Here is a 113875-nt window from a genome sequence, read left to right as displayed (position 1 = left end):
CAAGGCGGCGGTGCCCGGCACGATGGCCGTCGGCATCCGCATTTCCGCCACCGACTGGATGGAGGGCGGCTGGGACCTGGCGCAGAGCATCGCGCTGGCGAAGGCGCTCGACGCACGCGGTTGCCACTTCATCCATGTCTCCAGCGGCGGCCTGCATCCCGCGCAGAAGATCACCCTTGAGCCGGGTTACCAGGTGCCGTTCGCGGCGGCGATCAAGCAGCAGGTGGCGATGCCGGTGATCGCGGTAGGCCTGATCACCGAGCCGAAACAGGCCGAAGAGATCCTGCTGCAGGACCGGGCAGATGCCATCGGGCTTGCACGCGGCATCCTGTACGACCCGCGCTGGCCATGGCACGCCGCCGCGGCGCTGGGCGCAAGGATCGCGGTCGCGCCGCAGTACCTGCGCAGCGCGCCGCGCGAGTACGCGGCGAGCTTCGTGCAGGCGCGTTAGCCGGTCAGGCGCCCACGCGTTCGCGCGCGATCGCGCGCCAGCCGATGTCGGAGCGGTGGAACTCGTTCGTCCAGCGCACCTTGTCCACGCCGGCATAGGCGTTGCGCTGTGCGTCGGACACCGAGTCGCCGAGCGCCGCGACGCACAGCACGCGCCCCCCTGCACTGACGACGCGGCCTTCCGCATCCAGCGCCGTCCCGGCATGGAAGACCTTGGCCGTCGCGGGGACTTCGTCCAGTCCGGCGATCACGTCGCCGGTCCGCGGCGTGTCCGGATACGGCGACGCGGCCATCACCACGCCGAGAGACGGACGCGGGTCCCACTGCGCCTCGGTCACGTCGAGCCGGCCGTCGATGGCGGCTTCGACCAGGTCCACCAGATCGGATTGCAGACGCAGCATCACCGGCTGCGTCTCGGGGTCGCCGAAGCGCACGTTGAACTCGATCACCTTCGGCGCACCGCGGTCGTCGATCATGAGGCCCGCGTAGAGAAAGCCGGTGAACGGCACGCCGTCCGCGATCATGCCCTGCACGGTGGGATTCACCACCTCGCGCATCACGCGCGCATGCACCTCGGGCGTGACCACCGGCGCGGGCGAATAGGCGCCCATGCCGCCCGTGTTGGGGCCGGTGTCGCCATCGCCGACGCGCTTGTGGTCCTGGCTGGTCGCCATGGGTAGCGCGGTGGTGCCGTCGACCATCGAGATGAAGCTGGCCTCCTCACCTTCCAGGAATTCCTCGATCACCACGCGCGCACCGGCATCACCGAACGCGTTGCCCGACAGCATGTCGCGCACCGCCGCTTCCGCTTCCTGCAATGTCATCGCCACGATGACGCCCTTGCCAGCCGCCAGGCCGTCGGCTTTCACGACGATGGGCGCGCCCTTCTCGCGGACATACGCGAGTGCCGCCTCCACCTCGGTGTGCACCGCATAGAACGCGGTCGGAATACCATGGCGTGCAAGGAAGTCTTTCGCGAATGCCTTGCTGCCTTCCAGCTGCGCGGCGGCAGCGGTGGGGCCGAAGATGCGCAGGCCGGCCAGGCGGAACCGGTCCACCACGCCCGCCACCAGCGGCACCTCGGGGCCGACGACGGTCAGGCCGATGCCTTCTGCCTGCACCAGCGCCAGCAGGCCTTCGATGTCGGTGACCTTGATGGCCGCGTTGCGGCACTTGGCCTCGGTCGCGGTGCCGGCGTTGCCGGGCGCCACGATCACCTCGTCCACGCGCGGCGACTGCGCCAGCTTCCACGCCAGCGCGTGCTCGCGACCGCCGGAACCGATGACCAGGACTTTCAAGGGGTATTCCTCATGGTTGGGCCGGCGCATCCGTCGGCGGTGCCGCGCATGCGCGCGCGGGGAGTTCGACATCGAAGAAAACGGCGTCGTGACGGTCGACGAAACGTCGCACCAGGATGGCATCGGTGTCGACCAGCGGCTTGATCGCCGGTTGCGTGCACAACTCGCGCAGTGCGACCTGCTCGCTTTCCTTCAGCGTGTCGAAACCGGGGGCTTCGCGTGTTCTGGCGGCGCTCCCCTTCGGACTGCGGACCAGCAGCACCAGGCGATCGCCCTCGATGGCGACCGATTCGGTCACCAGATCCTCGAAGTAGGGTGCGGGCAACGTGGCCGCGACCTTCGTGCGCGCCTCCTGCAGGCTCGCCTGCGTGTCTGCGCAGCCGGCAAGCGCGAGGACGACGAGCGCCGTGGCGGGCGTGGCGGCAAAGGCGCGAAGGACTTTCATGGCCGTGGTGATGCTCCGTGCTGGTCAACGAGCGGAGAAGGTTGCCGAGCCGATGATGGCCGCCAGGGCGGCATCATCGTGCGCTGTCTTCAGTGGCGGAAGTGCCGCACGCCGGTAAACACCATCGCGATGCCGTGCTCGTCGGCCGCGGTGATGACCTCGCCGTCGCGCATCGAACCGCCGGGCTGGATCACCGCCTTGATGCCGGCGGCCGCCGCGGCGTCGATGCCGTCGCGGAACGGGAAGAACGCATCGCTGGCCATCACCGAACCTTCGACCACTAGGTTCGCGTCGGCCGCCTTGATGCCGGCGATGCGCGCGGAGTACACGCGGCTCATCTGGCCGGCACCGACGCCGATGGTGCGGTGGTCCTTCGCGTAGACGATGGCGTTGGATTTCACGAACTTCGCCACCTTCCACGCGAACAGCAGGTCGGTGAACTGCGCATCGGTCGGCGCGAGTTTCGTGACCACCTTGAGCTCGTCGCGCGTCACCACGCGGTCGTCGGCGGTCTGCAGCAGCAGGCCGGAGCCGACGCGCTTGGTATCGATGAAGCCGGTCGATGCCGGCGCCAGCGGAATGCGCAGCACGCGCACATTGGCCTTCTTCGCCGCGTAGTCGAGCGCGGCGGGCTCGTAGTCCGGCGCGATCAGCACCTCGACGAACTGGCGGTCGAGGATCACTTTGGCCGTCGCGGCATCCAGTGTGCGGTTGAAGGCGATGATGCCGCCGAACGCGCTGGTCGGGTCGGTGGCGTAGGCGAGTTCGTAGGCATCGCCGCAGGCCACGCCGACTGCCACGCCGCAGGGGTTGGCGTGCTTGACGATCACGCAGGCCGGCGCGTCGAACTGGCGCACGCATTCCCATGCCGCATCGCTGTCGGCGATGTTGTTGTAGCTAAGCTCCTTGCCCTGCAGCTGCGTGAACGTCGCCAGCGAACCGGGCGCCGGATACAGGTCGCGGTAGAACGCGGCCTGCTGGTGCGGGTTCTCGCCGTAGCGCAGGTCCATGACCTTGACGAAGCTGCCGTTGGCCTGCGCCGAGAACGCCGCGCGCACCGGTACGTCGCCCGAGGTGTCGGTGACCGCGGACAGGTAGTTGCTGATGGCGGCGTCGTACTGGGCCACGCGGTTGAACGCGGCCACCGACAGCGCGAAGCGCGTCTGCGCGGAAAGGGCGCCGTCATTCGCGTCGAGCTCGCGCACGATGCCGTCGTACTGCGACGGGTCCGTGGCCACCGCCACGCGGGCGAAGTTCTTCGCCGCCGAACGCAGCATGGCGGGGCCGCCGATGTCGATGTTTTCCACCGCGTCGGCCAGCGTGCAGTCCGCCTTCGCGGTGACCGACTCGAACGGATACAGGTTCAGTACCAGCAGGTCGATCGTACCGATGCCATGCTCGGCCATCACGGCGTCGTCGGTGCCGGCACGGCCCAGCAGGCCGCCATGGACCATCGGGTGCAGCGTCTTGACGCGGCCATCCATCATTTCCGGGAATCCGGTGACCTCGGCCACATCGCGCACGGACAGGCCGGCGTCACGCAATGTCCTGGCAGTGCCGCCGGTGGACAGCAATTCGACATTGCGGGCAGCGAGGGCACGGGCCAGGTCAAGCAGGCCGGTCTTGTCGGAAACGGACAGCAACGCCCGGCGCACGGGCTGGAAATCGAGGGTCATGGGGACGGTGGTACGGATCGGGGCGCGAATTATAACGCGCCGCACCATCACGCCCGGCCCCGGCCGGACAGCCTGTCAGGCCAGTCCGTAGTCCTTGAGCTTCTTGCGCAGCGTGGCGCGATGGATGCCCAGCAAGGCGGCCGCGCGGCTCTGGTTGCCGTCGCAATGGTTCAATACTTCCACGAACAGCGGGATCTCCATTTCGCGCAGCACGATCTCATAGACGTCGTCCGCGTCGCAGCCATCCAGGTCACGCAGGTAGCGGCGGACGGACAGTGCGACATGTTCGCGCAGCGGCGGGCGCGACGTGGCGCGTGGCGTGTCCTGACGGGTGGAGGCAGCGTTCAATCGGATCCCCTGGTGCAACGGACGCAGATGCCCGCCTTTTGCTTTCGGGTATTCGGCGGGGGGACGAGTCTAGCGCCTGATCGTGGCGCGCGCATCCGCTTTTTGATGAATCCGGCGCGCTTAACGGAAGTCGAAGGAGAATGCGACGACGTTCGCGCTCGGCTCGCGTACAAGCACGGCCATCTGGGCGCTCTGCCCGGGGCCGATGGACGATGACACCTCCTCCTGCGGCAGATAGTCGCGCGGCTCCAGCGCGCGCGCGCCCAGGGTGCGGCCATCGGCATCCTTCAGCGTCAGCAGGATCACCGGCCAGCCCTGTTCCCAGCGGGCCTCGTTGCGGAACGTGGCCTGCACCTGCAGTGTTCCCGCCTGGCCGATGACCGGGCGCACGTCGCGACTCAGCATGGTGAACGCACCGGGTTCGTGCCATGTCGGCACGTCACAGCGGAACACGCCGCACAGCACCATCACGACCGGTCGCCATCCCGCCTGTGTCGCGAGGCGGGCGCGATCGGCCAGTACGACCTGCACGCACAGCAATGCTGCAAGTGCACCCACGGCAACCCATTGCCAGCGTGCGCGGGCTGCATGCACCGGCATGGTGCGCGTGCGTTGCAGGAACCGGGGACCCTTTGCCTTGCGCGTGGGCGTGGCGGTGATGACGGGTGCCGGCTCGATGGTGGAAGGCGCTGCATCCTCTGGCATTGCATCGACCGGGATGTCATCGATCGGCGTCGCGTCTTCCGGCGATGCAGCATCTGCCGCGTGCGCGGTGATGTCGGGCGTGCCATCGGCGGGTATCGCCACGTCAGGCGCGTCAGGCGCGATGTCTCGCGAAACGGCCGCTTCCCCTGCCGCCGGTGTTGTCGCGGGCGTGTCGTCCGATCGCGCGTCGGGCAACGCATCCGCGCCCGTCGGCGCAGGATTCAGAAAGGTCGCAAGGCTGGGCGATGAGCCTGTTGCGGGCTGATCCGCCGTCGCCAACGATCTGCCGCAGCGTGGACAGTCTGCAGGCGCCGCATCGGCATGCGGGTCGCGGGCGACCAGGAACTGGCAGTGCGGGCAGGCCGTGAACATGGCCCCTATTCAACCATGCACACCCGCGCGCGTGTTGTGACCGTGGACGCGACGAAGGGCGGTGTCAGCGACGGATGCCGTCGATACGCATCCAGTCGCCGTCCTGCGTGGCCACCAGGGCATCGAACCACGTCGCGTAGCGGGCCAGCAACTCGTCCTCCTGTCCCTTGAGGATGCCCGACAGTGCGATGCGGCCACCGGGTGCGACGCGCGCGGCGAGGATGTCGGCCAGTGCATCCAGTGCCGAGGCCAGGATGTTCGCCACCACCACCGGATAGGTCGTCACCGGTTCGTCCTCGGGCAGGTAGACGTTGAAGTTCGCATCCACCTGGTTGCGCTGCGCATTGTCGGCGCTGGCCAGCAGCGCCTGCGGATCGTTGTCCACGCCCACGGCCTGCGCGGCGCCGAGTTTCAATGCGGCGAGCGCGAGAATGCCGGAGCCGCAACCGAAGTCCAGCACGCGCTGGCCCTCCAGTGCACCGTCGTCGGCGAGCCCGTCGAGCCAACGCAGGCACAGTGCCGTAGTGGGGTGCGTGCCGGATCCGAACGCCAGCCCCGGATCGAGCCGCACGATGGCGGCGTCGTCGCCGGCTTCCGCGGGCACTTCGTGGTTCCAGGGCACGATGAAGGTACGGGCGCCGAAGCGCATGGGCTTGAACTGGTCCAGCCACGCGCGTTCCCAGTCCTCATCCTCGACCTTGCGGAAGCCCACCTGCGTCCAGTCCAGCCCGGGATCGAATGATTCCAGGGCGGCGAGCAGCGTCAGCGCGTCGGCATCCGCATCGAACAATGCGGTCAGCACCAGCGACTTCCACAGGGGAGTCTCGCCGACGCCCGGCTCCAGGATGGCCCGTTCATGGCCGGTGTCGGCATCCGCGTCCAGCAGCGTGACCGAGAGTGCGCCGATGTCCTCGAGGGCGGTCTCATAGCGCGGCTGCTCGGTTTCGGTGCAGCGCAGGGAGAGCTCCAGATAAGGCATGGCAGGGGGCGCGGGAAGCGGAGAGGGCGGGTATTGTCTCACGCGTTCAGGCGCAGACCCGAGCTCAGGCAGGCGACGGAAGGCATGGCGGGTACGCCGAACGTCGCGTTCCTGCGTTGAACCGCTTCGGACGCACCGGGATAATGCGGGGGTGCCCCGGAAGCTGCTACTGCCGATGATGCTGGTGGGCCTGCTGGGGGCGCTGGCGTGGATACCGCTGCGCCAGGCGGGGCTGGCGCCGTTCGCGATCCCGATGGATGACGCGGCTATGGCGCCGGAGGAGACGACGGCGCTTCTGCCGTCTGCCGCCCCCGCTGCGCTGCACCCTGCCGTCGTGCATTCGACGCCCATGCTGTCGCCGCTGCGGCGCGCGTTCGAGGACAGCACCGATCTGTTCGCCTACTCGCGCGAGTTGCTCGCGCTGTCGGCCGCCGGCGATGCCGATGCCATGTGGCTGCTGAGCCTGGTACAGGACTACTGCGCGGGATTTGCGGCCGATCCCGTCGGTTACGCGCAGGATTCACGCGTCATCGCAAGGCTGGGCCTATCCAACGGTGGCGCGATGCTCGCCGCCCGCCAGCGCGTGCAGCAACGATGCGCACGCTTCGTGCCGCAGGACGGATTGTCGTTGCCGACGATCCTTACCCAGCGCCAGCAGGCCGCACGCGCGGGCAGCCTGGCAGCCGAGGCGGCGCTGCTGGCGATGGAGCAGCCATTGCACGACGACGACGACTATCGGCGCGAACTGGTGCAGCGCGTGCTCGATTCGGAGGATCCGTTCGCCTTCTTCGCCATCGCCCCGGTCATGGGGACGAGCGCGAGCGGCCGACGCGACACGCTGGGCGAGATATCGGGCAGTGAACTCAGCGAGATCGCCTGGCGTATCGCCTCATGCGAACTGGGCATGGATTGCAGCCCGGACGGCTCGATGATGACGAACTACTGCGTGAACGGTGGTGTCTGCTCGCAGGATGAATCACAGGATTTCACTTCCTTCGCGCGCGACGCAGGCGTGCCGCGGCAGGGTGCTGACAATGTTGACGAGATGGTGGGCACGTTGTTGTCCCACGCGGGAGCTGACGGATGAAATACAAACACACGCGGCCGGGAGCCAATCTCCTTGTCTGGGGCCTGGTGGTGGTGGCCTATGCGGCCGCTGCCGCCACGATCGTCATCGAGACGCGCGATCCGGAGTACCGGGACCTCACGCGCGTGGGCCACATGACGATCCACGCGCCGGACGATGCACGCCGGCTCGGTGCCAGCCAGGTCGCCGCGCTCTATCGCGCACGCAGCGGCACACCGTTCTCCACGCTGGCGCCAGGCAGCACGATCCGGGTGGTATGGGCGGACGGCTCTTCGGAACTGGTGCGGATCACCGATCCGTCCTCGCCACTCGGCGTGCGGACGGTGCCTGGCACACAGCGGGCGCCTGCGGAGCGCTGAGCCCCAGGCCACCGATGGCCACGGACGATGAAAGGCCGGGATGTCGCCATCCCGGCCTTTCTGTTTTGTGCGGACGCAAGGCATCCGTCGCCGACGGTGTCCTGCAACCGTCTTCGGCCATATGCATCCGCCCCGCGCGGATGCGAGGGGCGATGCATCAGTGCCTCAGACCAGCGAGATCGTCTTGCTCTTGCGCTCGGCCAGGCGCTTTTCCAGGTAGTGGATGTTCTGTCCGCCGGCCTGGAATCCCTGGTCGCGCATGATGCGCTGTTGCAGGGGGATATTCGTCTTGATGCCGTCGATCACCATCTCGCTCAGCGCCACGCGCATGCGGGCGATGGCGGTTTCGCGGTCCGGGCCGTGCACGATGAGCTTGGCGATCATCGAATCGTAGTTCGGCGGCACGCGGTAGCCTTCGTAGATGTGCGTGTCGACGCGCACGCCCGGTCCGCCCGGCGGATGGAAGTGCTGGATCAGGCCCGGGTGCGGCATGAAGGTGTCCGGGTCTTCCGCATTGATGCGGCACTCGATCGCATGCCCGCGCAGCACGATGTCGCTCTGCTTGATGGTCAGTTTCTGCCCGGCCGCGATGCGCAGCTGTTCGCAGACCAGGTCGATGCCGGTGATGCGCTCGGTGACGGGATGCTCCACCTGGATGCGGGTGTTCATCTCGATGAAGTAGAAGCGGCCGTCCTCGTACAGGAACTCGAACGTACCCGCGCCGCGGTAGCCGATGCGCAGGCAGGCTTCCACGCAGACCTTGCCGATCTCCGCGCGCTGTTCGTCGGTGATGCCGGGCGCGGGCGCTTCCTCCACCACCTTCTGGTGGCGGCGCTGCATCGAGCAGTCGCGCTCGCCCAGGTGGATGGCGTTGCCCTGGCCATCGGCCAGCACCTGGATCTCCACGTGGCGCGGATTCTCCAGGAATTTCTCCATGTAGACCTCGCCGTTGCCGAACGCGGCCTTGGCTTCTGACTTGGTGGTCTCGATGGCGGCCTTCAGCGCGCCCTCGACATGCACCACGCGCATGCCACGACCGCCGCCACCGCCCGCGGCCTTGATGATCACCGGATAGCCGATCTCGCGCGCGATCTTGGTGTTGGCCACGATGTCTTCGCCCAGCGGCCCGCCACTGCCGGGTACGCACGGCACGCCTGCCGCCTTCATGGCGCGGATGGCTTCCACCTTGTCGCCCATCATGCGGATGGTGTCGGCCTTGGGGCCGATGAAGATGAAACCGGACTGCTCCACGCGCTCGGCGAAGTCGGCGTTCTCCGACAGGAAGCCGTAACCGGGATGGATGGCCTGCGCGTCGGTCACCTCGGCCGCGGCGATGATCGCCGGGATGTTGAGGTAGCTGTCCTTGGACGCGGCGGGTCCGATGCAGACGGATTCGTCCGCCATGGCCACGTGCTTGAGGTTGCGGTCGACGGTGGAGTGCACCGCGACCGTGCGGATGCCGAGGGTGTGGCAGGCGCGCAGGATGCGCAGCGCGATCTCACCCCGGTTGGCGATAACGACCTTGTCCAGCATGGGGCAGGCCTCAGCCGATCACGAACAGCGGCTGATCGAACTCGATCGGCTGGCCGCTCTCGGCCAGGATCGACAGCACCGTGCCGGAGACGTCGGCTTCGATGGGGTTGAACATCTTCATGGCTTCGATGATCGCCAGCGTCTCGCCGGCCTTCACCGACTGGCCGACGGCGACGAACGCAGGCTTGTCCGGCGACGGCGAGGCATAGAACGTGCCGACCATCGGTGCGCGCACCACGTGGCCGTCGGGCAGGGCGTTGCCGGCCTTGGCCGTGCCGCCGGTGGAGGCTTCGGTGGGCGAACTCATCGGCATCGGCGCGGCGGGGCGCGGTTCGGCATAGGCGGCGGGGGCCGGTGCCGGCACGGCGTAGCCGCCCTTGGGCGTACGCGCCAGGCGTACGGACTCTTCGCCCTCCTTGATCTCGATTTCGGCCAGGTTCGACTCTTCCAGCAGGTCGATCAGTTTCTTGATTTTGCGGAGATCCATGGGAGCCTCGTGGTTGAACGTTGTTCCGCGCGGAACAAAGGGAAAATCAGGCGGGCAGCCGCAGCAGGGCGGCATCCAGCGCATAGCGGTAGCTGTCCGCCCCGAAGCCGCAGACCACGCCGACCGCCTTGTCGCTGACATAGCTGGTGTGGCGGAACGGCTCGCGGGTGTGCGGGTTGGACAGGTGGATTTCGATGAAGGGCAGGGCCACCGCCGCCAGCGCGTCGCGGATCGCGACCGAGGTGTGGGTGAAGGCGGCGGGGTTGATCAGGATGAAGGCGGTGCCATCGGTGCGGGCCGCCTGGATGCGGTCGACCAGCGCGTGCTCGGCATTGGACTGGAACGTCGCAAGCTGATGCCCGGCGACCTGGGCCTGCGCCGTCAGCGCCAGATCGATGTCCGCCAGCGTCGCATGGCCATAGACCTCCGGCTCGCGGGTGCCGAGCAGGTTGAGGTTGGGGCCATGCAGGACCAGCAGCTTCGCCATCGACGCCTCCAGCGGAAGGGCGGCAGTCTGCTTGAAGCCGGCGATGCTGTCCAGTTCGCCGAAGTTTCTATCGTTTTAAGCGTTTGTTTGAATCGGGCGGCCCGGTGCGCGCGCTGCCGGCAGGGGCATGCGTGTACCGGCCTCACGCCGGATTCGCACGCCGGGCCGGGCTGTGCCCTAGGCTGGATGGCCCTACATGGCATGGGCACTCGGGTGTTTACCTTACACGTCGTATGCATGGGCAACCTGTGCCGCAGTCCGATCGCGGCGGCGCTGTTCCATGCCAGGGTGCCCGCGGGCCGCTGCCGGGTCCTCGCCTCTGGTCTGGCTGCCCAGCCTGGCCGCGCCATCGATGCGCGTGCCGGCGCGGTCCTTGAGGCGCACGGCCTTCGCGTGCTGGATCCGGTTGCGCGTCCGTTCGATCCCGCGTCCATCGGACCTGACGATCTCGTACTGGCCATGCAGCGACGGCATCTCCAGGCGCTGCGTGCGCTCGCGCCGGACGCGCGAGCACGCATGCACCTGCTCGGGCGCTGGGGAATCTCGAAGGAGATCGACGATCCTGTCGGCGGGACCCCGGAAGATTTCGAGCGCGCGTTCGCGGTGATCGAGCACTGCGTGTCGGAATGGTGCGCGCGGGAGCCCCGCCTGGCGGGCTGAGCGCCTGCGATTGCTCTCCATCTTCCTGACTGGACCGTTACGCGCCGCAGCCCATTTCATGCGCTCATCAAATTCCTGTCCGTAGCCTCGGGTCACTCAACAGCGCCCCGTGTTGACGCGCAGGATCCCGAACGGACCAGGGTTCCTTGGGGCATTCCAGCCACAGCAACCCTGGGTGACAGATGGAGAATGCAAGGGTCGTCGCGGCGGGCGCCATCGCGCTCGCCGCCACGTTGTTCACCATATTCTCGATGAGGCCATGGGCCCGGCGGGTCGGCCTGGTGGATCGCCCCGCGGGCCGCAAGCAGCACGTGGGCCGGGTCCCGGTGATCGGCGGCATCTGCTTCTTCGTGGGCACGCTGGTGGGCCTGGGCTACCTGGGCTACGTCGACCGCTTCGTGATGAGCCTGATGATGGGTAGCGCGTTGATCGTGGCGATCGGCGTGGCCGACGACATCAGCCACCTGAGCGTGCGTACGCGCCTGCTGGTGGAAGCCGCCATCGTCGGACTGGTGATCCTCAGTACCGGCTTCTACCTCGACCACGTCGGCGGCCTCATCCCGGTGTTCGACCTGCGGCTGGGTTTGCTCGGTATCCCGGTCACCCTCATCGCGGTGATCGGGCTGATGAATGCGTTCAACATGATGGACGGGATCGATGGCCTCGCTGCATCCACGGCGATGGTGTCCATCGCGGCCATCCTCCTGTTCGCGCACGACGGCGCGCCCGGCGTGGGCACGACGCTGATGCTGCAGATCCTGTTCGCGTCGCTGATCCCGTACGTGTTCGTCAACCTGGGCTGGCCCGACGGCCGCAAGATCTTCATGGGCGACGCCGGCAGCACGGTGATCGGATTCCTGGTGGGCTGGAGCCTGATCCACCTGAGCCATCCGCGCGTGGGCAGGCTGGTGCCCGTCGAGGTGCTGTGGTGCGTGGCCCTGCCGCTGATGGACACCGCGGCGGTGATGTACCGCCGCATGCGGCGCGGACGCTCGCCGTTCGCGGCGGACCGCCAGCACGTGCATCACCTGCTGGTCGACCGCGGTGTGTCGGTACAGGCGTCGCTGTGGATCATCGTCTCGATGGGCGCGGCCCTGGCGCTGCTCGGCCACGCGCTGCGCAACGTGGCGCAGCCGCTGAGTTTCCTCGTGTTCATCGCCACCGCCGTGGCCTATGTCGTCGGCTTTCCGCGCATGCTGGAGGTGGTGCAGCGCCGGATGTCCGGTAGCGCACCGGCGCGAGGCATGCGTCGGGGCCATCGCGATGTCCCGGACGATGGCGACCTGAATCATGCGCCGGTATCGGTGCGGCCGCTGGACCCCCGCCCGTTCGAAGCGCTGGCAGGAGGACGCACGACGATGTCCGGCATCGTGCGAGGCGACGATGCGCCCCTGCATGCGCTCTGCCTGGTGAATGCGTCGTGCGAGGGTGCCGGCGTGGCGCCGATCGCACGGCGCCTGGCTGATGATGCGCGTTTCCAGGCAACCGTCTGCCTGGCGGAAGGGCAGGGCGGTGGTGCCGGGCACCTGCTGCAGATGTTCGGATTGGAAGCGCAGGCCAGCGTGTCCGTGGAATGCGCTGGGCCGGTCGCCTATGGCGATGCGCAGGCCGAGATGCAGCAACTGATCGGCGACACGAATCCGGACGTGATCGTGGTTCCCGGCGACGCACCGATGACCTTTGCGATGAGCCTGGCAGCGCACGCACGCGATGTGCCGCTGGTCTGCGTGGACGCCGATGCGCCGGCTTCCGGCACGCAGCATTGGCCGAGCGAGGCGAGCCGGCGCATCGTGCAGTCGCTGGCCGCGCTGCACGTCGCGCCAAGCGAACTGACGGGCCGCCGCCTGAGGGGCGAAGGCGTGCCGCGCGAGAGCATCCTCGTGCAGGCGGACGTGGCGGATGACGCGCTGCGTACCGCGCTGCGCCAGATCCGTCGCGACGCCGACCTGGCGCGCTCGCTGGCCGCAGGCTTCGGCTTCCTGCGCGGCAATGCACCGCTGCTGATGGCCGTCAGCGCGCGTGGCGGCGGGCCGGGACAGGGCGCCTTCTCGGACGCGCTGGCGATGGTCGCGCGCCGCAGGCCCGACGTGGACATCGTCTGGGTCGGCGGGGTGGGGGTGGCGCCCGGCGAAGGCGGCGATCCGCTGCACACGTTCGCCAACGTGCATCCCCTGGACGTCGACGATTTCCTTGCATGGGCCTATCTGCTCGAGCGCGCGCACCTGGTACTGGTGGGGGCGGGAGCGCCACCGCCACGCCGTCTGCTGGGCAAGCCCGTGCTGCTCGCGCAGGAAGAGACCGGCGGCGGGGACGACGCCGTCGCCATCGGTACGACACCCGTGGCGATCGCCGGCCGCGTGCTGGCTTTGCTGGGCGACGATGCGGTCTACGTATCGCTGTGCGATGTGCCGGACCTGGACATCCCCCGCGACGACCGCTGTGCGCCGGTGCTCGACGCGCTGGCAGGCCTGCGCACCGCTAGCGCGCCGCGCGCTGCCCGTTCCGACTTGGGCGAACGGCTGGGCGCCCGGGCCGCGTCATGAAGGCCGTATCCCATCCATCCGCGCGCCGCGAACGACGGCGCGCCCACGACACGACATGCAAGCGAGGTGAATCATGGCGACGCAGTTGATCACGCGACGCGGCCCGGACGGGCCGGTTCCGGCGGCGGCATCCCTGCGCGGCGACGACGTCGACATCCCGGCACTGGTCTCGACGCTGGCGGCCAGGAAGAAGTTCATCCTCTTCGGCACGGCCGCCTTCGTGCTGGCGAGCGTCGCTTACCTGGCGGTGGTCACGCCCCAGTACGAAGCCAATGCGGTGGTCCAGGTGGAGAGCCGCCCGGCGATCCCGCCCGGCATCAGCCAGAACACGGCCATGCAGGCGCCGCCCGCGGTTCCCACGCCCGGTACCACCGAGGTGCAGCTGCTGACCTCGCGCCGGGTGATCGGCGAAGCCATCTCGAACATGGACCTGGATGTCGACGTGAAGGCGGTGCATCTGCCGGCGGTCGGCGACTTCCTCGCCCGGCGCCATGAGCGGGCGAGCCCCGGCGAGCTGGCGGCGCCCTGGTTCGGCCTGTCGAAGTACGGGTGGGGCGGCGAGGTCCTCGACATCACCCGGCTCGACGTGCCGGCGCACCTGATGGGCGTGCCGCTGGAGCTGACGGCAGGACGCGAAGGCGCCTACGTGCTGTCCGCGCAGGGAACCGTGCTTGCGCGCGGCCGCGTCGGCGAACCGGTGAGCGCGGGGGGCGTGGCGATGCAGGTGCGCAGGCTCAGCGCCAACCCGGGCATGCGGTTCCAGGTGACGCGCCATGATCCGTCGGCGGTGATGGCGGCGCTCAAGGAGAACATCACGGCCACCGAACTGGGTCGCAACTCCGGCGTGATCGGCCTGACCTACGCGCATGCCGACCCCGAGCGTGCGCGTCGCGTGCTGGATGAGGTCACCGGGGCCTACGTGCGCCAGAACGTCGCAAGGACATCGGCCGAAGCGGCCAGCCGGCTGGAGTTCGTCACCGAGCAGCTGCCGAAAGTGCGCGAGGATCTGGCCAAGGCGCAGGCGGCGCTGACCGCCTTCCAGACGCGCACCCAGACGCTGGACGTGGAGACGCAGAACCGCGCGCTGCTCGACCAGACCATCGCGCTGGACTCCAGCATCCAGCAGCTGCGCATCAAGATGACGGAGGTGGAGAACCGCTACACGGCGGCCCATCCGACCTACCGCGCGCTGCAGGACCAGATCAGCCGGTTCCAGGGTGAGCGCAACCGCCTCCAGGGCCGGATCCACGACCTGCCGGACACGCAGCAGGTGCTGTTCCGCCTGAACCGCGACGTCGAGGTCACCAACCAGACCTACGCCAACCTGCTGGACCAGGCCCAGCAACTGGAGATCGCCAAGGCCAGCGCCGTGGGCAACGCCCGCGTGATCGATCCGGCCGCCGTCAACCTCAACAGCCCCGCCTGGCCCAAGCCGCTGCCGGTGCTGGCGGTCGGCACGCTGCTCGGCCTGGTGGTGATGGTGGTCGTGGTGCTGCTGCAGCAGATGTTCCGTCGTGGCGTGGAAGACCCGGTCGATATCGAGTTGCTGGGCCTGCCGGTGTACGCGTCGATTCCGCTGAGCAAGAAGGGCCAGGCGCTGACCCGGCGCATGGGCCACCGTCGCCGCGATGGCAGGTCGCGGCTGCTGGCGCTGAATGCGCCGGCCGACCTGGCGATGGAGGCGTTGCGCTCGCTGCGGACCAGCCTGCATTTCGCGCGGATGCGCACCCGCAACAACCTGCTGATGATCTCGGCGCCCAGCCCGGGCGTGGGCAAGACCTTCATCTGCGCCAACCTGGCGGTGGCCATCGCCCAGACCGGGCAGCGGGTGCTGCTGATCGATGCCGACATGCGCCGCGGCACGCTGCACGACGCGGTGGGCGTGCGCTGGGAAAACGGCCTGTCCGATGTCATCGCCGGCCGCATTCCGCTGGACGATGCGGTCCGCCGTGTCGCAGGCGCCGAGAACCTGTCCTTCATCTCCCGCGGTGCGATTCCGTCCAACCCGTCGGAACTGCTGATGCACGGGAATTTCAGCGACCTGCTCAAGCGCGTCTCGGGCGAGTACGACATCGTGCTGATCGATACGCCGCCGGTGCTGGCGGTCACGGACGCGGCGGTCATCGGCCATCACGCGGGGACCTGCCTGATGGTCGTGCGCTTCGGCCTGAACCAGCAGCGCGAGATCGCACTGGCCAAGCAGCGCCTGGAACAGAACGGGGTGGAAGTGAAGGGCGCCATCTTCAACGGCGTGGAGAAGCGTGGTGCGGGCGAGTACGCCTATACCTACTACGAGTACCTCCCGGCGCCGCGCGCCGGTGCGGGCCGGTAGGGAGGCGGCTTCGATGCAGATCACGATGTCGCCGTACTACGGCACGCCGGACTTCTCGGTGCTGGACCGTCACCCGGAGTACCACAGGATCGATCCGGTGTCGGTGGCCGACCTGCTGCGCAATGCGTTCGTGTATCCACCGCATTCCATCTACGAGGGCGTCAAGCTGGTGACGTTCGGGTTCTCGGCGGACCAGGACATGCGCGCCGCGCCGGACTTCCGTTTCAAGTTCCGCAATGCGGGCGAAGTGCCGGAAGTCGCGGACCGGCCACAGGACTGGATCGCGGTTTACCACCGCATGCTGTGCGATGCGATCACCCGCACGTGCGCCGGCATGCGCTCGCCCTGGCAGTTGCAGAGCGGCGGCAAGGATTCCACCACGCTGGCCATCGCGCTGGCCGAAGCGCGCCCGGACGCCGCCTGCATCACGTATCTCGGCGGACGCGAGGAGAACGAACTGGATTCGGCGCGCCAGGTCGCCACCCGGCTCGGGTTGCGCCATGAGGTGCTGGTATGCGACGCCGCGCGCGCATACGACCGCTATCTGGCGCTCGCCGCACGCATGCCGCTGCTGACGGCGGATTTCGCCCTGCTGTCCTATGCCGATCTGGCGACCGAAGTGGCGTCCTGCGGTGGCGATGGCGTCATCGACGGCCTGGGCGCCGACAGCTACTTCGGCACGCCGGTCGATCTGCAGCAGCAACTGACGGTGCGCCTTGCGCGCGGTCTGCGACTGCCGTTCGACGCCACCGGGTTGCCCGGCGTGTCGGGCAGCTTCCCGTTGTGTTTCGCGCTCGGCACGCTGCAGATGACACCCATCGAGCGCGTGTTCCCCGGTTCGCGCTTCAGCGATGCCGAGGTGGATGCGCTGTTCGGTCGCGACATCGCGCGGCATTCGCGGGGGCGGCTGTCGTTGTTCAGGAAGGAAATCGCCTCCGCCACCAGCGCATGGGAATGGCGCGACATGTCGATGTCCATCGCCGGATCGGCCGGCGCCTTCGCCAAAGGCCTGTACACGGCGCATGGCGCCGGTCTCGGCGCCGCGTATCCGTTCTGCGATCGCGCGCTGCGCGAGTGGATCCATCACGAAGTGCCGCGCAGGCAGAAGGTGGACCCGGAGACCGGACTCAACAAGGTCCTCATCCGTCGGCATATCGCGGCGCGCTTCGGGAACCTGCCCTACGTGCAGCGCAAGGGCAGCTTCCGCTTCGATGTCTGCGCGCTGGCGGCGCGGCGGTTCGAGCAGGTGCATGCCTTCGCCGGCCAGGCCCGCGACCTGCTGCCCGGCGCGCCGTCATGGCTGGAGCGCAATCGCCGGCACCTGGACAACAAGTACCACGCATCGAAGTTCTATCTGCTGGCCGTGGTGCTGCCGTGGCTGATGGCGCATGCGTCGCAGGCCGCGGGCAGCGCCACGGCGCCGCGTCGCGAATCGATGGCGGCCTGATGCGGCTGTCCCGCCGCCGCATGATGGGCGCCGGGACGGGCCTGCTGCTCGCCTCGGTCCTGCCCGCAGTCCGCGCAAGGACCCTGGATGCGCGCGACTTCGGCGTGCGCGGCGACGGGATTAGCGACGACACGCGCGCCCTGCAGGCCGCTATCGATGCGTTGCCCGCCGGCGGCACGCTGGCGCTGGGGCCGGGCAACTACGTGATCGATCCCGAACGCAGCCTGCGCCTGCGTTCGCGTACCCGCCTGTCCATGGCGCCGGACACGCGCTTGATCGCGCGCGCGAACGCGGCCCCCCGGGCGTATGTGCTCCTGCTCGAAGGCGTGCATGACGTGCAGGTCAGCGGTGGCAGGATCGTCGGCGACCGCGACCATCACCGTTCCAATGCCGGCGAGTGGGGCCACGGCATCATGGTGCGGGGTGCGGAACAGGTGCTGCTGCGCGACCTCCACATCACCCGATGCTGGGGCGATGGCATCTCCATCGGCGGCATCAGCGGCGCGCGCGTGGTACCCAGCCGGGACATCCGCATCGAGGATGTCGTCTGTGCGGGGAACCGCCGGCAGGGCCTGACGATCGGACGCTCACGCCGCGTCCGCGTCCTGCGGTCCCACTTCCTCGCCACGCACGGCACGCTGCCGGGCTGCGGCATCGATATCGAGCCCGACCCCGGCGACGGCGCGGAGGACATCGGCATCGAGGCCTGCACGCTGCGCGGCAACCACGGGGCGGGCCTGCAGGTCTACGAACGTGGGCGTCGCATCGCCGTCCGCCGTTGCGTCATCCGCGGCAACCGGGGCGACGGCGTGCTGATCCGCGGCGGCGAGCAGTGCGTGATCGAAGACAACGACATCGCCGACAACGGCCTGCGCGGCATCGTGGTACGGGGTGGCGGGCACGACATCGCCGTGGCGGGCAACCGCTTTTCCGGCAACGCCGCGGGCCTGCGCAAGCAGCGGCCGCAGGCGATGAAGGGATGGATGCACGTCGACGTGGCGAAGTCCGCGACGCGCGTTCGCGTGGAACGGAACAACCGGTTCGAATGACCTGTTCCGGGCGCAGGGGCGCTAGCGCATGTACGAAGCGGACGCATCCGTCGCCGCAAGCGGACGCATCCGCTTCGCACAAGCGGACTCATCCGCGCTGGAGAAGCGGACTCAACCACGATCGCGCGCGTGAAGATGCGTGACGGCGTTCGCGTGAAAAGCCTGTGCATGCGGGAAGTGTTTGAAGGGGTTCACAGATACGCCGACACGTTAACCGGTGGTTGCGTATCCGTCGCTATAGTCGCCCTCGTCGCGGGTCGCACGCGACGCTCACATGGCAATTTTTCCGACGGGCACCTGCCCGCGAGGGGTAACGTTTGTGAAGAAGAATGTTCTCGTGCACGACGTGCGCGAGGCTGGGATGCCTCGGCGCGATTTCCTGCGCAAGTCGATGCTCGTCGCGTTGCCCGCCATCGGCGTGGCCTGCGGCATCCCGCGCGCGCTCGGCGCCGTCATGGCGGGCAACATGCCAGCGCTCTCGATGTCGGCGACAGCGGTCTACGACCCGCCGGCGCGTGCACGCGGTACGGCGACGCTGAGTGTGCGGGACTGGGGCGCGGCCGGCGACGGCGCGCGCGACGACACCACCTCGTTCCAGGCCGCCATCGATGCGCTGCCCTCGACCGGTGGCACGATCCACGTGCCGGCCGGCGACTACGTGATCGATCCGACCCGCAACGTGCGCCTGCGCAGCAACATGCACCTGCAGCTGGCGGACGGCGCCGTGCTGCGGGCGAAGCGCAACGACCAGGAACGCGCCTACGTGCTGATGGCCTACAAGGTCAGCAACGTCGAGATCTCCGGCGGTCGCATCATCGGCGACCGCGACAACCACCTGGGCACCACCGGCGAGTGGGGCCACGGCATCATGATCCGTGGATCGTCCCGCGTGACCTTGCGCGACATGCACATCTCGCGGTGCTGGGGCGACGGCGTCTCCATCGGCGGAGCCATGGTGACCAACGCGCCGACCATTCCGTGCAATGACGTGGTGATCGCCAACATCGTGAGCACCGGCAATCGCCGCCAGGGCCTGACGATCGGTTGCGCCAACAACGTGAAGGTGTACGACAGCGAGTTCAGCGATACGCGGGGCATCGCGCCCGAGTGCGGCATCGATGTGGAGCCGGACTCCAACGACGCCCGCACCACCTCGACGGTGCACATCGAGAACTGCCTGATCCGCGGCAACGCCGGCAATGGCCTGCTGCTCTACAAGCGCGTCAAGGGCGTGACCGTCAAGCGCTGCACTATCGAGTACAACGGTGGGCACGGCATCCTGACCATCGGGCCGGAGAGCGGGTACGTGGCGCTCAACACGATCCGGCACAACCATCTTGTCGGCATGATGCTGGGTTCGGGCACCTACAACTACCAGGTGAGCGGCAACGTGTTCCGGAACAACCACACGCGCCTGCATGGCGTGAACACGGTGGAGAACCCATTGGTCGCGTTGACGGGACTGGTGGGTGGCAACAAGGGCAATGGGGCGCATATCGCGAAAGTGTCCACGGCCACCGACATCCGCGTGACGACGAACCAGTACGCAAAGTGATCGGCGGGTGAAGAGCGGATAAAGAGGCGGCGGCAAGCCGCCTCTTCCGTTTTCGTGTTCACGTGTGCGGGTGTGTTGTGGTGAGTGCGTCAATGGGTTTCGGGGAGGCGTTTCCTAGAATCCGGAGATCGACCCGCGCGGAGCCCGTCTTGAAATTCGTCCTGTTCGCCAACACCGACTGGTACCTCTACAACTTCCGTCTGTCCACGGCGCGCGCATTGCAGGCCCGCGGGGTGGACGTGGTGATGGTTTCCCCGCCGGGCGAATTCGGTCCACGCTTCGCGCAGCACGGCGTGCGCTGGGTGCCGCTGCGCATGCAGCGCGCCAGCCTGAATCCGCTGCGCGAGGCGGGAACGCTGGCGGGCCTTGTCGCGCTGCTGCGAGAGGAGCGCCCCGATCTGCTGCACAGCTTCACGCTCAAGTGCGCCGTGTATGGCGCACTCGCCGCGCGCGCAGCGAACGTGCCCGCGTATGTCAATGCGGTGACGGGGCTCGGCTACGTCTTCGCCAGCGACGGAATGAAGGCGCGCGTGCTTCGGCCGGTGGTGTCGGCGTTGATGCGCGTGGCCCTGGGCAGCGAACGGTCGCGCGTGATCCTGCAGAACCCCGACGATGCGCAGGCCTTCCATTCCCTGCGCCTGGCGCCGCCGCAGCACATCCGCCTGATCCGGAGTTCCGGCGTCGACATCGCACGCTTCAACACGGAAGGTCGCCAGGCCGGCGACGGTGCGCTGCGGGTGTTGCTGGCGGCCCGTCTCCTGAAGGAAAAGGGCGTGTGCGAGTACGCCGAGGCCTCCGCGCGCCTGCGTGCGGAAGGTCGCGACGTACGGTTCCTGCTGGCCGGCATGCCGGACGAGGGCAATCCGGGCTCGGTCACGCGCGCCGAAGTCGAAGAGTGGCAGGCGCAGGGGCTGGTGACCTGGCTTGGCCATGTGGACGACATGCCCGCGCTGCTCCGCGGCGTGCACGTGATGGCCCTGCCCAGCTACTACCGCGAGGGCGTGCCGAAGAGCCTGATCGAAGCCGCCGCCTGCAGCGTTGCGCTGGTCACCACCAACCTGCCCGGCTGCCGTGAAGTGGTGACGCGCGATGGCCATGACGGGCTGCACGTGCTGCCGCGCAGCGCGGAGTCTCTGGCGCAGGTGCTGGCGCGGTTGGACGACGATCGCACGCTGCTGCACCAGCTGGGCGCGCGTGCGCGGGAGAAGGCACTGGCCGATTTCGACGAACGCGCGGTGATCCGCCGGACGTGCGAGGTCTACGACGAGCTGCTGCCGCAGCCGCTTGCGGCGGCCGCATGAGCCTGGCCTTGCCCGTGCCGTGGCGTCCGGCGCTCGCTGCGCTGTCCGTGCTGTCGTTGGCGACGGCGGGAGGCGCGGCGATGGTGTTCTTCGCCCAGGTGCTGCTTGCGCGTCACTTCGGCCCGGCGCAGTACGGCCTGTTCGCGTCATCGCTGGCGACGGTCAGTCTGATCGCGCCCCTGGCGGGCTTCGGCCTCTCCCAGTTCCGGTTGAAGGCGCACGGCGCCGAGGGCTGGTCCGCCGAACGTTGGCAGCCCGCATCGACGCGCTTCATTGCCGTCACAAGCGCATTGGCGGTGGGCGGCATCGTGGCGTGGGCCCTCGCCGGGCCGCCGGTGGACGCGCAGACGCGCCACATGCTGCTGGTCCTTGCGCCCTTCATCCTCGGCCTGCTGGCGGTCGAGCAGATCGGCAGCAAGCTGCGCCTGGAGGAGCGGCATGCCGCACTCGCCGGCTGGCAACTGCTGATGCCGGCGGGCCGGTTGGCGATCGCGTTGCTTGCCGTGGCGGGACTGTCGATGTCGATCCATGCCGTCGCCTGGGGCCACGCCATGCTGGCGATCGTCGCGTGGGCACTGGCGCTGCCGCAATGGCAGGCGATGCATCGCTGCGAATGGTCGTTGAAGGGCCACGGTCCGCGCGATGCCACGCTGGCGCGCGATATCGCACCGCCCGACGCGCGGGCGCTCTTCCGTCTGGCGTGGCCGTATGGCGTGGCCGCGGTGCTGTATCCGGTGTTCTTCCAGATCGGTACGGTATTGCTGAAGTACCTGCGCGGCGACGCGGAGGCCGGCGTTTTCGGCATCGCGCTGGCGGTGATGACGGCGATCTACCTGTTCCCCGCCACGGTGTACCAGAAGTTCCTGCTTGCGCGCCTGCACCGATGGGCGGTGCACGATCGCGCGCGCTTCCGGCAGGTATACCGCGCAGGCTGCGTCGGCATGCTCGCGAGCGGCCTGCTGGTCGGGGCAGTGCTGGCGGCGGTGTCGGGTGAGGCGGTCCGCGTGTTCGGCGAACGCTATGCGGGGCTGCAGCCGCTGCTGATGTTGCTGGCGGTATGCGTGCCGGTGCGCTTCGTGTCCACCGCCGTCGGTGCCGTCCTGCTGACAGAAGGCCAGATGGCCTACCGCGTGGGCGCGATGCTGGCGGCCGCCATTGCAGCGGCGCTGCTCAATCTGCTGCTGATCCCCGCGCACGGCGCCATGGGCGCGGCGTTCGCCACGCTGGGGGCGGAAGTCCTGCTGCTGCTGGCGATGTACCACGGTGCGCGGCGCGCCGCCGTGCTGCGGGGTGTGCCATGACGTCGCTGCGCACGGCCTTCACGGGCTACTACGGCATGCGCAACTTCGGCGACGACCTGTTCGGCGTGCTCTGCGCGCGCGCGGCGCGGGCGTACTGGCATGCGGTACCGAGGGTGGTGGGGCCGCCACTGGCGGCGGCGCCCGCGCGCAGCACCGTGCCGCGGCGCTATCCGGCGAACTGGTACGGCGGCACGGGCCTGGTCGGCAAGGCCAGCCGGTGGCTCAGCTTCGCGCGGGGACTCCACGACTGCGATGTGCTGGTGATGGGCGGGGGCTCGGTGATCACAGCGCGCGAATCGTTCCGTAAACCGATGATGCTGTCGGCGGTGGAGCGAGGCGTGCAGCTTGCGGCGGTGGGTGTGTCGATCGGACCGTTCGAGAGCGCGCGCGACGAGGATTCGGTCGCCGGATTCCTGCAGCGCTTCCGCTACCTGTCGGTGCGCGACGAGCGCTCGCATCGTCTCGCGAAGAAGATGGGGCTGGATGCGATCACCCATGCGGGATGCGATCTGGCCGCACTGCTGCCGCCCGTCGGATCTTCGATGGACGACGACGAGCCCGAGAAGGCGGCGGGTGCGCCGGTGCGCATCGGCGTGGCGCCCTGTCGGTACCCGGAGCATGGCGAGTACGCGGCGCCCTTGCGGCGGCGCTGGGAAGAACACCTGATCGCCACCCTGGCAGGGCTGCGACGCTTCCGCGATGTCATCGTCGACGTGTTCAGCCTGAACGAACATCCCCGACATGGCGATCGCGCGCTCGCGCAGCGCCTGGTGGAGCGGCTGCGCAGCGAGGGCGTACCGGCGGAATGGCATGCGTATGCGAGCCAGGATCCGCTGCGCACCGTCGGGGCCCTGGCAGCATGTGATGTGGTGGTGAGCGCGCGCCTGCACGGGGCGATCGTGGCCTACCTGCAGGACGTCCCGTTCATGATCATCGACTATCACCCCAAATGCCGCGACTTCGCCGACGACATAGGCCTGCATGCATCGTTGCGGGTCACGGCAGCGGATACCGACAACCCGTTCAGCGACGCATTGCCCGCCTTGCTCGCAGGCGAACGGCGGCCGGGCGTTTCACGCACCGCTTACGCGCGTCGGGCAGCGGACATCTTCCAATGCGCACCATGGGCCCAGGCATGAACGACCACATCCAGTCCGACTCCAGCGCCGGTGCGACCGCGCCGGTGAGCGTGGTGGTGCCGTGCTACCGCTGCGGCGACACCATCGGCGATGCGGTGGCGTCGGTGGCAGCCCAGGCACGGCGCCCGGCAGAAGTGCTGCTGGTGGACGATGCCAGTGGCGACGACACACTCGACGCCCTGCACCGCGTGGCGGCCGACTATCCCGAAGGTTGGGTGAAAGTGATCGCGTCGTCGCCGAACGGCGGACCCTCGCGCGCGCGCAATCTCGGCTGGCGGCAGGCGGTGCAGCCGTACATCGCCTTCCTCGATGCCGACGATACCTGGGCCCCGGACAAGCTTGCCTGGCAGATGGCCGAACTCGAGCGCGATCCCCGCATCGCGCTGATCGCGCACCGCATGAAGGTCGCTCCCCGCGGTGCCGCGCCGGAGCCGCTGCGCGGCACCGTGCGGGCACGGGTGATCGGGCGCCGCCGGCTGCTGCTCAACAATCCGTTCCCCACGGCCTCGGTGGTCCTGCGTCGCGACCTGCCGTTCCGCTTCAACGAGCGCTTCCGACGGGTGGAGGATTTCCTGCTCTGGGCGCAGATCGGCTTCTCCGGCTATCGCTGCGTCAAGCTCAACCAGGTCCTCGCCTATTGGCACAAGCCCACCTTCGGCGCGGCCGGACTCAGCGGCGATCTGGATGCGATGCACCGGGCCGGCAAGGAAGTGCGCCGGGAACTACTGGCCGCCGGGCTGGTCACGCGTGGCGAGCATTGGTTCGCACGCGGTGTGGGACTGGTGCGGCGCGGACGCCGGCGCATGTTGATGCTGATGCGGCCAGCGGCGACGCGGTGAGCGCATGAAGGCTTCCGGCACTGCGCTCCCGTATCTGCGACCTGCCCGCAGCCCCCATGCGAACGCGGAGCGCTGGCTCGGCGTCGCGTGGCTGCTCGTCGTGGCTATGTTCGGCTGCTGGCTGGTGGGCAGCCGCCCCCTGGACATCGGCTCGGACACGGCAACCTATGCGGGCTTCTTCGAGAGCCTGGACCAGGGCGTCCCGGAGACGCGCCTGGAGCCCGGTTTCGCGTACCTGAGCTACGGCCTGCGCCTGCTGGGCCTCGGCGTGCCGGGATACCAGGCGGTGCTGTTCGCGCTGTTGCTGGCGGGCGTCGCCATCGCGGTGCGGATCAACCACCGCGCATTCCCGCCGACGCAGGCGTATCCCACGCTGCTGTGCGCCTCGCTGCTGTTGCTGTTCATCTCGCCGATGTTCGTCAACGCGTCGATCAACGCCATCCGCCAGGGCCTGGCGGCACCGCTCGTGTTCGCCGCATTGCTGTGCTTCCGGCAGCGCCGGTGGCGGGGGTTCGTGCTGCTCGGGGTGCTTGCCGCCAGCCTGCATGTCTCCTCGCTTCTGTATCTGGCCTGCGCACCGGCGCTGCTGTTGAAGCCCAACCTGCTGCGCGCGATGGCCGTGCTGGCGTTCCTCGCCTACGTCAGCGGACTGTCGATGAAGGCCGTGGGCACCATGTCGCCGACGTTGTACGCGACGGTCATGGAATACACCGCCAACGACAACTACCGTGCGGGGGTGCGGATCGATTTCGCGGTGTTCACGATGTTCTGGTACCTGGTGATGCTGGCGGTGTCCCCCTGGATACAGCCGGCGGCGCGCAGACCGCTACAGGAAAGCGCGTCGGTCTACCTTGTCATGGTGCTGCCGTTCTTCGCGATCGGCTGGGGCTATTTCTCCAACCGCTATCTGCTGCCGGGCTGGCTCGCCGTGTCGCTGATCCTGGCGGCTGCCGGCTGCTACAGCCGGCTCGCGCCGCTGCGACAACCGCTGCTGCTCGGCGCCGGCCTGGGTGCGGCCTGCGGGGTGCTGTTCTTCTATGTCAGCCGTGGCATCGTCATCTGAGGGCCATGCGATGAAAGCATTGGCCGACCTCGTGGTGTCGTTGAGCTACCCGCCGGTGTTTTCGCTGTGCCTGCTGGCAATCGCCGCGGTCGCATGGATGCTGCGGCGGCGCAGGGCCGCCGCCGGCATCGCGGGCATGGCGCTGGCATGGTCGGCGCTGTGGTCGCTCCCGCTTGCGTCCGACACGTTGCGCGGCACGCTGGAGCAGCGTTATGCCGTCCGCGACACGGCGGCATTGCCCCCGGCGGACGCCATCGTCGTGCTGGGCGGCGGCAGCAACTATGCCTGGCTGGATCGCGAAGACGTGGATCCGGCGCGCCTGCGCAGCAGCCGCCTCGCCGCCGGCGCACGCGCCTGGCATGCGGGGAAGGCGCCCAAGGTGATCCTCAGCGGTGGTGGAGTCGGCAAGACCACCGAAGCGCGCAGGATGGCGGACGCGATCGGGCGCCTCGGTGTTCCGGAAGATGCCCTCGTGCTGGAGGAACACAGCCACGACACGCGCGACAATGCGCGCTTCAGTACTGCGCTTGCGGGAGAACATGGCGGGCGCCATGTGCTGCTGGTGACATCGGCGCTGCACATGCCGCGTGCGGCGCTGCTCTTCACGCAGGCCGGCGCCGATGTCACGCCGGTGCCCGTGCCGGAAGGGCGCCCTGCGGTCGGCCTGCGCGAGCGTTGGCTGCCGTCGCGACGCGCGCTATGGCGCAGCGGGCGCGCATTCAAGGAATTCGCCGCGCTGGCGGCCGCATGGGCCGGCGCGCACGCGCATTAATCCACCGTTGGGCTGCTTCCGCCGTTCTCTTCACGCCACCGTTGCGACGATCCAGTGAACGTCCGCATCCCGTGCATGGCATGGGTGCCGCAACCGAAACAGTGAGGTATCCGGTGGTGAACATCCAGCGTCCTGTCCAAGTCCTGCTCGCCGCAGCCATCGTCGCCGCGCTCTCCGCGTGCTCACTCGGTCCCGGCCAGCGCATGATGCGCGGTGCCAGCGTGCCGAGCGGCGAGGGTGAAGCGCAGAGCGATGTCCGCATGGTGCCGATCACGCAAGCGCTGGTCGCCGCGCCGCGCACGGCCGTCGTGCTGCCGCCGGCGCTCGCGCAGTATCGGCCCGAGGCGTATCGCATCCAGCCCGGCGATACCCTGATCGTCACCGTATGGGACCACCCCGAGCTCACGACGCCGGCAGGCAACCAGCAGCAGGCCGCCACCAACGGGCGTCTGGTGCAGCCCGACGGAAGCTTCTTCTTTCCGTACGCCGGCAAGCTCAACGTCACCGACATGACGATCGAGCAGGTGCGCAGCACCCTTGCGAGCCGGCTGAGCCAGTATCTGAAATCCCCGCAGGTCGACGTGAACGTGGTCGGCCATGGCGCACGGGTCACGCTGCAGGGCGCGTTCGAGGACACCACGCCCCAGGAGTTCACCACGGTGCCGCTGACGCTGGCACAGGCGGTCGGCCGCGCGCGCATCGATGTCGAAGAAGCCGATCTGTCCGGCTTCGTGCTGACGCGCGACGGCACCGACTATCCGCTCGACCTGGATGCGTTGAATCGTGGCGGCAAGGTCGCCGCCGACGTGTACCTGAAGCCGGGCGACCGGCTGCACATGCCGTTCAACGATCGGAAGCAGGTCTATGTGATCGGCGAAGTGCTGCGCCCGCAGGCGCTGACCTTCAAGACCACCGACATGAGCCTGACCCAGGCCCTCGGCCGCACCGGCGGACTGAATCCGGTAACGGCCAAGGGCGGAGCGGTCTACGTGATCCGGGGCATGGAGGACGATTCGCACGAGCAGGCGACGGTGTACCACCTCGATGCCGCGTCACCGGTCGCCTTCACCATGGCGGACCGCTTCCCGCTGCGACCGGGCGACGTCGTATGGGTGGGCCCGGCAGGCGTGACGCGCTGGAACCGCTTCCTGACCCAGCTGCTGCCCTTGTCCGGCATCATCAGCAATGCGGCCGCGGCGCAATACAACTTCGACCGCGGCAACTGATCGTGGGCCGATGCGCATCACGCATCCAGTGTTTCTTCCTCGCGCGCGTAGGGCAGCGGGCCAGAGACCAACGACGGCGCGGGTGAAGGCTGCGTCTGGCGCGCGACGGGGCGTTGCGCGTTCCGGCGGGCCGCCAGCACGCGCAGGCGGTCGGCGCGCGACAGCGCCCAGCGTGCCGACCAGCGCATGCCTGCCGGCACGGAGCGTACGGCGACGTTGGCCTGCGGCTGCCGGGGGTCGTCCAGCAGGACGACCACCAGCCAGCCGCCACGGCATGCACTTACTTCCAGTATGGGATGTCCATCGAGATCCAGGCGCGCGCCGCTCCAGTCGTCGTCGGGCGTTGCTTCCACCCACTGGAAATCGTCGGGGAGTTTCATGGGGACAGCCTTGGTCATGGGAAAGACCTTCTCGCTTGCACGGGGGGAAAGGCGATCGCAGGGCGCGATCAGGTCCGTCATCGACGGACGCAACAGGGTGGTTCGCGGAGAAACGCGGACATGCGTGTTTGTCGTGTGCCCCGATCATAAAGAGTGCGAGAGCGTCACGACGATTTCGGCTGAGTCCGCTTCAGCAACAAGCCAGTGATGTGGGCATGCGTGCACTGCGTCACATCGAGTCATGTGCGTGAACGGCATTCACATGCTCATCGCATTCGACGCGATGCGTCACGCGGTCGCGTTCGCTTGTCCGTCCGGTTGCGATGGCTGACAAGAAGCGCAGATGGGGATTCGCGCTGCTTACGCCGGAGCAACGCAAGGAGATCGCACGCAAGGGCGGCCGTGCGGCGCAGAAGCGCGGCCACGCGCATCGGTTCGGCAGCGAGGATGCGCGCGAAGCCGGCAAGAAAGGAGGTGCGAAGGTCAGTCAGGACCGCGCGCACATGGCGCGCATCGGCGCAAAGGGCGGTCGCGTGCGGCCGAGCGATCGCCGGACGCCGCGCGATGAGGAAGAAGAGTGAGCGACGCGCCGCGCGTCGATATGGTCAATCCACCCAACCACCGATCTCGCCGTGGGTGAAGGGGCCGACTTTCTGTCGCGCGATGCGGCCATCGGCATCCACCAGCACGGTGTAGGGCAGTACGCCCTTGGCGTTGCCCAACCAGACGCTGGCGTCGGCCGGGCCCGGCGTATCGAGCACGATCGGATAGCGCACCGGGATCTTCGCAGTGAAATCGCGCACGCCTTCCGGCGTGTCCAGCGCAAGACCGATCACCTGCACGCCATCGGCGCCCTGTGAAGCGGCGAAGCGATCGAGTTCCGGCATCTCCTCGATGCATGGTCCGCACCAGCTCGCCCAGACGTTGATCAGCAATCGCCTGCCCGCATAGCGCGTGCGCAGGTCGACGATCGCGCCATCCAGCCCTGGCAGCGCGATGGCCGGCATCGGATCGCCGATGCCCGCGGGCGTGACGCCGGCCGGCGGGGCGGGCGCGGTGGCGTTCGTGGCCGCGTGCAGGGCGCGCTCGCCCACCTGCGTGCGCCAGAACGGATTGCCGTTGAACCAGAGGCTGGCCAGCAGGCCCAGGCCGCCGGCGGCCACCGCCACCAGCAGCACGCGCGAGGTCGTCGCCTTCATCGCGCGGCGCGCTCGAAGGCCCGGCGCATGCCGTCCTGGGTCAGCACGGTCGGCAGGACTTCGCCGGCACCGCCGCCGCGCGGATACATCACGTACAGTGGCACCCCGACCGCACCGTGTTCCTCAAGGAAAGCGGTGATGGCCGGGTCCACGTTCGTCCAGTCGCCCGTCATCATCACGGCATCGTGCTCTGCCAGCAGGCCGCGGAAGGCGTCGGTGTTCAGCACGGCCTTTTCATTGGCCTTGCAAGTGACGCACCAGTCGGCGGTCATGTCGACGAACACGATGCGACCCTCCGCACGCAACGCCGCCAGGCGTTCCGCCGAATAGCCCACGTGGCCTTCGGACGTCGGGGCCGCCGCGATCTCCGCCGGCAGCCGGTGCAGCATCGCCAGCGGCACCAGTGCGGAGACAGTGAGTGCCAGCGCCAGCGCGCGCTGCAGCGGCGGAGCGGCGAAGCGCGCGCGCTGGAACCACCACAGCCCCAGCGCCAGCACCACCAGGCCAACCAGCGCCAAGCCCACCGCATCGATGCCGCGCTGCTTGCCCAGCACCCACAGCAGCCATACCGCCGTCAGGTACATCGGGAAGGCCAGCATCTGCTTCAGCGTGTCCATCCACGCGCCGGGACGCGGCAGGCGGCTCGCCAGCGCCGGCACGAAGCCGATCAGCAGGAACGGCAGGGCGAGCCCCAGGCCGAGCACCGCGAAGACCAGCAGCGCCAGCGGCGTGGGAGCCGTGAACGCGTACGCGAGCGCCACGCCCATGAAGGGTGCCGTGCACGGACTGGCCACGACCACCGCCAGCACGCCGGTGAAGAAGTCGCCGACCGGGCCGCGACGCGACGCCAGTCCGTGACCGGTTCCAGCCAGTCGATGCCCGATCGCGAACACGCCCGACAGGCTCAAACCCACCGCGAACATCACGTACGCGAGCAGCCCCACCACCCACGGCTGCTGCAGTTGGAAGCCCCAGCCCAGCGCCTGGCCCGCTGCGCGCAGCGCGATGGCCAGCGCGCCGACGGCGACGAAGCTAACGAGCACGCCGGCCGTGTACCAGAGCGCGCGCCGGCGGGCATCGCCGCCATCGCGCCCGCTTTCGGCCAGCGACAGCGCCTTCAGCGACAGGATCGGCAACACGCACGGCATCAGGTTGAGGATCAGGCCACCGGCCAGCGCGAGTGCCAATGCGACAAGCAGCGAGGTGGCGCCGCGCTGGTTGCGTGCCAGCACGTCTTCGGGCGGGCGCGTGCGTTCCACGTCGGTCGCGATGGACGCTGTCGACGTCGTCGCATCCGGAGTGGCGCCGGCGTCGTCGACCGGTGCTGTCGCGGTCGGCAGCGGTGCGACGGTGGCCGGCGCGGGCATGTCGGGCGTGCTGGCGGGCGTGATCGTCCCGGCCGGGATCGACAGCGTCACCCGTCGCGTCATCGGGGGATAGCAGATGCCGTCCTTCTGGCAGCCCTGGAACGTCACCCGCAGCGTCGCGGTGGCGGCACGGGCGTGATCGCGCTTCAGCGGCACCGGCACTTCGGCCTGGTCGAAGTAGACGGTGACGTCGCCGAAGTGTTCGTCGCGATGTGCAGCGCCCTTCGGCCAGCGCGGCGCCTGCAAGGCGATACCGTGCGCACCCTCCAGCGCCATCGAGGTGCGGTCGCGGTAGACGTAGTAGCCGCGTGCCGGCGTGAAGCGCAGCAGCAGTTCGTCGCCGTTGAACGTGATCGCCTCGAAGGCGAACGCCTGTTCCGCCGGCAGCGGCAGCGCGTCGATGCCGGCCTGCTGCTTCTGGCCGAGCAGGTTGCCGGTGAGCGCGCCCGATCCCAGCGGCACGAAGGCGCTGTTCCCGGCGGGAGGCAGCGCGACGTTCAGCGTGCGCGTCTGCGGTGGGTAGCAGATGCCGGCGTCGGCGCAGCCCTGGTACTTGATCTTCAGCGTGATGCTGTCGGTGGTCGCCGTCGGCCGGCCGGGCAGGGTCGCAAGCAGCTCGCCGCGGTAGGTTTCGACGTCGCCGAAGAACTCGTCGCGATAGGCTTTGCCCTTCGGCAACTGCAGCGGCTGCGCGGCGAAGCCCGCGTCGGCCTCCACGCTGGTGCGATGCCGGTAAAGGTAATACCCGTCGGTGATCTTCCAGCGGATCTCGATGCGGTCGCGTGCAGGCGCGCTGGCCGTCAGCACGAAGGCCTCGTCCACCGGCAGCAGGTCGTCCTGGGTGATCGCGGCGGATGCGGCGGGCGCGATCAGCGAGGCGAGGGGCAGCAGGCAGGCGAGCAGGGTACGGATCAGCGTCATCGGGTCACTCGGGGGCACGGGCATCGGCCCGGGTTTCGACAGCGACCCAGTCCAGGTAGGCGGGCAGGCCGGCGGTTTCGACCGCCAGGATCTCCGGCAGTTCATACGGGTGCAGTTCGGCCAGCCGGGCCATCAGCGCATCGCGCCGGTCGGCGCTGGTCTTCGCCAGCAGCTGGACCTCGTTGGCCTGTTCCACCCGGCCCTGCCAGCGATAGGTCGACACCACGCCCGGTAGCACGCTGACGCAGGCGGCCAAGCGCTCGTCCACCAGCGCCCGCGCCAACCGCTGGGCGGTATCGGCATCGGGACAGGTCGACAGGATCAGGAAGACGGGCATGGGGCGGCGATTATCGCAGACCCCGCCCCGGCACCCGGTGCGACGGATATGCGCACACCCCCTTGAAACCACGCCGGGCACCCCGATATCCAACGCATCCCGGCCTGGCCGGGTTTTTGTACCCGTGGCGTTGGCAGTCTCCGTGGGGGAGTGCTAACATCGCCGCCCCTTTCCCAGTCCAATCAATCACTTAAGAGGATTGAAATGAGCAACATCAAGCCGCTGTATGACCGTCTGGTGGTCAAGCCGATCGAAGCCGAAGAAACCTCCGTCGGCGGCATCATCATTCCCGACGCCGCCAAGGAAAAGCCCACCAAGGGTGAAGTCGTCGCCGTCGGCGAAGGCAAGTTCATCGACGCCACCGGCGGCGTGCGCGCCCCGAAGGTCAAGGTCGGCGACAAGGTGATCTACGGCCAGTACTCCGGTTCGCCGTACAAGTACGAAGGCGTCGAGTACAAGATCATCAAGGAAGACGACGTCCTCGCGATCCTCGGCTGACGCCGAGGCGGGATTCGGCCTGCGAGATCCGGGATTCGCAACAGCGACACTCGCTGCAAGCGCCCGGTCCGTCCCGAAGTCCCGCTTTCCATCGAATCCCGCATCTCCAATCTCGAATCCCGGAGTTAAGCAACATGGCAGCCAAAGATATCCGTTTCGGTGAAGACGCCCGTACGCGCATGGTGCGCGGCGTGAACATCCTCGCCAATGCCGTCAAGGCCACCCTCGGCCCGAAGGGCCGCAACGTCGTGCTCGAGAAGAGCTTCGGCGCCCCGACCATCACCAAGGACGGCGTCTCCGTCGCCAAGGAAATCGAACTGGCCGACAAGTTCGAGAACATGGGCGCGCAGATGGTCAAGGAAGTCGCTTCCAAGACCTCCGACAACGCCGGTGACGGCACCACCACCGCCACCGTGCTGGCGCAGGCGTTCATCCGCGAAGGCTCCAAGGCCGTCGCCGCGGGCATGAACCCGATGGACCTCAAGCGCGGCATCGACCAGGCCGTGAAGGCCGCCGTCGAAGAGCTGAAGAAGCTCTCCAAGCCCACCGCCGACGACAAGGCCATCGCCCAGGTCGGCACCATCTCGGCCAACTCCGACAGCAACATCGGCGACATCATCGCCGAGGCCATGAAGAAGGTCGGCAAGGAAGGCGTGATCACCGTTGAAGAAGGCTCGGGCCTGGAGAACGAACTCGACGTCGTCGAGGGCATGCAGTTCGACCGCGGCTACCTGTCGCCGTACTTCATCAACAACCAGCAGTCGCAGCAGGTCGAATTCGACGACCCCTTCATCCTGATCCACGACAAGAAGGTCTCCAACGTCCGCGAACTGCTGCCGGTGCTGGAAGGCGTCGCCAAGGCCGGCAAGCCGCTGCTGATCGTGGCCGAGGAAGTGGAAGGCGAAGCCCTCGCCACGCTGGTGGTCAACACCATCCGCGGCATCGTGAAGGTCGCCGCCGTCAAGGCGCCGGGCTTCGGTGACCGCCGCAAGGCCATCCTGGAAGACATCGCCACGCTGACCAACGGCACGGTGATCTCCGAGGAAGTCGGCCTGCAGCTGGAGAAGGCCACCATCAACGACTTGGGTCGTGCGAAGAAGGTCGTGATCTCGAAGGAGAACACCACCATCATCGACGGCGCCGGCGATGCCGAGCGCATCCAGTCGCGCATCAAGCAGATCAAGGCGCAGATCGAAGAGACCTCTTCGGACTACGACCGCGAGAAGCTGCAGGAACGCGTGGCCAAGCTGGCCGGCGGCGTGGCCGTGATCAAGGTCGGTGCCTCGACCGAAATCGAAATGAAGGAAAAGAAGGCGCGCGTCGAAGACGCCCTGCACGCCACGCGTGCGGCGGTGGAAGAAGGCGTGGTCCCGGGCGGCGGCGTCGCGCTGATCCGCGCGCTGCAGACCATCGGCAACCTGAAGGGCGCCAACGAAGACCAGAACCACGGCATCCAGATCGCCCTGCGCGCGATGGAAGCCCCGCTGCGCGAGATCGTCACCAATGCCGGTGAAGAGCCGTCGGTGATCGTCAACCGCGTCAAGGACGGTTCGGGCAACTTCGGCTACAACGCCGCCAACGGCGAGTTCGGCGACATGATCGAGTTCGGCATCCTGGACCCGACCAAGGTCACGCGCTCCGCGCTGCAGAACGCGGCTTCGATCGCGGGCCTGATGATCACCACCGAAGCGATGGTGGCCGAGGCTCCGAAGAAGGACGAGCCGGCGATGCCGGCCGGCGGTGGCATGGGCGGCATGGGCGGCATGGACTTCTAAGAAGTCGGCTTCCCGCGTCACCGTTCCACGAAGACCCCGCCGCGAGGCGGGGTTTTTTGTTTGCCGGTCAGCCGGCGATCGAGCGCAAGGCGCGCAAGGCTTCATCCACTTCCTCCGGCGTGTTGACCAGGCTGGGTGCCAACCGGGCGTAGCTCACGGCGTAGGGGCTGGTGCTGGCGATGATGCGCCGCGCGAGGAGTTGCTTCACCACATCGGTCGGCGCCACGCCTTCGATCTCGAAGGCCACCAGTCCGGCGGACAGGGCCTCCGACTGGGGGGTGTGCAGCCTGACCTTGGGCAGTGTCGCCATGCCGGTCTTGAGTTGCGTGTTCAGCGCGGCAATGCGTGACGCGACACGCACGCGGCCCATCCCGCGATGCATGCGGAACGCGGTCGCCAATGCCCACTGGTGCTCGAAGGCATGGAAGCCGCCGGGTGACATGCGCGCCGCGTTGCCGGGGCTGTTCGGCGCGCGGTCCTCGGTCCAGGCGGTGTAGCTCTCCAACTCCGTGAAGTTGGGCACCAACGGCTGCAGGCGTGCCCAGTTCGCCGCGTTCGCCCATACGATGCCGGTGCCGCGCGGCCCGAACATCCACTTGTGCGTACCGGCACAGAAGTAGTCGGCGCCCATGCGAGCGATGGTCTCGTCCGCGGCGCCCAGTCCATGCACGCCATCGACGACAAGCAGCGGGGCTTGTGGCAGGTTGCGCAGCATCGCGCTGATCTCGCGGATCGGCAGGCGGATGCCGGTGCTGGAGTGCACCCACGTCACGCCCACCACTTTCGTCTGCGGGCGGATGGCGGCCTCCAGGTTGCCGACGATCTCGTCGACGCTGGCCTCGCGTGCCTGCTTGAACAGTGTCGCCTTGCGCATCGAGGCGCCCGCCCGCGCGGTCGCCAGGCGGATCGATTCATGGTGCGAATAATGGTCGTGCACGGTGGTCAGTATTTCGTCGCCACGTTGCAGCGGCAGGCCGTGGTAGACCAGCGCCAGCCCTTCGGTCGTGCTGCGTGTCAGGCAGACATCCTCGCCGCGCCCGCCCAGGTAGTCCGCCACTTCCGCGCAGACCTGCAGCGGCAGGTTGTGCGCGTCGTCCTCGAACATCGCGCGTTCCACGAACAGGAACGGATTGGCGTCGATCGCGCGGCGGTAGCCCTCCAGCGCCTCGCGCACCGGTGCGGGATGGCTGGCGATGAAGAACGAGGCGAAATGCAGGTAGCCTGGGTCCAGTGCGAACTGGGCGCGCACTGCGTTCCAGTCGGCAAGGTCGGGCAACGTCGGTGTCTGCGCGGCCACCGCCGCCAGCAGGCCTTCCGGCAACAGCGAGCCGGCGGCGAGTGCGGCCGGCGCCGCAAGCAAGTGTCGACGGGTCATTCCCATGGCGCACCTCTGAAGGCGTCGTCCTCGATGCGGACATGCCGACCAACGCCGCAATGCCGGCGCATCGGCCACCGCCGGTCGTCCCGCCGCCGCCACGTTGCAGATGAAACAGTCGCCATCATGGAAACGGCGTGTTATCTCTAGCCGCGAATGAACGCGACCCGCACCCGCTATTGGTTCTGGTACTACGGCTTTCCGATGCCGACGGCGGAAGCGAGGATGTGTTCATTCTAGGTAAGACACCAGAAGAATCCCCTTGAAGCCGCCAGCGAACCTGGCGGCTTTTTTGTTGACCCGGAGAACCCCCATGCCCCCCCATACCGACGACCTGCGCATCCGCAAACTCGATGAGCTGGTGACGCCCGCCGCCGTGATCGGCGAACTGCCCTGCGACGATGCGGTGTCGCAGACCGTGTCCGACGCGCGCGGCGCGCTGCACCACATCCTGCACGGACGCGATGATCGCCTGATCGTGGTGATCGGCCCCTGCTCGATCCATGACCCTGTATCGGCGATGGAGTACGCGAACCGGCTGAAGCCGTTGCGCGACGCGCTGGCCGGCGAGCTGGAAATCGTCATGCGCGTGTACTTCGAGAAACCGCGCACCACCGTGGGCTGGAAGGGGCTGATCAACGACCCGGCGCTGGACGGCAGCTTCGACATCAATCGTGGACTGCGGCTGGCGCGCGCCCTGCTGCGCGACATCAATGCCCTCGGCCTGCCGGCGGGTTGCGAATACCTCGACACCATCTCGCCGCAGTACATCAGCGATCTGGTGGCGTGGGGTGCGATCGGGGCGCGCACGACCGAAAGCCAGGTGCACCGCGAGATGGCCAGCGGCCTGTCGTGTCCAGTGGGGTTCAAGAACGGGACCGACGGCAACGTCAGGATCGCGGTGGACGCGGTGGGGGCGGCGTCGCATCCACATCATTTCCTGGCCGTGACGAAGGAAGGGCGTTCCGCCATCGCGGCGACGGCGGGCAACCCGGACTGCCACGTGATCCTGCGCGGCGGGAAAACGCCGAACTTCGATGCCGACAGTATCGAGGCGGCGAGCCAGGTGCTGGCCAAGGCAGGCCTGCCGGCGCGCCTGATGGTCGATGCCAGCCATGCCAACAGCGGCAAGAACCCCGACAACCAGCCGGCGGTGATCGACGACATCGCCACCCAGCTGCGTGCGGGTGAAAAGCGCATCGTCGGCGTGATGGTGGAGAGCCATCTGGTGGGCGGACGGCAGGAACTGGTCGCCGGCAAGCCGCTGGTTCATGGGCAAAGCATCACCGATGGATGCCTGGACTGGGAGGCCTCGGCCGACGTGCTGCAGCGGTTGGCGCTGGCCGTGCGGTCCCGGCGCTCGCTGGCCAAGGCGGCGTAACGCAGCGCCTCGAACAGTGTCCTTTCCGGCACCGCCGCGGCGATAGGGTCGATGGGTCCTGTCGCCGCAACGCCGGTCTTCGCCGCGTCGTCCTCAGGCCCAGCGGGAGAGGGATATGCCGACGTTGTGGGAGGACGTGCGCAGGTGCTGGGCGCTGCCCGATGCCGATGCGGAAGCGCAGGCGGTGCTGCTGGATCGACAGCTCCGCCATCTGTTCCGGGTAGTCCCGTGGTACGTGGCCTCCAATCTGCTGACCGGCGCGGGGGTGGCTTATGTCATGGCGCCGTTCCTTGCCGGACATGCATGGCAGGCATGGGTGCTGTGCCTGCTGGTCACGCACCTCGGATGGGCCGGGCATGCCGTCAGTCGCCTCCGGCGGGCGGATGGCAGGGACAGGACCGCTTTCACGAACGGCGACCTCGGGCTGTCCGCGTTCTGGTGCGTCCTGTGCGCGTGCGCATGCGGCGCCGGCCTGTATCTCGCTGCGCCGCTGGCAGCGAGTGACGGCAGCCGACTGCTGCTGGCCGCGTACACGCCGGGTCTGATTGCCACGGGCGTGCTGGTGGGCATCACGGCGCCGCTGGTGGCATTCCTGTGGCTGGTCATCCTGACCGTCGCGGCCTGCCTGATGGTGGGCCAGCTGGAATTCCTGGCGCAGGGGATGACCATCGCGCAGTTGTGCTGCTACGCCGTGATGCTGACGATTGCCTTGTTGTTCATTTCGCGCACGCTGGTGAGGCGTATCGAAGCCGAGATGGCGGCCGAACGGCAGCAGCAGATCATCGGCCTGTTGCTGCGCGAGTTCGAAAGCAATGCGAACGACTGGCTGTGGGAGAGCGACCGGGAGGGCGTGCTCGTCCGCGTGGGGCCACGATTGGCGCAGGTGCTGGGGCAGGCGGGCGGCAGACTGGAAGGACGCACGCTGCCCGCCCTGTTCGCACCGCGACGGTTGCTGGAGGTGGGCAGCGACCGGCATGTCGGCGTGGATGCGCTGCAATCCAGCCTGCAGTCTCCGCAGGCCTTTTCAGGGGTGGTGGTGGAGGCCGTCGTCGGTCGCGAACCGCGCAGTTGGAGTATCAGTGCGCGGCCGGTGCACACCCAGGCAGGCACCTGGACCGGTTGGCGTGGCGTGGGCTGCGACGTGTCCGACGCGAGGCTGCGCGAAGTGGAGGCGCTGCAGCGCGAACGGCATCTCCACCACCTCGCCCATCACGATGCGTTGACGGGCCTGCCCAATCGCCGGCAGTTCCTCGCACAGGCGCCCCGGGGCCGCGACGATACCCGTGCGGCGCTGGCCCTGATCGATCTGGACAATTTCAAGAACGTCAATGACAGCCTCGGCCACATGGTGGGCGACCAGCTGCTGTGCACCGTCGCGCGGCGCCTGCAGCAGGTGTGCCGTCCGGGCGATGCGCTGGCGCGCCTGGGAGGCGATGAATTCGCCCTGCTGCTGCGCGACCTGCCGGCGGCGTCGGCCGCGCAGGTCGCGCTGCGCTGCCTCGACCATGTGTTGCAGGTCCTGCGCCAGCCGGAGTGGGTCAACGGGTTCAGGATCGATGTCAGGGCGAGCATTGGCGTAGCGCTGTTCCCGGCTTCCGTCGAGCCGCTGGATGAACTCCTGCGGCGTGCCGACACCGCCCTGTATGTCGCCAAGGGCGAAGGCCGCGATACCGTCCGCCTGTACGAGCCGCGGATGAGCGAGCACGTGCGCGAGCGCCTGGCGCTGGTCAGCGACCTGGCGGTCGCGGCCGACAACGGCCAGCTCGAGATCGACTACATGGCGTTGCATGCTGCCGATACCCTGCAGGTACGTGGTTACGAAGCGCTGGCGCGATGGAGGCACCCGCTGCATGGGCGCATCAGTCCCGCGGATTTCATTCCCGCCGCCGAGGAGTCCGGCCTGATCGTTCCCATCGGCATGTGGGTGCTGGAGCGCGCCTGTCGCGATGCGCTGGCCTGGAGCAGCACCACGTCGCTGGCGGTCAACGTGTCGGCCGTCCAGCTGGCATGGCCACCCTTCGTGCCCTCGGTGCTCGACATCCTGCATCGCGTGGGCTTGCCGGCGGACCGGCTGGAACTGGAGATCACCGAATCTGCGCTCGCGAAGGATCCCGCCTCTGTCCGGCAGGCCCTGGCGCGGCTCAGGGGGGTTGGCATCCGTATCGCCATCGATGATTTCGGCGTGGGCTATTCGTCGATGGCGCAACTGCGCGAGTTGCCGTTCGACCATATCAAGCTCGACCAGTCGTTCGCGGCCGGACTGCAGCAGGAGACCCGCGACACCACCCGGTCGATCATCGCGGCGATCATCCAGCTCTCGGATGCCCTGGAACTGTCGGTCACGGCGGAGGGCGTGGAGAACGAACAACAGCTTGAAGCCCTGCGTGCGCTGGGCTGCATGTCGGTGCAGGGATTCCTGTTGGGCCGGCCCGTGGCGGCGCGGGAGCTCGGGATGGCGATGCAGGCATGAGTGACTTCCGGCAGGTCCGACGGATGACGGGTGGCAACTGACACGGCGTGGGCACGCCTCGCAGACTGGCGCCACATTCCCGCCGCCGGAGTCCGCCATGGACCGCTTCGCCCGACACACGCTCATCTTCGCCACCCTGATCGCCGCCAGTGCCTGCGCGCCCGGCGCCCTGGCCGCCGACCTGACCGTCGTGCTGCGCGATGTGCGCGCGCAGACCGGTTTGGTGAAAGCGGCCCTGGTCGATTCTTCGGAAGGGTGGGACGGCAAGGCGCGGCCGGTGCAGGCGACCACTGCGACGCCTGCCGGTCCGCAAGCCACGTTTGTCTTCAAGGACGTCAAACCCGGCACATACGCGGTGATGGTCACGCACGACGAGAACGGCAACGGCAAGCTCGACAGCAACATGATCGGCATGCCGACCGAAGGCTACGGCTTCAGCAACAATCCGCGCGTGATGCGCAAGCCGACCTGGGACGAGGCCCGTTTCGACATCGGTACGCAGGATGTCGCCATCGACATCGCGCTGCACTGAGGAGCGAGGCCATGGAACGCCGTCGCTTCCTTCGCAACCTCCTGTCCGGAGCCACCGCGCTCGCCATCGCGCCGGCCTTGCTGCGCGGCCAGGACGCGCTGGCCGCCGATCCCGCCCGCTTCGCCGCCGGCCTGCGGGAACACCGGTGGCTGGCCGGCTGGAAGTCGGTGCAGTCCGAAACCCTGGGCCCGGAAACCGTGCAGGTCGAAGGACGGCTGCCGACGGGATTCAGCGGCACGCTGTACCGCAATGGGCCCGCCTGGACCGAGCGCGCGGGCTTCCGCTACGAGCACTGGTTCGATGGCGACGGCATGGTCCACGGGTGGCGCTTCAACGGTGATGGCACGCTGACCCATCGCGCGCGCATGGTGGCCACGCCCAAGTTCACCCGCGAACAGGCGGCCGGGCGGTTCCTGTACCCCGTCGCCGGCACGTCCGTTCCGGACATGCAGCCGATCCGCAACAACGACGATGCGAACGCGGCCAACACTTCGGTGACGATGATCAATGGCCGCCTGTTCGCGCTGTGCGAGGCCGGCTCTGCGTTCGAACTGGATCCCGACCAGCTGACCACGCTCGGCCCGGTGACGTGGCGGGCGGACCTGGCGGCGATCCCGTTCTCGGCGCATCCGCTGGTGGACCGAGACGGCTCGGTGTGGAATTTCGGCTCCATCTCGATGATGGGCGGCAACGGCCTGGTGGTGTGGCACATCGGCCGCGACGGTACGCTGGCGTCGGCCGACGTGCTGGAGACACCCGTGCCCGGCTATCTGCACAGTTTCGCGATGACCGATCGCCATCTGGTGTTTGTCCTGATCCCGTTCCGCTACCTGGACGGTGCCGGTGCGTTCTTCGAGCGCCTGCGCTTCAGGCCGGACCAGCCGCTGCGCATCGCGGTGGTGGACAAGCACGCGCCGGCGCAGGCGCGCTGGTTCGAGGCCGACTTCGCGGCGATCTATCATTTCGGCGATGCGTACGAGCGCGATGGCCGCATCGTGCTGCGCGCTGTGCAGCATCCGGATGTGGAAGAGGCACGCTCGCCCTTGAAGGCGGCGATGAACGGCGATGGCGATGTGCATGGCGGAAAGGGGCCGTTGCGTGAACTCGTGCTCGACCTGCGCCGTGGCGATGCCCGCTGGCAGGAGACGGGCGTCGCCGGCATCGAGTTTCCCGTGTTCGATGCGCGCACGCTGTCCCGCGGCCCCGCGCGGCTGTACGCGCCCGTGCACGCGAGCGCTTCGACCGCGCCGTACTTCAACGGCGTCGGCGCTTTCGATGTGGCGCGTGACCGGCACCAGGTACATGACTATGGTCGCGACGTGCTGGTGGAAGAGCACCTGTTCGTGCCGCGTCCCGGCAGCACGCGCCCCGACGACGGCTGGCTGGTGGGCACGCTGCTGGATGCCGCGCGTGGCCGCAGCGGCATCGCGGTGCTCGATGCGGGCCGCGTGGAAGCGGGACCTGTTGCCCAGGCGTGGCTGCCGTATACCGTGCCGTTGGGCTTCCATGGCCACTTTGCCGCCGCTTGATTCCATGCCGCTGTTCTTGCCGGGGCGTGGATGCGGCATCCTGTGCGGATGGAAAGGACATCCCTTCGCGGTAAACCCCTGTGCTGGCTGCAGTGGGGGCTGCTGGCCCTCTTCGCTCCTTATGCGCTCTATCTGCTCGCAGGCAATGTGTTCCTCAACACGGCGCTGGGCGAAGCCGCCCTGAACCGCAAGCCGGAACGTTTCCGGATGCAGTGGGCATCCGGCAGTACCTGGTGGCCGGGGCGGGTGAGCCTGACCGATGTCACCCTGCAAGGTCAGGCGCGGCGCATCGCCTGGAACGCGCAAGCCACGCGCGTGGAAGGCCGCATCGCATTGTGGCCGCTGCTTTCGCGCCGGCTGCATGTGCCCGAGGTGCGCGCGGACGACGTCCGTGGCGCAGTCCGGCGTGCCGCAGGCGAACTGGCACCGCCACCACCGCGCGCGGGCGGTTGGGAGCTCCAGTTCGACCGCATCGCCAGCGATTCGGTGCGTCGTGGCGCATTCGATGCGTGGGTGCTCGAAGGCGAAGGCCGCGCCCAGGTCGGGTTCTACAAGCAGTTGCGCGGTGGACCGATGGAACTGACGCCCTCGACGTTCGACATGACCGGCGCACGGGTGACCCGCGAGGGCGCCGAGGTGTTGCGCGAGACGACCCTGCATGCCGGCTTCGCCCTCGATCGGCATCGGCGCGAGGAGGCCGCCGGGCTCGACAAGCTGCTCAAGACGCGGCTGGACCTGAGGCTCGGCGGCCGCACGTCCGGTTTGAACGTGGCCGTCAGTCCGCGTGGCGAGGTGGCGGTCAGGCTGGTGCCTGGCGAAGGCAGGGCGGACATCGCCCTGGCGTTCGAGCGTGGCCTGCTCGCGCCGGGTGGCCGCGCGCAATGGACGATGGCCGTCGCCGGCAACGACATCGCGGGCGCGGTGCGCAATGACATCCTGGGCATCGATGTGGCCGTGGACCAGGACATCGCGATCAAGGCGACGGTGCCGCCGCAGGCCGATGGCAGGCTGGCGGTGGAGGCGGACGTGCGTCTGCGCGGCCGGCGCGTGCCTGTGCGCGACTTCGCCAGTCTCCTGCCACGTACCTCGGGCCATGTGATCGGTGCCTGGCACTTCGATTCGCTTCGCTGGTTGTCCGGGCTTTTCCCGCAGGCGCCATGGCTGAAGCTCGACGGTGCCGGCGCGATCAGTGCCGACGTGCAGGTGGCGGACGGAAAGCTCGCGCCGGGCAGTCGCATCGAAGTGCCGGGCGTGGACGCGGTCGTCGACGTGATGGGCAACCGGATCCGTGGGCGCGCCCGCGCGGACATCCGGCTTGATGCCGGCGACAGCGGCGAGCTGCTGCCGCGGCTCAAGGCCGTGATGGAGACGTTCGACGTCGCCGCCGTTGAAGCACCGGGCAAGCCGTACGTGCGCGGGCGCAACCTGCGCCTGTCGGTGAATGCCGACGACGGCAGGCGGGTGCGCGAGACGCTGAAGGCGCGCGTGGTGTTCGACGATGCCACGGTGCCGGACCTGCGGGTCTACAACCCGTTCCTGCCGCGGCGCCACATGCGGTTCGACGGCGGTGCCGGCTATCTCAGCGGTGACCTGTCGCTGGATGCCGCCGGCGAGGTGGGGCGGGGTTCGCTGCGCATCGCCGGGCGGGGCACGCGCATGTTCCTTGCCGGCATCCAGCTTCGGGGCGATGTCGATCTGGCGTTGCGCCTGCACCGGGCCGACCTGAAGCGCCATCTGTTCGTGGCCGACGGCAGCACGCTGCAGGTACGCAACGTCAGTTTCCGTGAACCCGATGGCGATACCCGTACGGGGTGGTGGGCCCGCGCCACGCTGGGGCGCGCCCGGCTGGACATCGATCGTCCACTCAGTGCGGGCGGACTTGCCGACGTGACGATGAAGGACGTGGGCTTCCTGCTCGCCCTGTTCTCGCGGAAGAAGGAATACCCGGCCTGGGTCTACAGACTGGTCGATGCGGGACAGGCACATGTCGACGGGCGCGTGCAGTGGCAGGACGATGTGCTGGTGCTGGACCGCCTGCAGGCACGCAATGACCGCTATGAAATGCGGGCGCGGATGCGGCTGCAGGGGCCCCAGCGGCAGGGTGACCTCTATGCCAAGTGGCGTGCGTTGAGCGTCGGCGTGGAGATGCAGGGAGCGCAACGCAGGTTCCACCTCGTCCGGGCCCGGGCCTGGTACGACGGCCGCCGCCACTATCTGGAATAGCCCGGCTCGCGCGGTCGTTGCGCGCCCGGAAAGGATGTCGCCTGTTCAGGTAAATGCAGTGAAGAACGTAACCGGAATTCCTGCACAGTGCCCCCGAATTGGTCTGATATCGGTAACACGCAGCAGTGGCGCGGGTTTGGCGTCCATTCATATTTGTGACATGACACGGGTATGCGCTGAACTGTCCGGTTCTGTTTTGCAGTGCAGCGTGCAAGACGCGTAACGGACCCTTCACGATGGCTCCGCATCCCGACGTGGGGGAGGGAGCAAGCCCGCAGTGGCCTAGCCATTGCGGGCTTTTTTGTGCCTGTCGCCCAGACATCGAGGACCCCGGGCCCGCTACGCAATGCCGGCCCACGCGCGATGCAGTCATATCGCCTCCCGCCGTGACCCAGGGCCTCTGCCCGGGCGTCGTTCCCATGCGTCGGGAGGTGGATGACATGAGGTGCCCCGAGGGCGAGAGGCGAAAGCGGTAGAATTGGCCCATGACCGATACCCCCGCACGCGTTATTCCGCTCCAGGTCGTCAGTTCTTCGCCTGCTCCCCTGGAGACGGGCGCCAAACAGCTGGGGGGCGACAAGATCGGGCGTTCGCCGGTCCAGTTCGCGGACGCGCCGGTACTTCGCAAGCCGTCATGGATCCGGGTCCGCATCCCTTCCGACGGATCGGTGGCCAAGCTGAAGGCAAAACTGCGCGAGAACCGCCTGGTCACCGTCTGCGAAGAAGCCAGCTGCCCGAACATCCATGAGTGCTTCGGCCATGGCACGGCCACCTTCATGATCCTCGGCGAAGTCTGCACGCGGCGCTGCTCGTTCTGCGACGTCGCCCATGGCCGTCCGAAGCCGCCCGACGCGTCCGAGCCGCTGAGCCTTGCGCATACCGTCGCCGACATGGGCCTGAAGTACGTGGTGGTGACCAGCGTGGATCGCGATGACCTGCGCGACGGCGGTGCCCAGCATTTCGTCGACTGCATCGCCGCCATCCGCGAACACTCGCCCGCGACCCGCATCGAGATACTGACCCCGGATTTCCGCGGCAAGGGCCGCATGGACCGCGCGCTGGACATCCTGGCGGTGAATCCGCCGGACGTGTTCAACCACAACATCGAAACCGTGCCGGACCTGTACCCGAACGTCCGCCCCGGCGCCGACTACCAGTGGTCGCTGACGCTGCTGCAGCGGTTCAAGCAGCAGCACCCGCACCTGCCCACCAAGTCCGGCATCATGCTGGGGCTGGGCGAAACCATGGAGCAGGTGCAGGCCACGCTGCGCGACCTGCGCGCGCACGACGTGGACATGGTGACCATCGGCCAGTACCTGCAGCCCACGGCCCACCACCATCCGGTGCTGCGCTACTGGACCCCGGAAGAGTTCAAGGAACTGGAGCTGTACGGCAACGCGCTGGGCTTCAGCCATGTGGCGTCCGGCCCCCTGGTCCGTTCGTCCTACCACGCCGACCAGCAGGCCGCGCAGGCGGCCCACGCCGCGCAACAGGCGGGCTGAGCCCCGTTCCGGAACCGTGACGCCGACCCTCCTGGCGGCGTCGCCGTATCCGCATCCAGGCCACGGCACGGCCACGGTTCACCTTTTCCTACGTTCCGGCCTATAGGCTGCCCAAAGGCAGATGACAACGCACGCAACTTTGTGCACTGTCGGCGTGTCGAATCCGCAATCCGTTCCAGCCTGACGGGCCTCCCGGCCATGAGTACGCAATGACACTGAAGAAAGCCCCCCTCCTGCTGTTGGCCCTGGCCCTCTCGACCCCGCTTGCGCTGCTTGCGCGCGGCGACGGCGGCGCGGTCGCGGTGGCACCGACCACCGACCAGTCCAACACGTCCAAGCTGGTCTACGGCCTGCTGTCCGACAGCCGCTATGCGTACCGTCCGCGGCCGCTGGACGACACGCTGTCGCAGGATGTCTTCAAGCGCTATTTCGAAGCCCTGGATGGCGGCAAGCAGTTCTTCACCGCTGCGGACGTGGAGCGCTTCTCGCCCTACAGGACCAAGATGGATGATGCGATCCGCAGCGGCGATCTTGCGCCGGCCTATGAGATCTTCACCGTCTACAAGCAGCGGGTCGGCCAGCGCGTGGCGTTCGCACGCGCGCTGCTGAAGCAGGACTTCGACTTCAACGGCGACGAGCGCTGGGAGTACGATCGAGAGGATGCGCCGTGGGCCGCCGATGGCAAGGCCCTGGATGCGATCTGGAAGAAGTCGGTGATGAACGACTGGCTGCGCCTGAAGCTGGCCGGCAAGAAGCCCGATGACATCCGCAAGACGCTGGACAAGCGCTACGCCAACCTGCAGCGCAGCATCAACGAACTGAAGACCGAGGACGTCTTCCAGACCTTCCTCAACGCCTACACCAGTGCGATCGATCCGCACACGGATTACTTCACGCCGCGCACGGCGGAGAACTTCAACCAGTCGATGTCGCTCTCGCTGGAAGGCATCGGCGCCGTGCTGCAGCGGCAGGACGACCTGGTCGCCGTCCGCGAGATCGTGCCGGGCGGTCCGGCCGACCTGAGCGGCAAGCTCAAGGTGGGCGACCGCATCGTCGCCGTCGGGCAGGGCAAGTCCGGGCCGCTGACCGACGTGATCGGCTGGCGCATCGACGATGTGGTGGCCCAGATCCGCGGCAAGAAGGACACCCAGGTCCGCATCGAATACATCCCGGTCGAGGCCGGCATCGATGGCAAGCATGCGCAGGTCACCATCACGCGCCAGAAGGTCAAGCTGGAAGAGCAGGCCGCGAAGGCGGAAACCATCACCCTGCCCGCCAGCGCGGGCGAGGCCGAGCGCCGCATCGGCGTGATCAAGCTGCCGGCGTTCTACCAGGATTTCGAAGGCCGTCGCCGCAACCCGAACGACTTCAATTCCGCCACCCGCGACATCGCCAAGCTGCTGGTGCAGTTCAAGGAACAGGGCGTGGATGGCGTCGTCATGGATCTGCGCAACAACGGCGGTGGCTCGCTGGACGAGGCGGTCGAACTCACCGGCCTGTTCATCGACAAGGGTCCGGTCGTGCAGGTGCGCGAGTCCGGTGGCCGCGTGACCGTCAACAGCGACCGCAAGACCGGTGTGGCCTGGGAAGGTCCACTGGCGGTGCTGATCAACCGCGGTTCGGCCTCGGCTTCGGAGATCTTCGCCGGTGCCATCCAGGATTACGGCCGCGGCCTGGTAATCGGTGAAACCAGCTTCGGCAAGGGCACCGTGCAGAACATGGTCGACCTGGACCGCTGGCCTGCCAACGAAGCGCCGCGCTTCGGTTCCGTGAAGCTGACCATCGCCCAGTTCTTCCGCGTGGCGGGTGGCAGCACCCAGCACAAGGGCGTGGTACCGGACATCGCGTTCCCGGTCAGCGTGGACGCCAGCGAGTACGGCGAGAACACCTACGACAACGCATTGCCGTGGACCCGCATCGCCGCCGTGCCACATACGCAGTACGGCAACTTCGCGCCGTTGCTGCCCCGCCTGGAGGCCTTGCACGCGGCGCGTTCGGCCAAGGACAAGGAGTTCCAGTGGTGGTCGGAAGACGTGGCGCAGTTCCGTGCCGAAGCGGCGAAGAAGTATGTTTCGCTCAACGAAGCCGAACGCCGCGCGGAGCGTGACCGCCAGGAAACGCAGCGCAAGCAGCGGCAGGCCGAGCGCAAGGCGCTGGGCCTGGCATTGGATCCGCTGGCCGAGGACCTGGCCGATGACGGGCTGGGTGCTTCCGAGCGCGACATCGTGAAGGATGCGCAACGCGAGAAGCTGGCCGACAAGCGTCCGGACCCGCTGCTGCGCGAATCCGCCGCCATCCTCTCCGATGCCATCAGCGTCCTGGGCCAGGACCGCAAACTGTCGGCGCAGGTACTGCCCGATTCGCCGGGTCCGGGTCGCTGGGCGGAGTGAGGTAGAGCGGAGCGTGCTCCGCTGCCGTTGCCGCGGTTGCAGGGAGAGTCGAGCAAGCCCGACGCTCCCGGCGCCGGGGCGCAAGATCCGGATAGTCCCGCCGTCGCGCGCGCCGTAGTCTGGGCGCATGGACACCATGTCGCGCCGATCACTCCCCGTTCCCACCGCCATCGCTGCCGATCCGCTGGATCGGGCGCGTCGCCTGCTCGACGAGGGTGAACCCTCGCTGTCGGATCTGGCCACGCACACCGGCCTCAGTGCTTCGCATTTGCAGCGTCGTTTTCGCGCGCGCTTTGGCCTGAGTCCCGCCGAGTATCTGGCCCGCAAGAAGCTGGGCACGCTGAAGAGCGCCCTGCGCGAAGGGCGCGATGTCACCACCGCGCTGTACGACGCCGGCTATGGTTCGCCATCGCGATTGTACGAGCAGGGTGCGGCGAAACTCGGCATGACGCCGGCCATCTACCGCGCAGGCGGCCGTGGCGTTGCGATCCGCTGGACACTCGTCGACACCGTGCTCGGCCGCACGCTGGTGGCCGCCACCGAGCGCGGTATCTGCGCGGTGGAACTGGGTGGCGACGACGATGCACTGGAACGACGGCTGCGGGAGGAGTTTCCTCTGGCGCAGCTCGAACGTGTCGAGGCGGGGCGCGACGACTTCCTCGCACCGCGTCTGCGTGCGGTGGCGGAACGGTTGGCGGGTGGCGACGCCGAGGTGCCGGTGGACCTGCTGGGTACGGGCTTCCAGCAGCGCGTGTGGGACGCGCTGATGAAGATTCCGGCGGGCGAGACCGTCAGTTATGCCGGGCTGGCGGAATCGCTGGGCGCGCCGCGCTCGGCACGCGCCGTGGCCAGCGCATGCGCGCGCAACCGCATCGCGGTGGTCGTTCCCTGCCATCGCGTGATCCGGGGCGATGGTTCGCTCGGTGGCTATCGCTGGGGCTTGCCGCGCAAGCAGCAGTTGCTGGCGCGCGAGCGTGGCTGAGCCGGCATGCACTGTGGGAGCGACGCGAGTCGCGATGCGCGCCCGGGTCGGAGAGCTTGAGGGGTCGGGAAGTCCAGCCGTGGGAGCCTCCGTGTTGCGGTCGGGCATCGGGCCTGTCCCGCGCTTGCCGCGACTGACGTCGCTCCAACAACCGGGACCACCGGTTCGACAACAGGCTTGAACGCAATTCAAGCCGGGCCGGAAAGGTTTCAATCGGACGAGGACATTTTCGCCACGCCTTCGGTCCGCGCCTGGCCTAGAATTGCCTCATACCGCACTCCCCACGGTTCCCCCCATGACCTCATCCGTTTCCGCCGCCGCGCCTGCGCGTGGCGGGTTAGCCGTCGCTGCCGCCCTGGCCATCGTCTATGTGGTCTGGGGCTCGACCTACCTGGGTATCCGCTTCGCGCTGGAAGGCGGCTTTCCGCCGCTGCTGATGGTATCCGGCAGCCGTTTCGTCGTTGCCGGCCTGGTGATGTTCCTGTTCCTGCTGTGGCGCGGCGTCGCGCCTCCCACGCGTGCGCAGTGGAAGAATCTGCTGGTGATGGGCGCGTTGCTGCTGTTGATGGGCAACGGCATGGTGGTGCTGGCCGAACAGACCGTGTCGTCCGGCCTGGCCGCCGTCGCGGTGGCGTCGATGCCGTTGTGGATGGGGCTGTTCGGTGCCATGCGTGGCCAGCATCCGACGAAGGGCGAGTGGTTGGGCATCATCGTCGGCTTCGCCGGCGTGGTGTGGCTCAATGCAGGCAGTTCGCTCACGGGTTCGCCGGTCGGCCTGGTGTTGCTGCTGATCGCGCCGATCGCGTGGGCCTACGGCTCGGTGTGGTCGCGCGGCCGCGACCTGCCGTCGCCGTTCATGACGGCCGCGGCACAGATGCTGGCCGCGGGCGTGATGCTGGTGGTCGCCGGGCTGCTGCACGGCGAACGTTTCCACACGGCGGACTGGACGCTCAGCGGCGCGCTGGCGGTCGCGTACCTGGCGGTGTTCGGCTCGATCATCGCGTTCACCGCGTACGTCTGGTTGCTGCATCACGCGCGTCCGGTGCTGGTGGGCAGCTATGCCTACGTCAACCCGGTGATCGCGGTGGCGCTGGGCGCCTTCATCGCCGGCGAGACGTTCACCACGCATGACATCGGCGCCATGGTGGTGATCCTGGCGGGCGTGGTGGTCATCACCCTGGCGCGCGCGCGGCAAGCGAAATGAGTACGGCACCCATCGACCGCAAAGGACTGGCGATCACCGCCGGCACCTTCCTGATCTGGGGCGTGGTGCCGCTGTACTGGCATCTGCTCAAGGCGGTGCCATCGTTCCAGATCATCGCGCACCGCATCGTGTGGAGCGCGGTGCTGGTGATCGGCTGGTTGTTGCTGAAGAACGGACGCGGCTGGTGGAGGCAGGTGCGTGCGCAACCGCGCGCCGTGCCGTGGCTGGGTGTCAGCAGCCTGCTGATCGCCTTCAACTGGGGCCTCTACATCTGGGCGGTGAACGCGGGCCACGTGGTGGAAACCAGCCTGGGTTATTTCATCAATCCGCTGATCAACGTGGTGCTTGGGGTGCTGGTGCTGCGCGAGCGCCTGACGCCTGCGCAGTGGGTCGCGGTGGGTTTCGCCCTGGCCGGCGTGGCCTGGCTGACGCTGCAGGCGGGCTCGCCGCCGTGGATCGCGCTGGGGCTGGCGTTCTCGTTCGGCCTGTACGGACTGGTGCGCAAGCTGGTCGCGGTGGATCCGGTCGCCGGGCTGGGCGTAGAGAGCCTGTACCTGTTCCTGCCTGCGCTGGCGTATGTGGTGTGGGGCGAGTTCGGCCACGGCGGTGGCTTCGTCAGCGGCTATGGCTGGAAGAACGACCTGCTGCTGGTGTTCGGCGGCGTGGTGACGGCGGTGCCGCTGATCGGTTTCGCCTATGGCGTGCGGCGCATTCCGTTGTCGGTGGTCGGTCTGTTGCAGTACATCGCGCCGAGCATCCAGTTCCTGATCGGCGTGCTGGTGTTCCAGGAAGCATTCGGCATCGCGCGTGCGATCGGCTTCGCGTCCATCTGGACGGGGCTGCTGATCTTCGCCAGCGACGGCCTGTGGCGCGCGCGTCGCCGGGACATGGCGGCGGCATAGCGCGGAGCTTGCACCTCTGCTCGTGGGACCGAGGATGTGAGCCGGGCAAGCTCGGCTCTACGAGGGCGCCGGAGCGCCTGAGTCCTAGCCTTGCGTAGCCGGCGCGGGGCAGGGTCCACCCGCATCGGCCCAGGTCTTGAATGCGGCAACGAACTGGTCGTGCGGTACCGGCACCGGCGCGCGTTCGCCGCCTGGGTTCCAACCCCAGAGCACCAGCTTGTCTTCCGCCACGTGCTTGGTGAGCGCGGCGAAGTCCCGGCCGCCGTTGCGCTTCTTGTCCTGGATCATCGCGCACAGCTGGTCGGCGGGCAGGCCGATCCACGCCATCTTATGGTCCGGTGGCGGCAGCTGCCAGTGCGGGGCGCCGGGCGGCGCGTGCGGGCCGTAGCTGGCCGGCGCGTTCTGCTCGGCGTGGCAGGTGGAGCAGGGCAGGCCGGGGGCGCCCTTGCCGTCGGGTCCGCGCGCGACGTTCATCGCGTGCGGTGTCTGCGCATCGAACTGCAGCGGCTGGTCGCCTGGAATGTGGCAGTTGCTGCAGCGGGGGTGCTGGAACACCTTCTCGACGGTGGCGAAAGCGGTGAGCGCCTGCGCCTTCTGTTCCTCGCTGATGCGCGGGCCGCAGGCGGTAAGCAGAAGCACGGTCAAGGCCATCAGTGCGATGCGCATGGGCGGTCTCCTCAGGCGGTCGGCGTGGGGGTGGCGGATGCGACGGGAAGCTGCAGGGGCAGCTCGCGCAGGCGCTGACCGGTCAGGGCGAACACCGCGTTCGCCACGGCCGGCGCGATCGGGGGCGTCCCGGGTTCGCCCACGCCGCCCATCCGGTCGGTGCTCGGCACGATGTGGACCTCGATCTTCGGCATCTCGTGCATGCGCAGCACGCGGTAGTCGTGGTAATTCGATTCCTGCACCTGGCCCTCCTTCAGCGTCAGCGCGGAATGCAGCGTCGCGCCGAGTCCGAACACGATGCCGGACTCCATCTGCGCTTCCACCGCGGACGGATTGACCGCTACGCCGCAATCGATCGCGCACACCACGCGGTGCACGCGGATCTGGCCGTCCTCGACGGAGACCTCGGCGACCTGCGCGACGTAGCTGCCGAACGACTCGTGCACGGCGATGCCGCGCCCGCGCCCCTGGGTGGCGGGCGTCGACCAGCCCGCTTTCTCGGCGGCCAGGTTCAGCGCGGCGAGATGGCGCGGATGGTCTTTCAGCAGGGCGCGCCGGTACTCCACCGGATCCTTGCCCGCCGCATGCGCCAGTTCGTCGACGACGCTTTCCATCACGAAACCGTTGACGCTGTGCCCCACCGACCTCCACCACAACACGGGAATGCCGGTCCTGGGCGAATGCAGGTCGACGCGGTGCACGGGCGTGCCCAGCACGTAGGGCGAATTGGCGACGCCTTCGGTCGAGGTGGCATCGATGCCGTCCTTGACCATCATCGCTTCCATGAAGGTGCCGGCCATGATCGACTGGCCCACCATCACCTGGTGCCATGCCGTCGGGAAGCCGTCTTCGCCCAGGCCGACCTTGATCTTCTCGACGAACGCCGAGCGGTAGTAACCGCCTCGCGTGTCGTCCTCGCGCGTCCACACCGTCTTGACCGGCGCTTTCGCAGCCTTGGCCACGTGCACGGCTTCGGACACCACGTCCGAATCGGGCGTGGCGCGGCGACCGAAACCACCGCCGAGGAAAGGTGTGTGGATGCGGACTTTCTCGGGGGGAATGCCGAGGATCTTCGCGGAGCTGTTCTGGTCCAGGGTGGGGAACTGCGTGCCGCACCAGATATCGCATTCGCCGTCGGCGATCCTGACGGTACAGTTCAGCGGTTCCATCGCTGCGTGGGCGAGGTAGGGCACGGCGTACTCGGCGTCGACGGTCTTCGCGGCCTTGCTCAGCGTGGCGATGACGTCGCCGGCACGCGCGGCGGTCGGCCCGTCGGTGGTCGCCAGTTGGGAGAATTCCTGCCGCAGCGTCGCGCTGTCGAGCTTGGCGCCGTCGCCGGCTTCCCACACGACCTGCAAGGCGTCGCGGCCCAGCTTCGCCGCCCAGAAGTGGTTCGCCACCACGGCCACGCCGCTGGGCACCTGCACCACGTCGCGCACGCCAGGCACGGCGCGGGCGGCGGTGGCATCGAACGATTTGACCTTGCCGCCGAACACCGGTGATCGCAGCACCACGGCGGTCAGCAGGCCTTCGAACTGGATGTCCATGCCGAACACGGCCTTGCCGGTGATCTTCTCCGGCGTGTCCAGCCGCTTGGTCGCCTTGCCGATCAGCTTCCAGTCCTTCGGGTCGCGCAATGTCAGCGTCTTGGGATCGGGCGGTGCCAGTTTGCCTGCCGCATCGGCGAGTTCGCCGTAGCGCAGGCGCTGACTGCCGGACACCACGGCGCCATTCTCGGTGCGCAGTTCGGTCACCGGCACGTTGAGGCGCGCGGCGGCGGCCTGCAGCAACAGGGTGCGGGCGACGGCGCCGGCCTGGCGATAGCGGTCGAACTCGGACCACGTCGTCGTCGAGCCGCCGGTGCCCTGCATGCCGAACACCGGACTGGTGTAGGCCTTGTCGGCCGGGCCATGCTCGACACGGATCTTCGACCAGTCGGCATCCAGCTCTTCGGCGATCAGCATCGGCAGCGTGGTCCAGATGCCCTGGCCCATCTCGGCATGCGCGAGCAGCACGGTGATCGAATCGTCGGCGGCGATGCGCAGGAATGCGTTCGGTGCGAACGCAGCGGCCGACGCTGCCTGCGCCTCCTGGGCCCAGGCGAAGCGTCGGGCGCCGGGCACGGCGATGGCGACGACCAGTCCGCCGCCCACCAGGGCGGTGGAACGCAGGAAGCCGCGGCGCGAGGATTTCAGTTCAAGGTTCACGGGCACGATCTCCGTCGAACATCGGATCGGAGCCACGGCATGCCTTGCCGTGGCGGTGTGGGATCAGGCCTTGCCCAGTTCCGCCGCGCGGTGCACGGCGGCGCGGATGCGCTGGTACGTGCCGCATCGGCAGAGGTTGCCGGACAGCGCGTGGTCGATGTCGCTGTCGGTGGGCGTGGGCACCGCGGCGAGCAATGCCACCGCCGACATGATCTGGCCGGACTGGCAGTAACCGCACTGCACCACGTCCAGTTCCGCCCATGCCTTCTGCACGGGATGCGAGCCATCGGCGGACAGGCCTTCGATGGTGGTGATCTTCTTGCCGGCGACAGCGGATGCGGGCGTGATGCAGGCACGGAGCGGCGAGCCATCGACATGCACGGTGCAGGCACCGCACTGGGCGATGCCGCAACCGAACTTGGTGCCCGTCAATCCCATCAGGTCGCGCAGGACCCACAACAGCGGCATGTCATCCGGCGCATCGATGTCGCGCTCGGAACCGTTGACGTTCAACTTCATGGTGTCTCCCTGGCGGCGGCGTGGGACCGGATGACGATACTCCGCGGCCCTGTGGCGTGCCAGTGGAACCGGAGGCCACGGCTTGCACGATCCTGCGCCATGCTTGCCCGATGCCCCCGAGGGACTGCCGACCGTTGCCTTCTGCCGGGTGCTTGCGCCATCGTGGTGCGCATGTCGGTCCATCGCCATCCGCTGGAAGTGTCCGCGCGCGCCAGTGATGAAGGCGACGGCAGCGCGCTGGTCGTCGTCGTCGCCACCGAAGGTTCGACCTATGTGCGGCTGGGGGCGATGGCCGTGTTCGCTTCCGATGACACGCAGACCGGCTGGTTGAGCGGCGGTTGCCTGGAGCCGGAAATCGCGCGCCGCGCGCGGCATGCGGTGGCCGGCGGCCATCTCGATGCGATGGAGATCGACACGCGCGACGACGAGGACCTGTTCGCGGGCTCGGCGGTCGGGTGCCGCGGGCGGCTGCGTCTGGTGTTGTTGCCGCTGGACCGGCTGCCGGGTTGGTCGCAGCTGGTGCAGGCGTGGTGGCAGGGCGCGGGTGCGTTGTCGTTGCGGCTCACCGCCGACGGCGGCGTGTCCGCGCGTGCAGGCGGCACGCAACGGACATGGACGCTACCTGTCGCGGCCTCCGTCACGGCGGAGATCTTGGGCGAGGTGACGGTGCCGCCCATATCGCGCGTCGCGATCTTCGGTGCCGGCCCGGAAACACGGATGCTGGTGGCATGGCTGAGCCAACTCGGCTGGCATGTCACCGTGGTGGAACGGCGGGCGCGCTGGATACCCGCGGATGAGGTGGCGGACGAGTGGCGGATGCAGTCGCCCGACGAGGCGCTGCGAACACTGCACCCCATGCCGGATGCCGCGCTGGTGATGCACCACCACTTCGAACACGATCGCGAAGCACTGGTGGCGCTGGCGGAGACGGCGATTCCCTTCATCGGTTTGCTGGGCCCGGTGCGGCGGCGCGAGGATCTGTTGCGGGTGATTCCCGCGCACCTGCATGCGCTGCTGTCGCCGCGGCTGCGCTCGCCGATCGGCTTGAAGCTGGGCGGGCAGGGTCCGGAGGCGATCGTGCTGAGCATCGCGGCGCAACTGCAGGCATGGCATCACGGCGAGCCGGCGTGAGCGGATCGCATGCGGCGGTCGTGCTGGCGGCGGGCGGCAGCACGCGACTGGGACAGCCGAAACAACTGCTGACGCGAGATGGCGAGGCGCTGGTGCACCGTGCGGCGCGTCTCGCGCTCGCGTCCGGTGCGAGCCGCGTGCTGGTGATCGTCGGCGCGCATGCGAAGGAGGTGCGCGCCGCCCTGGGCGACCTGCCGGTGGAGTGCCTCGTCAACACGGCGTGGCAGGCGGGCATGGCCGGGAGCGTGCGGCTCGCGGCTGAAGCGTTGGCGCGGGATGAGGGCGCGACGCTGCTGATGGCCTGCGATCAGCCGGCACTTGAACTGCGTCACCTGCAGGCGTTGCAGTCGGCCGCGCAGCACTCCGTTGCGGGAACCGCGGCCACGCGCTTCGGAGACCGGATCGGCATTCCCGCGCTGGTGTCGCCCGCGATGCTGCGCCAGGCGTGGGCACTGGACGGCGATCGCGGATTGCGTGACGTGCTCAATGCGGCCGGTGCGGACGTCGCCGCCTGCGAAGCGCCCGACCTGGCGCACGACATCGATACCCCGGATGACATCGTCGCAGCCATCGCGAAGGGATGGCTGGATCCGGCGATGCGCTGACGCGGTGAGGGTGCCGGCCGTGCCGGCACCCTCGGGACCCCGGGTCAGATCGCCCGCAACGCCTGCGTGATCGGCAAGCGCGCTGCCCGCAACGCGGGGAACAGGCCGCCCACCAGGCCGATGCCCAGCGCCCACTTCAGGCCGCTCCACAACAGTTCCGGCGTGACCTTGAACTGGAATACCACCTGGCTGAAGTTCGACCCCAACGTCGCCACGCTGTAGCCATTGAAGATGGCCCAGGCGATCAGGCCGCCCAGTACGCCGCCCAGCAGGGCCAGCAGCATCGTCTCCAGCATCACCGCCATCACCACCGGCAGTCCGCGGAAGCCGATCGCCCGCATGGTGGCGATCTCGCGTGCGCGTCCGGCGACCGCCGCGTACATCGTGTTCAACGCGCCGAACACGGCACCCACCGCCATGATCGCGCCGATGACGATGCTGAGCCAGGTGATGATCGTGGTCAGTTGCCGGGTCTGCTTGGAGTAATAGTCCTGCGTGGTCTGTACGTCCAGCTTCAGCCGCGGGTCGTCGTCCAGGGCGGCTTTCAGCTTCGCGAAACCCTCCTTGCCGTCCAGTCCCACGGTGACGGACTGGAAGGCACGCCGGTCGTACGCCGACGAGAGCGTCTCGATATCCGTCCACAGCTCCGAGTCGAAGGCGTCGCCTGCGGCGAACACGCCCACCACCGTCCAGTCCTGATTGCCCAGCTTGATGGTCTTGCCTACGTCCAGCCCGCGATACTGGCCTTTCGCGCCCTGACCCACCACGATCTCGCGCACGCCCACGTTGAACTTGCGGCCCTCGATGATCCTGATGTTCGGTCGGATGGTCCATGCCGCATCGCTGACACCGCGGAACTGCGCGTTGGCATCCTCACCGGTGCTGGCGGTGGGCAGGTTGACCACCTGCGACAGCTCGCCCGACACCACCGCACGGCCCTGCGCATCCTTCGCGATGCCGGGCAGACTGCCGATCAGCGGCGACTGGTCGCGGGTGATGACGGAATTGGTCTCTGCCTGTGAACCGCCGCGCAGCAGGATGGCGGTGGTCTCGTTGCCGGTCTGCTTGAGCGTGGCTTCGAAGCCCGCGCCCATCGCCAGCATCGCCACCAGCACGCCGACCACGCCGGCAATGCCCACGATGATCACCGACGATGCGCCCCAGCGCTGCGGCAGGCTGGCGATGCCGATGCGGGTCGCCGCCAGTGCGACGCGGCCGGTGCGGGTGAAGGCCAGCCACAAGCCCAGCAGCACGACGACGCCCAGCACGCCCTGCCAAGGCAACATGATCCACGCCACCAGTCCCAGGACGATGCAGACCACCGCGATCAGGTTCCCGATCCAGAAATTCTTCTTCATCGCGTTCTCTCCTCAGCGGCCGGCCAGTGCATCGACGATCTTCAGGCGCATCGCGCGCAGCGAAGGCAACGCCCCCACCACCAGGCCGATGCCCACCATCAGGGCCAGGCCCATCACCCATGTCTCGACAGGAATGGAACCGATCGGCAGTGCTCCGCCTGTCAGCGCCGCCAGCACCGGCACCATGATGGCCGCCAGTCCCATGCCGATCAGTCCGCCCAGCACCACCAGCAGCACCGACTCGGCCAGCACCAGCGCCAGCACGCTGCCATTGGTGAAGCCCAGCGTCTTCAGGATGGCCAGTTCCGGCACGCGGTCACGCACGGCCTGCGCCATGGTGTTGCCGGTCAGCAGCAGCAGGGTGAAGAACACCGCGCCCATGATGGCGGTAACGATGAAGCCGATGTCCGCGAACTGCTTGAGGAAGGACTGGTTGAACGCCTGCTCGGTCTGCGACTTGGTCTCGCGGTCGGAATTCTCCGAGATCGCATCGATCGCCTTCGCCACCCGTGTGGCATGGTCCACGTTGTCCAGCTTGACCATGTACCAGCCGACCTGGCCGTTGACGTACTGGTTGGCTTCGTCGAAATACTTCCAGTGGAACAACAACTGGTTCTCCTCGCCCTTCTTCTTGTCGTCGGCGACGACGAACGTGCCACGCAGCGTCAGCGGCCACGCGTTGCTGCCATCCTTCTGCGGGAAGATGGTGGCCTGCAGGGGAATGGTGTCGCCGACCTTCCAGCCGAATTTCTTCGCCAGTGATTCGCCGACGATCGCGCCGGTGCGGTCGTTCTGCCATGCCTTCATCTGCGCGTCGGACACCACGTATTCCGGATACAGCGACAGGTAGTTTTCGCTGACGGAGAAGTTGGGGAAGAAATTCCGCGGGTCCTTGTAGATGCCGCCGAACCACGCGGCGTAGGCCACGTTCTTGACCCCGGGGGTGGACGCGATCTTCTGCTCCAGGTTCAGTGGCAGCATCTGCGTCAGCGACAGCCGCGACGACACCACCAGGCGATCCGCGCCGGCCACGCCGCCGCCGGACGTGAACGCCACGCGCACCGAGTCCAGCAGCCCGAACAGCAGGAACGCCGCCACCACCGACAGCAGCGTCAGCGCGGTGCGCGTCTTGCTGCGGAACAGCGCGGCCCATATCAGCGAGAAATATTTCATGACCGCCTCCGTCAGTGCGCGGCCGGTGTATCGGCCAGTTCGCCCTTGTCCAGGTGGATGGTGTGGGTGGCGTACTCGGCGGCCTTCGGGTCATGGGTGACCATGATGATGGTCTTGCCGTGTTCCTTGTTGAGCATCTGCAGCAGGTTGAGGATTTCCTCGGCCGAATGACGGTCCAGGTCGCCGGTGGGCTCGTCGCAGATCAGGAACGTGGGGTCGGAGACGATGGCGCGCGCGATGGCCACGCGCTGTTGCTGGCCGCCGGAGAGTTCATTGGGGCGATGCGACTTGCGGTCTGCCAAGCCCACCAGTTGCAGCGCGATCTCTGCGTTGCGCTTGCGCTGCGCCGTGCCCAGCTTGGTCAGCAGCAGCGGCAGTTCGACATTGCGCTGCGCGGTCAGCGTGGGCATCAGGTTGTAGAACTGGAACACGAACCCGACATGCGAGCTGCGCCAGTGCGCGAGCTGCCCATCGTTCATCCGGTCGATGCGCTGGCCTTCGATCTCGATCTCGCCGCCGGTGGGCGTATCCAGGCCGCCGATCAGGTTGAGCAGCGTGGTCTTGCCGGAACCGGACGGGCCCATCAGGGCGACGAAGTCGCCGTGCGGGATGTCCAGGTCGATGCCGTGCAGCACCTGCACCTTTTCGGGGCCGCGCTGGTAGGTCTTGGTGAGGTTGCGGAGGGAGACGAGGGAGGACATGGGTGGTTTCCTTCGGTGCGGTTCGGGATGTGGCGCGGGCAGGACGGTGATCGTTGCGGACGATGAGGGCGGCTTCTGACCTGATCGACGGACGGTGCGCGGTCTTTCGTGCGACGAAGCGGGGAGGCGGCTTTCGACACGTTGGCGGTGGTTGGCTGGACGTGGTTGATGTGGGTTGCTGCTTGGCTGATGCGGCTTATCGTTCTGGTGCGCTTGCCGCGGGGCCTTACTTTTCTTTGCTTGTGCAAAGAAAAGTAAGCAAAAGAAACACACCCCGGCGGTCCGCCCGTCGCGTAGCGACGGGTGCGCAGTCCCGGCAGGAATTTCCGGAAGACACATCCTGTGTCATCCGGAAACGGCGCACGTCCTGTGCGCCGCCCCTGCGGGGTTTGACCTGCCGTGCCTGCCGGACCTCAGGGGCCCCGGCAGAGCAAGAGCAAAGGCAACCAGCAACTACCCGGTGATTCGTCGCGGCGTGGGTTTCCTCACGCGCGCCGTTGCAGCGGGGCCTTACTCGGCTTCCTCGGCCAGCTTCACCTTGGCGCCGTCCTTCAGTTCGGCCGGGGCGTCGATGACGACGGTCTCGCCGGCGATCAGGCCGTCGGTCACCTGGACGTCGTCGCCGAGCTTGCCGCCGACCTTCAGCGTGCGCTGTTCGACCGTATCGTCGTCGCCGACCACGAAGGCGACCTGGGCGCCGTCGCGCTCGCTCACGGCGGCGGCCGGTGCGCGCACGCCCTTCGGCGCCTGCGTGGCCTGCGGTTTGGCCGATTCCAGAAAGCTCACGCGCACGCCCATGTCCGGCACGACGCGCGGATCCTTCACGTTCAGCGCCACGCGCACCTTCACCGTCGCCTTGCTGCGGTCGGCGGTGGGAATGATGGCGATCACTTCGCCCGGGATCTGCCAGTCGGGGTAGGCGTTCAACGTGGCCTGGATGGGCATCTTCGGCTGCACGCGGCCGATGAAGGATTCGTTGACCTCTACTTCCACTTCCAGCGAATCCATGTCGACGATGGTGCCTATGCCGGTGCGGGTGAAGCCGCCGCCGGCGGACAGCGGCGAGACGATCTCGCCCGGCTGCGCGGCCTTGGCGATCACCACGCCGGCGAACGGCGCGCGCACGACGGTGTTGTCCAGGCCGATGTCGGCGATCTTCAGGCGGTCGGCGGCGGAGCGTTCATTGCGTTGCGCCGTCAGCACCTGGGCACGCAGCAGGTCGCGTTGCGCCACTGCCTGGTCGTACTGCGCCTTCGACACCAGTTGCTGCGCGGCCAGTGACGAAAGCCGGCGCGCATTCGCCTCGGCTTCCACCAGTTGCGCCTGCACGCCACCGGTCTGGCTGCGCGCGGCCTGCAGCTGGCTCTGCGCCAGGGCACGGTCGGCATCGGCGTCGATCGGTTCCAGGCGCGCCAGCACCTGGCCGGCCTCCACCCGCATGCCTTCCTCGATCAGCACTTCCTGCACCTTGCCGGTGACCTTGGCCGACACGGTGGCCATGCGGCGCGCGACCACGTAGCCCGAAGCATCAAGTACCGTGGCGGCGGCGTTGCCATTGCCCAGCGCGGCGACCGGGGCGGTCTGCACCTCGATGGCTTTCTCTCTCCCAAACACCGCCCAGCCTGCGGCAGCCAGCACCAGCAGCGCGACGATCACGCCCAGCGTGATCCACAGGCCACGGCGCGACGGCGGGGCCGGCGGCGGCGCCTTGCGGTCGATGCGGAGTTCCTTCAGCAGGTCGGCAGACGTGTTCATGCGTATCCAGACGGTGAATGCGGGGAAGTGTGACCAGCAAGAGTAACGGAAGCCTAGTTGCCGGAAGTCACTTCATGCGGCGAAGGCGGATCCCGACCCGCCAGGTTGCACATCCTGCGCTGGCGTCAGCCCTCATCCCAGTGACACCTGTCACCTGATTCGCCTGAGAGGGCGCACTCATCACGGTCGGCGCACAGGGGCACGATGGCGACACCTTCCGATGGGATCCTCGCATGAACGTGGCAAGCCTCACCTCCGCCCCGCTGGCCCGCCTGCGCGGCGTGCGTCACCACTACGGCAGGACGCTGGCGCTGGATGGCCTGGATCTGGCGCTGCCTGCAGGCCAGGTGCTCGCACTGCTCGGTCCGAACGGCGCCGGCAAGACCACGGCGATCAGCCAGCTGCTCGGCCTGCAGCGTCCGGATGCCGGCACGGCCGAATTGTTCGGCCTGCCGCCGCAGGTGCTGGAGGCGCGCCGTCGCACCGGGGTCATGCTGCAGGCTGCCGCCGTGCCCGACACATTGAAGGTACGCGAGCTGATCGACCTGACGCGCAGCTATTACCCGCAGCCGCGCAGCGTGGCTGATCTCATCGCGCTGGCGGGGCTGGATGGCCTGGCGCAACGCCGATACGGCCAGCTGTCCGGAGGCCAGCAGCGCCGCGTGCAGTTCGCGCTGGCCGTCTGCGGCCGCCCGGACCTGCTGTTCCTCGACGAACCCACCACCGGGCTGGACATCGATGCGCGGCAGACGTTGTGGAAGGCGATCCGCGAACTCAGCGCGCAGGGTTGCGCGGTGCTGCTGACGACGCATTACCTGGAAGAAGCGGAAGCACTCGCCGACCGCGTGGTGGTGGTGAATCACGGGCGTGTCATCGCGGAGGGGTCGGTGGCACAGATCCGCGCCACCGTTGCGCACCGCCGCATCCGCTGCGTCAGCGCGGTGCCGGTGGCTCGCGTGCAGGCATGGCCGGGCGTGCAGGCCGCGCTGCACGATGGCGAACGGCTGGAGATCGTCGCCGAAGCCGCCGAGCCCATCGTGCGCCGCCTCCTGGCCGAGGACGCCACCCTGTCCGACCTGGAAGTACAGCGCGCCGGCCTGGCCGATGCGTTCCTTGCCCTGACCCGCGATGCACAGAAGGAAGCCGCCTGATGGACACCATCGCTCCCGTTCCGTTTTCCTCCACCCGCGCGTACGTGCTCGAAGCGCGCTACGAATTCCTCCGCCTGCTGCGCACGCCGTCGTTCTCGTTGCCGTGCCTGTTGTTCCCGCCCGTGTTCTACCTGCTGTTCGGTGTGCTGCTCGGTGGCAAGGGCGGTCCGGCCGCCGCGCAGTACATGCTGGCGGGCTATGGTGTGTTCGGGGTGATCGGCGTGGCGCTGTTCGGCTTCGGCGTGACCGTGGCGATGGATCGCGAGCAGGGCCTGCTGACGCTCAAGCGCGCGCAGCCGATGCCGCCGGGCGCCTATCTGGTGGCGAAGATGGCGATGGCCCTGCTGTTTGCCGCGATCATCCTGGCGCTGCTGGCCACCCTCGCGGCCGGCGTGGCGGGCGTGCAGCTGTCGACCGCGCAGTGGATCGCATGGGCCATTACCTGCCTGGTCGGCGTGCTGCCCTTCAGCGCGCTGGGCCTGTGGCTCGGCACGCTGGTCAGTGGGCGCGGCGCCCCTGCGCTGATCAATCTCATCTATCTGCCCATGGCGTTCCTGTCGGGCCTGTGGGTGCCGCTCACGATGCTGCCGTCGGTGCTGCAGACCATTGCGCCGGCATGGCCGGCGTATCATCTGGCGCACATCGCGCAACAGGCCGTCGGCGCGGGCGCGGGGCGTCCGCTGGGGCTGCACGTGGCCGTGCTGGCCGCCATCACCGCCGTGTTCTTCGTACTGGCCCGCCGCCGCCTGGTGCAGTGAGCCGGAGCACCGGCGCAAGGAGTCGTCCATGAAGCAACTTTCGTCGCCCCTGCTGTCCACGCTGACGCGCCTGCGCGACCGCCTGGTGCCCGAAGCGCTGGGCCTGGGCTGGATGCCCATCTTCCTGCTGGGCTACCTGGTGTTCCTGTTCATGCCTGTCCTGGTGCCCTCCGGTGGCGACTGGGGCGGCAACCTGCAGTGGCGCCTGTGGCCGACGCTGGCATCGATCGCGACATTCCTGCCGATGTACTTCCTCGCCTACCGTGGCAGTGCGATGACGCGGATGCTGTGCACGTTCGGCATCGCTGCACTGGGCTGTGGTTTGATGGCGTACAACGCCTTCTCCAACACCTACATCATCTACGCGGCCGCATTCGTCGCGCTGCTGCCCGGCGCAGTGTGGCTGCGGCTGGCCGTGCTGGCGGCATTGCTGGCCACTTACCATGGCCTGTCGGTGTGGCTGGGGTTCCCGGTGTTCGTACCGGTGCTGACCGCCATCATCTCGGTGGCCGTGTTCACCGGCAACTACTTCCAGTCCGAAACCGTGCGCAAGCGTGCCGAGCTGAAACTGTCGCACGAGGAAGTGCGCCGGCTCGCCGCGCTGGCCGAACGCGAGCGCATCGGCCGCGACCTGCACGACCTGCTGGGGCACACGCTGTCGCTGGTGGCGTTGAAGTCCGACCTGGCCGGCCGACTGATCGACCGCGACCCGCAGGCCGCCCGCAACGAGATCAACGAAGTCAGCCGCGTCGCCCGCGATGCGCTGGCGCAGGTGCGTCGCGCAGTGACCGGCATCCGTGCAGCCGGGCTGGCGGCCGAACTCGCCTCCGCCCGCCTGCTGCTCGAATCCGACGGCGTCACCCTGCGCTACGAAGCGCAGGACGTGGCACTGCCGGCCGATCTGGAGACGGTGCTTGCTTTGAGCCTGCGCGAGGCGGTGACCAACATCCAGCGCCACGCGCGCGCCACGCTCGCCGAGGTCACCCTGGCCTGCAGCGACGGGCACGTGCAACTGCGCATCCGCGACAACGGCGTCGGCAGCGCCGCCGTGCCGGGCAATGGCCTGAGCGGCATGCACGAGCGTGTGGAAGCGCGCGGCGGGCGCCTGCGCATCGACTCCACGCTGCGGCAGGGGACCTGCGTGGAGATCGTGCTGCCGTTGCCATCGGGGGAAGGGATGGAGCCCACGGCCACATCGAAGCCGATCGAAGGCACTGTAGGAGCGACGTGAGTCGCGACCGCACGGCTTGAACGGCGAGATATCGTGGTGAAATGAAGACGCATCCGCATGCATGCGGCCCCGTCATCTCGATCAGCACCGACCGGCTGAAGCCGTGCGGTCGCGACTCACGTCGCTCCTACAAGAAACCGTGCCCACTCCCTCCAGGCGCACGTTATTTGCTAGCGTGGCGACCGACCTTACCGCGATGGCGTTCAAATGATCCGCGTGCTCCTAGCTGAAGACCAGGCCATGGTGCGCGGCGCACTCACCGCGCTGCTGGGCATGGAGAGCGACATCGACGTCGTAGGCAGCGCGGCCGATGGCGAGACCGCATGGCGCGAACTGCAACGGCTCAAGCCCGACCTGCTGGTGACCGACATCGAAATGCCCGGCCTGACCGGACTGGAACTGGCCCAGCGCATCCAGCGGCAGGAACTGCCGTGCAAGGTGGTCATCGTCACCACGTTCGCACGCAGCGGCTTCCTGCGGCGCGCGCTGGATGCGGGTGTCTCGGGTTACCTGCTGAAGGATGCGCCAGCGGAGGACCTCGCCGAGGCGCTGCGCAAGGTGCATCGTGGCGGACGCGCGATCGATCCGCAGCTGGCGGTGGAAGCCTGGTCCGATGCCGACCCGCTCAACGACCGCGAGCGGCAGGTGCTGCGGCTGGCGGGCGAGGGGCAGTCGGCCGGCGACATCGCAAAGCAGCTCAACCTCTCGCAGGGCACGGTACGCAACTATCTGTCCGAAGCCATCGGCAAGCTCGGTGTCGCCAACCGCATCGAGGCCTATCGCCTGGCGCGCCAGCGCGGTTGGTTGTAATCACGCAGCCGTGCCTTTCTGTAGGAGCGACGTAAGTCGCGACCGCAGACCCAGAACCGCGACGCAGCCATCCGATAGACACGAATCGTTGCGTGCGCACTACGCGGTGATCCGCGACAACGGGAGCGCCGATGGTGTGCGGTCGCGACTTACGTCGCTCCTACAGAAGGCAGGATCAGCCGCCGTAACGCGCCTTCAGCATCGCGTACGCGCTGCGCAGCGCGAGGGCTTCGCCACCGGCGGGGCGGCCGGCGCGGTCGCTGTCGTTCCACGCGTACACGTCCAGGTGCGCCCACTTCATCCCGTCGGGCACGAAGCGCTCCAGGTACAGCGCGGCGGTGACGGCGCCGGCCATGCGCGAGCCCGCATTGGCCAGGTCGGCGATGCCGCTGGTCAGGTAGCGCAGGTACGGACGCCACAGCGGCATGCGCCAGACCGGGTCCCGCATGCGCTCGCCGGCGGCGATCCAGTCGTTGGCCACGCTGTCGTCGTTGGCGAACAGCGCCGGCAGGTCCGGGCCCAGCGCAATGCGGGCCGCGCCGGTCAGCGTGGCGAAGTCCAGCAGCAGGTCGGGCGCCTGCTCGCCGGCGTAGGTCAGCGCATCGCACAGGATCACGCGGCCTTCGGCATCGGTGTTGTCGATCTCGACGCTGACGCCCTTGCGCGTGGCGATCACTTCGCCGGGGCGGAAGGCGTTGGGTCCGATGCTGTTCTCCACCGCAGGCACCAGCAGGGTCAGGCGTACCGGCAGCTTGCGCGCCATCACCAGGCGGGCCAGCGCGATCGCGTGCGCGGCGCCGCCCATGTCCTTCTTCATGTTGCGCATGCCGTCGGCCGGCTTGATGTCCAGGCCGCCGGTGTCGAAGCACACGCCCTTGCCCACCAGCGCGACATGCGGCAGCGATGCGTCGCCCCAGCGCAGCGCGATCAGCCGCGGTGCGCGATGCGAGGCACGACCCACCGCATGGATGGCGGGGAAGTTCTGCGTCAGCAACGCATCACCGGCGACCACCTCCACCAGCGCGCCGTGCGTGGTGGCTAGCTCGCGCACCGCGGCTTCCAGATCGTCCGGGCCCATGTGCTCGGTGGGCGTGTTGACCAGGTCGCGCACCTGCAGGCTGGCGGCCAGCAGGTCGAGCGCTTCGGCATCGGCCTGCGGCAGCACCAGGCGCGCGGGTTTGCGCGGCGGCTGCTTGTAGCGGTCGAACCTGTAGCTGCCCAGGCCCCAGCCGAGCTGCAGCGCGGTGCGAGCATCGGCAGACAGCTCGCCCGCGATCTCCCAGTCGCCCGCCGGCAGGCCGAACGGGGCATGCGCGTATGCATACGGATCCAGCGCGTCGCCGATGCCGATCACTGCGCCAGCCAGGCCCTGTTCGCCCGGCAGCGCGAGCAGCGATCCAGCCGCGGCGGTGAAGTTCTGTGCGTCCAGCCATGCGTTTACCGAAGGCGACTGCGTGGCACGCCACGCGGCCAGCTGCGTGCGTTCCAGTACATGCAGCGGACGGGCATTGGCGGAAGAGTCGGTATAGGCGAGGGCAGCGCTCATGCGGCGGCGTGTTCCGTGGCGAAGTCGGGGTGGGCGTCCAGCCAGTCGGCCAGCGCGGTGAGGGTGGCGAATTCCAGGTCGGGGCGCAGGGCATCGTGCGGCCAGTGCTGCGGCCGCCCGCCGTGGTCTTCCGGGCGGTTGATCCAGCAGCTGCGCAGCCCGGCGTTCACCGCGCCCACGACATCCATCTCGATATGGTCGCCGACGTGCAGTACGTCGCCCGGCGGCACGCCGAGCAGGTCGCAGGCCGCGTGGAAGATGCTGGCCTCGGGCTTGGCGGCACCGTGCTCGCGCGAGTGGATCTTGTGGACGAACAGATGGTCGAGGCCGATCCGCTGCAGGTCGGCGTTGCCGTTGGTCACCGCCGCGACCGGCAGGCGGGCGGCGATGCGTTCCAGTGCGGCGAAGGCATCCGGGTAGTACTCCACCTGGTTGCGGGCGGCGTAGAAGATTTCGTATGCGGGATCGAGCAGGGTCATGTCGGCGCCGCTCTCGCGCAGCGCGTGTTCCAGCGTCATCCGGCGCAGGATGCTGAGGTCGTGCTTGTGCTGGGGGTGGGCGGCGAAGACCTGTTCGCGCACGGCGCGCATGCGCTCGACCGGGAACATCGCCGCGGTGGCGGGGCTGTGCTGGCGCAGCCAGTCGTCGAGGACGCGCTCGATCCGGGCGCCGATGGGGGCGAACGGCCAGAGGGTGTCGTCGAGATCGAGGGTGATGGCGCGGACGGGGAAGCTCATCGGGCCGATTTTACACGCGGCACCGCACCCACCTTCACCCGGCGCGGTACGAGCCCCTCTCCCTGCGGGAGAGGGGTTGGGGCGAGGGGCAACGAAGCCCGCTTCTCCCTCGGTCACGGCGGTCCACCAGGCCCGCGATGGCTTTCTCGATGGCCTTGCGGGATCGGCCGTCTTCTTTTGACGCATGGTGCCGCTCGCCGCGGGGGCCCTACTTTGACCAGCCATTTGGCTGTTGAAGAGCACTTCTTTGCTTGTGCAAAGAAAAGCAGGCAAAAGAAACACCTCCCGGCGGTCCGCCCGCCGCTGTGCGGCGGGTGCGCAGTCCCGGCGGGAATTTTCGTAAGGGCCATCCTGGTCCATACGAAAACGGCGCACGACCTGTGCGCCGCCCTGCGGGTTTGTCCCGCCGTGATTGCCGGACCTCAGGGGCCCCCAAGAGCAGTCCCTGAAGGTTCGACGCGTGCTCTTTTGCTGTTTGTGTTGTCTTTAGGCCCCCATGAGGCACGGCGAGTGGGCCGGGTAAAACCCGAAGGGCGCCGCCCGGGATGGGCGGCGTTTCCGTATGGCACAGGGATGTGCCTTACGGAAATTCCCGGCCCGCTCGCGGACCCGGAGCGCGCAGCGCGGAGGGCGCGCCGCCTGGGGTGTGTTTCTTTGGTCCTTTCTTTGCACAAGCAAAGAAAGGACGCCCCCGCGGCGAGCGGCACCATAAGGAAGGAAAAGAAGACCCATCCCGCCAGGCCCTTAAGCAGAAGCTCAAGCGGACGTGGCGGCCACCAAGGCAGATCGATGGCACGGGCTTCGTTGCCCCTCACCCCAACCCCTCTCCCGCCGGGAGAGGGGCTCAAAGCCTCGAAGTCGAAGGCAGCGCAATCACTCCAGCAGCCGCGCCCACCCTTCCATCCCTTCCACCCGCGCCAGCACCAGCTTCACGCACACCAGCAGCGGCACCGCCAGCAGCAGCCCGATGATCCCCCACAGCCAGCCGAACAGCATCAGCGCCAGGATCAGCACCAGGGGCGACAGCGCCATCCGCCGGCCCAGGATGATCGGCGTGACGATCTGCCCCTCGATGGTATGCAGCACCAGGTAGGCGACCGCCGGCAGCATCGACTGGAACGGTTCCTCGAAACTGATGAACCCCACCAGCAGCATCGCCACGATCCCGATCAGCGGGCCCACGTAGGGTGCGAAGTTCAACAGCGCCGCCATCGTGCCCCACAGCAGTGCCTCGGCCAGTGGCAGCCCCAGCAGGTAGAGCACGCCGGCGAACACCAGGCCCACCACGGTGTTGATGACGCTGATGGTCAGCACGTAGCGCGATACCTCGCGCTCGATGGAATGGAGGATGTCCACCGTGAACTTCTTCTGCTGCCGCCCCGGCAACAGCGCTATCGCGTTGCGTTGCAGGTTCTCGCCATAGACCATGAAGAAGAACGTCAGCAGCACCACCGCCAGCAACGAGGCGAGGAAACGCGGCGTGGCCAGCAGCTTGCGGTAGGGCTCGTCCTGCGGTGCGGTGTGCACCACCTGCGGTTGCCTGCCGGTCTGTCCGCCGGCGGCACGGGCGAAGTTCTCCGCCGCCTTGTTGGCGTCCTGCACTGGCTTGGTCAGTTCGCGCAGCTTGGGTGCGAGCTGGCGCATCTCGCGCGGGGCCTGCTGTGCCCATTCCATCGCCGAAGGCAGCATCTTGTGCGCCAGCAGTCCGGTCGCGGCCATGCCGCCGAGCAGCACGACCAGTGCGCCCAGGGAGCGAGGCACGTAGACCCGGCGCAGCACGCGGATGATCGGGTTGCCGACCAGGGCGAAGAACATGGCCAGCAGCACCGGCAGCAACACCTCCTGCGCGGCCCATAGCGTGTAGCCCACGGCCAGCGTGGCCAGCACGAGCATCGGCGTGGAGGCGCGTGGGCGCGGCGGGGGTACGGGGGGCGGCGGATGCGTCGGGTGGAGCGGATGTCGTCATGGGCAGTCTGCCGCCAGGGTGGATGCGCGATTGTGCAATGCCTCCTGTAGGAGCGACGTGAGTCGCGACCGCACGAATCAAGCCGCCCTCGCGCCTGACGTGGCCGGAATCGACCCCGGGCCGCTGGGCACGACCTGGCAGTGGGGCTCCCGGGCAGCTTCCTTCTGCGGTCGCGACTCACGTCGCTCCTACAAACGCCCGCAAACGTGCAGACACCTCAGCGCTCGGACAACTCCGTAGCCGCTTCAGCCGGACGCGGCGCGGTCACCACGATCTCATCCTCGTCGAACGCCTCGTCCACCATCGGTTCGTCGTCGGCCAGGCCCTCGGCCTGTTGCTGCGCGTCCTGCGCCGTGTCGGCGGCCTGCTCGGCGGTGTCGGCGGCGGCGGCCGCCTGCGCGGTGGCGAGGAAGCTGGAAACGGCGGTGAACATCTGCATCCAGCGCGCGCCGGTCAGCGTGCGCAGGGGTTCGGCGCGGCCCACCAGGAAGCCGCTCACCACGCCGGCGATGACGATGCGGCCCGGTGTCCAGCCGTCGCGCCACGCCTGCTTGAGTGCCGCCCATTGCGATTCCGCGCGGAGCGCGCGCGACTCGACCCGATGCTCGGCGCGCTGCACATGCTGCAGGAGTTTCTCGAACCGCATCACGCGCCTCCGTGGTCGCCCGCGCGCGGGTCGTGCGCGGTGCCGGCGGCGGGCGGCTCGTCGTCGACCACGTCGTCCTCGTCGAACAGCCCCAGCTTCGCCAACTGGCGACGGGTGGCGTGCATGCCGGTGTAGTCGAAGTAGCGGCCTACCTTCCACGCCGCGAACGCGGTCATGGCCAGGCTGATGAAGGCCGCCAGCGACAGCGCCTGCAGCCAGGAGAATCCGAAGCGCTGCATCAGCGCGATCAGCGCACCGGTGACCAGCAACCAGGCCGAGGCACCGAACACGATCGCCACGCAGGCCCATGCCAGCGCGCGGCCGAAGGCGCTGCGCGCCAGCGCGAAGTCGGCCGATACCAGTCCACGGAACGCGCGGCCGGCGTCTTTCGCGGAACCGTACGCGGCACGCCCGGCCGCGCCGACCTGCTTCAGGCTGTCGGCGAAATCCGGTGGCGGCGTGTCGCCGGATGCACCGGCTTCGGACTCGCGGGGCGCGTCGCTCACGCGGTCGGCTTACTTGTCGCCGCCGCTGCGCGCCAGCTTGGCGATGATCCAGCCGGCCGCGAAGGCCACGCCGAACGAAGCGAGCGGGCGCTCGCGGATCAGGTCGGCGGCGCTGTCGATCAGGTCGCGGCCCTTGTCCATCAGCGCGTCCACCTGCTCACGCGCGGCGCCACCGCCGGCTTCGGCAGCGGCGATGCCGGACAGCGCGGTGTCGGCCAGTTCCGATTTCACGTTGGCCTTGCCCAGGCGAAGTTCGTCGCCCGCGGCGCTGGCGGCACCCTTGATCGCTTCGCCGGCCGCTGCGGCGGCCGACGCCAAGTGCGAACCGGCTTCGCCCAGGTTGGACTTCAGCGCATCGGTATTGGTGGGCATGGTCATGGTGGGCTCCTGTGGACGGGGGATGGGGCCACTCTAATGCACGGCGGTGAACGGGCTGTTATGCCCGCACACCGCCACCGCGCATTACCGCATCAGCAGGCGGCCGGTGCCGCGCCCGCGCAGGATCTGCAACACCAGCTGCTCCGGCTTGCGTTCGAAGCTGGCGCGGAAGCTGGGCAGGTCGCCGAATTCGCCGCTGCTGCCCGCCACGATGATGTCGCCCGGGCGCAGCCCGCTGTTCCACGCGCGGCTGTTGCGCGTCACGTTGCTGACCTGCACGCCACCGTTGGCGCCCTGGCTGCGCAGTATCTGGCGTGCGGATTCGTCCAGTTCCTTCAGCGTGGCGCCGGTCAGGCGTGCGTCCAGGGTGGCGCCTTCCGCACTGCGCACGCCTTCCTTCAACGCCACGTCGAGTTGCAGTGGCTTGCCGTCGCGGCGTACCTCCAGCGCCACGCGCGCGCCCACCGGCTGCAGGCCTTCGAAGTTGTGCAGCGCGGCGCGGTTGTCGATGCGCTGGCCGTTGGCGGCCAGCACCACGTCGCCGGGCTGCAGGCCCGCGGCGGCGGCGGCCGAGCCCGCATACACGCGCGTGAGCAGCGCGCCACGCGGGGCGTCCAGGCCCAGGCCCCGGGCGACGCGTTCGTCCACGTCCTGCGATTCCACCCCGAACGTGCCCCGGCGCACCACGCCGTCGTTGGCGATCAGCTGGTCCATGATCCCGCGCGCCATGTTGATCGGGATCGCGAAGCCCAGGCCGATGTTGCCGGCCATGCTGCCGCGCGGATTGAAGCTGGCGGTGTTGATGCCCACCAGCCGGCCCTGCAGGTCGACCAATGCGCCGCCGGAGTTGCCGGGGTTGATCGAGGCGTCGGTCTGGATGAAGTTCTGGTAGCCGGCCACCGGGATGCCGCTGCGGCCCACCGCCGACACGATGCCCGAGGTGACCGTCTGGCCCAGGCCGTAGGGGTTGCCCATCGCCACCACGAAGTCGCCGACCTGCAGCTGGTCGCTGTTCGCCATCGGCACCGCCGTCAGGCCCTGGGTGGGGATGCGGATCAACGCGATGTCGGTATCCGGGTCGGAACCGATGAACTCGGCTTCCACCTGGCGGCCGTCGCTCAGCGTGACCGACACGCCGTCGGCGTTCTCCACCACATGGTGGTTGGTCAGCACGTAGCCGCGGGTGGCATCGACGATCACGCCCGAGCCCAGTGCGCGCTCCACCCGCTCGCGCGGCATGTCGGGGATGCCGAACAACCGGCGGAACACCGGGTCGTCGCCGAACGGCCCCAGCGGGCTGGCCACCCGCACGGTCTGGCGGCTGTACACGCTGACCACCGCCGGCGTGACCCGCTTGAGCATCGGCGCCAGCGAGGGCAGCGCCTGGCCGTCCACCGTGGTGGGCAGGGCGGCGGCGGCCGGGACGGCGGCTGCGGCGACAGGGGCGGCCTGGGCCGGCTTCTGCAGCAGGTCATTCAGGCCGGTGGCGGCGAAACCGCCGAACGCCGCGGCGGCGGTCAGGGCCAGCAGGGTGGGAAACGGGCGCAGCGCATTCTTCATGGTCGGTCGGCAGGTCGTTGCGTCGGGAAGGGAGTGGGGCCGGAAGGGCCCCCGTTCAACCTGAATGAGTCTGCTGACGGACCCTTAAACCTGCAATGAAGTTCAGCCCCTGCGGCCCCTCATCCGGTGCCGGGACGTGATGACGGACGGTGGGGTGGATGCCATGCAATTGTCATGTCAATCCGGTTGACAGGGGGCACCCCCGGGCGTAGTTTGACGGCTTCGTGCGGACACAAGATGTTGCGGTCCAGCACGAAGCGGACCCAAGCACTGGTGTTTTTTCGGGCTTTACGCTTGGGAAATCGGGCGCCTTTGGGGATTGGCGCATGAGGGCGAGGGAAGCAGTGGGCACCATGGCAACGGCAGGTCCCACTTCCACAATCCGGCCACCGGCGCGGCGCAGCTTCTGCAGCCGCCCGCAGCGTCGTCCCTGCCGTCCGGGTCCGTGATGAAACACCGGGGCGGGCCTTGGTCCGTCCGCCACAGCCATTGAATAGTTCCAGTCGTTTTCAGGAGAACAACACAACCATGAGTACGGTGCGCCTTGAGGCGGTCAAGACGGAACAGCCTGCCCTGATTCCCATGCAACCGGCATCCCAGGACATCTGGGACAAGAAGTACCGGCTGAAGACGAAGCAGGGCGACGCCCTGGACGCCGACATCGATGGCACCTACCAGCGCGTGGCCCGTGCCCTGGCCGACGCCGAAGCCACCCCGGAAAAGCGCGCCTACTGGTACGAGCGCTTCGTGTGGGCGCTGCGCCGCGGGGCCATTCCCGCCGGCCGCATCACCTCCAACGCCGGCGCCCAGCAGCACAAGCCGGCCACCAGCACCATCAACTGCACCGTGTCCGGCACCATCGAGGACTCGATGGACGGCATCCTGGACAAGGTCCACGAAGCCGGCCTGACCCTCAAGGCCGGCTGCGGCATCGGCTACGAGTTCAGCACGCTGCGCCCCAAGGGCGCCTTCGTCGCCGGCGCCGGTGCGTACACCTCCGGCCCGATGTCCTTCATGGATATCTACGACAAGATGTGCTTCACCGTGTCCTCCGCCGGTGGCCGCCGTGGCGCGCAGATGGGCACGTTCGAAATCTCCCACCCGGACGTCAAGGACTTCATCCGCGCCAAGCGCGAAGACGGCCGCCTGCGCCAGTTCAACCTGTCCCTGCTGATCACCGACGGCTTCATGGAAGCCGTGGACACCGACGCCGACTGGCCGCTGGTGTTCCCGGTGAACATCAAGGAGAAGGGCGACATCGACGTCGAGGACGCCGCCCAGGTCGTCTGGCGCGAGTGGCCCACCCACAAGAACTACATCGTCCGCGACGACGGTCTGGTGGCCTGCAAGATCTACGGCCACATCCGCGCGCGCCACCTGTGGGACATGATCATGGTGTCCACGTACGACTACGCCGAGCCGGGTTTCATCCTGATCGACCGCGTCAACGAGATGAACAACAACTGGTGGTGCGAAACCATCCGCGCCACCAACCCGTGCGGCGAACAGCCCCTGCCGCCCTACGGCGCCTGCCTGCTGGGCTCGGTCAACCTGACCACCTTCGTGCGCGACCCCTTTACCGACCAGGCGCGCTTCGACTGGGAGGAATACAAGGAAGTCGTGCGCGTGTTCACCCGCATGCTCGACAACGTGGTCGAAGTGAACGGCCTGCCGCTGGAACAGCAGCGCGCCGAGATCCTGCGCAAGCGCCGCCACGGCATGGGTTTCCTGGGCCTGGGCAGCACGCTGACCATGCTCAAGCACAAGTACGGCAGCCCGGCCTCCTGCGAGTTCACCGAGGCCATCGCCCGCGAGATGGCCGTGGCCGGCTGGGAAATGGGCCTGGCCCTGGCGAAGGAAAAGGGCGCCGCGCCCATCATGGACGAGCTGTTCACCGTCACCGCCGCCATGCTGCGCCAGCGCCCGGAAATGGCGAAGGACGGCTGGAAGGTCGGCCAGGAGATCCCCGGCAAGGTGCTGCACGCCAAGTACAGCCGCTACATGCAGCGCGTGGCCAGCGTCGCCCCCGACCTGGTGGACGAGCTGGCCGAAGTCGGCAGCCGCTTCACCCACCACAGCTCCATCGCGCCCACCGGCACCATCAGCCTGTCGCTGGCCAACAACGCCTCCAACGGCATCGAGCCCTCGTTCGCGCACCACTACAGCCGCAACGTGATCCGCGAAGGCAAGAAGTCCAAGGAAAAGGTCGACGTCTGGTCGTACGAGCTGCTGGCCTACCGCGAACTGGTCAATCCCAAGGCCATGCCGTTCTCGGACGACGCCGACGCCAAGCTGCCGGAGTACTTCATCGCCGCCGACGACATCAGCCCGAAGGAGCACGTCGACGTGCAGGCCGCCGCGCAGAAGTGGGTGGACAGCTCCATCTCCAAGACCGCCAATGTGCCCACGGACTACCCGTACGAGCAGTTCAAGGACATCTACCGCTACGCTCACCAGCAGGGCCTGAAGGGCTGCACCACGTTCCGCTTCAACCCGGCCGCCTTCCAGGGCGTGCTGGTGAAGGAAGCCGACCTGGAGAACACCACCTACCGCTTCGAGCTGGAAGACGGCAACGTCATCGAAGTGAAGGGCAACGAGCAGATCGAGTACGACGGCGAAATGCACACCGCCGCCAACCTGTTCGATGCGTTGAAGGAAGGGTATTACGGCAAGTTCTGATGTTTGACCCCTCTCCCCTCGCGGGAGAGGGTGCCCCGAAGGGGCGGGAGAGGGGGAGCGAGCGCAGCGAGTTGCTGTTGCTCCCAGCGAAAAGCGGCCCCTCTTCCGGCCTTCGGCCACCTTCTCCCACAAGGGGAGAAGGGAAGAAACAAAGCGGTACTCCTCTCCCTGTCCATCAGGAAAGGAGCGAAGGAAAGCAGCATCGCGTTACCCCTCTCCCCTCGCGGGAGAGGGTGCCCCGAAGGGGCGGGAGAGGGGAGCGAGCGCAGCGAGTTGCTTTGGCTCTTCGCGAAAAGCGCCCCCATCCCGACCTTCCCCCGCACGCGGGGGAAGGGGCTCACCCGGGAAGTTGAACCACCGATTCACCCGCTTCACCGTTCCACCCCGCGCAATCGGGTATAGCATCGGCAGCGTCACTAACCTCGCCCACTAAGGAGGGCAGCATGAGCAACGGTAATGGTGTCACGGCGACGCTCTCCGGCGCCGCCGAGAGCGTGAAGGAGACAGTGGCAGGCATCGGCGAAGCGGTGGCCTCCACCGCCAGCGAAACGGTCGCCAAGGCCAAGAAGGCGGCCAAGAAGGCGCGCAAGACGGTCACCGCCGATATCGCCAAGGCGAAGAAGGCCGTGGCCAAGCGCACCGACAAGGCCACCAAGGCGGTGAAGAAGACCGTTGCCAAGGCGAAGAAGAAGCTGGCCGCCGCCAGTACCGCCGCCAAGGCCGAAGCCGCCAGCCTGCAGAAGAAGGTGACCGGCAAGAAGGCCGCCAAGAAGGCGACGAAGAAGACCGCCAAGAAGGCCACCGCCAAGAAGACGGTGAAGAAGGCCGCCAAGAAGGTCGCCAAGAAAGCCACGGCCAAGAAGGCCGTCGCCAAAAAGTCGGTGAAGAAGGCAGCAAAGAAGGTCGCCCGCAAGGCGCCCGTGAAGAAAGCGGCGAAGAAAGCCGCGCCCAAGAAGGCGGCCAAGAAAGCCGTCCGCAAGGCAGCCCCGAAGAAAGCCGCAAAGAAAGCAGCAAAAAAAGCGGCCCGTAAGTAAGACCTGATGCACCCCTCCTCCCCCGGGTCCGGGGGAGGGTTGGGGCGGTCGCCGGCCCGGAAGGCCAGGCCCCGCCCATCGATGACAACTTTCAGAACACGAACAGGATTCCACCGTCATGGCCGTCAAGATCGACAAGAAAATCAAGGGCTACAGCGTGCTCACCCCGGAAGACAAGGCGCGCGAAGCCGCTGCGCTGATTCCCACGGCGTCGGTGGCGCGCGAGACGGTGGAAAAGGAAACGCCGCAGGACAACATCATCCAGATGCACGAGCGCATCGAGCGCCCGGAAGTCCTCATCGGCAGCACCTACAAGATCAAGTCGCCGCTGGTGGAGCACGCCATGTACGTGACCATCAACGACATCGTGTTGAACGCGGGCACGGAGCATGAGTTGCGCCGTCCGTTCGAGATCTTCGTCAACAGCAAGTCCATGGAGCACTTCCAGTGGATCGTGGCGCTGACGCGCATCATGAGCGCGGTGTTCCGCAAGGGCGGCGACGTGACGTTCCTGGTGGACGAGATGAAGGCCGTGTTCGATCCGCGCGGTGGCTACTTCAAGGCCGGTGGCGTGTACATGCCGTCGCTGGTGGCCGAGCTGGGCGCCATCGTGGAAGAGCACATGAAGTCGATCGGCCTGATCCACGACCCGGAAATAAGCGCGCACCAGCGCGCCATCCTGGCCGAGAAGCGCAAGCAGTACGAAGACCGCGCAAAAAAAAACGCTGACGTAAGCGCAACTCCCTCTTCCCCCGCCATCGCGGGGGAAGATGCCCGAAGGGCAGATGGGGGCAGCGCGGTCCCTGGCTCTTCGGAAGACATCGCCGTGACCGGCGATGGCGCCAGCTTCCCGCCCTCCGCCACGCTCTGCCACAAGTGCAGCACCAAGGCCCTCGTCATCATGGACGGGTGTGCGACGTGTTTGAACTGTGGTTATTCGAAGTGCGGGTGATGCATGACTCAATCCTCTTATAAGAGGTCGTCAGAATCTACGAAGGGGCTCGCGAGAGCCCCTTTTCTTTTGCAAAGCCGCCAAAGGCGAATGCCCTAGTGCAAGGAGATGCGCATGGATCGAGAGATAAAGCTTGCTGCCGTCTACGACAAGAACTTGAGCTTCTTGATTGGCTCAGGAGCCTCTTTTGGAGTCCTACCAACCCTTGCTCTATCCATCAAAGATGAGCTCGATGAGACGTGCACCATCGAAACCCTCGCGACAAGCTTCGGCGAAGATGATGCAAAGCTCTCCGCACTGTTCATGCACTACTACAAAGAATGTGTGCTACCAGCGATGACACTATCGCGTGCCGACATTCAGGGTGACGTAGATAAGGAGTTAGTGCTAGCGAACTACAAGAAGCTACTGCTCACAATATTTCACGTCCTGTCGATGAGGAGGAGTCCTGACAGGAGGTGCAATGTGTTTACAACGAACTATGATCCGTGCATATCGATCGTGGCTGACGAACTGATAGAGAGCGGCGTGATTGAATTTCTACTCAACGACGGAACGAGTGGGTTTCAGACCAGGCGCTTGCAGGCAAAGAACTTCAGTACGATCACCTCGCAGACCGGAATCTTTGAAAGAGAAATGGTTTCAATCCCTCAAATCAATCTTGTCCACATTCATGGTTCGGTACATTGGAGAAGACGAGATCAGTCGATCCTAGTTGACTATCGAAACAAGCTTCCGGGACCCGTGCTTGGCGAAGGCCTACTTGAGCGCCTACGGCCGTTCTCAACATCGCTGATGGACGACGAGCTAAGTTCGGACGACCTTGTTGCGCCGGAATTTGAGGAAGATGAAACCGAAGAATTCATGCGGGAGTATAAGAAGCTCCCGATCGTAAATCCCACGAAGTGGAAGTTTCATGAGACTGTGTTTGAAGAGCACTACTATCAAATGCTCAGGATGCTTAGCTACGAGCTAGAGAGGCCGAACTCGGTTCTTATCACCTTTGGATTCTCCTTCGCTGACGAGCACATACTGAATCTCGTCAAGAGATCATTGTCGAACCCGAAGCTACAGGTCTATGTGTGTTGCTTTGACGAGGCGGAATATAACCGTCTAGCGCCAATTCTAGGCATGCATCCGAACGTCCGATTCATTCTTCTTCCGGACGGAAAGAAACTCACCTTCACTGCGTTCAATGAATCAGTTCTCTCGCTTAAGCAGGTAGGTGCAGAGGTCGCGGCGCCAGAGCAGAGTTTGAGGGGCTGACGATGACGATCGTAGTTGGTGAGGTTGTCGCAGTAAACGGAACGAAAATATCTCTGAAGATATTTGAAGAGTCCAATCGCGAAGTTCTGTTCTACAAGGGGGAGCAGTACAAAGGCGTATCGATAAGAGAGTACATCTCGATACAGCGCGGCTTCCGAAAGATCGTGTGCTTGGTCGAGGGTGAGTACTTGGACGAAAAAAAGTCCGAGATAGACGGCGTACGAGTAGATTTCACGAGGCGCGTAGATGTAAGGCCGGTCGGATACTTTGAGTCAGGGAAATTTCTTCAGGGCATAAAGTTCATGCCCATGATCAAGGATCAGGCTCAGCTTCTTAATGAAGAGCAGATCTCGACCATCTTCACTAAGCCTGACGCCGGTGTCGCGGTGGTAATAGGAAGACTACTTAAGGAAGGAATAGAAGTGGGGCTGCCCTGGAGGCGCCTGTTCAATACGCACATCGGGATCTTCGGAAATACGGGTAGCGGGAAGTCCAACACGCTGGCAAAGCTTTACACGGCGCTGTTTGAGAAAAAGTACGCATCCATAGAAGGTGTCAGTAGGTTCGTAATAATCGACTTCAATGGCGAGTACACGGGAGCGCAGTTGGTTCCTCGTGCATCCAAGACGGTCTACGATTTGAACACTCGCGTCGACAACGGGGACAAGTTCAAGTTGCAAGAGTCGGAATTCTGGAGTGCGGAGACATTGGCTCTTCTCTTCCAGGCAACTCCCAATACGCAGCAGCCATTCCTGAATAGATTGGTCCTCGGCAGGGCGAGGTATGCGAACAACGCAGATTCGCTCACTAGATACGCACACTCTTCTTTCAGAAAGGCGATGTGTGCCGCTCGCCCCAGGCCTGAGTCGCTGGATTTGTTGAGATCTATTGCAAGGTTGCTGGGTGCAAACGAAGTTTCAGATGCCCTGAAAAGAATCAGTTGGCATTCCGGATTTTCGAAGTTCTTTCGTCCAGACGGAGGTGTCTACTTCGACTCGGATGGCGCAAATTACGACGCACATCTTGCAGCAACAGTGGAAACGATGGATCTCAGTCAACTAGATTCATTCTTGCAGCTGCAAATCAGGGCAAACCTTCAGCTGGTTAATGATCTTGTGCATGGGTATGTTCAGTTTGATTTCATCCAGCCTCTTCTTAAGAGGATCGAGTCGGTCTCTGCTGAGCTAAGTAGGGTCGTAGAGGTTGCTCGGGGAGAAGTTGGGGAGCAAACGGTTACCGTAATATCCCTTAAGAGGTGTAGCAACGCGGTCAAGAAGATCCTTCCACTGCTCGTAGCGAAGCACTACTACGGCGCTCATAGGGCCAGAGTAGCGCAGCCTCCAGATGGAACATTCACTCTCATCATTGATGAGGCTCATAACATTCTTTCTCAGCAGTCGAGTAGAGAGCAGGAGAGCTGGAAGGACTATCGGCTTGAGATGTTCGAGGAGATCGTGAAGGAAGGCAGAAAATTTGGCTTCTACATCACCCTGTCAAGTCAAAGGCCGGCTGACATATCGCCAACAATTGTGTCCCAGCTGCACAACTTCTTCATACATAGATTAGTCAATGATCGAGATCTTCTCCTGATCGACAACACGATCACCACGTTAGATTCACTATCCAAGGGGCTCATCCCGAGCCTTTCTCAGGGCGCGTGTGTGGCGACAGGGACTGCCTTCGACCTTCCCCTTGTTTTGCAGGTAGATCCCATGGGTCGGGAGCTGAGGCCGGACAGCGATGACGTCGATCTTGAGAGCTTGTGGAGGCCGAGGTTGCTCTGACTTGTTAAGTCCGCTGCCGTCGGGCCGACCGCTTCTTGCAACTAAGATGGTTATGGATCAACGGAAGATCTTGAGGACTCTCCAGCGTCCACGCACCGCTGCTCCCAATGTTAGATCTGTGATGACTCAGCCTTTCATGTAGGCAAAATTCCACTCAGTTCCCGCAGGCCTGCGACAACCGCTGCCAAGAATGCGGCCAGGCTAGCTTTGTTGTAGGGAGAGCTTTTCATGAACTTGGAGAACGAAGGCGGCTGCTCTTCACTCCTTGCCGCTTCCTCACGGCTAATCTCACGCGTTCGCGCGAGGAACATGCTTACTCCTACGAAGAGAACTCCGGATGCAAAGAGTAAAGATGGAACGATGACCCAACGCGGCGGAACTCCGTTCTCCAGCATTGCCCCCGCCAGGGCAAACATGACGGCGATGCCGCCAGCGTTGATCGCAAGTAGATAGCGCCTTATCCCATCACTCAACTCGTTTGCTCGGCGCTGGTGATCCTTCCAATCGACTTTGGACATGCTCTTCTCCGTTGAGTGACCTTTCGACTGAATACCTGAAAGCCACGCCGCGTAGTCAGAGCGTGGCGGAAGAAGTCCAGAGGCCCTTGGCCCAGCGAAATCAACCGTGTTCACATCTGGAGCGGTCGGTGCCAATTTTTTCAGGTCGTTCCGTACCAACCTCCCGTGCGCTTGCAGCGCCTCTGCAAGCTCAGCGGCGAAGAAGGCTATGTCATTTGTGTACTGGACGATCGCGTCCATGGCGTCGTGATACATGGCATCGGTGTGACCATCGGCTCTCTTAAGTCCAAAGTAGTCCTGGATAAAGGTAGGGTCTGTTGGATTCCTGATCTTGAAATTATCAATTAACTCAGATCGTACTGAGATCGCATTTCCAAGCTCATTCGCAGACTGATCAACCATCGAAATAAGGGCTAGTGCTTGCCCTGGCATGCGCTGAGAGCCGAATACAAGGTTCTTCAACGCATCCGTAGGTAACGTCAGCGGCGTTATCTTCGTTAGTTCGGCAACGAAATGAACCCCGGTTGGAGGAGCTCCGGTCGGGCGCGCTGCGAATGCGTTTTCCGCAACTTTTCGATCCGCAAAGAACTTATCCGCCAGTGGTCCGACTTGTTGACGCTTTACCGCCAATGCTTGATTGGCGATCGTGGCTGCTAACACGACAATTGCATTTGTCTGTCGCATAGCCTCCAAGAGCTCTCTCCTGCGCGCAGATCTTTCTGAGAGTTTCTGTGCGCCCCAAACACCAAATGCGGCGCCCGCGAGCGCTGACACGAATGCGCTTGCAAACGAGGAGTTCAGTGTCTGCGAGATGGCCCCCCAGGCCCCGATCTCGGTCGCTGCCTTAGCGCAGCAAGCTGAAATGGTCGACATCTTTCTTGCTCCCCCGAGTTCATAGGACTTTAAGGTGATTGTTCTCTGAGTGCAAAATGTAAATAGACACCCCGCCATCCCCGAAGCAAACTTGCCTCCAAGGAGCGTCGAATCTCCGGCAATCAGCGGCACCCGCCCCGGCAACTCAGGCGGGTTTCTTATGCCCAATGCATCGGGCACTTCCGACGCAGTCCGTTCTACGTCGGGAGGGTGGCGGAATAGAACACCCTTCGGGGAAATACGCCCGGCTGGCTGATTGCAGCTTCGACCCTCCCGACACCCTGCGGGCGCACGCCGCGCCCGCAGGCACGCCTTGCACCACGCACGCGGAAGGATTCGCCATGAAGCACGCAACGCCCGCCGACCCCGGCTACCACCTGCCCATCGAAGCCCACGCCGAACTGCAGGCCCTGCGCGACCACCTGCACCTGCTGGCCCAGCTCAGCACCCCCGAACACCAGAACCCCGACGACCTCATCCTCCCCCGCGCCGGCCTGGCCCACTGCTTCACCCACCTCGCCGACACCGCCGACCACATCGTCGCCGCCGTCACCGCCTGACGCTGCACGCCCGGCATGGCATAGTCTCCCGCGGGCGCAATGGGGTCTGCGCCCGCAAACGCACGCATCACGGAGACGCCGCACCCGGCCTCTCCCTGCACACGGCAAGGGGACACATGGTCAAGCAAGGAATGACGCGCGCATGCGCGATGACGGCGTGCCTGCTGGCCGCCACCACGGCGGCGTCCGCGCAGGCGGCTGAGCCCTCGCACGGCATGCGTGTGACGGAGGCCTTGGCGTTCGACAAGACCTTCGAAGACGGCATCATGATCTGCCACGAGAAGATGGCGAGGTACGACCTCGACTCGGCCATCAAGACCAACCCACAGCTGCTCGGCGGCATCCAGCGCGGCGAGCCGGAGTTCGCCGAGGCCGAAGCCGCTTACAACGCGATGATGGCGAGCTACTGCGACTACGACCAGGCTGAAGCGAAGGCAGCGTTCGCGCATGCACTGGAGGACAGTCTCCTCCCTGCCGATGCGGAGGCGCTGGTGGCGTTCTATGCGACCGAGCTGGGCCAGCGATTCGTCAAGGCCACCCAAGCGGCCAACATCGCCTCCAACCGCGTGACCGAACCCAGAGTGGAAAGCGAGCAGTCCACCGCCATCTTCGGCGAGAAGATCGCCGCGCTGGTCGCCCGCAGGGCGCCACCGGCGGGACAGGAGCGCGTCGTGGGAGCGGCACGGGCACTGCCTTCGGCCGACGCGGCCGTGGCGCTGTCCGACCGCATCATGCAGTTCATCGTGGCGGGCAATCCCGCCGAAGGCTTTGACCTGGCGCTACCGCACGCCCTGGTGACGAAGGCGCAGATGGACGACTTCAACAAGCAGGTGAAGACCCACCAGGACACCTGGGGCGCCCGGTTCGGAAAGAGCACCGGCTACGAGTTGCTGCGCAACGACACAATGGGCGACTCCCTGATACGCACGATCTTCCTCCACCGTTTCGACGAACACGCCATCGTCTGGTACTTCGTCTGGTACCGCGGCACCCAGGGCTGGGTGCTGAGCCGCTTCGTCTTCGTCGAGGATTCCACCAAGCTGTTCGAGTAGCGCGGAGCCAGCGTAGCCCGGGTAAGCACAGCGCACCCGGGGCGCATTACACGGAACTGTTCCGATCCCCGGGTGCGGCCTTCGGCCTTACCCGGGGTACGCGTTTCATGGCTGCCGCCGACTCTGTTGTCGCTAGCGTGACGGCCTGACGGAGGAGGCCGCGCATGGCATAGTCCTTGCGCATCGGCCTTGGGGAAGGGCATGACCATCCGCGATTACCTGCGCCAGCGAAAAGCGCGCTACCTCGGCATCGGCACCGCCTGCCTCGTGTTGGCCGCCGGGTTGACCCTGGCCCACGGCATCTGGGGGCACGCCATCTACAGCGCCGCCGCTTTGGTTTTCGTACTGGGCTACGTGGCATGCGTGGTCCTCTCGCGCAGCATCGCGTGCCCACGCTGCAAGAGCGCCGTGGGTGGCTACACCACCTGGCTCAGCCTGCGACCCTCCGGCTCCTTCCGCCGCACGAACTACTGCGCCGGCTGCGGCACCAGCTTCGACGAGCCCGTGATACCTCCGCGCACCTGACCACCCCCACAAGGAACCGTGGCATGCCAACCAATGACACGCTGAGCTTCGCCGAACTGGAGCGCCGCCTGCGCGCCGTACCGGACGGCCCCTCGGCCATCCTCAATACCCCTCCGCTCTACCGCGTCGCCAACATGGTCGGTGGTGTGGGATGCGTCCTTGCACTCATTCCGCTGATCCTCGTGCGCATCCTTCCCGCGGCGCCCTGGATGCTGACCCTGGTGCAGATCGCTTTCGCCATCATGGTGGTGGCATGGCTGCCGGTCTTCGTCCGGCACGTCTGGACGCTGGGCATGACCATGTGGAACTGGCGGAGGGAACAGGTGGAGCAACTGGACCACGATCGCCCGGAATTCGAGGCGATCATCGCGTGGCTGTGCCAGCAGCCGGTGCACGCCTTGAGTGGATGCCAGAGGATGGTCGCGCTGACCCAGCGCCAACTGATGGCGAAGATAGGCCTGCTGGCGGGCGGTCTTGACCGTCTCGGCATTCTGCCGGCGATGGCGGCGGCCTATCTCTTCCTGCGCAACGTCGGCGACATTCTCGACATGCCCCTCTGGGAGGTGCTGGTCGCAGTCCTTCTGATCTTGCTGTGGCTCATCATCACCCTGGCCACGCTGATGCGCATACGGCTGCAACTCTACGAATCCCTGCTGTCCGAAGCGCTGAAGATGAAAGCGGGATCGCAAACGGTGGCGGGATGAGCGAATCACCCAATCCGTACCAAGCGCCCACCGCGACGTTTCCACCAACCAGCAGCCCTGCGATGCCTCCCGCATTGCGGGCCACGCTGGCGTGCTATCTGACGCACTACGTGCTTGAAATGCTTTCGCTCTGGCGAGGTTCATCCGGAGATATCGGATTGTTCCTTCCGGTAGCCTCGATCAATGGCGCTTACTGCGTCGCCATGTGCTTCGCGCTATGGCGTCGGTGGCAATGGGCGAGAGTGTGGTTGGTGATGACCACGGTGCTTTCCGCCTTCGTCCTGCTGACGCTGCTACGGCGCGGCATATGGGGCGCGCAATGGATAGCTACGCTGGCCTCCTTCCTGCGTATCGCCGTCGCGGCGATGCTCTTCCTGCCTTCGGTCCGTCGCTGGTTCGCGCCCCGCCGCACGTGACGCGCACGGTGGGCCAGGGCCCACCCTACGCACGAGATGGCATTCCAAGCCCCATCGCTCTCACATTGAGCCCCATCGATGGAGCGCTGAGCCCCATCGATCGAGCTCCGAATCCCAGACGCCGGGCTCCCCCATGCCATCGATGGCTTTCCGAGAGCCATCGATCGCTCTCCTAAACCCATCGATGGCATTCCGAGCGCCGTCGCTCTCACATTGAAAGCCATCGATCGCTTTCAAAGACCCATCGATCGCTTTCCGGGAGCCATACCCTGGCTTTCCGAAAGCCATCTGCAAGGCTCCGAGCTCCAGACCTCACATTCCGGAAGCCATCGATGGCTTTCCGCGCCCCATCGTTGGCATTCCGTGCTCCATCTTGCATGTCCCGCGCCCCGCATTTGTGAGAGGCAATCCCGCGCGCTGCACGCTAGGCTGCGGTCGTCGGCGATGAACGCCGACGTGTCCTTTCAATGTGATCAATGGAGTGAACATGACCCAGAACCGCATCTCCCTGCGCCTCAACGACGACGACCTGGCCGCCGTCGAAGGCGCCATCGCCACCCTGGAGCAGCACCTCACCGGCCTGATCGGCCTGACCCCCGACGAGCGCCGCGAACTGACCAAGATGGGCGACAAGTCCGAAGCCTTCTGCCGCCAGGCCGTCATCACCCTGGGCAAACACCCCGACGTACTGCCGCGCAACTTCGACGTGGACGAATACCGCGCCGACCTGGCCGCCCTCGACGCCCTGCGCCCACTGCTCGCCCGCCTGCAACGCGTCTACGACCGCATGATCGACAGCGAAATGGCCCTCGGCAGCGACCTGATGGTCGCCTCCCTCGAAGGCTACGCCCACCTCAAGGTAGCCGGCCGCGGCGATGGCCTGGACACGTTGAAGGAGGCGCTGGGCGCCCGGTTCAATCGCAAGCGCAGGCAGGAGCCTGAGCCGGCGGTGTGAGTGCAGCGTCTTGCAGAAGAAGGGCGAGCCTCGGCTCGCCTTTTTTCTTGTCTCGCCTGCCGCTGCTCATCGGCCAAAGACAAACGCAAGGATTCTCCCGGCGGACCAAGGTAAGCACTGTGCATCCGGGGTCCGCCATGGATCGCGTAGGCGTAGGACATCAAAAATGCGGACGTCGTCGATAAGATGAGGCCGGCCATTCGTAATGCGGCCGAAAATTCCAAATCACCATGGACCAGAAGTAAGGAGAACCCAGATGGACAAGGAACGCAGGAAGTGGATCTCAGCGGGTGGTGGGGCGGCCGCAGCGGCTACGTTATTCGCGTCGGCGGCACCCAGCACCAAGGCACAGTCAATCATCAGCGCAGATGATGTCAGTTACCAGCAGAGTGACCCGAGTGCGATCGTGCGTACCGCGCAGGACAAGCTACGCGAACGCGTGACGCTGGAAGACTTCGGTGCGGTAGGCAATGCGGTGACTGACGACACAGTTGCCGTGAATGCAGCCATTCAACACCTCGTGTCAAAAGGTGGTGGGACCATCTGGCTTCTGGCGAAGGAGTATTACCTGCACGATTCCGTCACGATTCCCGAGGGGGTGGATATCGAATTCGCTGGCGAGAACGGCCGGCGGTCCATCTTCAGGACGCGGAACCATGGATTGCCTGCGTTCCGCTACATGAGAAGTGCAGCGACGACACAGTCCGCCTCGGTGCTGACCCTCCGTAACCTGACGCTGCAGGAGCTCGGTCATGCCAAGACGCCGGGAGGCGCTGCGATCCAGTTCTGGGGCTACAGCCAGATCTATCACAACAACGTGTTGAATTGCTTCGACTGCACCTTCATCGGATACGACAGCGCGGTATGGACGCGTTTCGTAGGCAAGGCGAGGTTCCAGGGGTGCTATTACTGGAACAACAATATCGGCCACAGGATGGACCGGGATTCCTCGTTCCATTACTTCTCCGAATGTCTCGCACTTAACAATGTCAGCTGGATCGACGCCGACGATGTTCGAGGCCTGGCGCAGGGACAGGTCGTTTCCGACGGCATTTCCAATACTCTGATCATCGACAGCTGCGTCAGCGTCAATGCCTCCGGCGACGACATCCGGGTGAACGGTTGGCAGTCGGTCTATATCGCGAAGGGCGGCTGCGACGGCGGGTCTGCCACAAGCGGGGCGGCGCTTCGCTTGAGTAACGTGCAGGATTTCAGCGTCGAGGCCATGTACCTGTCCTCCAGCTCCAAGCTCAACGGGCGGGCCGGTTTGTTCCTGGACGATTGCAGCAAAGGAAAGATCAGTGGCTGCTCGTTCGTGAGCTGCGACATCGGCCTGCTCCAAACGGGTCCGTCTCCCGCCTCCGTCGCCACGTTGGCAGGCGCCAGTACCAGGATCACCGTGGACGGCAATACGTTCCGCGACAACTTCCGCAGCGATCTGCGAACCAATGGCTACCTCAGGTCGAGCAAGATCATCGGAAATCATTTCGAAAGCAATGTCGCCCGAACAGGTGCCGACTACGATGTCTACGTCAACGAAGTGAATAGTGTCTGCAATATCGTGAAGATGAATACCTTTCGCTATAGCGCATACACCATCGCGTCCGGCGCGGGATCGATCATCGGCGACAACATTTTTGATGCTCCCTGAGCCAGCGTAACGGGGGGCGTGCCTTACGTGGAACGGGTCCGGTCCCCCAGGGGCTTTGGACCCGACGCCGGATCCGAAAGACATGCAGCAGAATGGCGAGCTTCGGCTCGCCATTTTCTGTTTGCGCAGACCGCATCAGGGACCGTCCTATGTGCCGCCTTCTTTCATCGCGCGGACCACCAGAGCGATAAACTACGGCCCACGAGACTCCCTACAAGGAACCCATCATGGCATTCACCACCACCGCTTCCGGCCTGCAATTCGAAGACACCGTCGTCGGCAGCGGCGTCGAGGCCAAGCCCGGCAGCAATGTCACCGTGCACTACACCGGCTGGCTGTACGAGAACGGCGCGCAGGGCGCCAAGTTCGACTCCAGCAAGGACCGCGGCGAACCCTTCATCTTTCCCCTTGGCGGCGGCATGGTCATCAAGGGCTGGGACGAAGGCGTGCAGGGCATGAAGGTCGGCGGCCAGCGCACCCTCATCATCCCCGCCAATCTCGGCTACGGCGCCCGCGGCGCCGGCGGCGTCATCCCGCCGAACGCGACGCTGAAGTTCGACGTCGAACTGCTGGGCACCTGAGGGACGCACGATGCGACGCGCCGTCGCGACACCACGGACCGGGCCGTCCGCGATACGCGTCGCGGCGGTCATGGCCCTCGGCATCGGCGGCGTTGCTTGCACCCATTTCGACGGCGCGCGTACGGCGCGCCACCTGCACAGCAGTGAATGGCTGACGCGCGTCACCGTACCGGGCAACGAAGTGACTGCGCTGGCCTCGCTGTCCTTGCCCGCAACGGTGCCCGCCCCCGGCGACGGGCACTGGGACTTCCATGGCCGCCCCTTCTCCACCAGGGACGGCGTGTCGGTGTACGAGACGTACACGCGCGTCGATGCCGCCGGAAAGCCCTATCGGTCCTACGCGAAGCTGCGCGGCGGGCCGTGCATCGATGCAACGGAACTCGCGCGCCGCATCGACGCGCGCCTTCATTTCCCGGGGCATCCCCACGCCGGTCTCCCCGAGCCTGTCTACCGCCGCGACTCCGGCAGCACGCTGCTTTTCCTGCACGCGCGCCGCGGCGATCATTGCCTGGTGGGAGTGTCGGCACGTCGGAAGCGCTAGCGCGTAGGGCGGGCTCAAGCCCGCCATCGCACGCCATCCGTACCCCTCGAACGGCGGGCCAGGGCCCGCCCTACGGCGTTCCGCGTAGCGCCGCCAGCTGCGCTTCCAGTTCCGCAATCCGCCGGTCGCGCTCGTCCAGTACACGTTGCACATCTTCCGCTTCGAACCGCACGGGAATGTACTTCGGACAGTTCCAGTCGAAGGCTTCCACGTGGATCGTCATCGTGCGTTCGGTTCGTCCCGCGCCCGGTGACTCTTCCACGCTCAACCGGCCCAGCAGCTTCAGGCGCTGGCGATGCGTGTAGTCCATCAGGATCAACGCCACGCGGTCGTCCTGTGCCACGTTGCCCACGCTGATGAACTGGCGGTTGCCGGGCAGGTCGGTGAAGGTCAGCGTCTTCGCATCGACCACGCGCAGGAAGCCCGGTGCGCCGCCGCGGTGCTGCACGTACGGCCAGCCCGTTTCCGATACGGTGGCCATGTAGAAGCTGCGCTGCGCATGGATGAAGGCGGCTTCGTCGGCCCCGAGTTCGGCATTGCGCACCTCGTCGCCGGATTCGAAGGCCCGCGCGTACTGCGCACGGCTGCCGTCGCGCGCCTGCACGTCGCGGACCGCAGGGGTGAAGGCGATGTTCGCGAACGCGTGTCTCATGTCGGTCTCCCAAGGCGGCCTGTCGGGTGGGCTCGAGCCCACCTTCGCACGGTATCCGCCTCCATCCAACGGTGGGCCAGGGCCCACCCTACGGCACCGGCAACACCTGCGCCGGCTGACGTGCCATGCGCTTCGCATCGTGGCGCCTGTGATCAACGACATCCGCGGGGGTGCGGATGACCGGCGTTTCGTCCCATGCCATGCAAGGCTTGCCATGCCGGCGATGCGCCCCAGGGACATCCCCCCGCGGGGGCGGATACCATCGCGCGTCGCGGCGGACGAGGGTGCACGGGTGATCGAAATGGAACGGAGGATGGGTGTGGACGCAGTCGAGATGAGAACAGGGATGCGTCGTGCGGCGCGTGCGCTGGTCGCGATGGCCCTGGCAGCCTTGCCGGGCATGGCATCGGCCAACATGCTGATGCTGCATGCGCAAGGCGATCCCGGGGACCGGGAGCTCTACTTCACCCACCTCATGATGGCCGACCGCACCCCGATGGAGGCGATGCTGGAGCCCACGTCGATCCGCGAGATCGAGGTGTTCGGTCTGTACGAGAACGCGGGCAAGCCGGACTGGAGCGTGCTGAAGCTGCAGTTCGAATGTCCGGTCGAGTCCATACCGGCGTCGCCGAAGTCCAGGCGCGCGACGGGGCCCGCGGTCGCGGTGCCGCTGCGTTGGCGCATGGGCGAGCGCAGTTATCAGTTCACGCGCGACGCGGACAACGTGCCGCTGCCGCCCACGCCGTGGCAATCCGCGTCGAACCCCGCCTACCGGAAGGCCGGCATGCTGGCCTGCAATGAGCTGCTGACGCGGTCCGCCCTGCATGCGGCAGGAGGATGGGACGCGATGGATCCCGCCCGGCTCAATGCGGGCCTGGCGCCGCTCGGGATCGGCGAGGTCATCTCGGTCGCCCAGGCCACGAGCATCGTCAACGTGGGGAGTTTCGTCTGGCGGGATATCTGGAAGGCGCAGAAACCGGGCGGGGCAAGGGACAGGCGATTGACCGAGGCCGAGATCGCGAAGAACCGGAGCGAACTGGCGGCGGTGGGCGCGAAGATGGAGACGCTGGATGCGCAAGCGCAGGCATTCGCGCAACCCATCATCGACGCGGACCGGGCCGAGCAGGAATTCCTCGCGATTGCGAAGAAGGTCCAGGCGGGCAGAAAGGTCACCGAACTGGAGGGATCCATGTTGATGGTGTGGCTGGGCAAGCCCGAAGCGCTGGCGCTGGCCCGGCTCGGCGCGAATCCGCAGGTGACGGAAGCCTCCGGGATGCGGTTCATCAGCTACAGCGACCAGGCGGACACCCGGTCGGCGGTCGTGAGCGCGGCATCGGGTCGTGTGCTGTCGCAATCCGGCGCCTATACCTCGTGCGACGTCAGCTTCGTGACCGTCCCCGACAAGGCCCAGGCGTGGCGTGTGGCGGACATCCGCATCCGTTCCGAAGGACCGGCGGGCGGCATGTGCCGGTCCCTCCTCAACACGCCGGAGAACTGACGGAAACGTCCGGCGGCCTCAGGCCGATGCGGACGCGGGCGGCGCGGTCGCCAGGAGCGACTGCACCTCGTCCCGATAGCGGCGCCCGGTCACGATCACCCGTCCGCAGTCCAGCGTCAGGCGGTAGCGGCCGGAGCCCAGGGTCAGGATTTCCGTGACGGCGGCGATACGGACCACCGAGGACCGGTGTGCGCGCAGGAATGCGGTGGCATCGAGTTCCTTGATGAACTCACCCAGCGGACGCCGGTAGGTGAACGTGCCCCGTTTCGTTTCGATGTCCAGGTAGTTGCCCTGCGCGCGCACGACCTGGATATCCGTCTCGTCCACGCGCAGGGTGCGCCGGCCCAGCTGCAGCGAAAGCTGGCGCCCGCTGGCCGGCGGCGTGCGCGGCGGCGTGTCGGGCAGCGCCACCAGGCGCGATACGGTTTCCCGCAGCCGCTCCGCCGAGACCGGCTTGAGCAGGTAATCGACCGCCCGGTCCTCGAACGCCTGGACGCCGTGCTGGTCGTAGGCGCTGACGAACACCACCCTGGGGGGCGGGCCGTTCCACCGCCGCAGCGCGGTGAAGCCGTTGCCGCCGGGCAGTTCGATGTCGAGGAAGAGCACGTCCACCTGCGTGCGCCGCGCCAGGCGCATGAGTTCATCCACATCGGTGCATTCGGCCACCACCTGGATGACCGTGCCGGCGACCTTGCCCAGCAGGCGTCGCAATCGCTGCCGTGCCAGCGGTTCGTCGTCGACGATGACGGCGGTCAGCACGTTGCTTCCCTCGCGGCTGGCGCGGTGGGCAGCGCACGGGGATCGGGCAGCGGCACCTGCAGCTCCACGCGGTAGACCTCCGGGTCGCTTTCGCCGCGGTGCAGCTGGCCACGCTCGCCATAGAGCAGCCGCAATCGTTCTTCCACCGCGCGCTGGCCCAGGCCGTTGCCGTCCTTGCGGGCGCCTTCGACGGCGCGCGAGTTCTCCACGGACAGGTGCAGCGTCTGTCCCGATTGCCAGGCCGCCACGGTCACCCAGCCGGGGGCGCGCGATCGCGCGATCGCATGGACGATGGCGTTCTCCACCAGCGGCTGCAGGGACAGCGTGGGCACCGGGATGTCCAGGCAGGCATCGTCCACCCGCACGCTGGCGTTCACCCGCTGGCCCAGCCGGATCTCTTCGATCATCAGATAGTTGCGGACGTGCTTCAGCTCGTCGCGCAGTGGCCGCTCCTGCAACTGGTCGGCACGCAGTCCGTCGCGCAGCATGTCGCAGATGGCGACCAGCATGCGGTCGGCCTGTTCCACGTCGGTCTGCATCAGCTCGGCCACCGAGTTGAGCGCGTTGAACAGGAAGTGCGGATTCAGCTGCGCCCGCACCGCCTCCAGCCTTGCCAGCGCCAGGCTTTTCTCCAGCGCCGTCACCCGGTGCTCGCGGTCTTCGGTGTGTTCGAAGTAGACGATGCCGTGGACCATGGCCACCACCATGATGCCGAGGATCAGATTGTTGCTGACGCTGGTGCCCAGCAGGTCGAGCAGGGGCGGCAGCGTCGGGTACCAGTCGAAGACAGGGTTCGACAGCCAGGCGTACACGGCTTTCGCCACGATGAAGCCGGCCACGAGGCCCGCGTTGATCGCGACATTCCTTCCGAGGTGCCGGCCGCCCAGTGGAAAGCGCGACACCACCAGGTAGGCGACCACGGTCATCGGCACCCAGGCCCAGGTGCTGCCGACGGCGTACGTCAGTGCGCCTGTCCAGCCGTACACCTCGCCGCTGGCGGATCGCATGTCGACCAGCTGCCGCGCCAGCATCAGGCCGTACAGCGTCCACCACCCGGTCACGACCGCGACCAGCACGGCGAAGCGCACGCGCCGGCGGCGCGGCGTCGCGTGCACGTGCGCGTGCGGGAAGGCAGTGTCAGCGTGGTCGTGCATGGCGTGCGTCAGTCCCCGGCCTTCCGACAGGCCGCTGGCATTGTGCGGGACAGGGCAGCCGCGTGCATCGGCGGCGCGGGCGGCCGATGCCGTGTGGCGGATGGCGTCCGGGGTGAACGCCAGGCCGCGACGCTGCGCTCGCACGGCGGTGTCGATGGGCGGGCGGTGCGCGCCGCGAGGGGACTCAGCGCGGGTTGCAGACCGGCGGGTTGGTCATGCCGAACGAGAACAGGTTGCCGCCATTGACGGTGCAGGCGTAGGTCTTGCCGTTGCTGGCCTTGAGCGTCACGTAGGTGTTGACGCCTTCGGTGCGGCGTTCGACCAGGGTCAGCTCCGACGGCGACAGGCCCAGCACGCCGCCGGTTTCGGACAGGATGCGTTCGTCGGACAGGGTATTGGTCTTGGTGGCCACGGCCGCGCAGCCGGTGAGCGAAGCGATGAACAGCGCGCTGATGAGGAAGTGCTGGGTATTCATCCGGGTTCCTATGAAGAGGCGGGGGCCTGCGGTCCGCCCTGCGAGGGCGGCCGAAGGCGCGAGGCCATCATCGGACCCGGCTTCGAACCGGCTCAACCCGGCGGTGACGAGCCGCACCGGCGCGGTGGTCAACGACACCGACCGCCGCTGTCACCGTCCTCATCCCGCCGTTCGCGGGTTCACTGCGCCGGCAACACCTGCGCCGGCCCGCCGGTGACCTTGCCGCGCGTCTTGGCGGTTTCGCCCAGGTAGGCCAGGGCGAATTGGGTGAACTTGACGCTGTGCTGCGCCGATTCGCCCATCGTCGCCAGCGTGTCGTAGGGCGTGTGGATGTAGGGGAAGCTGCCGCCGGGATCGCCGGCCTCGAACATCATCGCGGCGGGATAGCCTGCGTTGGTCCACGACGCATGGTCGGAGCACGCGTAACCGCACGCGACGCTGCCGCGCGTCAGGCCCATCGGCGCCAGGTAGGTGTCGAACAGGGTGATGAAGAAGGTCTTCAGATTGGTGTTGGAGTAGTCGCTGATCAGCTTCATGTCCGTGACCGCGCCGGACTTGTAGTTGGTCATGTCCACCTGCAGCACGCTGACCACGTTGACGCCGCTGGCGCGGAACGACTGCGCGATGGCGTTGGAGCCGCGCAGGCCCACTTCCTCCGCGGCATAGCCCATGAACTTCACCGTGCGCCGTGGCTGCCAGCCGTCGGCCAGTGCGATGCGCAACGTCTCGGTGAGCGTGGCGATGCCCGATGCATCATCGTCGGCGCCCGGCGCATGCTGGTTGGGATCGTAGGGGGTGCTGCCGTTGATCGAATCCAGGTGCGCGCCCAGCACCACGACGTCGTTGGGCAGGTCCCAGCCCCGGATGGTGAGGATGACCGAAGGCTGCGTGCTGCAGTTCGTGCAGGCGGTGAACAGCTCGGTGGTGACATCGCTGCGGCCCGCGGCGAGCGATTGCCAGTGGTCCCGGATCCATTCGGCCGATGTCCTGCCGTGGCTGCTGGCGAAGTAGCGGTTGCGATAGCTGGAGAGGTGGTTGATGGTGTCGTAGAGGCGCTGTTCCTGCACCTGCGGCAACCAGCGGCTCACGGTGGCCTGGTTGTCGAGGGTGTAGCCGGCGAGCAGTGATTTCGTCATCGCCTGCTTCGCGCGATCCGCACTGACGAAGGCGTCGGCCTGCGCGCGGCTGGGGAATGCGAAATAGCCGCCGCAGCGACGCTCGTTGGCATGCACGTAGTGGCTGATCTCGCCCAGGCGGTCGGCCCGGGTTTCGGAAATCACCACCGGCATGCCGGTGCTGTCGCGCCGCGCCACCGCATCACGGGCCAGCCCGCGGATTCCCTGCCAGGTGTCGCGCGAGGTCACGATATACACCGGCACGAACGGGTCGGTCTGCGGCGGCGCCGTCGCGGGCGGAGCGGTCGCGCCGTCTGTCCGCACGGGACGCGGGGGCGACGTTTCCACCAGCCCTGCAGCATGCGGTGTGTTCACCCGGGTTGCGGGGGACGCGGCATGTGCGTGCACGCCCGATGTCTGCACCGCCTGCAGGGTGTCCGACCGCAACAGGAAAAGGCTGATCAGCAGGGCGAGCAGCAGCGTCATCGGACTCGGCAGGAACAGTTTCATCGTGGCCTCCCCCCGGATGGCGGCCTGCAGCGTTACGGGTGCAACGCTACCACTTCCACGGCCGGTCCACGCTGGCGAAGCCCGTCCTCCGATACCCCGTTCCGTCGGACCTCCGGCGGCTTGGTCGCGCGTGCCGCGAGCGGCCTGTCGTTGGCCGCCGTCCTGTTCTGGTCCGGCATCCGCGGCATCCGCAGGCCGGCGTAGGGCGGCGTAGGGCGGCGTAGGGCGGGCTCAAGCCCGCCAGCAGGGAGGCGCCGACACCGGGAATGCTTCGAGCGCGGCGGCCCGACCGATGGATGACCTTGTACGCATCGTCATGGCGTTGGCATGGAGGAGCGCGAACATGGCCATTGCCCCGGGTCGCGTCCCTCCTTCGCCACGGTCCCGAGAGGACGTCCATGATCGACAATCCGTTCGACGCGTTCGTTGGCTCCAGGAAGCCCGTGCCGATGTACGACGCGGCCGAGGAAGGGAAGGCCTTCGCCTACCTGCTGTGGGGCGACGGGGTGAAATTCGAAGGCGCGCCGGGCACCGGCAGCCGGCGCAAGGTCACCGCGCGCGGCAGGACGGGATGGGTGCTGGCCTCCGCGCTCGATGGGACATCGCTGCTGGAGTTCTACTTCATCGACGTGGGGCAGGGCGATGGCGTGCTGGTGAAGACGCCCTCCTTCCAGCACATCCTCATCGACGGGGGATTTCCGCGCGACAAGCAGCCCAGCGGAAAATCGGCGGCGGATTTCATCGACTGGAAGTTCGTGAAGGACTACGGGCTGTCCAGCGTGGAACTGGACGCCCTGATTTCGTCGCACAACGACGAGGACCACTACGGCGGCCTTTCCGACCTGCTGGGCGTCGACGTGACCGAGGAACTGGATGCGGACGCCATCCACGTCGACCGCTTCTATCACGCCGGTGTTTCGTGGTGGACGCTGGACGGCAAGCGGTCGCTCGGCGAGGTGGTGGAGCACGACGGTGAGCGCTACCTGGTCGACCTGCTGGATGACCGCGCTTCCGCGCTGCAGGGCCTGGATGCCGCAAGCCCCCGGCCGTTGCAGGGCGAGTGGGCGAAGTTCATCCGGCGCGTGGCCGATACCACCACCGCGGAGGGCGGCCATTGCGCGTTCGCCAGGCTCAGCGACGAGACGCCCTGGCTGCCCGGCTTCGATCCCGATACCAGCGACCTGTCCATCCGCGTGCTGGCCCCCATCGAGGCCGAGGTGCAGGGACGCGCGGCGCTGCGCAACCTGGGCCAGGCCGACTTGAACACCAACGGCCACAGCATCCTGCTGCGCGTCGACTACGGGCGCACGCGCACCCTGTTGACGGGTGATCTGAACAAGGACGCGCAGCAGGACATCCTGCATGCGATGGCCGGCAGCCTGCTGGACCTGCAATGCGACGTGGCCAAGGCCTGCCACCACGGAAGCGCGGATGTGTCGCTGGCCTTCCTCCAGGCGATGGCGCCCTCGGCGACCATCATTTCATCAGGGGACGCCGAGGGGCACGATCACCCGCGGCCGGCCATCGTGGCCGCCAGCGGCGCGACCGGTCACCTGACGGTGGTCAAGGACGAGATCGTGACGCCGCTGGTGTACTCCACCGAACTCGCCCGCTCCTATGCGGTCGGCAAGCTGGACAGGATCGAGGTGCCCGGGGGTACGGCCGTCGAGGACGACGATCTTGCCCGCACCACGCTGCACTACCGCACCACCAAGGCGGGCGATCTGCGCCCGAAGAAGGGATCCCGCAAGGCGCGGGGAGCCTACGTGGTGTCGGGCCTGGTCTACGGTCTGGTCAACGTGCGCACGGATGGCGAGACCCTGCTGGCAGCGACGCTGGACGAGAAGAACGCAAAGTGGAGTGTCAGGACGTTTCCGGCGCGTTTCTGAGGGTGGTCACGCGGTACCGCTCAGTCCACGCCCATCAACGCCCGCGTCACCGCTGCCGCGCCCATGTCAGGGAACCGCCCGGGGCGGGTGCCGGACCACAACGGCGAGAAGTCATCCAGCCCGCGCGCTTCCGCCGCCGCGCGCAGGGGGACGAGGGCCTGCGATGCCCAGGGGAAGGCGGGTGGCAGCGTGGAGATCGCGCCGAGGTCGCGCATCAGGCGATTGACCAGGCCGCGCGCGGGGCGGCCACTGAAAAGGTTGGTGATCGCGCTACCGCGATCCTGTTGCTGGAGCGCGGCGCGATGCACGGCCGCCGTGGTGGCTTCCGGGCACAGCAGATAGGCGGTGCCGGCCTGCACCGCACTGGCACCTGCCGCCAGCAACCGCTGCACATCGGTACGGTCGCCGACACCGCCTGCGGCGATGACCGGCACCGTCAGCACCTTCGCCAGCGTGGTGACGAGGTCGAGGGTGGTCGGTTGCGCGGTGAGGTCGTCGGAAAGGAAATGCCCGCGATGGCCGCCGGCTTCGATCCCCTGCGCGATCACCAGGTCGACTCCACGCTGCTGCAGCCAGCGGCCTTCCTCCACCGTGGTGGCGGACGCCATCACCCGCGCGCCCCACGCCTTCATGCGCGCCAGCAGGGCGGTGTCGGGCAGGCCGAAGTGGAAGCTGAGGATCTTCGGCTGGAACGGTTCCAGCAGATCCACGGTGGCCGCATCGATGGGCCGGCGCGCACCGGCCGTGGAAGGCGGGGGAGGTTCAACACCGAACGCATCGAAGTACGGCGCAAGCGCGTTCCGCCACCGCTGCTCATCCGCCAGATCGGGATCTGCCATCGCATGGCAGAAAAAGTTGAGGTTGATGGGGCGTTCGAGCGTCGCGAACGTCCGCAGCGCCGCTTCCAGCTGCGTGGCGCCGAGCAGCGCGCATGGCAGCGACCCGAGGCCGCCCGCACCGGCCACGGCCACGGCGAGCGCTTCATCCTGCACGCCCGCCATGGGCGCCTGGATGAGCGGAAGGTCGATGCCCGGCAGGGACGGGACGAGCGCCATGAGGTACTCCGGCAACGTGCGGCGGGTAGCTTACGCTTGCGGTGGCGTGCGCCGTGACGTGCTGACGACACAGCGTGTCCTACGCTGTGATCCATCCCAGAGGAACATGGCCATGGCCCAGAGCACCCGCGAAGACGTCATCCTCCAGCTGGACCGCGTGGACACCGCGCTGGAAGCCCCCGAAGCCGACAAGGCGGCGATCCTGCATGACGCGCTGGAGTGGCTGGCGGACAATCCGCCGAAGGTTGCCGCCGATGCGTTGTACTACCGCGAACGGTTGCAGGTGATTCGCGAGCGCCACGGCGCGGCGTGAGTGCCGCCGTCAGGCCTGGTACTGCTTCTCTTCGATGAAGCGCGAGCCGGCCTGGCGGTTGATGGCGTTCTTCACCTCGATGCGCTTGCCGTTGTGCTGCGCCACCGCGCGTGCGAGCGTGATGAAGCCGGCGTCGAAGGCCTGCGCCGCTTCCTTGGCGCGCAAGGCATCCTGCACGTCCCACATCAATTCGTTGATGGTGCGCAGGTCCGCCTTCAGGGCGGCCAGTTCCGGCTGCGCGGCCGCCAGCCCGCTCCACAGGGCATTCAGGCCCTCCAGTTCCACCTGCACGTGCGCGCGCTTGCCTGCGTCATCGATACGCTCGGCCTTGATCTCGAGGATGGAAATCTTGTCGGCCAGTTCGCCGATGGAGACGGGGATCAGGATGGTGTTCATGCCTGCATTCTAGCGCCCGTCCGTGCCACGACGGGCTGCGTGGCATGATGCCCCGTCGTCCATGTGCCCGGAGAACGCCCGCATGCTGCAGCGCCTGTTCGTGTCGATCCTTGCCCTGGCTGCGCCCGCGTGGGTACTCGCGGCGCCGTCGCAGGTCCGCATCGTGCAGCAGGAGGGCGCATACGTGATGCTGGTGGACGGCGAGCCCTTCCACGTGAAAGGTGCGGGCATGGCCGGTGGCGGCCAGGAAGCGCTGGCCGCGCGCGGAGGCAACAGCTTCCGCACCTGGAGCACGGGAACCGATCACGTCCAGGTGCGCGCGATGCTGGACCGTGCGCAGCGCAACGGGCTGAAGGTGGCGATGGGCATCGACGTGGGCAACGAGCGCCACGGCTTCGACTACGACAACGACGCCGCCGTGGCGGAACAGCTCGAACGCATCCGCCGGGAAGTGGGCCTCTACAGCGACCATCCCGCCGTGCTGATGTGGGTGGTGGGCAACGAACTGAACCTGCATTACAGCAACCCGAAGGTGTGGGACGCGGTCGGGCGGATCGCGGACATGATCCATCGCGAAGATCCGCACCATCCGGTGATGACCACGCTGGCCGGCTTCGACCGGAAGCTGATCGACCTGTTGAAGGCGCGCGCGCCGTCGTTGGACCTGATCGGCATCCAGCTCTACGGCGACATCGGCGCATTGCCGGAGAAGCTGGTGACCAGCGGCTGGACCGGCCCGTACGTGGTGACCGAATGGGGCCCGACCGGGCACTGGGAAAGTCCGCTGACGGCATGGAAGGCACCGATCGAGGACGACGCCTCGCGCAAGGCGATGCTGCTGCAGCAACGCTACGAGCAGGTGATCGCCGCAGACACGAAGCAGGGGTTGGGCTCGTACGTCTTCCTGTGGGGCAACAAGCAGGAGCGCACGCCCACGTGGTACGGCCTGTTCCTGCCGAGCGGGGAAAGCACGCCGGCCGTGGATGCGATGCAGTACGTATGGACCGGTGCGTGGCCATCCAACCGGGCGCCATCGATCCAGCCGTTGACGCTGGACAGTCGGCCCGCCATCGACAGCATCACGCTGGAACCAGGCAGGGAATACACCGCGCGGGTCGATGCACGCGATGCCGACGGCGACACGCTGCGCTATCGCTGGACGGTGCTGTACGAAACCACGGCCACCAGCATCGGCGGTGACCGCGAGGACGTGCCGCCGGCGGTGGCACTGGCGATGGAGGACGACGGCAAGGGTGGGGTGCGTTTCGCTGCCCCTGGCAAACCGGGTGCGTACCGGCTGTTCGTGGACGTGCTCGATGGGCAGGGCCATGCCGCGTACGCCAACCTGCCGTTCCGCGTGGCGGACCGCTGAGCGTCCGGCGGGATTGCGCGGCTGACCCGACTGCGATGGAATGGCGCGTGCGCGCCGGGGGGCGCCTCCAGGGGGACTACATGCGGAACGTGTTGATGGGCCTGCTGCTGCAGGCAGGCGTAGCGGTGTCCGTGTCGGCGCAGGAGCAGGCGCCGCAGGCGGCGATGATGGAGACCGGCACCCTGGTGGTGGACGTCAAGCCGTTCACCAGCGAGAAGGAACTGCCCAAGAAGGTGGACGAGCAGCTGAAGAGCGGCGCGCTGGAATGGGGCGTGCGCGACGGCCAGGTGGTGTTCTCGCTGGTCAACAAGCAGTTCATCGATTTCCCGCTCAACCACATGACCCGCTACGGCCAGCAGGAGACCCTCTCGTTGCCGGCGGGCGACTACCGCGTCACCGGCATCGGCCTGGAAATGACCACGGCCTTCAGCGTGAAGAAGATGCTGGAACGAGGCGCGTTCGTGAACGAGGATGTGGTGACGTTCCGGATCGAACCGGGCAAGACCACCACGCTGTCGGTGAATCCGGTGATCCGTCGCGACGCGACCTTCGCGGTCAACTTCTGGATGCCGACGTTGATGACGCGCGTCACGACCGAGGCCGGCGAAAAGCCGGAAACCGCGCTCAACACGCGTGGCCCCGCCTCGATCGCCTGGCCGCAGTACACGGGACCGCTGAAGTTCGTCGCCAAGTGAGGCGCTGCCGGCACTGAGGGCGGATGGCGGACAGCGTTCCAGTCATGGGGTCGACTGTGGCTGCTGCGCCGCAGCATAATGCGTCATGGACGTTACGCCGCCGGTTTCCTTTCCCTCCGTTGCCGACCAGCTCACCGCGCGCCAGATCGGCCTGATCCTGTTCGCGCTGACGCTGGGGGGCTTTGCCATCGGCACCAGCGAGTTCGCCAGCATGGGGCTGATGCCGAACATGGTGGCCTCGCTCGGCGTGACCGAACCGCAGGTGGGGCATCTGATCAGCGCCTATGCGCTGGGCGTGGTGGTCGGTGCACCGCTGCTGGCGATCCTGGGCGCGGGCTGGAAGCGCAAGACGCTGCTGCTCGCCCTGATGGGCTTCTATGCGCTGGGCAATCTGGCCAGCGCGCTCGGGCCGACCTACGAAAGCCTGCTGGTGTTCCGCTTCATCGCCGGCCTGCCGCATGGCGCGTACTTCGGCGTGGCCGCACTGACGGCGGTGGCGATCAGTCCGCCCCACAGGCGCGGCCGTGCGATCAGCCTGGTGATGCTGGGCCTGACGCTGGCCATCCTGATCGGCAATCCGCTGGCCACGTGGCTGGGGCAGATGATCGACTGGCGCTGGGTATTCGCCTTCGTCGCGATCATCGCGCTGGCGACGGGCCTGTTGCTGGCCATCTGGCTGCCGGTCGGCATCGATGGGCCGAAGGCGAGGCCGCTGGATGAACTGCGTGCCTTCAACCGCGTGCCGGTCTGGCAGGCGCTGGGCATCGGCGCGATCGGTTTCGCGGGCATGTTCTGCGTCTTCAGCTACCTCGCGCCGACGATGCTGGAGGTGACACGCGTGTCGCCGGCCTGGATTCCGCTGGGCCTGGCCGGCTTCGGCGTGGGCGGCGTGATCGGCAACTTCGTCGGCGGTTGGCTGTTCGACCGCTTCCAGCTGCGCGGCGCATGGATGGTGCTGGCGTGGGCGGTCGTGGCGCTGCTGTTGTTCCCGCTGCTGGCGAACGCCTTGCCGACGATCCTGCTCGCTACCGTGGCGATCGGCCTGATGGGCGCGCTCGGCCCCATCCTGCAGTCGCACCTGATGGACGTGGCGGGCGATGCGCAGACGCTCGCGGCCGCGTCGCACCATGCCGCTTTCAATACCGCGAACGCACTCGGCCCTTGGTTGGGCGGCATGGCGATCACCGCCGGCTTCGGCTGGACCTCGACCGGCTACGTCGGTGCGGCGACCGCCGTGGTGGGCCTGCTGGTCTATGCATGGGCGCGGCGGAGGCTCGACGCGCGCACTGTTCCGGCCGGCGTCGCCTGCGAGCCATCGCGCTGAGCCATACGCGCTGCCGTGTGGCTCGGCGCGTGTCATCAAACTGCAACAAAGAGATGGCGGTCGTGGATTGCGCGATGCAGGGCGGCGATGCGTCAATTCGCCGCGCTGCGCGCCGCTAAGGAAGGTGCATTCCTTCCCAACGTCGTACCGCCATGTCGTCGAATACCGCTTCCCGTCCCCTCAGCCTGCAGACCAAGCTGCTGGGTGCCCTGACCCTGGGGCTTGCCGTCATCCTGTTGTGCGCACTGGCCGGCCTGGGCTCGGCGTGGTTCAGCCTTTCCACCGAAGTGCCCGTGCAGGTGGCCCAGGCCGCGGAGGGCGAGCGCCTGAGCCGCGACTTCCGCGTGCAGGTGCAGGAGTGGAAGAACATCCTCATCCGCGGGCACGACGAGGAGCAGCGTACAAAGTACGTCGGCGCCTTCGACCAGAAGGGGCGCGAAGTGGCCGCCCTGGCGAAGACCCTGTCCAGCAGCATCGCCGATCCGCAGGCGCGCAGGCTGGCGGCCGATTTCGCCACCCAGCACCGCGAGTTGGAAGGCAACTACCGCGCGGCCCTGGAACAGTTCGCGGCAGCGGGTTACGACACGCAGGAAGGCGATCGCCTGGTGAAGGGCATGGACCGCCAGTTGGGCGAGACGCTCGAAGCCCTGGTGGCGCGCACCAAGATGATCGCCGATGCGGCGGTGGTGGCGCGTTCGCAGGAAGCACGCCGCATGCTGGTGGCGTGCGCGGCCTTGTCGGTCGCCGCCGCCGTCGTGCTGGTGCTGGTGCTGGCGTGGTGGATACGCCGGTCGGTGATCCGTCCCGTGGTCGCCGCCGCGGCCGCTGCGCGCGCGGTCGCCGCCGGTCGCCTGGACAAGCGCGTGGAAGTGCGCAGTGGCGACGAGATCGGCCAGCTGGGCACCGCAATGGCCGACATGACCGCGACCCTGCAGGGCGTGATCGCCGAGCAGGGCGAAATGGCGTTGCGCCATGACGAAGGCAGGATCAGCTTCCGCATGGACGATTCGCGCTTCCCCGGCGAATACGGGCGCATGGTGCGCGACACCAACGCCCTGGTGGCATCGCACATCGCGGTGATGCAGCGGCTGGTGGAGATCATGCAGTGCTATGCGGTCGGCGACCTCTCCATCGACATGGAGGCGTTGCCCGGCGAGAAAGCCGCCCTGACCGACGCCATGCGCACCACCAAGGCGAACCTTTCGGCGATCAATGCCGAGATCAGGCAGTTGGCGCAGGCCGCGGCATCGGGCGATTTCAGTCGTCGCGGCGACACGCAACGCTACCAGCACGATTTCCGCGACATGGTGGACGGCCTGAACCGCCTGATGGAAACCACCGATGGCAACCTGGCGGATGTGTCGTCGCTGCTGCAGGCCATCGCGCGCGGCGACCTGACGGCGCGGATGGAGGGCGACTTCCACGGCGTGTTCGCCACCATGCGGGACGATGCCAATGCCACGGTGGCGCAGTTGCGCACCATCGTGCGCCAGATCCAGGGTGCGTCGTCGTCGATCAACACGGCCGCAGGCGAGATCGCGGCGGGTAACAGCGACCTGTCGCGCCGCACAGAGCAGCAGGCCGCGAACCTGGAGGAAACCGCCGCTTCGATGGAAGAACTGACCTCCACCGTGCGCCAGAACGCCGACTCCGCACGCCAGGCGAACCAGCTGGCGATCGGTGCGGCTAGCGTGGCATCGGAAGGCGGCACGACGGTCGCGCGCGTGGTCACGACGATGAGCGAGATCGAGCAGTCTTCCCGCAAGATCGCCGAGATCATCTCGGTCATCGACGGCATCGCCTTCCAGACCAATATCCTGGCCCTTAATGCGGCGGTGGAAGCGGCGCGGGCCGGCGAGCAGGGCCGTGGCTTCGCCGTGGTCGCATCGGAAGTCCGGACGCTGGCCCAACGCAGCGCCAACGCAGCCAAGGAGATCAAGGGCCTGATCGAGACCTCGGTGGACAAGGTGGCCGATGGCTCGGCGCTGGTGAACCAGGCCGGCGCGACGATGGGTGAAATCGTCACCGCCGTGCAGCGGGTGACCGACATCATGGCAGAGATCTCGGCTGCTTCGCAGGAGCAGAGTGCCGGCATCGAGCAGGTCAACCAGGCCATCGCGCAGATGGACGAAACCACCCAGCAGAATGCAGCGCTGGTGGAAGAGGCATCGGCCGCCGCCCGCTCGATGGAAGACCAGGCGCGCGAGCTCAATGGAGCCGTCAATGTGTTCGTGCTGGATGCGCGTGCGCCGCAGGATCGCGCCCATGGCCGTGCTCGCGCACTGGCCGCGGCCTAGGGCACCAGCGCTGGCGGACTATTCGGGCGAGGTGGTCGCGGGCGGCGTCCCCGACCGCCAGCGCCGCGTGGTGCGCTGGAAGAAGTGGCTGTTGGGGATCTGCAGCACGGTGTCGCCGCGCAGGGCATCTTCTTCCAGCAGGGTGGTGTAGAGCAGGTTGATGTCGATCACGCGCCCGCGCAGGCCGGGCTTGTCGCCGTTCTCCAGCACTTCGATGTGGTCGTGCACGCGGAACGGACGCGTGGTCAGGATCAGCACGCTGCAGAAGATGTTGGACAGCACGCTCCAGGCGGCGAAGAACGCGACGGCCGCCACGGCGGTGAAACCCGTCAGTGCGGTCCACAGCACGCTGCCGGACACGCCCAGCCGGCCCAGCGCGACCATGAAGGCCGAGACGTAGACCAGCACGCCGAGCAACCGGCGTGCACTGACGGCGACCTGCGCGGGCAGGTGATAGTGCTCGCAGATCCGCCGCACCACGATGCGCAGCAGGCGCAGCAGCAGCCAGGCGGCAAGCAGGATCCCGAGCGCCTGCGCGACGGGAATCGCGAAGCTCGCCCATTCCTGCAACCAGTCCGGAACTTGCGGCGATGCCATCAGCCGTCCTGCCGCGATGCATGGCGCGCGGTCGTCGCCCTTGTCGGTGAGCGTTGGATGTTCATGCGGAAAGGGTGGCCCGCGCTTCGACGATGGTCAACCGCGCGCGTCATGGATCGAAGGGATGTGCCTTGCCGCATGCGTAGACATGGTTGTAGTCGCTGGACATGCACTGGTAGAAGTCGCGCCGCGCGCCGGTGGCGGCCGCGCAGTCCTCCGTGGTCAGTGCAGCCAGCAGGCGCTTCAGTGCCGGGGTGGCCGCATCGTAGGCGGACGGGCTCATGTAGCCGGCGCGAAGGTTCTTCTCGCCGACCTCCAGCATGGTCTCCACGCCCCAGCGGGCGTTCTCCACGGCCTTGTCGCATGACAGCGGCGATGCGGTATCGCTCACCTGCGCCAGATGCCCGGCGATCGCGGCGACATCGGCCTGCACGTCTGGCGGGAGCGCACGCGCGGCGGGCGGATCGTCGCCGTATGCCATGCCCGACAGCAGCAACGATCCCGCCACCACCGGAATGCCGAGACCAGCGTGGCGGAGGGAACGACGAGGGCGTGCGGTCATGGATTTGATGCGCGTTTGAAGAGGGGGTGCGCATTCTATGGCAGGGGCATCATCGACCCGGCAAGGCATGCGTGGCCCGTGAATGACAGTGACGGCTTGTGGTGCACGGGGGCCCTTGCAAGAATGCCGTGGGGCCGGGTCTGGCGCGGGCAGGAAGCACCGCCCGTCGTATCCGGACCCCAGACACTTCCACTATGTGAGGACCACATGACCTACAAGCTACTTGCCGCCATCGCGCTCGCCCTGTCGAGCGTGGCGCCCGCGGCCATCGCGGGTGAATGCGAGGACAACTTCAGCAAGTCCGGCAGCATCTTCTCCGGCACCGATTTCAGCAGCCGCGTCACGGTGCCGGATTCGACCGTCAAGGATGCGATGGGACAACTGCGCGGCATCATGATCGCCGAGAAGATGGACGTGATCACCGAGGATGTCGAGACCGGCTCCATGCTGGTCGAACAGCGTTCCACCGGCACCACGCGCGCCATCCCGACCCTGATCAACGTGAGCGCCGACGGCAAGGATGCGACCGTGCAGATGACGGTCAAGACCGAAAAGGGCCAGATGGCCAAGGCCGATGCCATGCGTCCCTACATGTGCACGCTGTTCGCCAAGTTGAAGGGGGGCAAGGAAGGCCGTGCCGCCGCGGCCCAGGGCGCGAAGACGCAGAACAACGCCGATGTGACGGTGAAGGATGTCTTCATGTTCTCGCGCGAGATCGCGCGTGAAGCCAAGGGCAATGCCGTGGCCGTCACCGCGCGCCACAAAGGCCGCAACTACGCGTTGCGTGGCCGGGTGGATTACGTGCAGGAAGATGGGGAGGACTACAACGTGTCGTTCGAGATCCCCGACCAGGGCAAGATGCTAATCCAGGTGCCGGGCGACAATGAGCCGCGTGTCGGCGTGGCCTGCCTGTTCCGTCCGAACCAGCTGGCCAACGTACTGACGTTCCGCAAGGGCGACAAGGTGACGTTCAAGGGCCAGTTCCTGCGCTATGACGATTTCAAGCGCGTACTGTGGCTGCAGAACTGCGTGCAGACGCGATGACCCGCATCCAGTCCCGGATGTGAATGTCCGGGACCGGCGTGCATGAAGAAGGGCGCCCATGGGCGCCCTTCTTGTGTCAGTTGCTGGGGAGAGTGGCAGGCATGGTGTTCCGCCGTGGCCTCAGCTGTCCTCGCGCCGGTAGACGCCGACATTGGTGTAGCAGCGGCCATCACTGAGATGGCCGCGCATGCGGATCACGAGGGTGTCCGGATCGACCAGTTCGCGTTCCGACCATTGCACTTCGCGGCCATCGTGCCAGGTGGTGGAGTGGAGCTGCGTGGGGGATACGGATTCGAAACTCAGCGCATCGGCATGCGGCGTGCTGTGGTACGGATACGGTGTGCCGTCGACGCGTCCGTCGAAGGCGGCGCGATGCCGCTTGCCGTTCTTGCCCAGCCATTCCGACGCGATCGAAAGCGCGCCGTCGGCGGCGCAGTCGAGCTGGTACAGCCCCCTGCGCGGAGGGCGCCCGAGTTGGTAGTCGCACTGCTCGGGAAGCAAGTGCCAGGTGCCGGCGAATCCGGCGGCCGCATGTGTGGTCATGTGCGCTCCTTGCGCGAGAACCGGACCGGTGGCGGCCCGACGACGCCATGCTAGCGACAACCCCCGGGGGACCGGCTGCTAACACCGTCGCACTTCCACGTTCCGTCGTGATGATGAACGGGGCAGCGCGGCCGGCGTCCGGCGTGACTGTGAGTCGGATTGCGACGCATGCCTCAGCATGCGGACGGGAAACGCGCATCGCGGCCGCGACCGGCGGGGGGCTGTCACGCCGTGGCGCGGTACCGCGTCCTGGGAGACATGACGGCTCCGGTTGCCGTCATTCCATCCAACCCAAGGGAGTCGATCCATGAAAGTCGTCGTTGTGGGAGGTACCGGTCTGATCGGGAAGCGCCTGGTCGCGCTGCTCAAGGCCAAGGGGCATGACGTGGTGGCTGCAGCGCCGTCCACCGGTGTGGATGCAGTGACCGGGGAAGGCGTGGCAGCCGCCCTCGAGGGGGCCCATGTGGTCGTCGATGTCGCCAATGCGCCTTCGTTCGAGGACGCGGCGGTGAAGGCGTTCTTCGAAGCCTCCACCGGACACCTGCTGGCAGCCGCAGCGCACGCCGGCGTGCGTCACTACGTGGCATTGTCGGTGGTGGGTACCGAGCGCCTGCAGGGAAGCGGCTATTTCCGCGCCAAGTGGGCGCAGGAGCAGCGCATCCGGGCCGGCGGCGTGCCATACACCCTGGTGCGTGCGACGCAGTTCTTCGAGTTCCTGGATGGCATCGCGCAGTCCGGCATGCAGGGCGATGACATCCTGCTGCCGAGCGCACGCATGCAGCCGATCGCGGCCGATGATGTGGCCGCCATGCTGGCGGTGGTGGTTGATTCGACACCGGCGGAGGGCATCGTGGAGATCGCCGGGCCGCAGGCGCGCCCGATGGCCACATTCGTTGCCGATCACTTGCGGTCCTGTGGCGATCCGCGCGAGGTCAGGGCCGCGGCCGACGCCCCGTATTTCGGCATGCCATTGGATGACGACACGCTGCTGCCCACGGGGATTGCCCGCATTGCGGCGACGGATTACGCGGCGTGGTCGTTGCGGAGGTAGGACGGACGCAGGTCAACCGCGCGCGCGGGCGGTCAGGGCATCGACCAGGCCCTCGGTGGTCAGGATCGCGTGCGCGTAAGTAGGCGCGTTGATCTCGTGCGCGGCATGCATCGCGGCCGCGCTGGCGGCTGCGGTGGCATCGCGGACAAGGGTCACGTGATAGCCCAATTCCGAGGCGAACCGGCCCGTGGTTTCGATGCAGGTGTTGGCGATCAGGCCCACCAGGATCACGTGGGTGATGCGGTGCTGTTTCAGCAGGTAATCGAGATCGGTATTGGAGAATCCACTGCCGCCCCAGTGCTCCTTGGCGACGATGTCGCCAGGTTGTGGCGCGAAGTCCGGATGCCACTCCCCGCCCCAGCTGTCCTTCGCGAAGGGCTGCACGCGTGCCGCGCCCAGCTGGTAGGGCGTCGGGTGGTCCCAGCCATTGAAATCATCGGGTTCCGAGCGATGGTGCGGCACGATGAACACGGGCAATCCCGCCTGCCTGACGCAGGACACCACGGTGCGCAGATGGGCATGCAGATCCACGCTGCGCGCGACGTCGGCGACCAATGGCCAGAGTTTTCCCCCTTCCGCGAGGAAGTCGTTGTAGGGATCTATGAAGAGCAGCGCGGTGCGGCCGGCGGGATAGCCCTGCATGGGAGACATGGCGGCGTGCCCTCATGACGCGGACGGTGGTCCGAGGCTGCAGCATCGCGCCGCAGGCCTTCCCCGCATTGCATCGGCGTGCGCGACAAGCCGCAGGTTGGCATCGCTGTCAGGCGTGGCGCGCGAGCCCGCCTGCCGGTTGCGCCGTCTCGCCATCGGGCGCGTCGTCGCCCGGCATGGAAGTGCCCGGGGCGTGGATGCTCCAGGGCGGCACGTCCATCTCATGGTCCAGTGCGTCGGTGACCAGCAGGTGGACCAGCGCATCATGCAGGATCGGGTCGGTCCGTCTCAGGACGGCCAGCGCCGCCGACTGCTCTTCATCCGCCATGTCGGAATAGGCGTCGAACAGGTGCAGGGCGTGGGTCAGGCAGGTCTTCATCACATCGCCCCCTTGGCAGATGACGACAACGGCCCCGCTTCCGGGGCCGTGGACCTTTGAGGGAGAGGAAGGTTCTTGCTCACATCGGGATCATTCGCCTTCCGGCTGCGATCCAGGACGTGGCGCGTAATGAAAGATACGTGACCTGCCCGGTCAAAGCGGTTCAGGCAACTCGCCGTCACCGAGGTGGCTGAACAGGAAGGCACGCGCCTTGCGCCAATCCCGGCGCACGGTGCGCTCGGTCACCTTGAGCACGCCGGCGATCTCGAGCTCGCTGAGGCCACCGAAATAGCGCATCTCCACCACCTGCGCCAGCCGGGCATCCAGCTTGGCAAGGTCGTTCAGGGCCTGATCGAGGATCAGCAATTGTTCCAGCCTGGAGGTCTGCGCCGGCTCCGTGTTTTCGTCCAGCGGCAACAGGTCCATGCCTTCGCCGCGCTTCTCCGCCAACGCGCGCCGTACTTCGTCCAGCAGCACGAAACGCATCGCGCGCGCCACCAGGGCCACGAGATGGGCGCGATTTTCGACGCTGAAATCGGCACTGGCGAGCTTGAGCCAGGTCTCGCTGATCAGCGAGGTGGGTGATCTCACATGGCTGCGGCGCTGCTGGCGGATCTGCGACCGGGCGATCTGGTGCAGGTCGCGGTACAGCAACGCGTAGATCTGGTTCCAGGCCCCGGCTTGCCCCTTCTCCACATCGCACAGCAGCTGGGTGACTGACGCCTGGTCCGGAGGTGGCAGGTCGTCGGTGTTCTGGGAGCGCAGCACGCTGCCCACGTCAGGCCCAGTGCCATCCGGGTCCCGCTTATCTCTCATGTCCGGACTGTGCCTTTCATCACGATTTCGTCCCATATATCACCCGGCTGCGCCTCGACATGCAAGCCGTAACGGCGCATTCGCGGCGGTGCCGTCGCAGGAGGGGCCTTCCCCGGAAGGTGAAGGGGCGTTGGGCATGGGTGTTCCAGAGCGAACGATCGACCAGCAAGAGAGAGGTGTCATGCGTAATCTGAAGCGAGTCTGTGAAGTGGGCGGCTGCGCCGTCATGACCACGGCGCGGGGATCCGCCCGGGTGATGGATGGGGGCTCCCCGGATGCGGCATGACGCATTGGTCGGCACGCTGCGTGAAGAAGGCAGCGAGCGCGTGACAGGACAGTCCGGCATCGCCGCGGGAGTGCAAGCCTGGCCGCTGCCCCAGGGCCTGGGACCGCGCGCCATCAGCCAGTGGCCGATCACGCAGCGGCTCAGCACCGAAGAATGGAATTTCCTGATGCAGGCCCTGCCGGGCCGGGTAGGCGCGCGTGCGCGCCATGGCGGCAACGCGCGCCGGTTCATCGAGGCCGTCCTCTGGGTAGCGCAGACGGGCGCGTACTGGTCGGATCTGCCGCGCGAGTTCGGCTCCTGGCACGGCATCTACGTCCGTTTCATCCGTTGGGCGCAGGACGGCAACTGGAACGAGGTACTTGCGCGGTTCGACCAGCAGGACCAGCGTGCCCGCGATCTGCAGGGCCTCGTCGAGCGCTACCTGCATCGCAACAACACCAAGCATCTCAGCCGGGCAATGCGCGCATCGTGACAGTGTGGCGCGGCATGCGGAAAAAGCGGAATGCGGGACGCATTTTTGAAGTCAGTCCCGAGCGAGGTAACCCGTGCAGCATCGCGTGACGGCTCATCGTCGTCGCGCGATATGCGCGGGGATTCATCAAAGGGAGGGAGGCCTGCTTCTGCAGGCACAGGTGCCGGATGGGCATCCTCTTCTCCCGACAACTATCTGTCGGCACTCCCCGTCTGACAGGTAGGTGGACCGGCCCAAATCCCCAAGGAACCGGTCCATGGTCCGTCATGCCCGACACATGACGGGTCTCGCGCTTCGGCGCCTGAGGGGGAGGTGCAACGCCTCCCCCTCGTTTTTTCGCGAACACACGGATTGCTTACGTCCCGCTTCGGGGTGCTTAACGCGTCGAGACCTATGCTTGGCCACCCCGCCGCCAGGAGTACGCCGCATGAGCACGCATGTCTTCACTGCGCAGGATGCTTCGGGTCGTCGCTGCCGGATCCAGGTACATCGCGGAAACGAAGAAGACGCTGCGCATGGCGACCATCCCGGGACGCCCACGTATGTGCTGGAAGATGGAAGCCGAGTGCGCCGCATCGACAACGACACCTTCCTGGTCGTGGGTACGGGCGCCTACGTGACCCGCGTCGTCGATTGAATGCGGTGGCCGCGCGACGCGGCGACCCAATGGATGTCAGAACACCACGGACGCGTGCAGCGGCGCGGGGTGGTTCCATGCGCTGCGCGCGCCCAGGAAGCCGAGTTCGACCAGCACGCCCGTCCCGACAACGGTAGCGCCCTGTTGTTCGACCAGGTGCACGGCCGCCTTGAGCGTGCCGCCGGTGGCCAGTACGTCGTCGATCACGACAACGCGCGCACCGGCCGTCATGGCATCCGCATGGATTTCAAGGCGATCACGGCCGTACTCCAGCCCATAGTCCAGCGCGAGCGTATGGGCGGGCAACTTGCCTGGCTTTCGTACCGGCACGAAGCCCACGCCAAGCTCGTGCGCCAGCGCGGCGCCCAGGATGAAGCCGCGCGCTTCCACGCCCACCACCGCGTCGATGCCTGCACTCCGCCAGGGCTCGGCCAGCGAGGCGATCGCATCGGCGAATGCGGCCGCATCCGCCAGCACCGGCGTGATGTCCTTGAACAGGATGCCGGGCTTGGGGAAGTCGGGCACGTCGCGGATGTGATCGGTCCAGGCGGGCATGGGGATCTCGGAAGCAGGGAGGCCGCCGATGCTAACGCAGTCGCATCATCCGCAGAAAAAGAAGAGCCGCTGGCAGGACCAGCGGCTCCGGGCTTGCGGTGGGATGCAGCTCAGAAGTCGTAGCGGACCTGGAGTTGCGCCAGGTCAAGATCGGCATCTTCCACTTCGAAGCGGCTGTATTCGCCACGCAGGGCGACCTTGTCGTTGAGCCGGTACTGCAGGCCGACGCCGTAGACCGGGTCGGTGCCGTTGTCGTCCGTGGTGCCGGTCACGCCCGGCAGCGCAGTATCCAGGTCCCAGCGCTGGAAGCCGGCTTTGGCGTAGCCGGAGAACGTGTCGGTAAAGGGCACCGTGCCCACTGCGGTCAGGTAGACCGAGCTGGCTTCGATGTCGCGGCCGATGCCGTTGGTTTCCAGTTTGCCGAGATCTGCGTAACCACCTTCAAGACCGAACCAGCGATTGAACTGGTAACCACCGAACACGGAAAACGCGGTGTCCTCGTCGTCGTAACCGGCTTCGTCCACCAGCGACTGGCCCACGCCTGCGCCGACATGGAACCCCTTGTCGGCGGCTTGCGCACCGAATGCGGAAGCACCGACAAGCAGGGCGAGGAGGGTGCGGGACAGGATCTTGTTCTTCTTCATTGCCATCAACTCCAGCAGGAACACCGCGAGGGGAGGGAGAGCGGTGTTGCCAGCGACAGGTCCGGGCGGAATGCCAGGGCAGCTGTCGTTGCACGGAGAAGATGGGCGCAGCCCGATGCTGCCCAAGATCGATGATGGCGACGCACCTTCCCGCGAATGGAACGCAGGAAAGCGCGCATCCATTGCGCGTCACGCAGGTGTTTCCGCGCGGGACTCGCGCGATGGGATGCATTCTCCCGCGAAAGGTGGCTAATCAATGCGCCGTCGCCCGACTATGCTCGCGCTTCACTTTCCACGGAACTCCGCCATGAGCGCAGCGCTTTCGATGTACCAGGCTTCGGTCCCCGTCTTCCTGCGTGCGCTGGGCAACCTGCGCCTGGTCCTGGAGAAGGGCGAAGCGCATGCGCGCGCGCAAGGGTATGAACCGGCCGTCCTTCTGCAGTCGCGGTTGTATCCCGACATGCTGCCACTGGTGCGACAAGTGCAGATGGCGACCGATACCGCGAAGTTCGGTGCCGCGCGACTGACCGGTGTCGAATCGCCGCGCTTCGAGGACATTGAGACCACGTTCGCCGAGCTGTTCGCGCGACTGGATGCCGTATCCGCGTATCTCGGCACCTTCGAGGAGAGCGCCTTCGAGGGCAGCGAAGATCGTGCGGTCACGCTGTCCACGCGCTCGCGCGGCGACCTGACGTTCAATGGTCGCGGTTACCTGCTCGGCTTCGCACTGCCGAACCTGTTCTTCCATGTGACCATCGCCTACGCCATCCTGCGCCACAACGGGGTGCCTCTGGGCAAGCTGGATTACCTCGGCCCCGCCGCCTGACCGGTGTCCGCCCCCGCCACTGCCTGGCGTTGTCAGGGATGAACCGCGCGCTCCCTGCCGTGCGGTGGCTTCCCTGAGGAGCCGGTTGCCCTGCGGCGACGGAGTGCTGCCCGTGTCACGGCATGCGACCCGCTGCTCCGATACTGTCGGCCGGGCATCCACGCCATGCGAGGTCACCTCGCCTGCGCGGACGCCGGGACCACATCAGGGAGGAAGCAGCGATGGCAACGGCACTACGTATCCTGTGCGTGCATGGCGTAGGGCAGCATCCGCCGGGCGGCGCATGGCAGCAGCAGTGGGAGGCGGCGATCCACGACGCCTGCCGCCAGGTCGATGCCGAGCGTGCGCTCGACATCCAGTACTGCCACTACGACGACATCTTCGCCCAGCACAAGGTCAGCCTGGGCGACACGCTCGAAGCACTGGCGCGACTGCTGGCGAACGGCATCACCGCCCCGTTCAGGCGCGCGCGCGGGGACGATTCGAAGCTGCGCCACACTGCCGGCATGGTGGTGAAGTGGGTCGAGAGCGCAACGTTCCGCAAGCAGACCCGCACGCGCCTTGTGCAGCGCATCGAGGCGACGAAACCGCATGTGGTGCTGGGCCACAGTCTCGGATCACTGGTCTGTTACGACACCTTCACCCATGAAGAAACGCGCGCCACCGCGAGTGGCCGCTACTTCGCATCGCTGGGCTCGCAGATCGGCAATCCCTTCGTGCGCGGCGAGTACCAGGCCGGCCGGCTCAGCGCGATCGAGAAGGCGCGCTTCTGGTACCACCTCTACAACCGCTTCGATTCGGTGTTCACCGCCCGCGTGTCCATCACGGCGGACAACTTCCGCCAGGTCGACACGCATTTCGACATTCCCGGCAACGCCGACCATGCGGCCGAGGAGTACCTGCGCCATCCGCAGGCCATCAGCACGTTCTGGTTCGATGTGCTCAACGATGAAACCACGCGCATCACCCGTGCCCTGCGCGAACAGAGGCCGGTCGCCTGCCGCGTGGCGACGCCGCGCAAGCGTGCGTTGCTGATCGGCATCAACGACTATCCCGACCCGGACCAGCGCCTGGCCGGCTGCGTCAACGACGTCTTCCTGATGAGCGCGATGCTGCAGGAACAGGGCTTCGATGCCGGCGACATCCGCGTGGTGCTGAACGAGCGCGCCACCGCCGACGGCATCCGCGAACGCGTGGACTGGCTGCTCGAAGGCGTGCGCAGCGGCGACCAGCGCATCCTGTACTACAGCGGGCACGGCGCCCAGCTGCCCAGCTACGGTCTGGGCGACCGCGTCGATCGCATGGACGAGACGCTGGTGCCCTACGACTTCGACTGGACGGAGGACACCGCGCTCACCGACGACTGGCTGTTCGAGCGCTACGTGCAGCTGCC

General features: G+C 67.0%; 106 protein-coding genes (2 of these 106 running past the window's edge). 62 read left to right on the top strand and 44 right to left on the bottom strand.

Annotated features, from left to right (window positions below):
• Positions 1-451, top strand: partial view of an NADH:flavin oxidoreductase/NADH oxidase gene (locus OY559_RS17335; protein WP_277727532.1) — the 3' end only. Its footprint begins 656 nt before the window's first position; the window shows 451 of its 1107 coding nt (coding positions 657-1107); the start codon falls outside the window, past its left edge; its stop codon occupies positions 449-451.
• Between the two features lie 4 nt (positions 452-455).
• On the opposite strand, the gene purD is transcribed toward OY559_RS17335, so the two are convergent.
• The 6 genes from purD to prmA all read right to left on the bottom strand — a co-directional run bounded on the left by purD (position 456) and on the right by prmA (position 6273).
• Positions 456-1748: a phosphoribosylamine--glycine ligase gene (gene purD / locus OY559_RS17330; RefSeq protein WP_277727531.1), complete on the bottom strand. Its 1293-nt coding sequence runs from the start codon at positions 1746-1748 to the stop codon at positions 456-458.
• A 10-nt stretch (positions 1749-1758) separates the two neighbouring features.
• Positions 1759-2193, bottom strand: a complete 435-nt coding sequence (locus OY559_RS17325; RefSeq protein ID WP_277727530.1) for a hypothetical protein — start codon at positions 2191-2193, stop codon at positions 1759-1761.
• Between the two features lie 89 nt (positions 2194-2282).
• Positions 2283-3869, bottom strand: a complete 1587-nt coding sequence (purH, locus tag OY559_RS17320; RefSeq protein ID WP_277727529.1) for a bifunctional phosphoribosylaminoimidazolecarboxamide formyltransferase/IMP cyclohydrolase — start codon at positions 3867-3869, stop codon at positions 2283-2285.
• Positions 3870-3944: 75 nt separating this feature from the next.
• Positions 3945-4217 carry a DNA-binding transcriptional regulator Fis gene (gene fis, locus OY559_RS17315; RefSeq protein ID WP_277727528.1) on the bottom strand — a complete coding sequence of 91 codons (273 nt, stop codon included), beginning with the start codon at positions 4215-4217 and terminating at the stop codon, positions 3945-3947.
• Positions 4218-4337: 120 nt separating this feature from the next.
• Entirely contained in the window at positions 4338-5294 is a 957-nt protein-coding gene (locus OY559_RS17310; protein ID WP_277727527.1) for a DUF3426 domain-containing protein, read from the bottom strand.
• 64 nt (positions 5295-5358) lie between these two features.
• Positions 5359-6273: a 50S ribosomal protein L11 methyltransferase gene (gene prmA, locus OY559_RS17305; protein ID WP_277727526.1), complete on the bottom strand. Its 915-nt coding sequence runs from the start codon at positions 6271-6273 to the stop codon at positions 5359-5361.
• A gap of 151 nt (positions 6274-6424) precedes the next feature.
• Between prmA and OY559_RS17300 the strand changes: the two genes are divergently transcribed.
• Together OY559_RS17300 and OY559_RS17295 are read left to right on the top strand one after the other, a co-directional pair.
• The gene (locus OY559_RS17300) at positions 6425-7360 is read left to right on the top strand and encodes a hypothetical protein (protein ID WP_277727525.1); all 936 of its coding nucleotides are present in this window, start codon (positions 6425-6427) and stop codon (positions 7358-7360) included.
• The gene (locus OY559_RS17295; protein WP_142126174.1) at positions 7357-7719 is read left to right on the top strand and encodes a hypothetical protein; all 363 of its coding nucleotides are present in this window, start codon (positions 7357-7359) and stop codon (positions 7717-7719) included. Before OY559_RS17300 ends, OY559_RS17295 begins: the two co-directional genes overlap by 4 nt.
• A 165-nt stretch (positions 7720-7884) precedes the next feature.
• Here OY559_RS17295 and accC read toward each other — a convergent pair whose 3' ends face one another.
• The 3 genes from accC to aroQ are packed head-to-tail and all read right to left on the bottom strand — an operon-like array spanning position 7885 to position 10226.
• Complete coding sequence (gene accC / locus OY559_RS17290) at positions 7885-9252, bottom strand: acetyl-CoA carboxylase biotin carboxylase subunit (RefSeq protein WP_277727523.1); 1368 nt, start codon at positions 9250-9252, stop codon at positions 7885-7887.
• 10 nt (positions 9253-9262) lie between these two features.
• Positions 9263-9739, bottom strand: a complete 477-nt coding sequence (accB, locus tag OY559_RS17285) for an acetyl-CoA carboxylase biotin carboxyl carrier protein (protein WP_277727522.1) — start codon at positions 9737-9739, stop codon at positions 9263-9265.
• A 46-nt stretch (positions 9740-9785) separates the two neighbouring features.
• On the bottom strand, positions 9786-10226 hold the full coding sequence (gene aroQ, locus OY559_RS17280) for a type II 3-dehydroquinate dehydratase (RefSeq protein ID WP_277727521.1): 441 nt from the start codon (positions 10224-10226) through the stop codon (positions 9786-9788).
• A 237-nt stretch (positions 10227-10463) separates the two neighbouring features.
• On the opposite strand from aroQ, the gene OY559_RS17275 reads away from it, so the two are divergent.
• From OY559_RS17275 to OY559_RS17215, 13 genes are all read left to right on the top strand, one after another.
• Positions 10464-10886: an arsenate reductase/protein-tyrosine-phosphatase family protein gene (locus OY559_RS17275; RefSeq protein WP_277727520.1), complete on the top strand. Its 423-nt coding sequence runs from the start codon at positions 10464-10466 to the stop codon at positions 10884-10886.
• A 182-nt stretch (positions 10887-11068) separates the two neighbouring features.
• On the top strand, positions 11069-13429 hold the full coding sequence (locus OY559_RS17270; protein ID WP_277727519.1) for a UDP-N-acetylglucosamine 2-epimerase: 2361 nt from the start codon (positions 11069-11071) through the stop codon (positions 13427-13429).
• A gap of 73 nt (positions 13430-13502) precedes the next feature.
• Positions 13503-15761 carry a polysaccharide biosynthesis tyrosine autokinase gene (locus OY559_RS17265; RefSeq protein WP_277727518.1) on the top strand — a complete coding sequence of 753 codons (2259 nt, stop codon included), beginning with the start codon at positions 13503-13505 and terminating at the stop codon, positions 15759-15761.
• Between the two features lie 13 nt (positions 15762-15774).
• Positions 15775-17208 carry an asparagine synthase-related protein gene (locus tag OY559_RS17260; RefSeq protein ID WP_277727517.1) on the top strand — a complete coding sequence of 478 codons (1434 nt, stop codon included), beginning with the start codon at positions 15775-15777 and terminating at the stop codon, positions 17206-17208.
• On the top strand, positions 17208-18257 hold the full coding sequence (locus tag OY559_RS17255; RefSeq protein WP_277727516.1) for a right-handed parallel beta-helix repeat-containing protein: 1050 nt from the start codon (positions 17208-17210) through the stop codon (positions 18255-18257). Before OY559_RS17260 ends, OY559_RS17255 begins: the two co-directional genes overlap by 1 nt.
• A gap of 319 nt (positions 18258-18576) precedes the next feature.
• Positions 18577-19812, top strand: coding sequence for a right-handed parallel beta-helix repeat-containing protein (locus tag OY559_RS17250; RefSeq protein ID WP_277727515.1), 1236 nt, complete (start codon positions 18577-18579; stop codon positions 19810-19812).
• Between the two features lie 149 nt (positions 19813-19961).
• Entirely contained in the window at positions 19962-21113 is a 1152-nt protein-coding gene (locus OY559_RS17245; protein ID WP_277727514.1) for a glycosyltransferase family 4 protein, read from the top strand.
• The gene (locus tag OY559_RS17240) at positions 21110-22414 is read left to right on the top strand and encodes a lipopolysaccharide biosynthesis protein (protein ID WP_277727513.1); all 1305 of its coding nucleotides are present in this window, start codon (positions 21110-21112) and stop codon (positions 22412-22414) included. Before OY559_RS17245 ends, OY559_RS17240 begins: the two co-directional genes overlap by 4 nt.
• Positions 22411-23553 carry a polysaccharide pyruvyl transferase family protein gene (locus OY559_RS17235; protein WP_277727512.1) on the top strand — a complete coding sequence of 381 codons (1143 nt, stop codon included), beginning with the start codon at positions 22411-22413 and terminating at the stop codon, positions 23551-23553. The genes OY559_RS17240 and OY559_RS17235 overlap by 4 nt, the downstream gene beginning before the upstream one ends.
• On the top strand, positions 23550-24392 hold the full coding sequence (locus OY559_RS17230) for a glycosyltransferase family 2 protein (protein WP_277727511.1): 843 nt from the start codon (positions 23550-23552) through the stop codon (positions 24390-24392). Before OY559_RS17235 ends, OY559_RS17230 begins: the two co-directional genes overlap by 4 nt.
• A gap of 4 nt (positions 24393-24396) precedes the next feature.
• Positions 24397-25455 carry an EpsG family protein gene (locus OY559_RS17225; protein WP_277727510.1) on the top strand — a complete coding sequence of 353 codons (1059 nt, stop codon included), beginning with the start codon at positions 24397-24399 and terminating at the stop codon, positions 25453-25455.
• A gap of 10 nt (positions 25456-25465) precedes the next feature.
• Positions 25466-26227, top strand: a complete 762-nt coding sequence (locus OY559_RS17220; RefSeq protein ID WP_277727509.1) for a YdcF family protein — start codon at positions 25466-25468, stop codon at positions 26225-26227.
• A 116-nt stretch (positions 26228-26343) separates the two neighbouring features.
• The gene (locus OY559_RS17215; RefSeq protein WP_277727508.1) at positions 26344-27453 is read left to right on the top strand and encodes a polysaccharide biosynthesis/export family protein; all 1110 of its coding nucleotides are present in this window, start codon (positions 26344-26346) and stop codon (positions 27451-27453) included.
• A 17-nt stretch (positions 27454-27470) separates the two neighbouring features.
• On the opposite strand, the gene OY559_RS17210 is transcribed toward OY559_RS17215, so the two are convergent.
• Positions 27471-27833, bottom strand: coding sequence for a hypothetical protein (locus OY559_RS17210; protein ID WP_277727507.1), 363 nt, complete (start codon positions 27831-27833; stop codon positions 27471-27473).
• 323 nt (positions 27834-28156) lie between these two features.
• On the opposite strand from OY559_RS17210, the gene OY559_RS17205 reads away from it, so the two are divergent.
• Positions 28157-28414: a KGG domain-containing protein gene (locus OY559_RS17205; RefSeq protein ID WP_277727506.1), complete on the top strand. Its 258-nt coding sequence runs from the start codon at positions 28157-28159 to the stop codon at positions 28412-28414.
• Between the two features lie 24 nt (positions 28415-28438).
• On the opposite strand, the gene OY559_RS17200 is transcribed toward OY559_RS17205, so the two are convergent.
• Genes OY559_RS17200 through cutA form a run of 3 tightly spaced genes read right to left on the bottom strand, consistent with a single transcriptional unit; the run spans position 28439 to position 31657 of the window.
• Entirely contained in the window at positions 28439-29032 is a 594-nt protein-coding gene (locus tag OY559_RS17200) for a TlpA family protein disulfide reductase (RefSeq protein WP_277727505.1), read from the bottom strand.
• Positions 29029-31320, bottom strand: a complete 2292-nt coding sequence (locus OY559_RS17195) for a protein-disulfide reductase DsbD family protein (RefSeq protein WP_277727504.1) — start codon at positions 31318-31320, stop codon at positions 29029-29031. Before OY559_RS17195 ends, OY559_RS17200 begins: the two co-directional genes overlap by 4 nt.
• 4 nt (positions 31321-31324) lie before the next feature.
• The gene (cutA, locus tag OY559_RS17190; protein ID WP_277727503.1) at positions 31325-31657 is read right to left on the bottom strand and encodes a divalent-cation tolerance protein CutA; all 333 of its coding nucleotides are present in this window, start codon (positions 31655-31657) and stop codon (positions 31325-31327) included.
• A 204-nt stretch (positions 31658-31861) separates the two neighbouring features.
• Here cutA and OY559_RS17185 point away from each other — a divergent pair, with 204 nt between their 5' ends.
• Both OY559_RS17185 and groL read left to right on the top strand, forming a co-directional pair.
• A complete protein-coding gene (locus tag OY559_RS17185; protein WP_142126167.1) occupies positions 31862-32155 on the top strand; it encodes a co-chaperone GroES in 294 nt (97 codons plus the stop codon).
• Between the two features lie 134 nt (positions 32156-32289).
• On the top strand, positions 32290-33930 hold the full coding sequence (gene groL / locus OY559_RS17180; protein WP_142126166.1) for a chaperonin GroEL: 1641 nt from the start codon (positions 32290-32292) through the stop codon (positions 33928-33930).
• A 67-nt stretch (positions 33931-33997) separates the two neighbouring features.
• Here the strand turns inward: groL and OY559_RS17175 are convergent, their stop codons facing one another.
• Positions 33998-35305 carry an aminotransferase class V-fold PLP-dependent enzyme gene (locus tag OY559_RS17175; RefSeq protein ID WP_277727499.1) on the bottom strand — a complete coding sequence of 436 codons (1308 nt, stop codon included), beginning with the start codon at positions 35303-35305 and terminating at the stop codon, positions 33998-34000.
• A 313-nt stretch (positions 35306-35618) separates the two neighbouring features.
• Here OY559_RS17175 and OY559_RS17170 point away from each other — a divergent pair, with 313 nt between their 5' ends.
• The 10 genes from OY559_RS17170 (at position 35619) to rarD (ending at position 50420) form a co-directional block, all read left to right on the top strand.
• A complete protein-coding gene (locus tag OY559_RS17170; RefSeq protein ID WP_277727497.1) occupies positions 35619-36686 on the top strand; it encodes a 3-deoxy-7-phosphoheptulonate synthase in 1068 nt (355 codons plus the stop codon).
• 115 nt (positions 36687-36801) lie between these two features.
• A complete protein-coding gene (locus OY559_RS17165) occupies positions 36802-39156 on the top strand; it encodes a putative bifunctional diguanylate cyclase/phosphodiesterase (RefSeq protein ID WP_277727495.1) in 2355 nt (784 codons plus the stop codon).
• Between the two features lie 97 nt (positions 39157-39253).
• Positions 39254-39688: a DUF2141 domain-containing protein gene (locus OY559_RS17160; protein ID WP_277727493.1), complete on the top strand. Its 435-nt coding sequence runs from the start codon at positions 39254-39256 to the stop codon at positions 39686-39688.
• An 11-nt stretch (positions 39689-39699) separates the two neighbouring features.
• Complete coding sequence (locus tag OY559_RS17155; protein WP_277727492.1) at positions 39700-41217, top strand: carotenoid oxygenase family protein; 1518 nt, start codon at positions 39700-39702, stop codon at positions 41215-41217.
• 48 nt (positions 41218-41265) lie between these two features.
• Entirely contained in the window at positions 41266-43440 is a 2175-nt protein-coding gene (locus OY559_RS17150) for an AsmA family protein (RefSeq protein WP_277727490.1), read from the top strand.
• Between the two features lie 485 nt (positions 43441-43925).
• The gene (gene lipA / locus OY559_RS17145; protein WP_277727489.1) at positions 43926-44942 is read left to right on the top strand and encodes a lipoyl synthase; all 1017 of its coding nucleotides are present in this window, start codon (positions 43926-43928) and stop codon (positions 44940-44942) included.
• 209 nt (positions 44943-45151) lie between these two features.
• Positions 45152-47332, top strand: a complete 2181-nt coding sequence (locus tag OY559_RS17140; RefSeq protein WP_277727487.1) for a carboxy terminal-processing peptidase — start codon at positions 45152-45154, stop codon at positions 47330-47332.
• Positions 47333-47459: 127 nt separating this feature from the next.
• A complete protein-coding gene (locus OY559_RS17135; RefSeq protein ID WP_277727485.1) occupies positions 47460-48314 on the top strand; it encodes a methylated-DNA--[protein]-cysteine S-methyltransferase in 855 nt (284 codons plus the stop codon).
• 295 nt (positions 48315-48609) lie between these two features.
• Positions 48610-49518, top strand: a complete 909-nt coding sequence (yedA, locus tag OY559_RS17130; protein WP_277727483.1) for a drug/metabolite exporter YedA — start codon at positions 48610-48612, stop codon at positions 49516-49518.
• Complete coding sequence (gene rarD / locus OY559_RS17125; RefSeq protein WP_277727481.1) at positions 49515-50420, top strand: EamA family transporter RarD; 906 nt, start codon at positions 49515-49517, stop codon at positions 50418-50420. Before yedA ends, rarD begins: the two co-directional genes overlap by 4 nt.
• Positions 50421-50504: 84 nt before the next feature.
• Here the strand turns inward: rarD and OY559_RS17120 are convergent, their stop codons facing one another.
• The 3 genes from OY559_RS17120 to OY559_RS17110 form a co-directional block, all read right to left on the bottom strand.
• Positions 50505-51086 carry a hypothetical protein gene (locus tag OY559_RS17120; protein WP_277727479.1) on the bottom strand — a complete coding sequence of 194 codons (582 nt, stop codon included), beginning with the start codon at positions 51084-51086 and terminating at the stop codon, positions 50505-50507.
• A gap of 11 nt (positions 51087-51097) precedes the next feature.
• Positions 51098-53293 carry a xanthine dehydrogenase family protein molybdopterin-binding subunit gene (locus OY559_RS17115; protein WP_277727477.1) on the bottom strand — a complete coding sequence of 732 codons (2196 nt, stop codon included), beginning with the start codon at positions 53291-53293 and terminating at the stop codon, positions 51098-51100.
• Between the two features lie 63 nt (positions 53294-53356).
• Positions 53357-53812, bottom strand: coding sequence for a (2Fe-2S)-binding protein (locus tag OY559_RS17110; protein ID WP_277727475.1), 456 nt, complete (start codon positions 53810-53812; stop codon positions 53357-53359).
• 171 nt (positions 53813-53983) lie between these two features.
• On the opposite strand from OY559_RS17110, the gene OY559_RS17105 reads away from it, so the two are divergent.
• Both OY559_RS17105 and OY559_RS17100 read left to right on the top strand, forming a co-directional pair.
• Positions 53984-54943, top strand: coding sequence for an XdhC family protein (locus tag OY559_RS17105; RefSeq protein ID WP_277727473.1), 960 nt, complete (start codon positions 53984-53986; stop codon positions 54941-54943).
• A complete protein-coding gene (locus OY559_RS17100; RefSeq protein ID WP_277727471.1) occupies positions 54940-55548 on the top strand; it encodes a nucleotidyltransferase family protein in 609 nt (202 codons plus the stop codon). Before OY559_RS17105 ends, OY559_RS17100 begins: the two co-directional genes overlap by 4 nt.
• Positions 55549-55592: 44 nt before the next feature.
• Here OY559_RS17100 and OY559_RS17095 read toward each other — a convergent pair whose 3' ends face one another.
• The 4 genes from OY559_RS17095 to OY559_RS17080 all read right to left on the bottom strand — a co-directional run bounded on the left by OY559_RS17095 (position 55593) and on the right by OY559_RS17080 (position 60535).
• A complete protein-coding gene (locus OY559_RS17095; RefSeq protein WP_277727469.1) occupies positions 55593-56906 on the bottom strand; it encodes an ABC transporter permease in 1314 nt (437 codons plus the stop codon).
• A 12-nt stretch (positions 56907-56918) separates the two neighbouring features.
• The gene (locus OY559_RS17090; RefSeq protein WP_277727467.1) at positions 56919-58079 is read right to left on the bottom strand and encodes an ABC transporter permease; all 1161 of its coding nucleotides are present in this window, start codon (positions 58077-58079) and stop codon (positions 56919-56921) included.
• A gap of 11 nt (positions 58080-58090) precedes the next feature.
• A complete protein-coding gene (locus tag OY559_RS17085; RefSeq protein WP_277727465.1) occupies positions 58091-58780 on the bottom strand; it encodes an ABC transporter ATP-binding protein in 690 nt (229 codons plus the stop codon).
• Between the two features lie 510 nt (positions 58781-59290).
• A complete protein-coding gene (locus tag OY559_RS17080; RefSeq protein WP_277727463.1) occupies positions 59291-60535 on the bottom strand; it encodes an efflux RND transporter periplasmic adaptor subunit in 1245 nt (414 codons plus the stop codon).
• Between the two features lie 233 nt (positions 60536-60768).
• Here OY559_RS17080 and OY559_RS17075 point away from each other — a divergent pair, with 233 nt between their 5' ends.
• The 4 genes from OY559_RS17075 to OY559_RS17060 all read left to right on the top strand — a co-directional run bounded on the left by OY559_RS17075 (position 60769) and on the right by OY559_RS17060 (position 64485).
• Positions 60769-61686 carry an ABC transporter ATP-binding protein gene (locus OY559_RS17075; protein WP_277727461.1) on the top strand — a complete coding sequence of 306 codons (918 nt, stop codon included), beginning with the start codon at positions 60769-60771 and terminating at the stop codon, positions 61684-61686.
• Positions 61686-62444, top strand: coding sequence for an ABC transporter permease (locus OY559_RS17070; RefSeq protein ID WP_277727459.1), 759 nt, complete (start codon positions 61686-61688; stop codon positions 62442-62444). Before OY559_RS17075 ends, OY559_RS17070 begins: the two co-directional genes overlap by 1 nt.
• 28 nt (positions 62445-62472) lie before the next feature.
• Positions 62473-63675, top strand: coding sequence for a sensor histidine kinase (locus tag OY559_RS17065; protein WP_277727457.1), 1203 nt, complete (start codon positions 62473-62475; stop codon positions 63673-63675).
• Between the two features lie 207 nt (positions 63676-63882).
• Positions 63883-64485, top strand: coding sequence for a response regulator transcription factor (locus tag OY559_RS17060; RefSeq protein WP_277727455.1), 603 nt, complete (start codon positions 63883-63885; stop codon positions 64483-64485).
• 175 nt (positions 64486-64660) lie between these two features.
• Here OY559_RS17060 and OY559_RS17055 read toward each other — a convergent pair whose 3' ends face one another.
• The 7 genes from OY559_RS17055 to OY559_RS17025 form a co-directional block, all read right to left on the bottom strand.
• A complete protein-coding gene (locus OY559_RS17055) occupies positions 64661-66031 on the bottom strand; it encodes a leucyl aminopeptidase family protein (RefSeq protein ID WP_277727453.1) in 1371 nt (456 codons plus the stop codon).
• Positions 66028-66768 (bottom strand): HAD family hydrolase, encoded by a 741-nt coding sequence (locus OY559_RS17050; protein ID WP_277727451.1) that lies wholly within the window; start codon positions 66766-66768, stop codon positions 66028-66030. The genes OY559_RS17055 and OY559_RS17050 overlap by 4 nt, the downstream gene beginning before the upstream one ends.
• A gap of 873 nt (positions 66769-67641) precedes the next feature.
• Positions 67642-68661 carry an AI-2E family transporter gene (locus OY559_RS17045; protein ID WP_277727448.1) on the bottom strand — a complete coding sequence of 340 codons (1020 nt, stop codon included), beginning with the start codon at positions 68659-68661 and terminating at the stop codon, positions 67642-67644.
• 290 nt (positions 68662-68951) lie between these two features.
• Positions 68952-69380, bottom strand: coding sequence for a hypothetical protein (locus OY559_RS17040; RefSeq protein ID WP_277727447.1), 429 nt, complete (start codon positions 69378-69380; stop codon positions 68952-68954).
• Complete coding sequence (locus OY559_RS17035) at positions 69380-69814, bottom strand: phage holin family protein (protein ID WP_277730040.1); 435 nt, start codon at positions 69812-69814, stop codon at positions 69380-69382. The genes OY559_RS17040 and OY559_RS17035 overlap by 1 nt, the downstream gene beginning before the upstream one ends.
• Positions 69815-69895: 81 nt before the next feature.
• Positions 69896-70258: a hypothetical protein gene (locus OY559_RS17030; RefSeq protein ID WP_142126284.1), complete on the bottom strand. Its 363-nt coding sequence runs from the start codon at positions 70256-70258 to the stop codon at positions 69896-69898.
• Positions 70259-70348: 90 nt separating this feature from the next.
• The gene (locus tag OY559_RS17025; protein WP_277730039.1) at positions 70349-71812 is read right to left on the bottom strand and encodes a Do family serine endopeptidase; all 1464 of its coding nucleotides are present in this window, start codon (positions 71810-71812) and stop codon (positions 70349-70351) included.
• Between the two features lie 540 nt (positions 71813-72352).
• Here OY559_RS17025 and OY559_RS17020 point away from each other — a divergent pair.
• The 5 genes from OY559_RS17020 to OY559_RS17000 all read left to right on the top strand — a co-directional run bounded on the left by OY559_RS17020 (position 72353) and on the right by OY559_RS17000 (position 79539).
• Positions 72353-74503 (top strand): adenosylcobalamin-dependent ribonucleoside-diphosphate reductase, encoded by a 2151-nt coding sequence (locus OY559_RS17020; protein WP_277727445.1) that lies wholly within the window; start codon positions 72353-72355, stop codon positions 74501-74503.
• Between the two features lie 443 nt (positions 74504-74946).
• Positions 74947-75537 carry a hypothetical protein gene (locus OY559_RS17015; protein ID WP_277727443.1) on the top strand — a complete coding sequence of 197 codons (591 nt, stop codon included), beginning with the start codon at positions 74947-74949 and terminating at the stop codon, positions 75535-75537.
• Between the two features lie 118 nt (positions 75538-75655).
• On the top strand, positions 75656-76489 hold the full coding sequence (locus OY559_RS17010) for a TSCPD domain-containing protein (RefSeq protein WP_277727441.1): 834 nt from the start codon (positions 75656-75658) through the stop codon (positions 76487-76489).
• A gap of 114 nt (positions 76490-76603) precedes the next feature.
• Positions 76604-77755 (top strand): SIR2 family protein, encoded by a 1152-nt coding sequence (locus OY559_RS17005; RefSeq protein ID WP_277727440.1) that lies wholly within the window; start codon positions 76604-76606, stop codon positions 77753-77755.
• Between the two features lie 2 nt (positions 77756-77757).
• The gene (locus OY559_RS17000) at positions 77758-79539 is read left to right on the top strand and encodes an ATP-binding protein (RefSeq protein WP_277727439.1); all 1782 of its coding nucleotides are present in this window, start codon (positions 77758-77760) and stop codon (positions 79537-79539) included.
• Between the two features lie 134 nt (positions 79540-79673).
• On the opposite strand, the gene OY559_RS16995 is transcribed toward OY559_RS17000, so the two are convergent.
• Positions 79674-80930: a hypothetical protein gene (locus OY559_RS16995; RefSeq protein ID WP_277727438.1), complete on the bottom strand. Its 1257-nt coding sequence runs from the start codon at positions 80928-80930 to the stop codon at positions 79674-79676.
• Positions 80931-81271: 341 nt separating this feature from the next.
• Between OY559_RS16995 and OY559_RS16990 the strand changes: the two genes are divergently transcribed.
• The 9 genes from OY559_RS16990 to OY559_RS16950 all read left to right on the top strand — a co-directional run bounded on the left by OY559_RS16990 (position 81272) and on the right by OY559_RS16950 (position 87915).
• Positions 81272-81490 (top strand): XAC0095 family protein, encoded by a 219-nt coding sequence (locus OY559_RS16990; protein ID WP_277727435.1) that lies wholly within the window; start codon positions 81272-81274, stop codon positions 81488-81490.
• Positions 81491-81606: 116 nt separating this feature from the next.
• A complete protein-coding gene (locus OY559_RS16985; RefSeq protein WP_277727434.1) occupies positions 81607-82542 on the top strand; it encodes a DUF2059 domain-containing protein in 936 nt (311 codons plus the stop codon).
• A gap of 201 nt (positions 82543-82743) precedes the next feature.
• Complete coding sequence (locus OY559_RS16980) at positions 82744-83067, top strand: hypothetical protein (RefSeq protein WP_277727432.1); 324 nt, start codon at positions 82744-82746, stop codon at positions 83065-83067.
• A gap of 23 nt (positions 83068-83090) precedes the next feature.
• The gene (locus OY559_RS16975; protein WP_277727430.1) at positions 83091-83771 is read left to right on the top strand and encodes a hypothetical protein; all 681 of its coding nucleotides are present in this window, start codon (positions 83091-83093) and stop codon (positions 83769-83771) included.
• Positions 83768-84187 carry a hypothetical protein gene (locus tag OY559_RS16970; RefSeq protein ID WP_277727428.1) on the top strand — a complete coding sequence of 140 codons (420 nt, stop codon included), beginning with the start codon at positions 83768-83770 and terminating at the stop codon, positions 84185-84187. The genes OY559_RS16975 and OY559_RS16970 overlap by 4 nt, the downstream gene beginning before the upstream one ends.
• 487 nt (positions 84188-84674) lie before the next feature.
• Positions 84675-85142 (top strand): hypothetical protein, encoded by a 468-nt coding sequence (locus OY559_RS16965; RefSeq protein WP_277727427.1) that lies wholly within the window; start codon positions 84675-84677, stop codon positions 85140-85142.
• 256 nt (positions 85143-85398) lie between these two features.
• Entirely contained in the window at positions 85399-86793 is a 1395-nt protein-coding gene (locus OY559_RS16960) for a pectate lyase family protein (RefSeq protein WP_277727426.1), read from the top strand.
• A 227-nt stretch (positions 86794-87020) separates the two neighbouring features.
• Positions 87021-87374: an FKBP-type peptidyl-prolyl cis-trans isomerase gene (locus OY559_RS16955; RefSeq protein ID WP_277727425.1), complete on the top strand. Its 354-nt coding sequence runs from the start codon at positions 87021-87023 to the stop codon at positions 87372-87374.
• A gap of 10 nt (positions 87375-87384) precedes the next feature.
• Positions 87385-87915 (top strand): hypothetical protein, encoded by a 531-nt coding sequence (locus OY559_RS16950; protein WP_277727423.1) that lies wholly within the window; start codon positions 87385-87387, stop codon positions 87913-87915.
• A gap of 70 nt (positions 87916-87985) precedes the next feature.
• Here the strand turns inward: OY559_RS16950 and OY559_RS16945 are convergent, their stop codons facing one another.
• Positions 87986-88567, bottom strand: coding sequence for a pyridoxamine 5'-phosphate oxidase family protein (locus tag OY559_RS16945; protein ID WP_277727422.1), 582 nt, complete (start codon positions 88565-88567; stop codon positions 87986-87988).
• Between the two features lie 148 nt (positions 88568-88715).
• On the opposite strand from OY559_RS16945, the gene OY559_RS16940 reads away from it, so the two are divergent.
• Positions 88716-90065, top strand: coding sequence for a hypothetical protein (locus tag OY559_RS16940; RefSeq protein WP_277727421.1), 1350 nt, complete (start codon positions 88716-88718; stop codon positions 90063-90065).
• Positions 90066-90083: 18 nt separating this feature from the next.
• On the opposite strand, the gene OY559_RS16935 is transcribed toward OY559_RS16940, so the two are convergent.
• The 4 genes from OY559_RS16935 to OY559_RS16920 form a co-directional block, all read right to left on the bottom strand.
• Positions 90084-90824, bottom strand: a complete 741-nt coding sequence (locus OY559_RS16935) for a LytR/AlgR family response regulator transcription factor (RefSeq protein WP_277727420.1) — start codon at positions 90822-90824, stop codon at positions 90084-90086.
• On the bottom strand, positions 90818-92122 hold the full coding sequence (locus tag OY559_RS16930) for a sensor histidine kinase (protein WP_277727419.1): 1305 nt from the start codon (positions 92120-92122) through the stop codon (positions 90818-90820). Before OY559_RS16930 ends, OY559_RS16935 begins: the two co-directional genes overlap by 7 nt.
• 40 nt (positions 92123-92162) lie before the next feature.
• Positions 92163-92453, bottom strand: coding sequence for a hypothetical protein (locus OY559_RS16925; RefSeq protein ID WP_277727418.1), 291 nt, complete (start codon positions 92451-92453; stop codon positions 92163-92165).
• 179 nt (positions 92454-92632) lie between these two features.
• The gene (locus OY559_RS16920; RefSeq protein ID WP_277727417.1) at positions 92633-94078 is read right to left on the bottom strand and encodes a M20/M25/M40 family metallo-hydrolase; all 1446 of its coding nucleotides are present in this window, start codon (positions 94076-94078) and stop codon (positions 92633-92635) included.
• Between the two features lie 398 nt (positions 94079-94476).
• Here OY559_RS16920 and OY559_RS16915 point away from each other — a divergent pair, with 398 nt between their 5' ends.
• Complete coding sequence (locus OY559_RS16915; protein ID WP_277727416.1) at positions 94477-95967, top strand: ComEC/Rec2 family competence protein; 1491 nt, start codon at positions 94477-94479, stop codon at positions 95965-95967.
• Between the two features lie 20 nt (positions 95968-95987).
• Here the strand turns inward: OY559_RS16915 and OY559_RS16910 are convergent, their stop codons facing one another.
• On the bottom strand, positions 95988-97022 hold the full coding sequence (locus OY559_RS16910; protein ID WP_277727415.1) for an NAD(P)H-dependent flavin oxidoreductase: 1035 nt from the start codon (positions 97020-97022) through the stop codon (positions 95988-95990).
• Positions 97023-97134: 112 nt separating this feature from the next.
• Between OY559_RS16910 and OY559_RS16905 the strand changes: the two genes are divergently transcribed.
• The gene (locus OY559_RS16905; RefSeq protein ID WP_277727414.1) at positions 97135-97335 is read left to right on the top strand and encodes a hypothetical protein; all 201 of its coding nucleotides are present in this window, start codon (positions 97135-97137) and stop codon (positions 97333-97335) included.
• Between the two features lie 9 nt (positions 97336-97344).
• Here the strand turns inward: OY559_RS16905 and OY559_RS16900 are convergent, their stop codons facing one another.
• Positions 97345-97731, bottom strand: a complete 387-nt coding sequence (locus OY559_RS16900) for a DUF6165 family protein (RefSeq protein WP_277727413.1) — start codon at positions 97729-97731, stop codon at positions 97345-97347.
• An 82-nt stretch (positions 97732-97813) separates the two neighbouring features.
• Between OY559_RS16900 and OY559_RS16895 the strand changes: the two genes are divergently transcribed.
• From OY559_RS16895 to OY559_RS16880, 4 genes are all read left to right on the top strand, one after another.
• On the top strand, positions 97814-99103 hold the full coding sequence (locus OY559_RS16895) for a glycoside hydrolase family 2 protein (protein WP_277727412.1): 1290 nt from the start codon (positions 97814-97816) through the stop codon (positions 99101-99103).
• An 80-nt stretch (positions 99104-99183) separates the two neighbouring features.
• On the top strand, positions 99184-99798 hold the full coding sequence (locus tag OY559_RS16890; protein ID WP_277727411.1) for a hypothetical protein: 615 nt from the start codon (positions 99184-99186) through the stop codon (positions 99796-99798).
• 85 nt (positions 99799-99883) lie between these two features.
• The gene (locus tag OY559_RS16885; RefSeq protein ID WP_277727410.1) at positions 99884-101122 is read left to right on the top strand and encodes an MFS transporter; all 1239 of its coding nucleotides are present in this window, start codon (positions 99884-99886) and stop codon (positions 101120-101122) included.
• A 152-nt stretch (positions 101123-101274) separates the two neighbouring features.
• Positions 101275-103419 carry a methyl-accepting chemotaxis protein gene (locus OY559_RS16880; RefSeq protein ID WP_277727409.1) on the top strand — a complete coding sequence of 715 codons (2145 nt, stop codon included), beginning with the start codon at positions 101275-101277 and terminating at the stop codon, positions 103417-103419.
• 18 nt (positions 103420-103437) lie between these two features.
• Here the strand turns inward: OY559_RS16880 and OY559_RS16875 are convergent, their stop codons facing one another.
• Both OY559_RS16875 and OY559_RS16870 read right to left on the bottom strand, forming a co-directional pair.
• Positions 103438-104016, bottom strand: a complete 579-nt coding sequence (locus tag OY559_RS16875) for a mechanosensitive ion channel family protein (RefSeq protein WP_277727408.1) — start codon at positions 104014-104016, stop codon at positions 103438-103440.
• 109 nt (positions 104017-104125) lie between these two features.
• Entirely contained in the window at positions 104126-104578 is a 453-nt protein-coding gene (locus OY559_RS16870; RefSeq protein ID WP_277727407.1) for a hypothetical protein, read from the bottom strand.
• 207 nt (positions 104579-104785) lie between these two features.
• Between OY559_RS16870 and OY559_RS16865 the strand changes: the two genes are divergently transcribed.
• On the top strand, positions 104786-105622 hold the full coding sequence (locus tag OY559_RS16865) for a hypothetical protein (RefSeq protein WP_277727406.1): 837 nt from the start codon (positions 104786-104788) through the stop codon (positions 105620-105622).
• A gap of 120 nt (positions 105623-105742) precedes the next feature.
• Here OY559_RS16865 and OY559_RS16860 read toward each other — a convergent pair whose 3' ends face one another.
• Complete coding sequence (locus OY559_RS16860) at positions 105743-106165, bottom strand: hypothetical protein (protein ID WP_277727405.1); 423 nt, start codon at positions 106163-106165, stop codon at positions 105743-105745.
• A 307-nt stretch (positions 106166-106472) separates the two neighbouring features.
• Here OY559_RS16860 and OY559_RS16855 point away from each other — a divergent pair, with 307 nt between their 5' ends.
• Complete coding sequence (locus tag OY559_RS16855; RefSeq protein WP_277727404.1) at positions 106473-107216, top strand: SDR family oxidoreductase; 744 nt, start codon at positions 106473-106475, stop codon at positions 107214-107216.
• A gap of 12 nt (positions 107217-107228) precedes the next feature.
• On the opposite strand, the gene OY559_RS16850 is transcribed toward OY559_RS16855, so the two are convergent.
• The 3 genes from OY559_RS16850 to OY559_RS16840 form a co-directional block, all read right to left on the bottom strand.
• Positions 107229-107867, bottom strand: a complete 639-nt coding sequence (locus tag OY559_RS16850) for a cysteine hydrolase family protein (protein ID WP_277727403.1) — start codon at positions 107865-107867, stop codon at positions 107229-107231.
• 109 nt (positions 107868-107976) lie between these two features.
• The gene (locus tag OY559_RS16845; RefSeq protein WP_277727402.1) at positions 107977-108246 is read right to left on the bottom strand and encodes a hypothetical protein; all 270 of its coding nucleotides are present in this window, start codon (positions 108244-108246) and stop codon (positions 107977-107979) included.
• A gap of 153 nt (positions 108247-108399) precedes the next feature.
• Positions 108400-109062, bottom strand: coding sequence for an ECF-type sigma factor (locus OY559_RS16840; protein WP_277727401.1), 663 nt, complete (start codon positions 109060-109062; stop codon positions 108400-108402).
• A gap of 290 nt (positions 109063-109352) precedes the next feature.
• On the opposite strand from OY559_RS16840, the gene OY559_RS16835 reads away from it, so the two are divergent.
• Both OY559_RS16835 and OY559_RS16830 read left to right on the top strand, forming a co-directional pair.
• Complete coding sequence (locus OY559_RS16835; protein ID WP_277727400.1) at positions 109353-109820, top strand: transposase; 468 nt, start codon at positions 109353-109355, stop codon at positions 109818-109820.
• Between the two features lie 427 nt (positions 109821-110247).
• Positions 110248-110457 (top strand): hypothetical protein, encoded by a 210-nt coding sequence (locus OY559_RS16830; protein ID WP_277727399.1) that lies wholly within the window; start codon positions 110248-110250, stop codon positions 110455-110457.
• Positions 110458-110493: 36 nt separating this feature from the next.
• On the opposite strand, the gene OY559_RS16825 is transcribed toward OY559_RS16830, so the two are convergent.
• Positions 110494-111012, bottom strand: a complete 519-nt coding sequence (locus tag OY559_RS16825) for an adenine phosphoribosyltransferase (protein WP_277727398.1) — start codon at positions 111010-111012, stop codon at positions 110494-110496.
• A gap of 110 nt (positions 111013-111122) precedes the next feature.
• Positions 111123-111656: an outer membrane beta-barrel protein gene (locus OY559_RS16820; RefSeq protein WP_277727397.1), complete on the bottom strand. Its 534-nt coding sequence runs from the start codon at positions 111654-111656 to the stop codon at positions 111123-111125.
• Between the two features lie 307 nt (positions 111657-111963).
• On the opposite strand from OY559_RS16820, the gene OY559_RS16815 reads away from it, so the two are divergent.
• Positions 111964-112482, top strand: coding sequence for a DUF1993 domain-containing protein (locus OY559_RS16815; RefSeq protein WP_277727396.1), 519 nt, complete (start codon positions 111964-111966; stop codon positions 112480-112482).
• Positions 112483-112703: 221 nt separating this feature from the next.
• Positions 112704-113875, top strand: the 5' portion of a protein-coding gene (locus tag OY559_RS16810) for a caspase family protein (RefSeq protein ID WP_277727395.1). Its footprint extends 568 nt past the window's final position; the window shows 1172 of its 1740 coding nt (coding positions 1-1172); its start codon is at positions 112704-112706; its stop codon lies off the right edge, out of view.

Source organism: Pseudoxanthomonas sp. SE1 (assembly GCF_029542205.1).
In the GTDB taxonomy this organism is placed as follows: domain Bacteria; phylum Pseudomonadota; class Gammaproteobacteria; order Xanthomonadales; family Xanthomonadaceae; genus Pseudoxanthomonas_A.
The sequence above is the reverse complement of the archived record's forward strand: the minus strand, read 5'-3'. Positions and strand labels throughout refer to the sequence as shown.

Coding starts and splice junctions, on each gene's coding strand:
- OY559_RS17010 (WP_277727441.1), top strand. CDS start 75,656: ATGGCCGTCAAGATCGACAAGAAAATCAAGGGCTACAGCGTGCTCACC.
- OY559_RS17045 (WP_277727448.1), bottom strand. CDS start 68,661: ATGCTCGTGCTGGCCACGCTGGCCGTGGGCTACACGCTATGGGCCGCG.
- OY559_RS16870 (WP_277727407.1), bottom strand. CDS start 104,578: ATGACCGCACGCCCTCGTCGTTCCCTCCGCCACGCTGGTCTCGGCATT.
- OY559_RS17175 (WP_277727499.1), bottom strand. CDS start 35,305: ATGACCCGTCGACACTTGCTTGCGGCGCCGGCCGCACTCGCCGCCGGC.
- OY559_RS16925 (WP_277727418.1), bottom strand. CDS start 92,453: ATGAATACCCAGCACTTCCTCATCAGCGCGCTGTTCATCGCTTCGCTC.
- OY559_RS17065 (WP_277727457.1), top strand. CDS start 62,473: ATGAAGCAACTTTCGTCGCCCCTGCTGTCCACGCTGACGCGCCTGCGC.
- OY559_RS16840 (WP_277727401.1), bottom strand. CDS start 109,062: ATGAGAGATAAGCGGGACCCGGATGGCACTGGGCCTGACGTGGGCAGC.
- OY559_RS17150 (WP_277727490.1), top strand. CDS start 41,266: ATGGAAAGGACATCCCTTCGCGGTAAACCCCTGTGCTGGCTGCAGTGG.
- OY559_RS17210 (WP_277727507.1), bottom strand. CDS start 27,833: ATGAAACTCCCCGACGATTTCCAGTGGGTGGAAGCAACGCCCGACGAC.
- OY559_RS17155 (WP_277727492.1), top strand. CDS start 39,700: ATGGAACGCCGTCGCTTCCTTCGCAACCTCCTGTCCGGAGCCACCGCG.
- OY559_RS16985 (WP_277727434.1), top strand. CDS start 81,607: ATGGTCAAGCAAGGAATGACGCGCGCATGCGCGATGACGGCGTGCCTG.
- OY559_RS17070 (WP_277727459.1), top strand. CDS start 61,686: ATGGACACCATCGCTCCCGTTCCGTTTTCCTCCACCCGCGCGTACGTG.
- OY559_RS16880 (WP_277727409.1), top strand. CDS start 101,275: ATGTCGTCGAATACCGCTTCCCGTCCCCTCAGCCTGCAGACCAAGCTG.
- OY559_RS17260 (WP_277727517.1), top strand. CDS start 15,775: ATGCAGATCACGATGTCGCCGTACTACGGCACGCCGGACTTCTCGGTG.
- OY559_RS16980 (WP_277727432.1), top strand. CDS start 82,744: ATGACCATCCGCGATTACCTGCGCCAGCGAAAAGCGCGCTACCTCGGC.
- OY559_RS16945 (WP_277727422.1), bottom strand. CDS start 88,567: ATGAGACACGCGTTCGCGAACATCGCCTTCACCCCTGCGGTCCGCGAC.
- OY559_RS16900 (WP_277727413.1), bottom strand. CDS start 97,731: ATGAACACCATCCTGATCCCCGTCTCCATCGGCGAACTGGCCGACAAG.
- rarD (WP_277727481.1), top strand. CDS start 49,515: ATGAGTACGGCACCCATCGACCGCAAAGGACTGGCGATCACCGCCGGC.
- OY559_RS16975 (WP_277727430.1), top strand. CDS start 83,091: ATGCCAACCAATGACACGCTGAGCTTCGCCGAACTGGAGCGCCGCCTG.
- OY559_RS16995 (WP_277727438.1), bottom strand. CDS start 80,930: ATGTCGACCATTTCAGCTTGCTGCGCTAAGGCAGCGACCGAGATCGGG.
- OY559_RS16915 (WP_277727416.1), top strand. CDS start 94,477: ATGATCGACAATCCGTTCGACGCGTTCGTTGGCTCCAGGAAGCCCGTG.
- OY559_RS16920 (WP_277727417.1), bottom strand. CDS start 94,078: ATGAAACTGTTCCTGCCGAGTCCGATGACGCTGCTGCTCGCCCTGCTG.
- yedA (WP_277727483.1), top strand. CDS start 48,610: ATGACCTCATCCGTTTCCGCCGCCGCGCCTGCGCGTGGCGGGTTAGCC.
- OY559_RS17080 (WP_277727463.1), bottom strand. CDS start 60,535: ATGAACACGTCTGCCGACCTGCTGAAGGAACTCCGCATCGACCGCAAG.
- OY559_RS16830 (WP_277727399.1), top strand. CDS start 110,248: ATGAGCACGCATGTCTTCACTGCGCAGGATGCTTCGGGTCGTCGCTGC.
- OY559_RS17020 (WP_277727445.1), top strand. CDS start 72,353: ATGAGTACGGTGCGCCTTGAGGCGGTCAAGACGGAACAGCCTGCCCTG.
- OY559_RS17135 (WP_277727485.1), top strand. CDS start 47,460: ATGGACACCATGTCGCGCCGATCACTCCCCGTTCCCACCGCCATCGCT.
- OY559_RS16815 (WP_277727396.1), top strand. CDS start 111,964: ATGAGCGCAGCGCTTTCGATGTACCAGGCTTCGGTCCCCGTCTTCCTG.
- OY559_RS17165 (WP_277727495.1), top strand. CDS start 36,802: ATGCCGACGTTGTGGGAGGACGTGCGCAGGTGCTGGGCGCTGCCCGAT.
- OY559_RS16845 (WP_277727402.1), bottom strand. CDS start 108,246: ATGAAGACCTGCCTGACCCACGCCCTGCACCTGTTCGACGCCTATTCC.
- purH (WP_277727529.1), bottom strand. CDS start 3,869: ATGACCCTCGATTTCCAGCCCGTGCGCCGGGCGTTGCTGTCCGTTTCC.
- OY559_RS16965 (WP_277727427.1), top strand. CDS start 84,675: ATGACCCAGAACCGCATCTCCCTGCGCCTCAACGACGACGACCTGGCC.
- OY559_RS17050 (WP_277727451.1), bottom strand. CDS start 66,768: ATGAGCTTCCCCGTCCGCGCCATCACCCTCGATCTCGACGACACCCTC.
- OY559_RS16910 (WP_277727415.1), bottom strand. CDS start 97,022: ATGGCGCTCGTCCCGTCCCTGCCGGGCATCGACCTTCCGCTCATCCAG.
- OY559_RS16990 (WP_277727435.1), top strand. CDS start 81,272: ATGAAGCACGCAACGCCCGCCGACCCCGGCTACCACCTGCCCATCGAA.
- OY559_RS17195 (WP_277727504.1), bottom strand. CDS start 31,320: ATGACGCTGATCCGTACCCTGCTCGCCTGCCTGCTGCCCCTCGCCTCG.
- prmA (WP_277727526.1), bottom strand. CDS start 6,273: ATGCCTTATCTGGAGCTCTCCCTGCGCTGCACCGAAACCGAGCAGCCG.
- accB (WP_277727522.1), bottom strand. CDS start 9,739: ATGGATCTCCGCAAAATCAAGAAACTGATCGACCTGCTGGAAGAGTCG.
- OY559_RS16895 (WP_277727412.1), top strand. CDS start 97,814: ATGCTGCAGCGCCTGTTCGTGTCGATCCTTGCCCTGGCTGCGCCCGCG.
- OY559_RS17000 (WP_277727439.1), top strand. CDS start 77,758: ATGACGATCGTAGTTGGTGAGGTTGTCGCAGTAAACGGAACGAAAATA.
- OY559_RS17095 (WP_277727469.1), bottom strand. CDS start 56,906: ATGAAGAAGAATTTCTGGATCGGGAACCTGATCGCGGTGGTCTGCATC.
- OY559_RS17110 (WP_277727475.1), bottom strand. CDS start 53,812: ATGAAGTTGAACGTCAACGGTTCCGAGCGCGACATCGATGCGCCGGAT.
- OY559_RS16825 (WP_277727398.1), bottom strand. CDS start 111,012: ATGCCCGCCTGGACCGATCACATCCGCGACGTGCCCGACTTCCCCAAG.
- OY559_RS16960 (WP_277727426.1), top strand. CDS start 85,399: ATGGACAAGGAACGCAGGAAGTGGATCTCAGCGGGTGGTGGGGCGGCC.
- OY559_RS17225 (WP_277727510.1), top strand. CDS start 24,397: ATGAAGGCTTCCGGCACTGCGCTCCCGTATCTGCGACCTGCCCGCAGC.
- OY559_RS17295 (WP_142126174.1), top strand. CDS start 7,357: ATGAAATACAAACACACGCGGCCGGGAGCCAATCTCCTTGTCTGGGGC.
- OY559_RS17325 (WP_277727530.1), bottom strand. CDS start 2,193: ATGAAAGTCCTTCGCGCCTTTGCCGCCACGCCCGCCACGGCGCTCGTC.
- OY559_RS17030 (WP_142126284.1), bottom strand. CDS start 70,258: ATGCCCACCAATACCGATGCGCTGAAGTCCAACCTGGGCGAAGCCGGT.
- OY559_RS17060 (WP_277727455.1), top strand. CDS start 63,883: ATGATCCGCGTGCTCCTAGCTGAAGACCAGGCCATGGTGCGCGGCGCA.
- OY559_RS16860 (WP_277727405.1), bottom strand. CDS start 106,165: ATGACCACACATGCGGCCGCCGGATTCGCCGGCACCTGGCACTTGCTT.
- OY559_RS17310 (WP_277727527.1), bottom strand. CDS start 5,294: ATGTTCACGGCCTGCCCGCACTGCCAGTTCCTGGTCGCCCGCGACCCG.
- OY559_RS16855 (WP_277727404.1), top strand. CDS start 106,473: ATGAAAGTCGTCGTTGTGGGAGGTACCGGTCTGATCGGGAAGCGCCTG.
- OY559_RS17185 (WP_142126167.1), top strand. CDS start 31,862: ATGAGCAACATCAAGCCGCTGTATGACCGTCTGGTGGTCAAGCCGATC.
- OY559_RS17055 (WP_277727453.1), bottom strand. CDS start 66,031: ATGAGCGCTGCCCTCGCCTATACCGACTCTTCCGCCAATGCCCGTCCG.
- OY559_RS17015 (WP_277727443.1), top strand. CDS start 74,947: ATGAGCAACGGTAATGGTGTCACGGCGACGCTCTCCGGCGCCGCCGAG.
- OY559_RS16950 (WP_277727423.1), top strand. CDS start 87,385: ATGCGACGCGCCGTCGCGACACCACGGACCGGGCCGTCCGCGATACGC.
- OY559_RS16820 (WP_277727397.1), bottom strand. CDS start 111,656: ATGAAGAAGAACAAGATCCTGTCCCGCACCCTCCTCGCCCTGCTTGTC.
- OY559_RS17090 (WP_277727467.1), bottom strand. CDS start 58,079: ATGAAATATTTCTCGCTGATATGGGCCGCGCTGTTCCGCAGCAAGACG.
- OY559_RS17205 (WP_277727506.1), top strand. CDS start 28,157: ATGGCTGACAAGAAGCGCAGATGGGGATTCGCGCTGCTTACGCCGGAG.
- OY559_RS17220 (WP_277727509.1), top strand. CDS start 25,466: ATGAAAGCATTGGCCGACCTCGTGGTGTCGTTGAGCTACCCGCCGGTG.
- groL (WP_142126166.1), top strand. CDS start 32,290: ATGGCAGCCAAAGATATCCGTTTCGGTGAAGACGCCCGTACGCGCATG.
- OY559_RS17255 (WP_277727516.1), top strand. CDS start 17,208: ATGCGGCTGTCCCGCCGCCGCATGATGGGCGCCGGGACGGGCCTGCTG.
- OY559_RS16865 (WP_277727406.1), top strand. CDS start 104,786: ATGACCTACAAGCTACTTGCCGCCATCGCGCTCGCCCTGTCGAGCGTG.
- OY559_RS17270 (WP_277727519.1), top strand. CDS start 11,069: ATGGAGAATGCAAGGGTCGTCGCGGCGGGCGCCATCGCGCTCGCCGCC.
- OY559_RS17170 (WP_277727497.1), top strand. CDS start 35,619: ATGCCCCCCCATACCGACGACCTGCGCATCCGCAAACTCGATGAGCTG.
- OY559_RS17140 (WP_277727487.1), top strand. CDS start 45,152: ATGACACTGAAGAAAGCCCCCCTCCTGCTGTTGGCCCTGGCCCTCTCG.
- OY559_RS17105 (WP_277727473.1), top strand. CDS start 53,984: ATGTCGGTCCATCGCCATCCGCTGGAAGTGTCCGCGCGCGCCAGTGAT.
- OY559_RS17265 (WP_277727518.1), top strand. CDS start 13,503: ATGGCGACGCAGTTGATCACGCGACGCGGCCCGGACGGGCCGGTTCCG.
- aroQ (WP_277727521.1), bottom strand. CDS start 10,226: ATGGCGAAGCTGCTGGTCCTGCATGGCCCCAACCTCAACCTGCTCGGC.
- OY559_RS17240 (WP_277727513.1), top strand. CDS start 21,110: ATGAGCCTGGCCTTGCCCGTGCCGTGGCGTCCGGCGCTCGCTGCGCTG.
- OY559_RS17230 (WP_277727511.1), top strand. CDS start 23,550: ATGAACGACCACATCCAGTCCGACTCCAGCGCCGGTGCGACCGCGCCG.
- OY559_RS16955 (WP_277727425.1), top strand. CDS start 87,021: ATGGCATTCACCACCACCGCTTCCGGCCTGCAATTCGAAGACACCGTC.
- OY559_RS17040 (WP_277727447.1), bottom strand. CDS start 69,380: ATGCGGTTCGAGAAACTCCTGCAGCATGTGCAGCGCGCCGAGCATCGG.
- OY559_RS17235 (WP_277727512.1), top strand. CDS start 22,411: ATGACGTCGCTGCGCACGGCCTTCACGGGCTACTACGGCATGCGCAAC.
- OY559_RS16850 (WP_277727403.1), bottom strand. CDS start 107,867: ATGTCTCCCATGCAGGGCTATCCCGCCGGCCGCACCGCGCTGCTCTTC.
- OY559_RS17275 (WP_277727520.1), top strand. CDS start 10,464: ATGGGCAACCTGTGCCGCAGTCCGATCGCGGCGGCGCTGTTCCATGCC.
- OY559_RS17005 (WP_277727440.1), top strand. CDS start 76,604: ATGGATCGAGAGATAAAGCTTGCTGCCGTCTACGACAAGAACTTGAGC.
- OY559_RS17120 (WP_277727479.1), bottom strand. CDS start 51,086: ATGCGCATCGCACTGATGGCCTTGACCGTGCTTCTGCTTACCGCCTGC.
- OY559_RS16875 (WP_277727408.1), bottom strand. CDS start 104,016: ATGGCATCGCCGCAAGTTCCGGACTGGTTGCAGGAATGGGCGAGCTTC.
- lipA (WP_277727489.1), top strand. CDS start 43,926: ATGACCGATACCCCCGCACGCGTTATTCCGCTCCAGGTCGTCAGTTCT.
- OY559_RS17200 (WP_277727505.1), bottom strand. CDS start 29,032: ATGAAGGCGACGACCTCGCGCGTGCTGCTGGTGGCGGTGGCCGCCGGC.
- cutA (WP_277727503.1), bottom strand. CDS start 31,657: ATGCCCGTCTTCCTGATCCTGTCGACCTGTCCCGATGCCGATACCGCC.
- OY559_RS16970 (WP_277727428.1), top strand. CDS start 83,768: ATGAGCGAATCACCCAATCCGTACCAAGCGCCCACCGCGACGTTTCCA.
- OY559_RS17085 (WP_277727465.1), bottom strand. CDS start 58,780: ATGTCCTCCCTCGTCTCCCTCCGCAACCTCACCAAGACCTACCAGCGC.
- OY559_RS17075 (WP_277727461.1), top strand. CDS start 60,769: ATGAACGTGGCAAGCCTCACCTCCGCCCCGCTGGCCCGCCTGCGCGGC.
- OY559_RS16885 (WP_277727410.1), top strand. CDS start 99,884: ATGGACGTTACGCCGCCGGTTTCCTTTCCCTCCGTTGCCGACCAGCTC.
- OY559_RS17160 (WP_277727493.1), top strand. CDS start 39,254: ATGGACCGCTTCGCCCGACACACGCTCATCTTCGCCACCCTGATCGCC.
- OY559_RS16890 (WP_277727411.1), top strand. CDS start 99,184: ATGCGGAACGTGTTGATGGGCCTGCTGCTGCAGGCAGGCGTAGCGGTG.
- OY559_RS16905 (WP_277727414.1), top strand. CDS start 97,135: ATGGCCCAGAGCACCCGCGAAGACGTCATCCTCCAGCTGGACCGCGTG.
- accC (WP_277727523.1), bottom strand. CDS start 9,252: ATGCTGGACAAGGTCGTTATCGCCAACCGGGGTGAGATCGCGCTGCGC.